An 89,194-nucleotide genomic window follows, 5' to 3' on the forward strand; every position below is an offset into this window, starting at 1 on the left:
GCTAGAAACGGATCCAAACCACGAGGTTTTTGGCATTTGACATTGTGCACGCTGTTGAGTTCTCAAGGATCGGACGCCTCGACTTCAGGCCCTTACGGACTTTCGCTTCGAGGCAATTCCTTATTCTTCTTTCGTGTCGTTTCGCTCGGTCCCCCGCTAAGGGAATCTGGTGAAACGCCATCAATCTCAACCAACAAATTTACGCGTTGATCGGGATTGGAAGTGGTCCCGCTTGAGGCCGGTAAGCGCTTCGGCTTTCCGAACCTGTGGGGTGACTTAGATGACTTTACGGTGAACCGTGGGGGGCCGCAACTCCCGGGCGCATCCCGGGCGTGTCGGATAGATAACACCCCTATTTCCGGCATGTTTCACGCGGCTGGAGACTGGCGGCGGACGGAGACGGTGACCGTGAACTTGGCGTTCCGACCGACCTGGTGCGTCTCCCCGACCAGGCGCGTGAGCGCCGGCCGATAGCCGAGGTGCGTGTTCCACACCGTCCAGAGCTCACCGCCGGGCCGGAGCACCCGCGCGGCGTCGGCGAAGAGCTTGAGCGCGATGCCGGCATGCACGGAGGATCCGATGTGGAACGGCGGGTTCAACAGGATCAACTCGCTCGAGGCATCCGCCTGGGACCCGAGCGCGTCATCCCGCACAACCGTTACCCGGTCGGCGAGGCCGTTGGCGATCATGGTGGCCCTGGCGGATGCAACGGCAGCGGCCGACTGGTCGCTCGCGATGACCCGGAGTCCGGGTCGACGCTGCGCGAGCGCGGCCGCGAGTACTCCCGTGCCGCAGCCAAGGTCGATCGCGCGAACGGCATCCGGTTTCATCCGGTCGAGGAACTCGAGCAGGTACCGGGTGCCGATGTCGATGGTGGTGCCGGCGAAGGCGGCGCCATGGGCGCACACGTTCAGCCCCAGGTCTTCGTGCCTGCTGACGTGCGGCCAGGCTGGGATCGCGGGCTCGGACGCTCGGATGGGGCCGGTGGCACGCAGCACCCGGGACTTCTGCCGGGCCGGGGAGACCTGGAGCCGCTCGAAGTGGCGCGCGAAGACCTCGTTCATGGCCGGGGTCATGTGCTTGAGACGCCCACCGGCGACAACGACGACCGCGGGATCGGCGAAACGCGCGATCGCGTCGGCGACCTCGTCGAGAGCGGCGAGGCTGCGAGGCAGCTGGAGGAGAACGAGGGTGGCGCCGGACAAAAGCTCCTCGCCCAGCGGAAAGGAGCGGTACCGGTCGGCCAGACCGAGCTTGTCGGCATTCAGGTCCAGGGCGGCCTCGCCCGAGAGTGCGTCCTGGTGCACGCGGATGCCGGTGGCCCCGAAGAGCGCAGCGGCGCCGAGGGTGAGAGCGCCATATCGGTCCTCAATGACGACGAGCCGTTCAGTGGGAAGGCTCGCCGCCGCCTCGTCGAGGATCAGGCGGTCGCTCGCGTCGACGGCGAAGAGGTTGGAGGCTTCGACGTCGGGGAAACGCCGGAGCGCGGCGAAGTCGAACGCGGCGGGGTCGAATGCCGGAATTTCGGGCGCCACGGGATCAGAGATCATCGAGCGGGCGCCAGATGACAACCTGGTTGGCGCGGCGGGTGCGGGTGCCCGCGCGCATCGAGATGACCTCACCGGCCGGGCCGGCCGCGAAGACGCGGCGGCCCGGACGGTTCAGCAGTTCATCGGCGAGTGCCGACTCGAGTTCGTGCAAGCGCGATTCGAGCCGGCGCACGTGGTCCTCGAGCGCGATGATCCGCCGGATGCCCTCGAGGCTCACGCCTTCGGCACCGAGCTCCGCGATCTCGCGCAGTTTCACCACGTCACGCATCGAGTAGCGGCGAGACCGGCCCGGGGTGCGGTCCGGGCTCACCAATCCCAGGCGATCGTACTGTCGCAGCGTCTGCGGGTGCATGCCCGCAAGCTCTGCGGCAGTCGAGATGACGAACACCCGGGAGTTCTCGTCCACCGTCAGTCTCTCGCTCTCGCGAGCAGCTCGTCACGCGGGTTCTCGTCCGGGAGAGCCGCGGCGAAAGCAGTGAGCTTTTCCTCGGCTTCCTTGGACAGGTGCGACGGCACCGCGACCTGGACCTCGGCGAGCAAGTCGCCGGTGCCCTTAGGGGTCACGACACCGCGGCCCTTGACCCGCAGGACCCGTCCGCTCGGCGTGCCGGGGGCGATGCGCAGTTTGACCGGCGCCCCGCCCAGGGTCGGCACCTCGATCGTCGCGCCGAGTGCGGCCTCGACGAACGTCACGGGCACGTGCAGCCTGAGGTTCAGGCCGTCACGCTCGAAAACGGCGTGCTTGCGCACGGTCACGGTGAGGACGATGTCGCCGGCCTCGCCGCCGTCCGGGCTGTGCTGGCCCTGGCCGCGGAGCTTGATCTTCTGCCCGTCGGCGACGCCCGCGGGAATCCTGACTTTGATGGCCCGGCCGTCCTGCGTCTGCAGGGTGATCTGGTCACCGTGGGTCGCGGTGATGAAGTCGACGGTCGTCGATGCAACCACGTCCCGCCCGCGGGTCGGCCCGCCATAACCACGGAATCCTCCCGTGGACGATCCGAACCCGCCTCCACCGCCGCCCCGGCCGAACATGCCGCCGAGCAGGTCGTCAAACCCGCCCTGCTGCTGATAGGAGTAGCCCTGTTGCCGGGCACCCCCACCGAACATGCCGCCGAAGACGTCGTCGAAGCCGCCGCCCTGCTGGGAACCCCCGCCACCGGGGGCGGTGAAGCGTGCTCCACCGCCCATGGCCCGCACAGCGTCGTATTCCTTCCGCTGTGCGGGGTCGCCGATCACCGAGTGTGCCTCGCTGATTTCCTTGAACTTCGCTTCCGCCGCAGGATTGCCCGGATTCGAGTCCGGGTGATACTTGCGGGCGAGCTTGCGATAGGCCTTCTTGAGGTCGGCCGGCGTCACGTCTTTCGAGACGCCGAGGACCTTGTAAAAGTCTTTGTCGAACCAGTCCTGGCTAGCCATCGCTCGGTACCTGGACTACGACCTTGGCAACACGCAGAAGCGTCGAGCCCAGGAAATAGCCGGTCTCGACCACCTCGCCGACTGTGTCGACCGTCACATCGGCCGTGGGCATCTGGAAGATGGCCTCGTGCATTGTGGGATCGAACGGTTCGCCGACCGTGCCGAACGGCTTCACGCCAAGGCGCTCCACGCTCGTGCGCAGTTTGGCTGCGATGGTGCTGAATGCGGAGTCTGCGACGAGGTCGCCGTGCTTCTCGGCACGGTCCAGGTCGTCGAGCACCGGGATCAGGCCCTTGACGACGTCCACGGTCACGCGCTCACGCTCGATCTCGCGGTTCGCCTCGGTGCGCTTGCGGTAGTTCGCGTATTCGGCGGTGACCCGCTTGAGGTCGGCCAGGTGTTCGCTCGTCGGCTCTGCGACTTCCCGGCTGGCGGCGTCCAGGATGTCCTGGACCGTCAGCTCGTCTTCCTCGATACCCTCAGCGGATGCCGCGGCCTCGGAGTCAGCGGAGGCCTCTGCTGCTGCAGACTCATCCGCAACAACGGGCTCCACCTCCTCGTCGGACGGCTCGTTCTTCGGGCCCTTGTCCTTGGCCATTACTTCTTGGTTTCTTCCTCGTCGTCGACAACCTCGGCGTCAACCACATCTTCGTCGGACTTGCCCGCGTCAGCGGTCGGTTCGCCGGATTCGGTGGGGGGCGTCGCGGCATCCGCCTGGCTCGACTTGTAGATGGCCTCGCCGATCTTGCCCTGGCTCTCGTTGAGCTTGTCGTACGCGGTCTTCACCGCGGCCTCGTCGTCTCCGGCGAGCGCAGACTTGAGTGCGTCGACGTCGGCCTGGACCTCGGTCTTGACCTCGGCCGGGAGCTTCTCGTCGTTTTCCTTGAGGAGCTTCTCGATCGAGTACGCGAGCTGCTCAGCGGTGTTGCGAGTCTCGGCGCTTTCGCGACGACGCTTGTCTTCTGCGGCGTGCTCTTCGCCCTCGCGCACCATGCGCTCGATGTCTTCCTTCGCGAGCGAGGAACCGCCCGTGATGGTCATGGACTGCTCCTTGCCGGTGCCCTTGTCCTTGGCGGACACGTGCACGATGCCGTTGGCGTCGAGGTCGAACGTGACCTCGACCTGCGGGATGCCGCGCGGGGCCGGCGCGATGCCGGTCAGCTCGAAGGTGCCGAGGTTCTTGTTGTCGCGGGTGAACTCACGCTCGCCCTGGAAGACCTGGATCGCGACGGACGGCTGGTTGTCGTCTGCCGTGGTGAAGGTCTCGCTGCGCTTGGTCGGGATGGCCGTGTTGCGCTCGATGAGGCGCGTCATGATGCCGCCCTTGGTCTCGATGCCGAGGCTCAGCGGGGTGACGTCGATCAACAGGACGTCCTTGCGCTCGCCCTTCAGCACGCCGGCCTGGAGTGCGGCGCCGACGGCGACGACCTCGTCCGGGTTGACGCCCTTGTTCGGGTCCTTGCCACCGGTCTCGCTCTTGACGAGCTCGTAGACGGCGGGCATACGCGTCGAACCACCGACGAGCACGACGTGGGCGATGTCGCCCACCTTGACGCCGGCTTCACGGATGACGTCCTGGAACGGCTTCTTGGTGCGGTCGAGCAGGTCTTCGGTCATCTTCTCGAACTGGGCGCGGGTCAGCGTCTCGTCGAGGTTGGCCGGGCCGTTCTCCGTCAGGGAGAGGTACGGCAGCTGGATACTCGTGGACATGCTGCTGGAGAGTTCCTTCTTGGCCTGCTCCGCGGCTTCCTTGAGGCGCTGCTTGGCGATCTTGTCCTTGGAGACGTCGACGCCGGTGGTTTCCTTGAACTTCTTGATCAGGTAGTCGACGATGCGCTGGTCCCAGTCGTCGCCGCCCAGGCGGTTGTCGCCGGCGGTCGAACGCACCTGGATGGTCGAGAAGTCGTCGTCCTTGCCCACCTCGAGGAGGGAGACGTCGAACGTTCCGCCGCCGAGGTCGAAGACCAGGATGAGCTCGTCTTCCTTGCCCTTGTCGAGGCCGTACGCGAGGGCCGCTGCGGTCGGCTCGTTGATGATGCGGAGCACGTTGAGGCCCGAGATCTCTCCGGCCTCCTTCGTGGCCTGGCGCTCGGCGTCGTTGAAGTACGCGGGGACGGTGATGACGGCATCCGTCACCTTGTCGCCCAGGTACTGCTCGGCGTCGCGCTTCAGCTTGGCGAGGATGCGGGCGGAGATCTCCTGCGGGGTGTACTTCTTGTCGTCGATGCCGACGGTCCAGTCGGTGCCCATGTGGCGCTTGACGGAGGAGAGGGTGCGGTCGACGTTGGTGACGGCCTGGCGCTTGGCGGTCTCACCGACGAGCACCTCGCCGTCCTTGGTGAATGCGACGACGGACGGGGTGGTGCGGAGCCCCTCGGCGTTCGCGATGACGGTGGGTTCTCCACCCTCGAGGACGGCCACCACCGAGTTGGTGGTTCCGAGGTCGATGCCTACTGCACGGGCCATGTGTGCGTTCTCCTTCAAAGTGTGAGCTCAACGGGACAATCGGTATGATCGACCAGAGTTGAGCGGTATTGACTCAAGTGTGGCACCGCCGGAAATCGGAGTCAAGCCAGCCACCTGAAAGTTGAGTGTGAGTGACTCAACTTTGCATTTCGGAGTAATTTCCCCGCTGTTCCCCGGCGACCACTACTCTGAGCGCATGACTGGGACAGCGGAACAGAACGAGACGGCTGCGGCACCCACCTCGGCCGGCCGCGGCGTGATCGCCTGGAGCCTCTGGGACGGCGGTTCGGCGGCATTCAACGCCGTCGTGACGACCTTCGTCTTCACGGTGTACCTCACCGGTTCGTCGTTCGGCGACAAGGACGTCATCTCGGCCCAGCTCGGCTGGGCACTCGCGATCGCCGGCCTGCTCGTGGCGCTGCTCGCGCCGATCACGGGGCAACGCTCCGACGCTTCCGGTCGCCGCAAGCTCTGGCTCGGCGTCAACACCTTCATCGTCGTCGGCCTCACCGCCGCGATGTTCTTCGTCCAGGCCTCTCCCGACTTCCTGCTGCTCGGCCTGATCCTCCTCGCCGTTGGGACCGTGTTCTACGAATTCGCGACCGTCAACTACAACGCGATGCTCGGCCAGGTCTCCACACCGAAGACGATCGGCAGGGTCAGCGGCTTCGGCTGGTCGATGGGGTACTTCGGCGGCATCGTGCTGCTGCTCATCCTTTACTTCGGCTTCATCCACCCCGACGTCGGTCTGTTCGGCGTCACCGACGCCAACGGGCTGTCGGTGCGGGTGTCGATGCTCATCGCGGCCGCCTGGTTCGGCCTGTTCGCCCTGCCGCTGTTCTTCCGGGTGCCCGAGTACGCGGCGCCCGCCGCCGCCCGGCGGGAGCGGGTCGGTTTCTTCCGTTCCTATGCCGTCCTCGGCAGGGACGTTGCCGCACTCTGGCGCGGCGACCGCCAGATGGCGCTGTTCCTGATCGCGAGCGCGGTCTTCCGCGACGGCCTGACCGGGGTGTTCCAGTTCGGCGGCATCCTCGCGGCCGGCACCTTCGGCTTCTCGAGCGGCGACGTGATCATCTTCGCCATCGTCGCCAACATCATCGCCGGCATCTCCACGGTGCTCGTCGGCCGCCTCGACGACCGCCTCGGTGCCAAGAACGTGATGGTGGTCGCCCTGTCCGGCACGATCGTCGCCGGCCTCGCCGTCTTCTTCTTCGCCACCGGCGGCGCGACGATGTTCTGGATCTTCGGCCTGCTGATGTGCGTGTTCGTCGGCCCGGCCCAGTCGGCCAGCCGCAGCTTCCTCGCGCGCAGCATTCCGGCCGGCCGCGAGGGCGAGATCTTCGGCCTCTACGCGACAACCGGCAAGGCAGCGACCTTCCTCGCACCCACGCTCTTCGCCCTGTTCGTGAGCCTGTCCGGCAGCCAGGTCTGGGGCATCCTCGGCATCGCGCTCGTACTCCTGGTCGGGCTGCTCCTGCTGATCCCGGTGAAGTCGAAGCAGCACCCGCTCGGGTAGCTGGGCGGACCCTGCCGCCGCCGCAACTGTTCCCGGTGCGGACAACTGTTCCTCGCGCGCCGGCCACAGTTGTCCGCAGCGGCCACAGTTGTCGGCAAGGCCGGGGCGGGGCGAAGTCAGGCTGGGCGGACCCTGTTCATCGTCTGGACATCCGCTGGGATCTCGGCCTCGGCCGGGTTCTTTGTCAGGCTGGAGGCATGACAACTCAGCAGATCCAGAAGGCCGAACTTCTCAACGCGCTCCACGTTCCGGGCACGCCGCTCATCGTGACGAACGTCTGGGACGCCATCACCGCGAAGATCGTGTCCCAGGCGCCCGGCGTGGAGGCCCTCGCGACGGCCTCGCACTCGGTGTCGAACGTGCGCGGCCTCGAAGACGGCGGCGGGCTCACGGTTGACGAGGCCATTGCGGCGGCGCGCATCATCATCGGTGCGGTCGACCTGCCGGTGTCGGTCGACTTCGAGAAGGGCTACGCGGCGGATGCCGCCGGCGTCGCCCGCAACGTCCGTCGCCTCGTCGAGGAGGCCGGCGCCTCGGGCATCAACCTCGAGGACTCGATCGGGGCCGCCAAGGCACCGCAGTACGACATCGCGACCGCGGCCGCCCGGGTGGCCGCCGCGCGCACCGGGGCCGATGCCGCGGGCGTACCGCTCGTGATCAACGCCCGCGTGGATACCCTCGCCGGCGGCGGTGAATGGAGCGAGGCCGTCGCCCGTGCCAACGCCTACCTCGACGCCGGCGCCGACGTGATCTTCTTCCTCGGTCTCAGCGACGAGGACAAGGTCAAGCGGGCCCTCGACGAGGTCGACGGCCGCATCTCCGTGATCGGGCACCCGGGGGCGGTTCCCCTGGCCCGCCTCGCCGAACTCGGGGTCTCCCGGGTGAGCTTCGGACCCGGCACCCTCGGCCTCACGCTCGCGGCCCTGCAGCGCTCGGCGACCCAGCTCACCTCGCTCGGAGAATACCCCGAGGATCTGGGCTTTCCCTTCTCGCTGTAGCGTGAAAGATCAGGCAGCATCCCGATCTGCAGGTGGCCTTGGTCAGCGGATGCGGGTGGCCTCGTTGTGCTCGACGAGCACCCAGGTCGCGCCTTCGTCGTTGGAGACCCAGCCCTCCCAGGAGTACGCGTCTGCCGTGATGGACACGAAGTTCCAGCGGATCGGCCGCCCGTCGGTGCCGGTGCCGTCCTGGCGCAGCCCGTTGCGGTGCGGGGTCGCCACGAGGTGGCAGTACTCGCCGATGGCGGGGGCGAAGTAGCTGACCCGCCAGGCGCCGGCGTGCGGATCGTAGACGCGCACGGCCATGGCCACGGTTTCCCGGCCGTCGGGATGCGTGTCGCTCACGGGAACGTCGACGACCTCGACGTCCTGCACCGCACGCCCGTCGAGCACGAATTCGACGACCCAGGTGAACTGGCGCTCGTGCCAGTCGCCGGTGGCCTCGTCCAGGCGTGAGCCCGTCGCGGCCCAGCTGCCGACGAGCTGGCCGAAACGACGCATCCGGCCCGGGTATTCGGGCGTCGGGCCGGGCGCAATGAGCGCCTCGGCAAAACCGGGTACGGATGTCGTCGTCATGCCTCCGATTTTACCGGCCGCATGTTGCGCCCGTGTGAACCCGGCACGGGTCCTCCGATCGGCCCTTTTCACTCCGCCCTGGCCCCCGGACCTGCCGCTCGATGACACAACCCCGGTTGCGACCGCCGTGGGGGGCTAACTCAGGAAGACCGCGCGGCCGACCGCAGGCACCCCGCGTAGGAATGTGGCCGATGCCCGCCGGCCCGGCAAATCTCCTGAGTTGGCCACACCGGTACCAGGACAGATGTGCACGTCCACCGCGACGCCCGGCCGAACGCGAGAAGACTCTCGGGTGCTTCCGGGGGCTAACTCAGGAAATCCGTGCGACCGATCGAGGACGGCCCCGGACCAGTGCGGCCGATGCCCGCCAGTCCGGCAAATCTCCTGAGTTAGCCACGCGTACTGCCGCGGAGGGGGTGCAGAGCAGGGGTGGCGGCTACTCGACGCCCGTGGTCGGCTCGACGGAGACATCCGTGCGGTGGAAGTTCTGGAACGAGCGCGACGCCGTCGGCCCGCGCTGGCCCTGGTAGCGGGAGCTGTACTGGCTCGAGCCGTATGGGCGCTCGGCGGCGGAGCTCAGCTGGAAGAAGCAGAGCTGGCCGATCTTCATACCCGGCCAGAGCTTGATCGGCAGGGTGGCGACATTGCTGAGCTCGAGGGTCACGTGGCCGGTGAAGCCCGGGTCGATGAATCCGGCCGTCGAGTGGGTGAGGAGGCCGAGGCGCCCGAGCGAGCTCTTGCCCTCGAGTCGGGCCGCGATCGTGTCGGCGAGGCTGACTCTTTCGTAGGTGGAGCCGAGCACGAATTCGCCGGGGTGCAGGATGAACGGCTCGTCGTGGGGGATCTCGATCAGCCGGGTGAGTTCGGGCTGGTCTTCCGCCGGATCGATATAGGGGTACTTGTGGTTGTCGAACAACCGGAAGTACCGGTCGATGCGCACGTCGACGCTCGAGGGCTGGATCATCTCCGGAGCGTAGGGCTCGAGCCCGATTCGTCCCGCGTTGATTTCGGCCTTGATATCACGATCGGAGAGCAGCACGGGTCCAGCCTAACGGCGAGGACTTGATATGCTGGCACGGTTCCGGTGCAGGCTCTGCCCGCGGCCGGACGCGCGGATGTAGTTCAATGGTAGAACTTCAGCTTCCCAAGCTGATAGCGCGGGTTCGATTCCCGTCATCCGCTCACTAAAGTTGTGTTCCCTCCCAACTGTTGCGGTGTCTCGCGGCTGTCGGTGCCGGGGCGCCTGCCGACTCCGGTATTCTCGACGCGGACTGAGGAGTACCCGTGACTGACCCCACTTTGCGAATGCCGGACACTGTTTTCCGGGCGGTACTGGACCTGGGCGACCTGCCGTTGGAGCTTCCCGCGCTCCCGACCCGGTTCCGGAACCCGGTACTGAATGCCGATTGGTTCGTTGACGACGAGGGCGAGGGCGACGAGGAAGAAGTGGCCGTGTTCTCCGTCGAGCTCGAGGGAGGACAGCTGCACCTGGAAACGACCGCGGGCGGTGTCGATCACCACTTCCACGGCGCGGACGGGGAAGAGACGGACAACAGCCCGTGGCCCAAGCGGGAAACCCGGGACCTCCTGGCGTGGGCCCTGGCGCTGGTCGAGCACACCCTCCCGCTTCTCGAAGACCTCACCGAAGATGCCGAAGAGGCGGCCGATTGGCACCACGAGGGGCTGCGGGTCTACGCCCGTGACTTCGGACCGGTGCCCTTGGAGATCGTCGACGTTGCCATCCCCGGTGAGCAGATGATGCTGCCGTGGCTGGGGTCCGGGCGCACGGACCATCTGCACGCGGACGACGAGGCGCACAGCCTTCTCCTCACGTGGAACCCGGACGACGCGGATCCCGAGACGCCGATTGTTCGGGCGTGGCTCGATGCGGGCACGGGAGAACCGGTGTCCGAGGCGGTCGCCGGTGTCGACTGGGTCGCAGTCGGGCTTCCCGAGGAGGAGGTGCGCGCGTGGTTCGAGGCGTTCTACCTCAACCACGAGGTCCTCGGTGACCCCGCCGAGCTCATCATGCGTGCCGCGCTGAACCGGATAGCCGGTCTCGGCTAGGCCCGGCTGGGTCTGGGCGGCCAGCTCGTGCCCAGGACGCAGCTCGGTACCCGGGGTCAGTGCCGCAGGCTTGCTGCCTGACGAGCCAGCCCTTCGATGCGTGTCCAGTCGCCGAGTTCAATCGCATCCAGCGGAGTGATCCACGTGCCGCCGATGCATCCCACGTTGGGCAGCGCGAGGTAGATGGGCGCGCTCGCGAGCGTGATCCCGCCGGTCGGACAGAACCGCGCCTCCGGAAGGGGCGCCGCGAGTGAGCGCAGCACGGCGTGGCCGCCGGAAGCCTCGGCGGGAAAGAACTTCATCGCCGGGTGTCCGCGCTCGATCAACCGCAGGACCTCTGACGCGGTGGCAGCGCCCGGCAGGTAGGGCAGACCGGATGCGTCCATCGCGTCGAGCAGGGCATCGGTCGACCCGGGCGAGATCAGGAACTGAGCTCCGGCTGCGACAGCCCGACGCACGAGGACCGGGTTGTTGACCGTTCCGGCGCCGATGACGGCGTCGGGTACCTGGTCGGCAATGGCACTGATCGCACGCAGCGCAGCCGGGGTGCGCAGCGTCACCTCGATGACCGGCAGGCCGCCGGCGACGAGCGCCCGAGCCAGAGCCACCGCGCGGTCGGCATCCTCGATGACGACGACGGGGATCACGGGTGCGAGCTCGAGCAGTTGGGCGGCGTTCAGGGTGGACATCAGAGGACTCCTTCAGGTGTGTTGGTGATGACGCTGGCGCCACGGTCGGCCGGGCCGACCTGCCGGCGAAAGACCGAGAAGAGCTCCCGCCCGGTGCCGGACCAGCTGGCGTCGTCGAGCGCGGCACCGGTGATTTCGCGGGCGGCGAAGACGTCGTCGTCGATGAGGACGTCAAGGGTGCCCGCCGTCGCGTCGAGACGTACGAGGTCGCCATCGCGGATGCGGCCGATCGGACCGCCCGCTGCGGCTTCGGGGGTGAGGTGGATGGCCGCCGGGATCTTCCCAGAGGCGCCGGACATCCGCCCGTCGGTGACCAGCGCGACCTGGTACCCGCGATCCTGCAGGATGCCGAGCGCCGGGGTGAGCTTGTGCAGCTCGGGCATTCCATTGGCGGACGGGCCCTGGTAGCGAATCACGGCCACGAGATCACGGTCAAGCTGACCGGCATCGAATGCCGCCAGGAAGACGTGCTGGTCGTCGAACACCACCGCGGGCGCCTGGATGACGTGGTGTTCGGTCGCCACCGCGGCGACCTTGATGACGGCGCTTCCGAGATTGCCGTCCAGGATCCGGAGCCCGCCGTTCGGCGCGAAGGGCGCAGAGGCCGGCCGCAGCACGTCCGTGTCGAGGCTCTCAGTCGGTCCGGGGCGGTAGCTCAGGGCGGTGCCGTCGAGCACCGGTTCCCGGCGATAGGCATCAAGCCCTGCGCCGGCGACGGTGCGGACGTCGGGGTGCAGCAAGCCGGCGTCGAGGAGTTGACCGATCAGGAACGCCGTGCCTCCCGCGGCGTGGAAGTGGTTGATGTCCGCAGGGCCGTTCGGGTAGATGCGGACCAACAGGGGAACGACCTCGGACAGGTCCGCGAAGTCCTGCCAGGTGAGCTGGATCCCCGCGGCGGCCGCGATGGCCGGGAGGTGCAGCGTGTGGTTGGTCGACCCTCCCGTGGCCAGCAGGGCAACGACCCCATTCACGATCGACTTCTCGTCGAAAACGCGTCCGATCGGGGTGTACTGGTCTTTCAGCTCGGTCAGCGCGACCACCTGGCTGGCCGCTGCCGCGGTGAGCGCCTCGCGCAGCGGAGTGTCGGGGCTCACGAAGCTCGCTCCGGGGAGATGCAGTCCCATGACTTCCATCAGCATCTGGTTGGAGTTCGCTGTTCCGTAGAAGGTGCAGGTGCCTGCGGAGTGGTACGACGCCGTCTCGGCCTCGAGCAGTTGCTCGCGACCGGCCAGTCCCTCGGCGTAGAGCTGGCGGATGCGGCTCTTCTCCTTGTTCGGGATCCCGGAGCTCATCGGCCCGGTCGGCACCAGGATGGCCGGGAGGTGACCGAAGGCGAGGGCGCCGATGACCAGGCCGGGCACGATCTTGTCGCAGACGCCGAGGAGCAGCGCGCCGTCGAACAGGTCGTGGGCCAGCGCGATGCCGGTCGCCATGGCGATCAGGTCACGGCTGAACAGCGACAGCTGCATGCCGTCCCTGCCCTGGGTGATGCCGTCGCACATCGCGGGCACGCCGCCCGCGACCTGGGCGATGCCTCCGGCCTTCCGGACGGCGTCTTTGAGGATCGCCGGGTAGGCGGCGAACGGCTGGTGGGCGGAGAGCACGTCGTTGTAGGAGGACACGATCCCGATGTTCGGCTTCACGAACCTGCGCAGCGCGGCCTTGTCCTGCTGGCCGGTGGCAGCGAACCCGTGAGCGAGGTTCGCGCACCCCAGGCGACCGCGGGTCGGTCCCTGCTCCGCGGCGGCATCGATCCGGGCGAGGTACCTCGCCCGGGTCTGCGCGCTGCGTTCGATGATGCGGCGCGTGACCGCTTCGACGACCGGGTGGATCACCGCGGTGGTGACCGGCATCTGAGCGGCGGAACGCCCGGGTTTGCCCGCACTGAGCGCTGACGAGCCGGCGGCCGGTAGCAGGCCGAGCATCGTGACGATCCTGGCGGCCTCCTCGGCGGGCGGTCGAGCCGCGTCGATGAGGATGCCGCGCTCATCGGGATCCAGAGGCTCCAGGGTGTCCAGCTGCGAATCCAGAAGACTGGCCGGCATGTAGTGGTCGAGGCGTGCGGACATCCGTGCGCCGAGCAGTTCCTTCGAGCCGACGAGATGCACGAAGATCACGTTCTGCTCGCGCAGCACGTCCCGGTACTTCTTTTTCAGCGCAGAGCAGGTAATGATGCCGGGAACGTCGGCCGTGGTGTGCCCGAGGATCCACGTCGACACGGTGTCGAGCCAGGGCCAGCGGTCGTCGTCGGTGAGTGGAGTGCCCGACGCCATCTTGTTGACGTTCGCCTCGGGGTGCAGATCGTCGCCCTCGACGAAGTCCCACCCGAGCTGGCCGGCGAGGAGAGCGGCCACCGTCGACTTGCCCGACCCGGAGACACCCATCACAACCAGGACGGGCTGCCGACCGGGCGCGACAAGCGGGGGCCGGGGTTCGCTCCCGACGGGGGTTGGTGTGGAGGCGTCCATCACCACGGGTGCTGTGAATGAGTACATCGTCGTCCTCTCGCGAGGGCGCATCGGCGCGACCTCATTGTCAGGCCAGGTCACCGCGCCCGCCTTCTGCAGGTACAGCGATGTTGACGCTGAATTTCATTAATCAGATTAATCTGATTAATGAGCTGTGCCGAGTGTGTCACGACGGCAGAGGGGCGTCAAGTCGACGATTCTGCCGCACCGACCCGGCGAGCGCGGCGCTCCCGTCGACCCGGCATGCTTGCCTGCTATCGTGCGGGGATGATGACTGAGGGCTTCACGATTCGCAACACGACGGCGGCAGACTGGCATGAGGTCAGGGAACTTCGGCTGGAGATGCTCCGGGACACGCCCCTTGGGTTCGGGGAGACCTTTGACGCCGCACTCGCGCACGACGAAGCCGAATGGGCCATGCGCGGAGCACGCGGCACCAACGAACATTCGATCGTCGTCGTGGCGATCACGCCCTCTGGACGTTGGGTCGGGACGATGGGCGGCTACATCCCCGACGAGGCCACCGGGCCGTTGCTCGTCGGTGTCTACGTTGCGCCCGACTTCCGGGGCGGGGTCGCCGGCGTGACGGATGCCCTGCTGTCACGGATCGAGGACTGGGCGCGCACGGAATCGGGTGGGCTCACGCTGCACGTGCACGAGCACAACGACCGCGCCCGCGCCGCCTACGAGCGCCGCGGCTTCGCGGCAACCGGCGTGACCGAGCCGTATGTCCTCGACCCGACGACCCGGGAGCTCGAAATGGTCAAGCAGCTGCCCACTCCATAGGCGGGAACCGCCGCCTGGTGCTGGGGCCGGAGTAACACCTCTGCGATCATGAGGCTATGGACTTCGGCAATCAGGCAACGATCGGCGGATGGTGGTTCGCCCTGACCCTCGTGAACGCAGGTTTGGCAGAGTCGAAGGGGCGCGGCCGGCTTAGCGACGCCGCATGGAGCGTTGCGGCAGGATAGATCCGTGAACTCAATTTCTCCGGACGTCCTCGTGAGTACCTACCTGAAGGCCCTCAGCACAGCAGACGCTGGCCTGGCAATCAACCTTTTCACGCCGGACGGGGTCGTAGATTCTCCTCTCTACGGTGTCCAGCCAGCGCGAGACTTCTACCCGGCGCTGTTCGCCGACACTGCAGAGTCCGTGCTCACGCTCCGGGAGACCCTCCTGAGCGCAGACGCCAAGACGCTTGCATTCTGGTTCGATTTCGATTGGGTTCTCGCGAACGGAACTCCTGCCCCTTTCACTGTTGTCGATGTCGCTGAGCTTGATGAGGGTGGACTCATCCGACGCCTGCACATCGTGTTCGACACTCATCCCATCCGGGGCTCCTGGCAGATCCAGAACCAAGGGTAGGGCAACAGCAGCCGGCCGGGCTTCGACCGCTCTCCGCCCTGCTAGCGCCGCGCCAGGGCGGCGATGAACCCGCCGACGAACGAGTCGCCCAGTCCGATGGTGGTGGGCGAGGCAACAGTGAGCGCGAACGCGGGCAGGCACCGGACGGTGTGCCCCATCCGGTCTTCGAGATCGGAGGCGAACCGAGTGCCGGGCACGCTGGGCATCCGGTTGTCGACTTCCCGGTAGTCCTGCTCGGTGAAATCGTCCCCATAGCAATATCGCGTGCTCGCCATCGTGATGCCCCCCTGGAGGCTCGCGCCATAGGATGCGGCGAACTCACCCAGGGCGAGTGACCAGTACTTCGTGTGCACGACCAGGGTCGCTGCGGGGATCAGCCCCTGCAGCTCCCAGAGCGCCTCGGCCACCTCGTCGACAGCCAGGAGGTCGACGGGACGTCCCAGGTAGGCCTGCATTTCGTCCTCGTTCATGCTGTACACATCGATCACCCCGATGAGCGCGTCGCGCACGTGCCGGCTCATCGCCGGGATATGGAATCCGGCGTCCTCGTAATAGACGACGGCAGTGATCGGCAACTGCTGCATGTGCCGCAGGATGTCCAGCAACCGTTCCTGGAGCAGGTCCGTGTCCTGGATGACGTTGAACCCGGAGATCAGGAACACCTCGGCCTCTCGGAGCACTTCTCCGAGAGCGTTGCTCAACAGCAGCTGTTCGTTCGGTGGATCATTGGCGTAGATGACCCGATTCGGGTGCGGCGCACGCAGGTCGATGTCGCCGGCCTGGACGCGCGCACCCGCGTTGAACTGCACGATGAGATGCGGATCGGTCGTGTCGTGGTCTGCGCTGCAGAGGTAGGCGCATCCCGCGGGGAGCAGCCTGCGAACGTGATCGTCGATGCTGACCAAGTGCACCGTGCTCTCGATGCCGAGCGCCTGCATCGCCATCGCGGCGCGCACGCACGTGCCGCCCAGGGTGATCCTTCGATCGAACCGGGCGGCGAACGTCTCCACGATGTCGGAGGAGGCGACGAATCGCTCTCCTCCGGCACCGCCCTCGAGGAAGGCGAGCAACGTGACGACCAGGTCCCGCTCGCTCATGACGGGGATCGAGGCATCCAGCTCCGACGCGCGAATGGAGTACTCGCGGATGAGGTGCTCGATCACCCGGGAGTCCCAGACGATCTCGTAGTCGACGGTTCCGCCGAGCCCCAACACCAGTTTTTCGCGCATGGAGATGTGTGCCATTCGATTAGTAGAGTGCTGCTTTTCCGGCCGCATTGAACAGGTCGATCTTCTGCGCCGCGGTGATCTTCATGGCGGCGACGCAGGGCGGCTGGATCGTGTTCGGCTCCCGGACACCCGGGTCGGCCAGGACCTCGCGCATCTTGGAGTGGTACGACGACTTGATGTCGCTCGAGATATTGATCTTATTGATGCCCAGCCGCACGGCCTCGCCGATTTCCTGGTCCGGGTTGTTGGATCCGCCGTGAAGGACCAGGGGGATGCCGACCTTTCCGGTGATCTCACGGAGCAAGTCGAGCCTGAGCTCTGGCTTCATGCCTGCGGGATAGATGCCGTGGCTCGTGCCGATGGCAATGGCGAGGCTGTCCACGCCGGTGGATGCGATGAACTTCACCGCGTCGTCGGGATCGGTGAAGATGATGTTCACCGTGCCGTCTTCGGCTTCGCTGTCCGTCTTGCCGATCGTGCCGAGCTCACCCTCAACGGAGATTCCCACGGCATGCGCCGCATCGACGACCCGCTTGGTGATCGCCACGTTGTCGGCGAACGGGAGCAGGGATCCGTCGATCATGACGGAGGTGAAACCGCTCTGGATGGCCACGAGCACTTGCTCGTAGGTCGCCCCGTGGTCCAGGTGGATGGTGACAGGCACGGGCGAGCGGTGAGCGCGCGCAATGATCGCGGGAAGCATGTCGACGCCGATGTGGCTCAGTTCGTCCGGGTGGATCGCGATGATCAGCGGGGAATTCTTCTCCTCGCTGATCTCGAAGAGGCCGTTCATCATCGCGTAGTCGCTGACGTTGAACGCCGGGACCGCGAAGTCGTTCGCGTTCGCGACGGCCAGAAGGTCGATGCCATTAATTAACATGCGGGAATTCTCCTTGGTTGGGTTGAAACGAGAGGGAAAAGACAGACGCGGCTAGTTCTTGACCGCCCCTGCGGTCATGCCGCCGATGAAGAAGCGCTGGAAGAAAAGGAAGAGGAGGAGGACCGGGATGCATCCGAGGATGCTCATCGCCATCATCTGGTTCCACTCGTACGAGTTCTGTCCCATGAGCAACTGGATGCCGATGGGCACGGTGCGCATGTCCTGGGTGCGAGTCAGGGTCAGCGCGAAGAGGAACTCGTTCCACGAGATCATGAAGGTGTAGATGCCGACCGAGACGATTCCCGGGATGGAGATCGGCACGAGGATGCGCCACAGCGCTCCCATCGCACTCGCCCCGTCGACCCGGGCCGCCTCATCCAGTTCCTTGGGCAGGGTGTTGAAGTAGCCGGTCATCATGATGATCGCGTACGGCAGGGTGAACACCATGTAGGTGAGGATCAGGCCCAGGTAGGTGTTGTACAGGCCGAGGGTCACCATCAACCCGAAGTACGGAATGAGCAGCGTGATGGGCGGCACGCCCTGCACACTCACGATGATCATGTTCAGGGGTTTCTTGAATCGGAACTCGAACCGGCTGAATGCGTACGCCGCGAGAATGGCGATGAGAAGCGTGAGCACCGTCACGGACAGCGACACCACATAGCTGTTGATGAAGAACCGCACCTTGGTGGGGTCAGTCAGGATCGACGTGTACGCATCCCAGGAGAAGTTGTCCGTGATCAGTTTCGGCGGCGAGGCGAAGATCTCCGTATTCGACTTGAACGAGCTCGAAGCCATCCACAACACCGGGAAGCCGGCGAAGACGGCGCCGATCAGTAGTCCGATGAACAGTCCGGTCTTCTTCGCCAGGTGAATCCGTCGTTTGGTCGCAACCATTTCACTCCCGCGCTTTCTGGTATCGGGCATAGACGTATGCGAGGACCGTCGACACGACCAGGAGCAGGACGGCACTCGCGGACGCCTGGGAGAACTCGTAGTTGCTGAAGGCCAGCTTGTACGTGAACGTGCTCAGCATCTCGGTTGCGTTGATGGGCCCACCGCCGGTGGTCATCCAGATCAGGGCGAACTGCTGCGACGTCCAGATGACGTCGAGCAGGGACATGCTGATGATGATGGGCTTGAGTTGAGGCAGGGTCATGTGCCAGAACTGCTGGAGGGCAGAAGCCCCGTCCACCTTGGCTGCTTCATAGAGGTCCGTCGGAATCCCCTGCAGGCCGGCCAGGAGGCTGATCATGTAGAACGGATACCCGGCCCAGATGTTGATGAAGGTGACGGCCATCAGGGCCGTCCCCGGCGTCGACAGCCACTCGATGCCGGTGGGAGTGATCCCGAGGCTGACCAGAACGTAGTTGATGACGCCGTTCGGGTTGAGCAGCAGCCGCCAGAGGATGGCGATGATGGCGACGGTGAACAGCCACGGCAGTACGTAGATCACTCGGAAAAGCCCGGTGGTGAGATTGCTGAGCAGTTTTGTATTCAGCATCATCGCGAACAGCAGGCCGAGCACGAGGTGCGCAATCACGCTGACGATGGTGAAGATCGCCGTATTGAGCACGGCAGTGGGCAAGACGCCGTTGGTGAGGACCTTGACGTAGTTGTCCAGCCCGACGAATTCCGGATGCTTGTTGGTGATGACGTTGTCCATGACCGAGTAGCCCATGACCATGGCGATCGGGACGAACATGAGGATGAAAAGCAGGGCCGCCGTCGGGGAGATGAATCCGTAGGGCGTGAGCTTGCCGGTCAGCGACTTTGCCGCGGTAGTCCGCTCAGCACCTGTTGTGCGTGTGGTTCTCAAGACGTGATCCCTCCTTGAGTTTGGGTGGCCGCGTCAGGCACGAGTCCTGACGCGGCCACGCGAGGCTGAATGTCTCCGTCCGGTTAGAACTTCGCTGTCCAGGCCCCCTGGGCCTTGGTCAGCATGTCGTCGACGGACTGGGTTCCGGTCAGCGCACCCTGGAACTGCTCGTCGAAGTCACGCATCAGCTGTTCGGCGACAGGGAGGCCGACGAACTCGTTGACGGGTGTGCCGCTCTTGTAGATATCGAATGCCGTTTTGAAAAGCGGGTCGGTTCCGGTGAAGTCCGGTGTGGACGTCGTGTTCCCGGGGAAGGCGTGTGCAAGCGTCGACAGCGTGGAGTTGGTCTTCTCGCTCATCAGGAACTGCACGAGCTTCCAGGCCTCCGCCTTGTGCTTTCCGGTGTCGGAGACGCCGATGCCCCACGATGCGTAGGGGATACCGCGCTTGCCAGTGAAACCGTCTTCCGCGGGAATGGCGGAAATGCTGAACTTGAGGTTCGGGTTCTTCTCGCGGATGCTCGTGACGTGCGACAGGGAGTCGATCATCATGCCGACCCGGCCGTTGGTGAATTCCTCCACCTTGTCCTGTTCCGTCATGGTGAGGGACCCGGGGGCGATGACGCCTTTGTCCCACAGGTCCTTCACGTAGCTGGTCGCGCTCTTCACAGCGGTGTTCGTGAGGTCGGGGGCTCCGTTCTTGAGCATGCTGCCACCCGATGCCCACGCCCAGGACATGACGTCATTCTGGATTCCGTTCGGCGCCTGGAGCGAAAGCGGGAGGACCCAGCCCTTGGCGTCCCCGGTCTTGGTGACAGCTTCAGCTGCCGCAGTGAACTCGGTACGGTTGGTGGGCGGTGCCGTGACGCCGGCCTTGGCCAGCAGGTCGTCGTTGGTGAACATGGGATAGACGAAGTTGAGCACCGGGATCATGAAGGTCGAGTCCTTGATCTTGACCTGACTGGCCAGCTGGCTCTCGTCGTACCCGGCATCCTTCATGAGCTGGGAGAGGTCGGCGAGCGCGCCCTGCTTGGCGAAGTCACTCACCCAGGCCCCGTCCAGTCCTACAACGTCGGACATAACTCCCGAGGCTGCGCCGGCAACCGTCTGGTCCTTGGTCGCCGCGTACGGCGCGCTGAGCAGCTTGACGGTAATGTTCGGGTTCTCCGTCTGGAATTCGTCCATCAGGGTGCGCAGTGCCCCCGCGGGCAGTTCCGGCTCCCACCACTGGGAAAACTCGAGCGTGACCTTCTCGTTCGGATCCGCAGTCGCGGTGACCGAACTACTGGTGCTGCACCCGGTGATGAGGGTGACGGCCATTCCCGCGACGACAAGAGGGACGACAGCCCTCCGGAACATAGCGCCTTTGCTATTCATGGTTCTCCATTCCAAGTTTTGCTGTGTTCTGCTGTTGTATGCGCATTTCTGCGCCTTGTTGCATGATAGTAGCGGAGCGAATTGGTGATCGTCAAGCATGCAAAGACAACATTTTATGACTGCAAATGCGCGTACTTCTCGGTATCTACGGGTCAAAACGAACAATCGCGAGCCAAGCATGTATGCGAAGTTGTGCGTGTATGTCACGAATTGACCTGATAAAAACAACAAAACACTGAATGAAACTGCAAGAAAATGCTAATATCAGGCATGTCCCCTTCCCCGGCCCCGCGCTCGACCCGGCCCGATCAGGCCGCCCGCCTGCCCGCGGGACGCAAGGCCGATCTCGCCCTGTACGTGTCAGAAGCAGGTCAGGTCACGGTCGGGGCTCTCGCGGAGCACTTCGGAGTCTCGGCTGACACCATCCGAAGGGACCTCGACCAGCTCGATGCCGACGGGGTCCTGGTCCGGACCCACGGCGGAGCAGTCAGCCAATCGGTCATGGAAACCACGGAGAAGAAACTGGACCTCCGGTTGCGCCTCCAGACATCCGCGAAGGACAAGATCGGCGCCCTGGCGGCCGGCCTCGTTCAGGACGGCTCCGTCGTCATGATCAACGCCGGCACAACGACGCTGGCAGCGGTGCGCCACCTGGACAAGCACCGCAACCTGACGGTGGCCACCAACAACCTCCGCATTCCGATAGAGATGCCACCGGATGTCTGTCGTGACCTCTATGTCTTCGGCGGCGCCGTACGACTCAGCGGCCAGTCGACCATCGGACCCGTCGGGTTTCAATTCGCCGGCAGCGGGAATGACCTCGACGTGCGCTGCGACCTGGCCCTGATTTCGGTGGGGGCTGTCTCGGCCGATGGCGGATATTCGACCAGCAATCTGGCCGAGGCGGTCATGATGAGCGAGATGGTCGCCCGGGCTTCGCGCGTCGCGATCCTTGCCGACTCAACGAAGTTCGGGCGCCAGCTTTTCGCCCAGGTCGCCGAGCTGGGCCGGGCGGACTACTTCGTCACCGACCAGCCCCCGCCGCCGGATCTGGCCAAGGCCTTCCGGAAGAACAACGTGGAGGTGCTGACTCCGCCGACCGGTCCACCGGACAAGCCCGACATGCGACAGGATTTCTGAGCCCCGTGCCTCGCTCGGCGGACCAACCCGCCGGGCCGTAGCGTGCGAGCCCGTTAGCCGAGGAGGGCGCGGAGGCCGACGAGCGCCGTGAGCTGGTGCTCGTAGATCGGAGCGTTCCCCGCGGACACGTCATCGCCGCGGCCGACGTGGAACGGGTTGATCCGCACGATCGGGAGGTCGTAACGGGAGTGCAGGTCCCAGGTCAGGTTGCGCAGGTTCATCACGGTGAGGCCGACCCCGATCTCGAGGATGACCGTGCTGCCGGGGTCCTCTGCGGCGAGGTGTTGCTGGTAGTCGAGGAAATCGTCCTCCTGGAGTTCGTTCGCCGCGTTGTTGAACCAGTAGTCGTCGAAGAAGAGCACGTTCGGCCGGGCCAGGCTCCCGCAGGCGAGACAGAAGGTGGTGGCGAGCCCCGGGTCGACGGTCGGGAAGACGCCGTGCGCCTCCGGTTCGGCCAGGCACTGGGAGCGATCGTAGGCGCCGTGGATCTCGAGGAGCTTCTCGGCCGGGAAACCGTGGTCGGCGAACGCGGTGTCGACGTTGGAGGTGAGCACGAAGAAGTCCTTCGCCGCGGCATCTAGCCAGTCCTGGAGCACGAAGTACGGGTCGGCGGGCCGGGCGGGCTTCTCCGATTCGCGCATGTCCCGCCAGGTCTCGCGGAAGAATGCTGCCTGCTGGTCTGGTTCCTCGAGCCAGAGCGGCGCGCAGGAGTGCTCGAGGTTGGTGTGGCCGTAGTGCGAGACGGTGTCGCCGTATGCCGCGTTGTCCCCGGTCCAGTAGACGGGCGTTCCGATGTCGGCGCTCATCCCTGCACCGGCGATCACGATGACGCGGGTCGCTCGCTGGAGCAGTGTGCGGCTCGGGGCAAGCGGGGTATGCAGAACGGATGCTGCCGGTTGGGCGGACGGGACGGGCACGGAATATCTCCAGCTGCGGCACGATTCGAGGGCCGCCCTTCCATTGTGCGCCTCAGGACAGCGGCCGGATGAGCGCCGGGTCCTGTCGTTCGGCGTCGGGCACCCGCACGCTGTTCACCCGCCGGGACACCGGGTAGCTCTCGATGTGGGCCGCAACGGCGATGGAGGTCCGGTCGAGGAGGTCGAGCAGGTGATTCGGGTCGGTGAGCTTTCCCGGCCTGAGCCATTCGTCCCACACATTCCGTTCGAGGAATGCGGGCATCCGGTCGTGGATCTCGCCGGACGCGTCGCGGGCCTCCCTCGTGATGATCGTCATGCTGTGGGACCACGAATCGTCGCTCTCCTTGCGCGCCGCGTAGAGCCCGGCCGCGGCGAGGAGCCCATCGCCGTGGATGAAGTGCGGCTGCTTGCCGTCCGGGAGGTCCTCCCACTCGTAGTAGCCCGTCATCGGGACGATGCACCGTCGGGAATCGAAGGCCGTGCGGAACATGCCGTTGGTGGCTACGGTCTCGAGGCGGGCGTTGATCGGCGCGGGGCGCTTGCCGCCGTTCGACCAGGCCGGCGTGAGCCCCCAGGACGCCGCGTCCACCTCGCGGGTGACCGTGCCGTCGTGTTCCCACTCGCGCACCACGGGAACCCGGTCGGTCGGCGCGATGTTGTACGAGGGCCGCCAGTCCCGGAAATCACCGCCGGTCGCGACGAACTCCTGGATCAGATCGTCGGTGTCCTTGTCCATCGCGAAGCGTCCGCACATGTGCACAGGGTAATCCGGCAGGTGCGTCCTGACAATCGCGCCGCTAGGCTGTGCGAATCCGGCAATCGCATCTCTGGAGGAGTCGCCATGGGTCTCTTTTCGCCCGGTTTCATGGGCCGTCGCCGCGAACCCGTACCCGGCCTGCCGCCGGGCCAGCACCTCGTCACGGACTTCCCGGTGCTCTCGATCGGACCCACCCCACGGGTGTCCGCCGAGGAGTGGCGCTTCAGCATCACGAGCGAGTCCGGGTTGATGACGACCTGGACCTGGGACGAGTTCCAGGCGCTGCCCCAGGAGGACGTGACCGTCGACATCCACTGTGTGACGAGCTGGTCGAAGTTCGGCACCGGCTGGCGCGGCGTCTCCCTCGACACGCTGCTCGAGGGTGTCGACACCGGGGCCGGGTTCGCGATGGCGCGCAGTTACGGCGGGTACACGACCAACGTGCCGCTCGACGAGTTGCGCGGCGGCAAGGCCTGGGTCGCGCACCAGTTCGACGGCGCCCCGCTCGCTCCGGAGCACGGCGGCCCTGCCCGGCTGCTCGTGCCCGCGCTCTATTTCTGGAAGAGCGCGAAGTGGGTGCGTAGCATCGAGCTGTCGACCCGCAACGATCCCGGATTCTGGGAGCAGAACGGGTACCACATGCACGGTGACCCCTGGCGTGAAGAACGGTACTGGTGAGCGACGTCCCGGCGAGCGCCGCCCGTTCCACGTGGAACGCCTCGGACTGGCACGACGTCCTGGTGGTCGAGGCCCGTGCCGAGACCCCGACGGCGCGCACGATCCGGATGCGGCCGCCCGCGTCGGATGCCGGGCCGCAGCTGCCCGGGCTCGTCGCTGGCCAGCACATCGACGTGCGCCTGACCGCGCCGGACGGCTACACCGCCGTGCGCTCCTACTCGCTCGCGTCGGCCGCACCGGGCGGGGTCCTCGAGATCACCGTGGAGGAACTCGCCGACGGTGAGGTGTCGCCGTATCTCGTGCGCGGCCTCGATGTCGGCGACCGGCTCGAGATCCGCGGACCGATCGGCGGCTGGTTCGTCTGGCGCGACGAAGAGCCCGCACCGGTTCAGCTCATCGCCGGCGGTTCCGGCGTCGTTCCGCTGATGGCCATGATCCGCGCCCACGAGGCGAGCACCAACCCGACGCCGTTCCGCCTGCTCTACTCGGTGCGCTCACCCGAGATGGCGTACTACCGCGCTGAACTCGAGGAACTCGCCCGGGTCTCCCCGCGGTTCCACCTCGACTGGGTGTACACCCGGCGTGCCCCGAGCGGATGGCCGCACTCACCCGGCCGCCTCGACGTCACCCGCCTCGCGGCGAGCGTGCAGACCCTCGGCAGCAGCGCGCTGACGTTCGTGTGCGGTGCGACCCCCTTCGTCGAGTTCGTGGCGGACGCCCTCGTGCGGGCCGGCCGGGATCCCGCCCGGATCCGGACCGAGCGCTACGGCGGCGCCGAGGGAGCCTGAGTCACGGGCCCGAGTCGCACCGGGTCGGGGTCACCCGGTGTGCTGCCGGTCGTGCCGGTCGAGACTCGCGGCGATGGCCTGCGGCACGGGCTGGCCGGTGCGGTCGCTCGCGAACAGGTATTCTCCGCCGGGATTGACCTCGAGGAAGACGTGCTCGCCGTCCGGTGTGACGCGGAAGTCCGAGGCCCCATAGGCGAGGCCGAGCCGGGCGTGGAGGGCGAGCAGGGCGGAGGCGACGTCGTCGGGAAGCCGGTACGGGCTGAACTCGGCCGACCCGATGCCGAGGCGATAGTCGGTGCGGTACTCGGGCTCTGAGCGGATCGCGGCCGCGAAGATCTCGTCTTCCACGACGATCACGCGCAGGTCGAGGTCGGCGGGCACGAACGCCTGGAATGTGACGGGCGCGTAGCGCACGTCATCGATGTGGCCGCGGTCCGCGGCGGTGACCGTGGCCGTCGACCGGGGCGCCTCGGCGATGTTCCGGAAGGCCTTCCGGATCACCCCCTCGGGTGGCCGGGCGTCGATGAAGGCGGCTGCCTGGTCCGGGTCGTTAGTGATGAGGGTGTCCGGGATGGCGAGCCCGACCTGGCGGGCGAGCTGCAGCTGGCGGATCTTGCGTTGCCCGGCCTCGTCGGCGGCCGGCGGATTCATCCAGAAGCACTCCAGGGCATGCCAGAGCCCGGTGAGGGCCTCGGTGCTCTCCGACCAGGCGAAGAGCCGGTTGGTCGCATCCGTGAGGGCCGGGTCCAGGCCGATCGGGCGCACCCGCCGGTACCAGACGGCCCCGATGTCGGCGAGGCGGATCTCGGGCTGTCCCGCCGGGGTGAACGACATCGCGTCTGCCCCGGGTCCGAAGCGCACGTTCAGCCGGGTTCGATGCGGGAAGTCGGCGATGTCGAACACGGTGGCCGGGCGGGCAAGGTGCTCGCGTACCCGCTCGACGTGGGCGTTGTCCGGGAAACTGACGATGAGGATCACGGGGCGCGCCTCTCCGCCACGGGACCACCGGCGTCCGGTGTTCCCGTGGCGGTCGAGGCCGCTCTCATTCCTGCTGTCTCCAACTCAGTTACCTGCACCTCAGCCCAGCAGGGCGATCACCTGGGCGTAGACGCTCGCGAGCTGCTGCCAGCGCGCGACCTCTGCACCGGTGAGCTGACCGGTGGCCGCCGCGTTCGCGTAGTCGGCCAACAGCCCGCCGAGCTGCTGGGCGATGCCCAGGAGCGGACCCCCGTCGGCACCTTGGTCGGGTTCCGCCGCAGCGGCACCGTCCTTGCCTGTGCCGATCACGAAGGGGGTCGCCCCTCCGCCGAACACCCCACCGGGATCGCCGATGCCGCCTGCTCCCGTGAGCGGGCCGGTGAGTGGCCCGGGGTCGATCGGTCCGACCTCGCCACCGAGTTGCTTGACCGGGTCACGGAGCTGCTTGGGAATGTCATCCACGAAATCCTTCCCCAGGTCCTTGGGGCGGTCCTTGACGAGGTCCTTCGGCCGGTCCTTGTTCCCGTCCTTGGGTTGATCCTTGATGATGTCCTTGCCGTTGTCCTTGATCTGCTCCTTGATCGGGTCCTTCGCGAAGTCCTTCGGCTGGTCCTTGACGAGGTCCTTCGGCCGGTCCTTCACAAAGTCCTTCGGGTTGTCCTTGATCAGGTCCTTCGGGTTGTCTTTGATCAGGTCCTTCGGCCGGTCCTTCACGAAGTCCTTCGGGCTGTCCTTGATCAGGTCCTTCGGATCTTCCTTGATGAAGTCCTTCGGCCGGTCCTTCGGGAAGTCCTTGGACAGTTCCTTGCCCGACTTGCCGATGCAGGGCCCGGTGACCCCGATGCTCGAGCGCGGTCCGTCCAGGGCCGCCTGCATCCGGTCGACCTGGCCATTGGTGAACATGTACATCGTGTTGTCGTCGACGTAGTCCATGTAGTTCATGAACAGGTCGCCGTTCGGCCCGTTCGAGCACGACGGATGCGGGAACGTGGGCGCACCGAAGTTCGGCCCGGCCTGGTTGGGGGTGTCGGCCACGAAGTCGCTGCCGGAGCATCCGTTGCCGTCGTCGCCCCAGATGTGCCGGAGATTGAGCCAGTGCCCGATCTCGTGGGTGGCGGACCGGCCCAGGTTGAACGGTGCGGCCGCTGTCCCCGTCGTGCCGAATCCGGTGTGAACGATCACGACACCGTCGGTGGCCGCCGGGCCTCCCGGGAACTGGGCGTAACCGAGGAGCGCCTGGCCCGAACCGCTTTGGAGGTTACCGCAGACCCAGAGGTTGAGGTACTTGTCGGACGGCCACGGGTCCGCTCCGCCGGTCGCCGCGGACTTCACGTTGTCGGTATTGGACTTGAACGGCGTCGTCGTCGTCGAGGTGCGGGTGATGCCGTCCGTCGGGTTACCCGCCGGGTCGGTGCTCGCGAGCTTGAACGTGACCCTGGCATCGCCGATGAGGGGCTGGAAGACCGTCGGCGTCGTCGACCGGTCGGCGTTGGCCGCCCGGAAGTCGGCGTTCAGCACGGCGATCTGGCTGTCGATCTGGGCGGCCGAGACGTTCTCGGCCGCGTTCCGGTAGACGACGTGCACGACGACGGGAATCTGGGTGCAGCCGGTGCGGAGTGCGACTCCCGCGCTGAGAACGCGGTATGTGCGATTCTCGATCTCGGCCCTGGCTTCGGCGTAGCCGTCGACCGTGCGGATCAGACGCTCATTGACCTCGCTCGTGGCACAGCTGCGACGGGTCGGCAGTACGTCTTCTGGGGCGGGTGGCTCTTGTTCCTTGACGGCCATCAGTGGCCTCCTTTACATCGGAAGTCAGGCCGGTCGCAGCTCCAGGTGCTTCGTGTCCGCGGCCAGCACTTCGTAGCGAGCGGTCCCCTCTGGACTGCTCAGTGACAGGACGGTGCCCTCGAGATGCCAGGCGCCCGGGGCGAGCACACCGCGATCGTCCGGGCCAGGCTGGCCGGAGACGGCGGTGCCATCGGCACGGAGGCTGAACGAGGACCGTCCGCGGGACGGCGGGAACGGGTAGTCGTCAGGCCGGTAGACCTGCACGCCGTCGTGGCTTTCTTCGTGCGAGTGCACCCAGGTTCCGACAAGATCGTCGCGCATAGCCGAGACCTCCCCGTCGCGGTCGCTCCAGCACCTACCGGTGAGTATGTCGTCGGGAGGTGACGGTGTCAATGGGAGCGCACTCTCATCGGAAGCGCGGCCTCGCTGCGAGCGCAGCGTCGGCAGGAGGGCGGTTCACCGTCAGCCGACGGCGCTCGAGACGAACAGGACCGCCTCGCTCGCGACGAGGTCGTCGAGCTCGAGGACCCGGTCGAGGTCGTGCCCGGCCTTCAGGGCGGCCGTGCGCTGCTCGGGCGTCTGCGGTGCGAGGCGCCCCTGCATGAAGCCGCCGAGCGCCCGAACGGCGCAGGCCGCGATGATGCCCTCCGGGGTTCCGCCGATGCCGACGACGACGTCGACGTCGGTCCCCGAGGTTGCTGCCGCGACGGCCGCGACGATGTCGCCCTCGCCGACAAGACGGAGCTCGGCGCCGGTGGCCCGGATCTCGGCGATGAGCGACCCGTGGCGGGGCTTGTCGAGCACGACGACGACGAGGTCGGCCACGGCCACGCCGGTGACGGCGGCGAGCCGGGCGAGGTTCTCCGCGATCGGTCGGCGGATGTCGACGACCCCGTGTCCGGCCGCCCCGCAGATGAGCTTGTCCATGTAGAAGACGTCGACGGGATCGAACATCGTGCCCCGCGGGGCGAGGGCGATCACGCAGATCGAGCCGGGGAGGCCGGCGGCCGCGAGGCGGGTGCCGTCGAGCGGGTCGACGGCGACGTCGCAGAGCGGCGCGCCGCCGTGGCCGAGCGCCTCACCGTTGGCCAGCATGGGGGCCTTGTCCTTCTCACCCTCACCGATGACGACGGTGCCGTGGAACGGTGCGTCCGCGAGCACGGCCCGCATCGCGGCCACCGCAGCGGCGTCGATGGCGATCTTGTCGCCCCGGCCGAGCCACGGCAGGCAGGCCGCCGCCGCGGCATCCGTCGCCTCTCGCACGCGGTCGACGAGGCCTGCGGGATAGGAGTGCGCGCCGAGCACGACGGCACCGGAACCGGAGCCACGGGGGATGCCCGTCGGCTCGATTTCCGGCTCGGCGGAGGGATGGACGGGAACGGGTGTACCGGATACTGGAATGGCGTCAGCCTAACTCTTCCGTGTTACGAACGCGGGTCACGAGCGCACCAGCGCCGTGCCGTCGGCGGCGAGGTAGTCCCGCCAGGACCGCTTCGGAGCCCAGCCGAGCAGGCGCTGCGCCTTGGCGCTCGAGATGCCGGAGGCATCCGGGCGGGAGAGGGGCCGCAGCGGGATCGTGTCCCCATAGTGCGCGTGCAGCATCGCGGCGAAGTCGCGACCGCCGGCAGTGTCCGGCGCGGCGATATAGAACACCTCGTGGCCGGGCAGCTCCGATTCGGCGGCGAGCACGATCGCGTCCGCGAGGTCGTAGGCGTCTGTGTAGCTCCAGAGGTTTCCGCTTGCCAGCTCAGCGTCGCGCACGAGAGGCCCGAGGTTCTGCTCGTAGTTGTCCTCGTTCTGCACCCAGCTGGGCCGCAGGGAGATGCAGCGGATGTCCGAACGTGCGACGGCGGCGTCCATCAGCTGCTCCCCGAAGAGTTTGGTGAGCGCGTACGGGTCCTGCGGGTGCGCCGGGTGGTCCTCGTCGACGGGCGCGTACTCAGGCAGGAAGCCGCGCTCGGCGAACAGGAATCCCGGCACGGTCTCGCTCGAGATGTTGACGAAACGCGGCACGCCGAATCGCACGGCGGCCTCGAGCACGTTGAAGGTCGCCATCACGTTGGTGCGGAACACCACGTGGGCAGGGTTCGCGGTCGGGTCGGGGATCGCGGCGGTGTGCACGACCGCGTCGGCGCCTCGGATCACGGCGAAGGCCTCACCGGCATCCGTCAGGTCGGCCATCTGGTAACGCGCTGCGCCCTCCACGGCCCGTTCGAAGACCGGGCGGGCGAGGTCGACCCCGGTCACGTCGTGACCTGCATTGAGCAGGGCTTCGACGGCGGCCCGGCCGACTTTTCCGTTGGCACCGGTGACGACGACCTTCATGAGCGCTCCTTTGCTGAACGTGCGGAAGCCTTCACGCTACCCCGCCCGGCGCCGGTCAGACGCCGATGTCGCGCCGACGGAGAACGAGCGCGGTCGCCGCGGTGACGAGCAGGGAGCCGCCGTAGAAGGCGAGGAGCGCGATGGGCTGGCCACCGTTCGTCAGCGGGAAGTTGCCGAAGGCCCAGTAGTACGGCGAGAGCCCGTGCAGCCATTCGAGGTCGGCGCTCTGGTTGCCGAGCGCGTTGAACACGTAGCCGACGACCGCGACGAAGGCGCCACCGCCGATGCCCCAGACCCTGCGGCCGGTGAGAGCGCCGCAGAGCATCGCGACAGTGCCGGAGAGCAGCACGAGACCGGCGAACAACAGGCACGTCTGCGCCAGATAGCCCAGGTCGATGCCGAGCTGGCTCGGGCCGTTCAGCACGGCGACCAGCACGAACATCACCGCGGCGATCATCGCGACCTTGAGCACGAGCGCCGCGAAGCGCTCCACGACGACCTGCACCCGGGTGACGCCATGGGCGAGGGTCAGCTCGAGCTGCCCGGACTCCTCGTCGCCGCCGAGCATGGCCGCGCCCCAACCGATCGTCGCGATGCTGATCAGCAGGAACCCCATCAGGCCGAAAAGGGTGGCCTGGGTGTAGCCGGCCCCCGTGCTGATCTGGTCGTAGTTGAGGGTGCGGATCAGGGCCTTCGGGAGCGAGTCGATGAGCTTCTGCATCTCGGAGGTGCTCGCCATGCTCGGGTAGAGCGGCAGGTAGAGCATGCTCGCGGCCGCGATGCCGAGGCACCAGCCGAGGACCGCGCGCCAGCCGTCGGAGAGGGACTTGCCGAAGAGGGGCAGGGGCGTGCGGTGGACATCCGTTGCCGTGGCGGCGGTCATTTCGATTCCTTCCGTGCGCGAGCGCGTCGGCCCCGGGCGTGACCGGTGGCGCGGTATCCGGCGGTGACCTCGGGGGGTGCGGTGTAGAGCTTGAGCACGGATTCCTCGAGGTCGGGTTCTTCGAGCACGAGGTCGGTCAGTGCGAGCGTCGCGATCGCCTGGATGAACGGCGCGATCGCACCCTCGAGGGTCGCGATCGCCTCGGTCGCGACGGCCGTGCCGGCGGTGCCCGTTTCGCCGGCAGGCGGGGCAACGGTCGTGCAGACGAGCCCGGCCATGCCCTCGAGCCGGCCGAGCCGTTCGGTGAGTTCGGCGGGGCGGATGCCGGTGGCGGTCATCCGCAGGTGCCGCACGGCGGTCTGGCGCAGGGCCTCGACGCTCGCGACGGTGACGATGCGCCCGTCCCGGAGGATCGCGACCTCGTCTGCGGCCTGCTGGATCTCGCTGATCACATGCGAGGACAGGAAGACGGTCTGCCCCGCGTCGCGGGCCTCTTTCACCAGCAGCAGGAATTCCTGCTGCATGAGCGGGTCGAGGCCGCTCGTGGGCTCGTCGAGCACCAGGAGTTCCGGCTCGTGCATGAACGCCTGCACGATGCCGAGCTTCTGCTTGTTGCCGCGGGAGAGCTTGCGCACGGGCTGGCCGAGGTCGAGGTGGAAACGCTCGGCGAGTTCCTCGATGTGGCCGGTGCGCACGGGACCCGAGATGTCGGCGTAGTGCTGCAGCAGCCGGTGGCCGGTGATGCGGCCCTCGAGGATCAGCTCGCCCGGCAGGAAGCCGATCCGGCGGCGGAGTTCCGGACCGGCGTTCCGGGAGTCGGTGCCGAGCACGGTCGCGTACCCGGAGCTCGGCCGGATGATGTCGAGCAGGGCGCGCATCGTCGTGGTCTTGCCCGCGCCGTTGGGGCCGATCACGCCGAAGACGCTGCCTCGCGGCACCGTGAACGTGACGCCGCGGAGGGCCTGGGTGCTGCCGAAGTGCTTGGTGACCTCGACCGCCTCGATCGCGGCATCCGTCGACGGCGAGGAGGCGCCGGGGTTCGGTCGGTTCACTGTTTCGACGTGACTCATCGCGTGTCCTCTCGTCTGGAGTATTCCCAGGCAGGCATAGGCTCTGCTCCGGGAACCGAAGCGGGCTCCGGAGTAGCCGCGAGCGCGTTCCGGGTGATGTTCAGCACGGTCTCGTCGGTGTAGAGCCCATGGGTGTAGAGCTCGACCGACGGCAGCGCCAGCCGCCGCATCGTCTCCTGCCCGAGTCCCCGGCCCTCGAAGCCGAGTGCCCTGGCGAGGTGAGACGTCATCGTCATCATCGCGAGGCTCGTCATCGTGATGAGCACGGCCTCGGCACGCGGGTCGGACGAGGGGTTCATGCTTCCGTCGGCGATGCCGGCCCGGATGATCGCCTCGGTCTCGTCGACGATGGTGTCCACGAAATTCTGGCCGGCCGCCGTCTCCTCGCTGATGGCCCGCGACAGGTAGGCGACGTCGACTTCGTATTCCGCAGGGTTCGCGAGGTAGCTCTGGATCACGGCCTGGAGCCCGGCCGGGCTCGCCTTGTCGTGGGCGGTGGCGAGCATATTCCCGATCACGAATTCGTCGCACTCGGCGCGGAGGCGTTCCTTGCTGCCGAAGTGGTGCACGACGAGGCTCGCGCTCACTCCCGCCGTGGTGGCGATCGCCCGCAGGCTCGTCTTACGGAAGCCGTCGCGCGCGAAGTGCACGATCGCGGCATCCCTGATCAGGGCCCGCGCCGTGAGGTCCTCCGGTGGAGAGGGACGAGCTGTACGCATGTTCAACATGCTAAACACTTGTTCAGTGCGGGTCAAGGCCCTCGGTGGGTGACATGCCGGAGCCCGGGTGCTTGCCCTGCAGCCTGCAGGGCGAGCACCCGGGCTCTGGGACTTCCCGGTTGACGATCAGCCGACGGTACTGCTGAGCGTTCCGATCCCCTCGAGAGTGATGTCGACGCGATCACCGGGATGAACGGCGACAAAGGTGTTCGGAGCACCGGTCATGATCACATCCCCGGGTTCCAGGGTGAGCCAGCGCGTCACGTACGCGAGTGTCGCGGCAACACTCGACGGGAGGTTGAACGACCCGGACCGGGCGCGCACCTCACCGTTGATCGCGACCTCTGTGCTCACGTTCTCGGGGTCGGTCACCTCGGTCTCGATCCAGGGGCCGAGCGGTGTGTAGTTGACTCCACTTTTGCTCTGGAAATTCTTTTCGTCGACGGGTACCTGATCGACGTTCGTCACGTCGTTCGCGACCGTGAATCCGAGAACGTAGTCGAAGGCGTTTTCAACAGTGAGCCCGGTAGCCGATCGCCCGATGACGACGGCCAGTTCTCCTTCGACATTGACCGTTCCCACGCCACGCTGAGCCAGAATCTCGTCGCCAGGCCCCGCGACGGTGTGTGCCGATTTCTGCCAGGCCTGAATGGGCAGGACATGGTTGTTGTTGGTGAGGTTATGAGCAATTCCGACGACGAGGCCGGGTTGCACCGGGGCAAGGAGCACGGCACCGTCCATGGGTGTCGAGTCCCCGGTGAAGATGATTTCCCGGGCGAAAGGATCGATGATGAAGTCCCAACGATCGTCCACGGCCACCGCAGAGCGGGGCCCTTCTGGAGTTTCGAGTCGTGCTATCCGCATGCTGTGCTTTCTGATTTGGTCGAATGAGGAGAGAAGCTGCGTCAGCTGCCGACACGTGCGAGGAATTCCTTGTGCGACACCATGTGTTCGGGACGTGTCTCAACCTGAACCGCGCTGTCAAACAGTGCGTCGTTGAGAAGCGTCAGGTCACGGCCGCGGGTCTCGGGTGTCACGAAAGTCGTTGCGAACGTGATCGCGGCGAGGATGAAGACATAGATGGCCAGTGGCCACCAGGCCCCACCGCTGGCGCCGATGAGGAAAGCACCGAGGACCGGCGCGATCCCGCCGGCAAGGATGGCACTGAATTCCCGTGACGTCGCAACACCGAGATACCGGTGTTGGTTGCCGAACATTTCAGGAAGGAGCGCGCACTGCGCGCCGAGCATGGTGTTGACTCCGAGGCCGATTGCAACGGCGATCACGATGATGACGACTACAGGGTTTCCGAGCGACAGCAGCCACCAGCCGGGGAAGGCAAGCACCAGAAGGACCGCCGCGCCGAACCGGTAGACGGGGACCCGTCCGAAGCGATCAGAGAGGTGACCGGCGAACGGAACCGTCACCATCCCGACCAACGATCCAACCGCGACGGCGAGCGGGCCGATCCACGTGCCGACTCCAACGGTTGTGACCACGAAACTCACGGCTAGGGTGCTGAAGATATAGGAGCCCCCGTTCTCCGCCATCCGCAGGCCGATTCCACGCAGAACCGAGGGGAATGAGCCGCGGAAAACCTCGCGGAGGGGACTCTCGGCAACCTGATCCTGCTTTTCGAGAGTGATGAATGTCGGGCTTTCCCGCAGGCGCATCCGGATGAAGACGGCGACACCGATGAGCAGGATGGAGGCGAGGAAGGGAATGCGCCACACTCCCGCGAGCAGGACCTCCGTGGGGAGGGTGCCGAGGTAAACGAACACTCCCGCGGCAAGCAAGGTTCCTGCCTGAATCCCAATGAAGGGGAGGGCCGCGAAGAAGCCGCGTCGGCGAACGGGTGCGTATTCGGCCATAAGGACCGTCGCACCCGCCTGTTCGGCACCAGCACCGAAGCCCTGCAAGAGCCTGAGCAAAACCAGGAGAGCCGGGGCCCACAGGCCGGCCTGCTCATAGGTCGGCAAGACGCCGACGAGAGTGGATGCGCCACCCATGATGGCGATCGTCGTGAGTAGAACCCATTTACGACCGAGCTTGTCGCCGATCGTGCCGAAGAAAAGCCCCCCGAGTGGACGTGCGGCGAAGGCCACCCCAAAGGTGGCGAAGCTCGCGACCAGGGCAACGGCAGGTGTGAGGTTGGAGAAGAATACCTTGCTGAAAATCAGGGCCGACGCGAGCCCGTACGGGGCGAAGTCGTAATATTCCAGCGCACTGCCCACGCTTGATGCCAAAGTGGCCCGACGAAGATTCGCCGCGTAATCCGGATCCGAGGCCCCACTGGAACCGCCCGGTTGATTCTCACTGCTCACGATGTCTCACCCTCCATTGGATGACCCCTGAGTCGAATGAATTACTCGGAATTCACCCAAGTCGAGGCGTCGATGCGGGCGTCTGTGCCCGTAGGAATGATGCTACACCCGGCTGAACAGGGTTCGGCATTCTGAACGATTATTTTTCGACGGGAACAATCGTCGGTCGCGTCAGCTCCGCTGCCGCCACCCGAAGAGCCGCCAGGACGCGGGCCCGCTCCTCCGGTGAATCATTCGGATGCACCAGCGACGCACCGATTCCGAACGATGGTTCTCCGCTTCGCGTCGAAGGGACGAGGACTGCCAAACCGACCACGCTCAAGTGGATCTCACCCTCATCGATGGCATATCCGCGCTCACGCGTCATCTTCAACTTCCGCTGCAACGTCTCCAGGTCCTTCGTTGAACGATCAGTGAAAGTCACGAGTCGATTGGGGTCCGCGTACAACGCTTCAACCTCGTCCGGTGGCAGTTCCGCGAGGAGTACCGTACCCACCGCGGTCGCTGACGACGGGTAGCGATCTCCGACGCCCGCAGACAACGGGAACCGCTCCCTCCCTTCGTACGCCGCCAGATAGAGGACCCTGGCTCCGTCCAACATTGCAATCTGCACAAGTTGTGTGGTGAGCACCTCCGACTCCTCGCAGATCCGGTAGAACTCCCGAATCTGGTCGAACCCCGCGAGGTAAGCGCTTCCGAGCTCGACCGCGCGTCTGCCCAGTAGATATCCTCCACCGCTTCGCCGGATGAGCCCGCCCTCTTCGAGCGACGCACACAGATTGGACGTCGACGACTTGGCTATACCCAACTCTCTCGCGATATCGCTCAAGGAACGGGCGCGGCCGGGCGAGAGCGCGAGCAGATCGAGGATCCTGACCGCCTTCAAGACTGCCGGCGCCTGAGCACCCTTTTCAACCTCGATGACGCTCATTCCGCTTCCTCCTTGGCGCCGCGCTGCGCCGCATGGCGGCAGCCGAAACACACCCCGATGGTACCAGTCGCCCACTTTCACGGGGCGATCACCATCCACAGTGGTGAATGCGGTTCTGTATGCTGTTCAAATGTCAACGTTGCCCCCCGCCGAATCAGGTCCTGTATCCGTGGGAATGATCGGGCTGGGAAACATGGGGTTGCCCATGGCCCTGAACCTGCTCCGCGCCAGCGGACCGGACAGGCACATCCGCAAAGTCACGGTCACGGGGCGATCACGAGAACGTTCTGCGGCGCTTCTGGCAGCCGGAGCGGCATGGGCAGGCACGCCGCGCGAACTCGCGGAGCAGTCAGACGTCCTCATCCTCATGGTTCCCGATTTGCCTCAGGTGGAGGAAGTTCTTTTCGGGCCAGACGGCGTCGCCGAAGCGTCCACGGAGCTTGTCGTGGTCGTCTCGGCCACGGTCTCAAGTGCCGGACTGCGCACGGTCGACGCTCGACTCCGTCACGGCACGCACGAGCGAATGGTTCTTGTCGACGCCCCCGTCAGCGGCGGCACCGAAGGCGCCGAAGCAGGAACACTCTCGATCATGGTCGGCGGCGACGTCGAACCCGTCGCACGCGTCCTGCCGGTCCTCAGCGCCTGTGGGTCCCCATTGAGACTGGGGCCACTTGGAGCCGGCGCCGTGGCCAAAGCCTGCAACCAGCTCATCGTCGCTGCGACAATGAGCGCGATCGCCGAAGCGAGCGTGATCGCCGAACGCTCCGGCCTTGACCTTGGCGCCCTGTTGGACCTTCTCCAGGGCGGCTATGCGGGCAGCCGCGTTCTGGAGACGAAGGGTCGACGGCTCGTCGAGCGCGACTACACGCCAACAGGGGCGGCCAAATTCATGGTCAAGGACCTGAGTTTCGCGGCAGACGCTGCTGCAGATACCCGCACGGTGGCCCCGACCCTGGCCGCCGTGCGGGAATCCTTCCTACGGTTGACCGAAGCGGGCCTCGGAGACCAGGACCTCGCCGTCATCCACCGATACGTCGGCAGTCTTTGATTTCATTGGTCGAGGCGTCGGCAGCTACTGAGACACCGCCGGAACCCGCAGGGACGTGACCGCAGCGGCAACAATTTCGCTGACCCCTGCGGCGATGTCGACGACGGTTCCCTCCTCGGTGTCGCAGAGCGGCTCAAGAGTACGGAGTTGGGACTCCAAAAGCTCAGGCGGCATGAAATGTCCTCCGCGGTCGCGGAGGCGCGCCGCCAGTAATTCAGGAGTACCAGAAAGGTGCACGAAGTACGTTCCAGGCGCCTCGGCACGAATCGCGTCCCGATAGCTCCGTTTGAGCGCGGAGCATGCAATGACGAGCCCCTGGCCATCGGCTCGCGAGGCGGAAAGGGCGCCGCCGACGAGCGAGAGCCACGGCATCCGGTCCGCGTCGTCGAGGGGACGGCCTGCGGCCATTTTGGCGATATTGGCCGCGGGGTGGAGCACGTCGCTGTCGATGAACGACTCGCCGATGGCCCGCGAAAGCTGTTCACCGACTGTCGACTTGCCCGCACCGCACACTCCCATCACGACGACAAGCGGATGTTGGACGGAGTTGATCATGGCGTTCTAGTCCCGTTCTTCGAAGCTGAGTAAGACCTTGCCGGATGCAGCGGGGTCGCGGGCGATTTCGAAGGCCGCAGCGGCCTCACCAACGGGGAAGACCTGGGTCACGATTCCGCCGACGTCGAGGGAGCCGTCGGCGAGAGCGGCCACGACCTCGTCGATCTCGTCATTGAACCGGAACGATCCGACGAGTTCCAGCTCGCGGACGATCGCCAGCGAGATCAGGGCCGGCTGCTCGCCAGACGGCAGCAGTCCGACCATCACGATGCGTCCTCCACGGGTGGCACCGCGCACCGCCGATTCGAGTCCCCGGTAGTTGCCGGACGACTCGATCACGATATCGGCGTCGACGCGCGCAATCGCGTCCGCATCGGTGGCGAGGAGCGTTTGGGTCGCACCGAGCAGGCGCGCCCTCGACAGGGGCGGCTCGACCGTGTCGACCGCGATGATCTCCGCTGCGCCATGGTGCCGCAGCACGGCGATCACGAGCGACCCGATCGGACCGCACCCGACAACGAGAGCTCGTCTGCCGCGCACCTCGCCTGCTCGCCCAACGGCGTGCCACGCAACGGCGGCCGGTTCCGCGAGAGCGGCGTCGCGAAGCGACAGCCCTTTCGGGAGTTTCCGCAGCATCCGGCTGGGCAGCGCGACCCGCCTGGCAAATGCACCCGACCGGTGCGGGAACCGGGCAGCACTGCCGAGATAGGTCCCGCCGGGTGCAAGATTCGGCCGCTCGATCGGATAGCGACTGCCATCACCCGGCCCAGGCGTCAGGGGGTGTACCGCGACACGGGTCCCGGCAACGGGTCCGGATCCGTCCGCGGCCGACGTGACGACCGTTCCGACGATTTCATGCCCGAGCAGAAGCGGCTCTCGGAGAATGGATTCTCCGGCCGCCCCATCGAGCCAGTAGTGCAGGTCTGATCCGCAAATGCCACCGAAGGCGACCTCAACGACCGCCTCATCAGCCTCAGGCCGCGGCTCTCCGATGGCCTCGACCCGAAGGTCTCCCTTGGCGTGGGCGACAACGCCGAGAACGCCGGTGTGAATATTCGACATGTTGGACTCCTCTGTCCTGTAAATGTGGTTCCGTTCGCTGAATCCGCTGTGTGCAGGCCAGGTTCCTGACCGGGTCTCGTCACACCACGGCGGTCATTCCGCCGTCGACGAAGATCGTCTGCCCGTTGACGAAGTCCGACGCGGGCGACACGAGGTAGATCAGGGTGCCAACCAGGTCTGCGACATCGCCCCAGCGTCCGGCAGGTGTTCGCGTGCGCACCCAGGAGCTGAAGGCCTCGTCCGCGACCAGAGCCTTCGTGAGCTCTGTCGCGAAATACCCGGGCGCGAGGGCGTTCACTTGGATGCCGCTGACCGCAAGGTCAGCACACATGCCCTTCGTCAGCATGGAGATTCCGCCCTTGGTCGCAGCGTATGGCGCAATGCCTGCTCGCCCGAGCTGGCTTTGCACCGATCCGATATTCACGATCTTGCCGCTGCCGCGGGTCACCATCCCTCGAGCGGCCTGCTGGCCGACCAGGAATGCACCGGTGAGATTGGTCGCGACGATGTCGTTCCAGTCAGTGAAGGTGAACTCGGTGAACGGGGCCCTGCGCTGAATTCCTGCGTTGTTGACCAGGATGTCCAGCACACCCCACTCATTCTCGATCGCCGCGATTCCATCGGCGACGGCGGCCGGGTCGGTGATGTCGAAGGTGGATGCGATCGTTTCCACCCGGCCGGATTTCTCCAGCCCGGAGCGGGCCGCGTCAACCTGATCGCGGTTGCGTCCGTGGACGACAACCCGCACTCCCGCGTCCGCGAGGCCGCCCGCGAGCGCAAGTCCGATTCCTCGGCTCGATCCCGTGACGAGTGCCGTCTTCCCCGAGACGTCAAATAGCGTGTTCATCAGTTCTCTCCTGTGTCTTTCAGTAGAACTCGACGGTATCGACCCGGTTTATCAGGGGTTGTCCGTCGAGGAAGCGAGTGGCATTGCGGGTGAAGAGCTCGGCGATCAGCCGGTCCTCTGCAGCGTTGAGAGCGGCGGTGTGCGGGCTGACCAGGACGTTCGGCAGGTCCCAGAATGGGCTGTCGGTGGTGAGGGGTTCTTCGGCGAACACGTCGAGGGCCGCGAACCCGACCCGGCCGTTCCGCAGCGCACGCAACAGTTCGTCCTGGTCGATGACGGTCCCACGTCCCACGTTCACGACGGTCGCGCCCGGCTTGATCCGGGAAAAGAACTCGCTGCCGAAGAGTCCGTTGGTCGCAGCGGTCCCGGGCAGGGTCGCGACGACAGCATCCAGCTCGTGCGCCACGGAGGGGATTTCTTCGGGCTGGATGAAACGGGAGACTCCCGGGATGTCCTGCGAGCCGCGGGTCGTGCCGATCACGCGTGCGCCGAGTGCGGCAAGACGGGAAGCGACTCCGGCACCGATGCCACCGAGACCGGCGACAAGGACCGTCTGCTCACTCACAAGCCCCATGGTCCAGCGGCCACTCCAGGTGTGGTCGTGCTGCTGGGCAAGGAGGCGCGGCAATGACTTGGCGCCGGCGAGCACCCCGAAGAGTGCGAATTCGGCGAGGGGACCGCCATGCACGCCGGCGGAAGTCGTGAAGGCAACCCGTTCCAGCTGCGCCGCGCTGAGCTCTGCGGCGGCAACCTGTCCGCCGCCGCCCGCCGCCATGGTTTGCACCCAGCGCAAGCGCGGGTTGACTCCGACGGTCTTCTTCAGTGCCGCGGAATCGACGTCCGGGATGCCATAGAGCACATCCGCGCTATCGACGAGGGCCGTGAAACGCTCCTGCTGCGCAGCGGTGCGGTGGAAGGAAGGGTCGCCGTTGAAATCGCCGGGATGGCGCTGCGGGGGCAACAGCTCCTGATCGCGGATGAGCTGCAGGCGGGGTTCACCCGTTTCGATGCGGTGGCATAGTTCCTCGGACAGTGGAGCCGCGACAACGACTCGAAGGCGAGTATCTGATTCGATCACTGTATTTACCCTTTTCTGCGCCGAATAGGGGTCGGTGTGCGGCGCTCCTGAATGTCAAGCTGCATCCATCCTACTGAACAGAGTTCGCTAGAGTGAACAGCATGTCAAACCAACGTAGTTTTCCTGTTGCAAATTCGCTTACTGTCGGAGTCATTGGATTGGGAGTGATGGGCCGCCCGATGGCTGCAAGCCTCCTGCGCAGCCCTGCGGCCTCCTGGAACGTTGTCATCAGCGACCGAGCACGCGAACGCTATTCCGAACTCTTGGATTCGGGAGCCTCCTGGGCGGAATCCCCGCGGCGGCTCGCTGAACAGGCCGACATCATCGTCGACATGCTCCCGGACCTTCCGCAACTTGAACAGGTTCTGAACGGACCCGACGGTATCGTTTCGGGTATCACGACCCCCACTTTGTTGGTGATTTCCTCCACGTCCTCCGCGTCCGGCATCCGTGAGCTCGCGGACAGGCTCGCAACTGAGACCAACGGTCTCCTCCACGTCGTCGATGCCCCTGTGAGCGGCGGCGAAGACGGTGCGGTCGCGGGGACACTCTCGATTATGGTCGGCGGCAGCGCTGACGATGTCGACCTCGCACTGCCCGTGTTACGGGCCATCGGCACCCCGGCGCACCTCGGTCCGCTCGGAGCCGGCGCAATCGCCAAGTTCTGCAATCAACTCATCGTGGCGGCGAATATTCTGGCGCTCGGCGAGGCTGCGGTCCTGGCGGAACGGAGCGGCCTCGACCTCGGCGCCCTCTTCGACCTTCTCGAAAACGGGTACGCGGGCAGCCGGGTCCTGGACAGCCGGAAGCGGCGTATCGTCGACGCGGACTATCGCCCGTCCGGAGTCGCGAGGTACATGATCAAGGATCTCCGCTACGCACTCGAAGAAGCCGATCGAACCGGCACCGATGCCGCTCAGCTACGTCTGCTGCTCGACACCTTCACCGATCTCACCGCACGCGGTTTCGGCGACCAGGACATTGCGGTCACGCGGGCCTATGTCGAGTCGAAGAACCCGCCACCGGTCGCAGTCGCCTAACCGCACCCTGATGGTCCGGTGTCTGCCGCACACCGGGCAGGCACCGGCTGAGAGTCGCGCCTGCTCATCAACAGTCCCACTGTGGGAAAATCGAGTGAACCCTGGAGGTTTCCCATGTCAACTGTTCCCACCGCGCTTCCCGTTCTGCCGGCGTCCGTCCACCTCGCCCCCGGCATCGGCGGGCTCCCCATCGTCCGTGTCACCGGCCGCGCCGGGTCGGCCGAGGTGTACCTGCACGGCGCACACGTCGCCTCCTGGGTTCCGGCAGGCGGTGCCCCCGTCATCTGGATGAGCGCGGCGAGCCGCTTCACCCCGGGGACGGCCATCCGCGGCGGCATCCCGATCTGCTTCCCCTGGTTCGGTCCCAACGCGGCGGATGCAACGGCGCCGGCCCACGGTTTTGCCCGCGTGACCGAGTGGCAGCTGTCCGGCGCCGCCGAGGTCGGTGACGATGTGGTGCTGACCTTCCACCTCACGGACTCGCCCGCGACCCGCGCGTCGGCCTGGCCGCATCCGTTCGAGGCCCGCTACACCGTGACTGTCGGGGCGACGCTCCGCCTCGAGCTGACCGTCACCAACCGGGACACGGTGCCCGTGACCGTCGAAGAGGCGCTGCACAGCTATTTCGCGATCGACGACATCCACCACACGACCGTGGCGGGGCTCGAGGGCGTTCCGTTCCTCGACAAGGTCGGGGGCGCAACACCCACACCCGGTTCCCCGGAACCCGTGTTGTTCACGGCCGAGACCGACCGGGTCTACGCCGGCACGACGGCGGCGACGGTCATCGACGATGGAACGCGCAGCATCGCGGTCACGAAGACCGGCTCCGAGAGCACCGTGGTCTGGAACCCCTGGATCGACAAGGCGGCAGCAATGGCGGACTTCGGCTCCCAGGAGTGGACCGGCATGGTCTGCGTCGAGACCTGCAACGTGGGCGCGGACGCGATCACGCTCGCGCCCGGCGCGAGCCACACGATGACGGCGGAGTTCACCGTCACCCCAGCCGCGTGAGAGTGACCTTTCCGGTCGAGAGTGACCCGCGCACCGGGCACTCTCGACCGGAAAGGTAGGGGTCAGAGGGCGGTCGGGGAAACCGTGGCGTCGCGAAGCAGCCAGCCGACGGCGTCCGCGGCGCTCCAGCCCGCTGGGTGCGCCGCGAGGAGCACGGCAGCGCCGTCGATGTCGTTTCCGAGCGTCAGCAAGGGCGCCTCGACGTAGCCGGTCTTGCGGGTCTGGCCGAGGCCGACCGTCGCGGTGAGCGCGTTGCAGAGGCAGGCGCGGCCGGCGGCGTCCTCGGCGGTGCCGCCCTTGCGCACGTACATGTGCACGGGTTCGCTCGGGCAGCGGAACCCGACCGTTCCGTCCTTCTTCGCATAGGGCTCGCGCAGGTAGCTCAGGTCGCAGAGGCGCACCCGTTCGGCATAGACCGCCGGGTCCGACAACGTGCCCGGCAGCTGGGCGACCTTGAACGGGAACCCGGTCGGCGAGGCGGCGGCGTCGGTGCGGATAGAGAGCTCTGTCGCGTCAAGGCGACCGAGCACCTGGTCGCGCAGGCCGGGGGCGAGACCGGACTCCTGGCTGAGCGCGAACAGGGTGCCGACCTGCACGCCCTGTGCTCCCGCGGCGAGCGCGACGGCGAGGCGTTCCGGCTGGCCATAGCCGCCGGCGAGCCAGAACGGCAGGCCGAGTTCGGCGATTTTGACGATGTTCGCGTCGTCGCGCGGGCCATAGATCGGCTGGTCGTCGTCGTCGAGGGTGAGCCGCCCACGCGGGGGCGCATTGTGGCCGCCGGCCGTCGGACCCTCGATGATGAACCCGTCCGGGCGGATGTCCGCATCCCGCGCCAGGTAGAACGCGAGAACGTGCGCCGAGACGATGGCGACGAAGAAGGGACGGCGGAGGGGCGGGAGAGTCTCCGGGGTGACCCCGAGGACGTCGACCGGATCGACGCTCACGGTATGCACGGCATCCGCTGCGGCACCGTGCACGTCGATGTCGATCGTGCCGATCCGGCCCGCAGTGAGCTCGTCGAGGAGGTGCGGGATCTGGCGCGGGATGCCGGCCCCCATCAGCACGAAGTCCACCCCGGCGAGCATGGCGCCGAGTGCGGCCGACGGGGTCGCCAGCTGCACCTTTTCCATGTAGTTGATCCCGACGATCCCGGTGTGGCCCTCCTTGGCCAGCCAGACTTCGGTGAAGTTGCCGAGCACGCTGAGCTCCTGCTGCTCCCGGGTCGGCGTGAGCGAGAGCTTGGGGATGGGCAGGTACGGTTCGCCTGCCGCGCGTCCCCCGGCCTGGAAGTAGCGGTCGAGCACGGGGGCGACGAGGGCGGGAACCGGGAAAGCGGCAAGGGCGCGGCGGATATGGCCGCCGTCGTCGCCGTCCTGAAGGCGTCTCGTGAGCACGGAGTCGAGCGCTACGCCGGACACGACGCCGAGCTGACCGGTGCGGGCCACAGCGTTGGCGAGCCGCCAGGAGGAGACGGCCATGCCCATCCCGCCCTGGATGACCACGGGGAGTGAGCTGTCGGACAAGAGGGCCTCCGTCGATCTGCGCCGGGCGTCCGCCGTGAGAACGGGGTGCCGCTTGAGTCGCTGAGACCGGGGGGATCAGTTGCAAGGCGCAGGCCAATCGTAACTCACGGCATATTCCGGAATCGGGTTGCATTCCGGCCGCCGCCCCGTGACCGGATCACCGGATGGTGGCACACTCAGTGATTAAGACGGAGATGGAGGCTGGCCTGCACCCGCGCCCGAGTCGGAGGGCAGGTTCGTGATGACACACCACGTGAAACAACGCTTGTAAGCGAAAGGACGCTTGACATGAGTTTCATCGGATTTCTACTTCTCGGCCTGATCGCCGGGGCGATCGCCAAGGCCATCCTGCCCGGCACCCAGGGCGGCGGGTGGTTCGTGACCCTCCTCCTCGGAGTGGTGGGCGCGATCCTCGGCGGCTGGCTCGGATCCCTGCTCTTCGGCGTCGGTATCGGCGACTTCTTCCAGCTGTCGAGCTGGTTGCTCGCCATCGCCGGGTCGATCATCGTGCTGCTGATCTACGGCGCCGTCGTCAACCGGAGGCACACCGCCTAGTCGGAGCGCACACTCCCGGTGCATCACCGTCGTCGTCACCCCGCGCTGCCCGCCTCAGAAACGGCAGCCGCGACCTCACTGGTGCTGTGACACCTCGGTGACATCGTGCAGGTGGTGCACCGGGTCATGCACGAAGTACTGGCCCATCGTGGTCACCGTGAACCGGGCGCCATCGCTGCGCCTGCCGACCCGGCCCCGTTCCTCGGCCGGAACGGCCGCGAAGGCAGCCGCCGCGGATGTCGCGGCCTCGGCCAGTTCGACGGCGACCCGCTCAGGGGCCTGCTCGCCATAGCGTTCCGCCACCGCGGTCGCGTCCTGGTCCCAGTTCGGGAACAGCGGATCGTCCTCCGTGCGCATCAGCGCGAGCCGGACGGTGAAAATGCGGAAGACATCCCGAACGTGGGCCGCGTACTCGAGGGCCGACCAGGTGTGGTCGTCGGGCCGCACCGCGACATCCGCCCGCTCGAGCACGGGACCCCAGGCCGCGGCATTGGCCCGGATCAGCCGCGGGATGTCGTCGAAAGCCACGTCGGCGGCCACGAATCCGCACTCGGGGCAGGGGCGCTCGAGCACCCAGGTCCAGTCCTTGGTGTCCGGGGGAATATTCATGGCGCGAGCCTACCAATCCCCGCACCTTCCACTGCAGGCCCCGACGAATCCGCGCACCTCCCAATCCGCTGTGAGGTTCACTCCGAACTACTGGCAACCGCACGCCGTGCGGTCCCTACCAGGAGGAACATCCCATGCGCACTTCACCGAATCGCCTCGTCGCCACCGTCTTCGGTGCCGTCTACCTACTCGTCGGCCTGCTCGGCTTCGCTGTCACGGGCGGCGTCAGCTTCATCGCCACCCAGGGCGGGCTCCTGCTCGGCCTCTTCGCCGTCAACCCGCTGCACAACGTCGCCCACCTGCTGATCGGCGCCGCGCTGCTCATCGCCGGACTCTCGGGCGTCACCGCGGCCAAGTCCGTCAACACCACCGTCGGCGCGGTCTACCTGCTCCTCGGAATCGTCGGGTTCTTCATCGCGAGCTCGGCCCTCAACATCCTGGCCCTCAACACCGCCGACCACTTCCTCCACCTCGCGAGCGCGATCGTGCTGCTCGGAGCGGGCCTCGCGACAGACAAGGTCGTCCGGCACTCCGCGGTCGCCTGACCCGTCCCACCCGGCACCGCACAACCGCAGCCCACACCCCCACGAACAGGAGCATCATGACCCCGATCAGCCGCCTTTGGTTGGCCTTCTCCGCCATCGGCGCGGGCACGATCCACCTTGCCGTGGGGGCGAGCGCCCCGGTGCTCCTCATGATCACCCTGGTCGGTCTCGGTGCCGCCGAGCTCGGCTGGGGCGCCGTAACGCTGGTCCGGGGGCGGGCACTCGCCCCCGGGGCAGCGCTCTTCGGAGCCCTCATCCCCGTTTTCATCTGGGGTGCCGTCGCGACCCTCGGCAGCGGCCTCGGTGTGCCGGCGGCCGCGACCGGACTCCCGCTGCAGCCGATGGCCACCGCCACGCTCTTCGACCTCTTTCTCGCCTGCTCCCTCGCACTCGTGCTGCGCCGCACCCGCCGCACCACCAGCACCAGCACCACAGAGGGAGTTCCACGTGCCTCCGCGGGTGAGACGGCGGGCGGGTGGCGCTTCCTCGCGGCCCTCACGCTCGCGGCCCTCGTCGTCTCCGGGCTCACCACTCCGGCGCTGGCCGCGACGGATGCCGGCGCGCACGCCGTCCCGCACGGCTCGCACGGTCTTCCCCTCGCGCCGACCCCCGACGCCCCGGCCGGCCACCACCACTAGCCGGCTGTTCCCGGCGACCGGCCGCGGCATCCGCTGTCGAGGAGAGGCGGCCCGGTCAGGCCGCGGGCAGCGCGCCCTGGCTGCCCATGAAGCGCTGGACGTCCTCGTCGACGATGATGTCGCTCGGCCGCAGCGGCCGGGTGAGGTACAGGCCGTCGAGGTTGGTCAGCCGGCTGAGCGCCACGTAGGTCTGGCCGGGGCTGAAGACGCGGGTGCCGAGGTCGACGATCGCCCGTTCGTAGGTCGCGCCCTGGGACTTGTGGATCGTGACCGCCCAGGCCAGCCGCAGCGGGAACTGGGTGAACTCGGCGACGACGTCCCTGCTCAGCTTCTTCGTCGCCTGGTTGTAGCTGTACTTGTACTTCTCCCACACGGCCGGCTCGACCTCGTGCGTCGTGCCGTCGATCTCGACGAACACGGTCGAGTTCACCTTCGTGACCGTGCCGATGCTGCCGTTGACCCAGCGCGGGCCGCCGTCGAGCGGGGAGTCGTTCCGCAGGAACATCACCTGGGCGCCCACCTTGAGCTCGAGCACCGCGTCCGCCGGATACGTGCGGCCGCCGAAATCGCCGGTGACCTCGGCCTTCGCGGTGAGCGCCTTGCCCGGCAGTCGCTTGAGCGCCGCCGCGTTGATCCGGTTGACCGCGTCGTTGCGGGTCGCGAGGGTGATCACGCCCTCCGTCGGCGGCGTGCGGGCGCCCGCCGCGTTGAGTGCGCCGCCGATCTCCGCGGTGACCTGCCCGTACCGCACGGCGTTCAGCATGTGCCGGAAGTCGGCGTCGCGCTGCCGGTGCACCTCGGTCAGCTCGAAGATGCGCAGCTCGGCGCCCTTCCAGACCTTCGCGTCGAAGAACCACATCGACCGATAGGTGTCGGTGAAGTACGCCCGCTCGTCGGAATCGCCGGGCACCGGCGCGAGCTGGTACGGGTCACCGAACAGCACGATCTGCACGCCGCCGAAGCTGTCGTTCGGGCGCTGCCTGGCCTGGCGGAGGCTGCGGTCGATCGCGTCCATCAGGTCGGCGTTGACCATCGAGACCTCGTCGATCACGACGGTGTCGATCGTGTTGAGCAGCTTCTTGACCTGGTCGTTCTGGTCGATCGCGTGGTCGGCGATGACCCCGATCGGCAGCCGGAAGAGCGAATGGATCGTCTGCCCGCCCACGTTGAGCGCCGCGACACCGGTCGGGGCGGCGATCACGATCTGCTTGCTGGTGTTCCACGACAGGTGGTTCAGCAGCGTCGACTTGCCGGTGCCGGCGCGCCCGGTCACGAAGACATTCTGGCGCGTGTTCTCGATGGCCTGGTAGACCTCGGCCTGCTCACGCGACAACGAAATCGGGGACACGGGTCGCTTTCAGTAGGAATGATGGGAACATTCCACTGTATCCGCCCTGGCCGGTGCCGGGGTGGATGCCGGGCATTCGTGGACAACGTCACTGACGGCCCGCGCCCACGCCCGTGATCGCCCGCCACCGCCCACCGGCCGCACCCTCAGAGTCGCGCCCGTAGAATGTGCACGTGAGCAACCGCGACCGCACGGCCCTGCGCGAACGGGGTCGAACCCTCGTCGCCGTCGTCGTGGTTGCCGTCCTCCTCGTCGCTGCGCTGTTCGCGGCGATCGGTTCGCTCAACCGCGAGGTCTACAGCGCGGGCGGTTTCGTGCGCCAATACCTCGACGCTCTGGCCAGGCACGACACCGCGAGCGCGCTAAGCCTGCCGGGGGTGACCCCGACCGCGGCAGAGCAGACGGCGGCGGGCCTGCCGACGGATCTTCCCGACACCCTGCTGCGGACATCCGTGCTCAGTTCGATCACCGCGATCAGCCTCGTGAGCGACACCGCGACGCCGGGTTCCGCGGGCACCGGCGCCGCCGAGATGCACACCGTCGTCTACGCCTTCGACCTCGACGGCGCGCCGGCGACGATGGAATTCCGGGTGGCGAGGGCGGGCACGTACGCGGCCGTCTTCGACTCCTGGCGCTTCGACACCAGCCCGCTCGCGGTGCTCGGGGTCACGGTGCTGCACGAGGCGAGCTTCTCGGTCAACGGCCTCACCCTCGACACCCGCGCGCACGCGGCCCCCGACGCCCCTGTGACCTTCTCGAACCAGGCCGCCTACCTCGCCTTCGCCCCGGCCCGGTACACGATCGCGCACGAGTCAGCCCTGCTGAGCGCGGCGCCGCAGTCGGTCCCCGTGACGCAGTCCGGGGCGACGGATGTCTCGGTCGACGCCGAACCGAACGCCTCCTTCGTCGGCCAGGTCCAGTCCGAGCTCAACAGCTTCCTCGACACCTGCGCGACGCAGAAGGTGCTGCAGCCCTCTGACTGCCCGTTCGGGATCGAGATCAACGACCGGGTCAAGTCGGTGCCGACCTGGTCGATCGCCGAATACCCCGCCGTGACGCTCGCCGCCGGGGACACCGCCTTCGACATGCCGTCGACGGCCGGGCGGGCGCACATCAAGGTGGCCGTGCAGTCGCTCTTCGACGGGGACCTCAGCACCCGGGACGAGGACGTGCCGTTCGCGGTCGCGATCCAGGTCGTCGTGGGGGCAGACGGGTCGCTCGCGATCCAGCTCCGCTGACCCGTTCCGCCCGGGACTAGGGCTGCCGGGTGTCGCGCGAGGCGAGCCGCTCGAGCTGGGCGTTGTAGCGGATGAGCTCGGCCTCGCCGGTCCGATCGGCGTTGCGGTCCTTGCGCCGGGTTTCCTTCTCGTCGCTGCGGGACCACTGGATCGCAACGGCGATCGCGAGCGCGATCGTCGGGATCTCGCCGACGCTCCAGGCGATACCGCCGCCCAGCTGCTGGTCGGCGATCGCGCTGACCCCCCAGGTGCGGCCCATCGCGCCGTACCAGTCGGCGAGGAGGAGGCCCGTCCCGGTCATCAGGGCGACCCCGAAGAAGGCGTGGAACGCCATCGTTCCGAGGAGGAGCAGTAGCCGGAAGGCGTACGGCAGCCGGTACGGCACCGGGTCGATGCCGATCAGGGACTGCACGAACAGGTACCCGGTGATCAGGAAGTGCACGACCATCCACTCGTGCCCGATGTGGTCGGTCGTCGCCCAGCTGAACAGGTTCGAGTAGTAGAACACCCAGAGCGACCCGGCCCACAGCACGGCGGCGACGATCGGGTTGGTCAGGACGCCGGCGTAGCGGGAGTGCACCGCGAGGAGGATCCATTCGCGGGCTCCGCGGCTCTCGTCGGTGCGTTTGTGGATGGCCCGGGCGGCGAGGGTGATCGGGGCCCCGGGCACGAGGAACACCGGCACGAGCATGGTCAGCGCCATGTGCATCAGCATGTGCGAGGAGAACAGGTACTTCGCGTACAGGTTGGCGCCGCCGTTGGTGATGTAGAAGAGGATGAGCATCCCGACCACCCAGGACACGGTCCGGTAGACCGGCCAGGCGTCGCCGCGCTTGTGCAGCCGGTACACCCCGGCCAGGTAAAAGAAGATCCCGAACGCGCAGAACAGCACCCAGGCCAGGTCGAAGTCCCATTCGGTGAAGTAGCGGGCGAAGGTCAGCTCGGGCGGCAGGAGTTCGCCGGTGAGGATCTGCGCGGGGGTCGAGGTGGCGACCTGGGTCGCGACGACCTGGGCGACCGGGGTCGCGGTACGGGCGAGTGCCGCCGCGACGCCGGAGGCGAGTCCCATGAACGCGAGCTCGGCGACCACGAGCCACCAGAACCAGGTGCCCGCGCTGCGGCCGGCGGCGCCCGGTCCCGCGAGCGTGGCCCGGTGCATCCGCTCGACGAGGAACCGGCGCTGCAGCACGCCGAAGCCGCCGAGCGTGATGAGGGCGACGACCTTCACGAGCACGAGGATGCCGTACGGGGTCAGGAGCCGGTCGATGCTGCCGATGCGCAGTTCCGCGCTGACGTAGCCGGAGGCCGCGACGACGATGAAACTCACCAGGGCGAGCGTCGAATACCGACCGATGACGGCGTTGATGCGGGTGCCGTCGAGCTGCCGGTGGAGAACGATGATCGTCAGGAGCCCACCGAGCCAGATCGCCGCGAACACGAGGTGCAGCCCGAGTGCGGTGATCGCGACGTCGTGGCCCGCGCTGCCCGCCGCGTGGCCCTGGAGCGCCATCGGAACCAGGGCGCCGACCGCGAGCGCCGTGACGAAGACGAGCCCGGTCTGGCTGCGCACGGCGAAGCACAGCACCGTGACACCCGCGGCGATGAGTGTGGTCGCGAGCCAGGCCTGGCCGAGTTCGATGTCGCTGAAGAACTGGCCGGCCGTCGCACTGAAGCGGTCGTCGAAGGCGAGCGGGACATCCGTCACCTGCAGGAAGGTCAGGAACCCGGTGAGCGCCGATGCGGCGGTGAAGAGGGCTGCGGCCCCGGCCGCGAAGTCGATCGAGGTGCCGTATGCGCTCTCGCGGGGGCTGAGCGCGAAGCAGGCGAGCACGAGGGCGCCGATCGTCCCAGCCGCACCGAGGTTGACCAGGAGCTTGGCGACCGGGAGTCCCCAGCGCACGAGCGGCCCCGGGTCGGCGAGCAGTTGCGCGGCAGCGCCGCCGCCGTAGGCGAGGGCGAGCAGGGTCGAGAGCACGGCCACCAGGAGGAGGGCTGCAGGACCGGAAATCCGCACGAGACGAGGCACCGCTCCAGCTTAACCGGCCCGCCGGTGGGCAGCCCGCGAGCGGATGCCGCCGGCCGACACACAGAGGAGGGCGCCGGCCGAAGCCAACGCCCTCCTCGGGGTGAATCTGGTGAAACTGGTGAAACTGGTGCGAATGCTACTTGGCGGCGGCCTTCAGCTTGCTGCCGGCGGTCAGCTTGACGCGGTGACCGGCGGCGATGGCGATTTCCTCGCCCGTCTGCGGGTTGCGGCCGGTGCGCGCCGCGGTGGCGGTGCGCTCGACGCCGAGCCAGCCCGGGATGGTGACCTTGCCGTCGTTGGCGACGGTTTCGGCGAGCGCGGCAAAGAATGCGTTGAGCACGCTGTCGACGGCGACCTGGCTCTGGCCAGAGTCTGCGGCAACCTTGGCAACGAGCTCGGTCTTGTTCAGCGACTTGTCAGCCATTGAGTGTCCTCCTCGGACCTTCGTCTGTAAAAAAACAGGTATGCGGGTAATGCGGGCGACGCCAGAAGACGCCTCCGTTGGTCGGTTGGACCGCGTTGAATCTAACAGAGTTCCGGGAACTTCCGCGTATTTCCGGCGTTTTTCGACATCTTGGGGTGCTTTTTGCCCCTTCTGGATGCCCATTTCCGCTGTGCGCGGAATCCGGGCGGAGTCGGAACGGAATCCGGGATGCCTTGCCGGCGCATCCGCCCGGGTACGCAAAAGGGGATGTCGACCGGAGTCGACATCCCCTCATTCGCGGAACCGGAGTTCAGCGGAGCGATTCAGCGGGTGTTACCAGCTGGACTTGGTGATGCCGGGCAGCTCGCCGCGGTGCGCCATGTCGCGGAAACGCACGCGCGAGATGCCGAACTTGGAGAGGTGGCCACGGGGGCGACCGTCGACGGCGTCGCGGTTGCGCACGCGCACCGGCGAAGCGTTGCGGGGAAGCTTCTGGAGGCCGAGGCGGGCTGCCTCGCGCGACTCGTCCGTACCGGACTCGTCGACGAGGGCCTTCTTCAGCTCCAGGCGCTTGACGGCGTAACGGGCAACAACGATCTTGCGCTGTTCGTTACGGGCGATCTTGCTCTTCTTGGCCATGTGTTAGCGCTCCTCTCGGAAGTCAACGTGCTTGCGCACTACGGGGTCGTACTTCTTGAGTACGAGACGGTCGGGGTCGTTACGACGGTTCTTGCGGGTCACATAGGTGTAACCGGTGCCGGCCGTCGAACGGAGCTTGATGATCGGGCGGACGTCATGCTGCTTGGCCATTAGATTTTCTCCCCACGGGCGAGCAGGTCCTTGACGACCGACTCAATGCCACGAGCATCGATAACCTTGATTCCCTTGACCGAGAGGGTCAGGGTGACGTTACGGCGCAACGAAGGCACGTAGTACTTTTTGGTCTGTACGTTCGGGTCGAAACGACGCTTGGTGCGTCGGTGCGAGTGCGAAACGTTGTGTCCAAAGCCGGGAACGGCTCCGGTCACCTGGCAGGTTGCTGCCATGGTTCTCCTCCAATACCGAAGGGCGAATGCCCTTCCCAAGATCTCTTGTCGGCCGGGCACAGCAGTTCCACTTCACTGGTTCAGGAAGCGAAGCCGATGCATTCCGGCAGTGCACGCAAAGATATGCGCAGCAACCGCCAACTCTACGGGTCAGCGGGTGTCCGCGCAACTCGGCTCAGGCGATGGCGGTGGTGGCGGCGGATGCGGCGGTGCACTCCGCGCAGAGGCCGAATACGTCGACGACGTGGGCGGCCTGGGTGAAGCCGTGCTCGGCGGCGACGTTCTTCGCCCAGGTTTCGACGGCATCCGCTTCGATTTCGACGGTGAGTCCGCAGTGCCGGCAGATCAGGTGGTGGTGGTGGTCGGTCGTGCTGCAGGCCCGGTACAGGCTTTCGCCGTCCGGCGACTGCAGGCAGTCGGCCTCACCTTCCCCGGCGAGGTCGGCGAGGGCGCGGTAGACCGTCGCCAGTCCGATCGGGGAGCCGGTGGCGTGCAGGCGGCTGTGCAGGCCCTGCACGCTGACGAATCCGACCGTGTCGCTGAGGGCCGTGCGCACGGCCTCGCGCTGCCAGGTGTTGCGCTTCATGACTTCCACCCTAGGCTGGCCCGGGTTCCGGCACGACCGGTGGCCGGCCGGGCGGTCCGGGTGCGGGTCGGGGAGCCACTGGTCCGGGGGCTGCCGGCCCGGGAGCGGAGCTGACGCACGGCGAGGGCCAGGAGGAAGAAGGCTGCCGCGGTGAGTGCGATCGCCGGCCCGGCGGCGACGTCGAGGGCGCGGGAGAGCAGTACCCCGCTGATCCCGGCGGTCGCCCCGAGGACGGGTGCCGCGATGAGGATCTGGCCGACGGTGCGGGCGAGCAGGCGCGCGGCGGCCGCGGGAGCGGCGATCAGGGCGATCGCGAGGATCGCGCCGACGGCGGGCATCGCCGTGACGACGGTCGCGGTGATGAGGCCCAGGGTGAGCAGTTCCACGGGCCATTCCCGGTAGCCGGCCGCGCGGTAGCCGTTCGGATCGAAGGTGGAGAACAGGAGTTCCTTGCCGAAGAAGACGACGGCCAGCACGGCGAGCCCGAGCACGCCGGCGGCGAGCCCGATGTCGGAGCCGGTCGTGGTCAGGATGGATCCGACGAGGAACGAATCGACGTGCACGGGCAGGGACGGGTTGAGCGCCTGCAGGAGCACCCCGAGCGCGAAGCCCGCCGTGAGGACGATGCCCGAGGCCACCTGGCTGCCCTGGCGGCGCACCCGGCTGATCAGGGTCATGATGCCGACGATGGCGATGCTTGCGACGAAGGCCCCGAGCGGGATGCTCAGCCCGAGCATCGCGGCGCCGACCGCTCCGGGGAAGGTCGCGTGGGTGAGCGCCTGGGCGAAGAAGGTGCGCCTGCGGAGCACCACGAGGGAGCCGACGAGACCGCAGAGCGCGCCGATCACGGCGGCGGCGAGGAGCGCGGTGCTGAAGTAGTCCATCAGCGCACCGCCGCGGGAAGGGGCCGCGGCGCGCGCACCCGGCCCCGCAGGAGCCGGCCGACGAGCGCGAGCGCATAACCGGAGACGAGCACGAGCACGACGGTCGCGCCGCTCGGCAGGTTGACGCCTGCCCCCACGGATGCCAGATAGCCGAGGGAGAGGCCGATCCACGCCGCGACGGCGGCGAACACCGCCGCGACCGGGAACAGAAGCCAGAGGCGCACGGTCACGAGCCGTGCGACCGCGCCGGGAACGATCAGCACCGCGAGCACGAGCAGGGTTCCGACGGCGCTCGACGCGGCGACGACGACGAGGGCGATCGCCACGTTGAGCACGAGGTCGAGCACGAAGGGCCGGTAGCCGACGGCGGAGAACCCGGTGCGGTCGAAGGCGCGGAAGAGTTGCTCCTTGAGCGTGACGCCCACGAGGAGGAGGGCGATCGCGCAGATCACGACCGTCTGGACGACCTCGACCACGCTGATCGTGAGCAGCCGCCCGAACAGGAGTTGTTCGAGCTGGCCGACGTAGTTGGTCTGTCGGGACACCACGATCACGCCGATGCTGAACATGGCCGTGAACACGATCGCGATCGCGGCGTCGACCGGGACCGCGCGGCGCATCAGCACGGCGAGCACCACGGCGGTGAGCACGGCCGCGACGATGGCCCCCGCGAAGAGGCCCTCGCGGCCGCCCCAGACGAAACCGATCGCGATGCCCGGGAACACCGCGTGGGTGAGCCCGTCGCTGATGAATTCGAGCCCGCGCAGGTTGACGAGCACGCCGACGATGCCCGCGACCAGGCTGAGAACGAGCAGCACCATGAGGGCGCGGGCCATGAACGGCAGGGAGTATGCGTCGAGGAGCGCGCCCCAGGCATCCACTCAGTGCCCCGTGTGGCCGGGCACGACGACCGTGTGCTCGTCGAGTTCGACCCCGACAGCGCGGAAGGTGCGCTGGACGTTCTCGAGGCTGAGCACCTCGTCGAGGGGGCCGAACGCGACCTGTCCGCCGTTGAGGAGGAGGACCGATTCGCAGACGTCGCGGGCGAGTTCGAGGTCGTGCGTCGAGACGAGCACGGCAACGCCGTCGGCCTTGAGCCGCTTCACGGTGTCGACGAGCGCGTTGCGGTTCTCCTGGTCGAGGCCGTTGAACGGTTCGTCGAGCAGGAGCAGGCGGGGCCCGGATGCGAGGGCGCGGGCGAGGAGGCCGCGCTGCTGCTGACCCCCGGAGAGTTCCCCGAACCGGGTCCTGGCGCGTTCGGCGAGCCCGACGGCCTCGAGGGCCGCGGCGACGTGCGCGCGGTCGCGTTTGCCGGGCAGGCGCAGCCAGCCGAGGGAACGGTACCGTCCCATCATCACGACCTGCTCGAGGGTGACGGGGAATTCCGGGTCGAGCTCGTCGGCCTGGGGCACGTACCCGACCGCGCCTGCGGGGGCCGGGGACTCACCGAGCACCTCGACGGTGCCTTTCGTTCGATGGATCAGGCCGAGCACACCCTTGAGCAGGGTCGACTTTCCCGAGCCGTTCGGCCCGATCAGGGCGACGGCCTCGCCCGCGCGCAGGTCGAAGGTGACGTCTTCGAGAGCGGGCGTCTGGGCGTATGCGAAGGATGCCCCGGCCACGTGGAGGGCGAGCGGCACGGTGCTCCTCGGTTGAGAATCGTTCTCGTTCACGTCTTCACTCTCGCAGGTCTGCCGGGACGGCGGTGGGGGTGACACCCCAGGACTCGAGGATCAGGCGCACATTGTGCTCCTGGGCGGCGATGTAGGTGGCGCCGTCGCTGCCCGCCGGGCCGAGGGAGTCGCCGTAGAGGGCGTTCTCGCCGGAGTAGACGGTCACCCCGGCCTGCCGGGCGATCGTGTCCGCGGCCTTGGGGCTGATCGACGCCTCGGAGAAGACGGCCTTGACGCCGGTGGCCCTGATCTTCGTGACGAGCTGGTCGATGTCGCTCGCGCTCGGTTCGGCGTTGTCGTCGAAGCTGGGGATCACGCTGCCGACGTAGGTGATTCCGTACGCGGTCGTGAAATAGCCGAAGGCGTCGTGGTTGCTGACGAGGAGCCGTTCCGCGGCGGGGACGGGGTCGATGTTCGCGCGGATCCAGCTGTCGAGTGCGGTGAGCCGGGTGTCGTACGCCGCGGCGTTGGCCGCGAGAGCGGCGGCGCGTCCGGTGTCTGCTGTGCTCGCGGTCGCGAGGCCTGCGGCGATGGTCCGGGTCATGGCCTCCGCGTTGGCGACGTCGGTCCAGATATGCGGGTTGCCGCCAGCGTGGTCGTGTGCGGCATCCGTGGAGGCATTGCCGGCCGCTGAATCATTGCCCGCCGCATCCGCTGCGATCGTGATGCCGGCGTCGGAGTCGATCGTCACTCCGTGGAAGCCCGAAGCGTCGATCGCGTCGGTGAGCCATTCCTCGAGGCCGACGCCGTTGATCACGAGCACATCGGCACGGCCGAGGGCCGTCAGGTCGGCCGCGGAAGGGTCGTAGCTGTGTGCACTCTGGTTCGGCTGGATCAGCTGGGTGAGCGTGACACCAGGGGTGTCGCCGATGATGTTCCGGGTGAGGTCGGCAACCTGGGTCGTCGTCGCGACGACCTTGAGATCGCCCGCGGAGCCCCCGAAACCGCCCGCTGACCCGGCACTCGAGGCCGAGCATCCGCTGAGGGCGAGCGCGGCCGCGGCCAGGAGCGCGGGGAGGACGAATCGGGAAGCTGTCACACAGTGACGGTATCCCTATTGATAATGATTGTCAAAACCATTAGGTCGCAGCTGCGCTGACTGCCGCCGCCAGTTTCCGGCGCGGACAACTGTTGCCCGTGTACGAGCCACAGTTGTCCGCACCGGCAACAGTTGCTCCGCGATGCGCCGCTAGACGACGCCGGAGGTGCCGAGGAGCGACCCGATCAGGAAGGTCACGACGAGTGCTGCGGCGCCGCCGAGCACGACGCGGATGATGGCGCGGAGCTTGGGGCTGCCGCCGAGGTGGGCGCCGGTCGCGCCGAGCGCGGCCAGGGCGACGAGCACCGCGCCGAAGGTGATCGGGATGCGGACGCTTGCGGGCAGCAGCAGGATGGCCAGGAACGGGAGCAGGGCCCCGAGCGTGAACGCCGCGGCCGAGACCCAGGCGGCGTGCCAGGCGCTCACGACATCGTCCTCGGTGATGCTGTGCTCGGCGAGCAGGTGGGCGCGCACCGGGTCGATCGCCGTGAACTCCACGGCGACCTGCCGGGCCGTCGCGGGCGCGAGGCCCTGCTTTTCGTAGAGTTGCGCGAGTTCCTCGAGTTCGCCCTCCGGGTCGACGCTCAGTTCGCGCTTCTCGCGCGCGATCAGGGTGCGCTGGCTGTCGCTCTGGCTGCTGACGGAGACGTATTCGCCGAGGGCCATCGAGATCGCGCCGCCGACGAGGCCGGCGGTGCCCGCTGCGGCGATGACTGCTGTCGAGCCGCTCGCGCCGGCGACGCCGACGACGAGGGCAGCGACGGAGACGATGCCGTCGTTGGCGCCGAGCACCCCGGCGCGGAGCCAGTTCAGGCGGCCGGCATGGCTCTCGCTGCGCTTCCGGTCGTCGGCTGCTGCCTCGACCGCTGGGACGACGGGGGCGATTCTGGCGGGGGCGATGGAGGTCATGAAGAACATCAGACCACAGGGAATCCGCGCCCGCCAGCGTGGAAAGCCTTACCTCACCAGCGCATTAAAGGGCTGGTGAGGTAAGGCTTCCCAAAGTTTGTGCGCTGTTCGGGACGCGCTATTCGAGGAGGAGGGCCGGTTCCTCGATGATGCTCGCGACGTCCGCCAGGAAGCGGCTCGCCACGTCACCGTCGACGACCCGGTGGTCGAAGCTCGCGCCGATGGTCGTGACCTGGCGCACCCGCACCTCGCCGTCGACGACCCAGGGCTTGGGCTTGATCGTGCCGAGGGCGACGATCCCGGCTTCGCCCGAGTTCAGGATCGGGGTGCCGGTGTCCATGCCGAAGACGCCGATATTGGTGATCGTGATCGTGCCCCCTGCCTGGTCTGCCGGGGTGGTCTTGCCGTCACGGGCGGTCAGGGTGAGCATCTCGAGGGCGCGGGCGAGCTCGAGCAGGCTCATGTCCTGGGCCTCTTTGACGTTCGGCACGATCAGCCCGCGCGGGGTGGCCGCGGCAATGCCGAGGTTCACGTAGTGCTTGATGATGATCTCCTGGTCCGTGAAGACCGAGTTGACGGTGGGGTTGCGGCGCACCGCCCAGATCATCGCCTTCGCCATGATCAGCATCGGTGAGACGCGCACCCCGGCGAAGTCGGTCGAGGCCTTGAGGCGCTTGACGAACTCCATCGTGCGCGTGGCGTCGACGTCGACGAACAGGCTGACGTGCGGCGCGGTGAAGGCGCTGCCGACCATGGCCTGCGCGATCGCCTTGCGCACACCCTTGACCGGGATGTGCTCCTCGCGGTCACTCGGCCATTCCGGTGTCTGGATGTTGCGGAACACGCTCGCCTGGGTCGCCCCGCGCAGCACGTCCTCGCGTGTGACGTCGCCGACCGGCCCGGTCGCTTCGACGAGGGCGAGGTCGACCCCGAGATCCTTCGCGAGCTTGCGGATCGGCGGCTTGGCGATGACCGGCCCGGCGGATGCCGCGCGCGGCGCCCGGGCCTGGGCTGCGGCAGGCGGCCGGGGCGTTTCGATCGCGGGAGGAGCGATCGAGGCGTGCGGCGCGGCGCCGTCGGACCCGCGCCGGCGACGGGTCGGCACGCTCGGGGCGGCTCCCCGGCCCACGAGCACCTTCGGTTCCTCAGCGGTGATGGTCGACCCGGTGTCGAGGGCCGCGCCGGCCAGCTCGGTGACGCTCGCGGCGGGTACCTGCCCTGCTTCGGCATCCGCCGCCACGGCAGCGGGGGCAGCGGCCGGAGCCGAACCAACGGGGGCGGGCTCCTCGGCCGGGACGATGGTGATGATGACCGTTCCGACGTCCACGGTCGTTCCGACCTCGACGAGGATGGCGCCGACGACACCGACGAACGGGGACGGCAGTTCGACGAGCGACTTGGCCGTCTCGATCTCGACGAGCACCTGGTTGATCGACACGGTGTCGCCGGGGGCGACCCGCCACTCGACGATTTCAGCCTCGGTGAGGCCCTCACCGACATCGGGAAGGGTGAAATTCAGGACGCTCATCTGGGTTCCTTGCTGTGGGTCATGCGAGGTGCGGGGCGGTGCATGTCAGTACGCGAGGGAACGATCGACCGCTTCGAGGACACGGTCGGGGGACGGCAGGAAGTGGGTCTCGACCGCGGCGGGCGGGAAGGGGGTGTCGAAGCCGGAGACGCGCAGCACGGGAGCCTCGAGGTGATAGAACGATCGCTCCGTCACGGTCGCGGCGATCTCGGAGCCGACGCTCACGAAGCCGTATGCCTCCTGGGCGACGACCAGGTGGCCAGTCTTCTCCACGGAGGTGAGGATGGGACCGTAGTCGATCGGCGAGATCGAGCGCAGGTCGACGACCTCGATGCTGATGCCTTCGACCGCGGCGAGTTCAGCGGCCTGCAAAAGCACCGTGACCATGGCGCCGTGCCCGACGATCGTGACGTCGGTGCCGGCGCGGACGACCCGGCTCGCGTGCAGTGGAATCCCGCTCGCGCCGAAACGCACCTCGCCCTTGGGCCAGTAACGGCTCTTCGGCTCGAAGAAGATGATCGGGTCATCCGAGGCGATCGCCTCCTGCATCATCCAATAGGCGTCATGCGGGTTCGACGGGCTGACCACGCGCAATCCGGGGGTGTGCGCGAAGTACGCCTCCGGGCTCTCCTGGTGGTGCTCGATCGATCCGATGTGTCCGCCGTATGGAATCCGGATCACGACGGGCATCGTGACCTGGCCCTCGTGCCGGTTGCGCATCCGGGAGAGCTGGCTGGTGATCTGGTCGAAGCCGGGGAAGACGAAGCCGTCGAACTGGATCTCGCAGACCGGACGGTAACCGCGGAGGGCGAGTCCGATCGCGGTGCCGACGATGCCGGACTCGGCGAGCGGGGTGTCGAGCACGCGCTTGTCGCCGAATTCGGCGTGCAGGCCCTCGGTGACGCGGAACACTCCGCCGAGCGGCCCGATGTCCTCGCCCATCATCAGGACCTTCGGGTTGTCGAGCATCGCCTGGCGGAGGCCGGCGTTCAGGGCCTTCGCCATCGGGAGGTTCGCCGAGGTGGCGGGCGCAGCGGATGCCGCGGCGGGAGCGGCCGGTGCGGCCGACTTCAGGACCGGGGTCTCGGTCACGATCGTGTCGCTCACGCGTCGCCTCCTTCGAAGGATGCTTCGTATCGGTCGAGCCAGGCCTTCTGCTCCTGGATCAGCGGGTGGGGTTCGGCGTAGACGTTGTCGAAGATGACCGAGCGCTCGGGCGAGCGGATCTCGAGAGCCCGGCGGCGGACATCCGCTGCGTGGTCCTCTGCCTCTTCGTCGACGGAGTCGAGGAAGTCCTGCTCGACTCCGAGGCCCTGCAGGTAGGCGCGGAACCGGACGATCGGGTCTTTCGCGACCCAGGCGGCGAGTTCCTCCGGGTCACGGTACTTGGTGGGGTCGTCTGCGGTGGTGTGCGCTCCGACCCGGTAGGTCATCGCCTCGATCAGGGCGGGGCCCTTGCCTGCGCGGGCGTCGTCGAGGTGCTTGGCGGTGACGGCGTAGCTTGCGAGCACGTCGTTGCCGTCGACCTGGGTACCGGGCATGCCGAAGCCGCCCGCGCGGAGGTAGAGCGGGGTGCGTGACTGCCGGGTGACCGGGACCGAGATCGCCCAGTGGTTGTTCTGCAGGAAGAAGACCTGCGGGGTCTGGTAGCTCGCCGCGAAGACGAGGGCCTCGTTCGCGTCGCCCTGGGAGGAGGCTCCATCGCCGTAGTAGACGATCACCGCCTCGTCGGTCTCCGGGTTGCCGGTCGCGGTCGTGCCGTCGAGCTGCATGCCCATCGCGTAGCCGGTCGCGTGCAGGGTCTGCGAGGCGAGCACGAGGGTGTACAGGTGGAAGTTGCCGTGCTCCTCCGGGGTCCAGCCGCCGAGGGTGACGCCGCGCAGCATCCGCAGGATGTCGACGAGGTCGAGCCCGCGGATCATGCCGACGACGTGCTCCCGGTAGGAGGGGAAGACGTGGTCCTGTGGGCGGGTGGCGTACGCACTGCCGACCTGGGCGGCCTCCTGGCCATGACTCGGCACCCAGAGGGCGAGCTGGCCCTGGCGTTGCAGGTTCGCCGCCTCCTTGTCGAAGCGGCGGACGACGACCATGTCGCGGTAGAACCTGCGGAGGTCGTCTTCGGTCAGGCGGTCGAGGTACGGCATGAACTCCGCCGCCGCCTCGCTCGGCTCGACGAGGCCACTCGTGGAGAGCACCTGGACCAGGGGTGAGTCGTTCTCGAGCGCTGCCATCGTACTAACCTAGCCGCCGGGCCGAATGCCCCATTGGTAGATTGTGTACAAGGTCCGCGCAGGTTCGCAGTAGTTCTTCCACAGATTCTTCCTCGCCGGTCGAGATCCGGATGCCCTCGGGGAACGGCCTCACCACGAGCCCGGCCGCACCGAGCGCCGCGGCCGCGGCACCGGTTTCCGCGCCCGTCGGCAGCCAGATGAAGTTGCCCTGAGGTGCGGGGGTGTTCCAGCCCTGCTCCGTGAGCGCGCGCCAGATCGTGTCACGACGGATGCCAATGGTGCGCACCCGGTCCATGAGCTCGTCATCGACATCGAGCGATGCGATCGCGGCAGCGCTGGCGACACCCGTGACCGACAACGGAATCGCCGTCGCACGGGCCGCGTCGAGGATCGCGACCGGCCCGAGGCCGTAGCCGACGCGGAGCCCGGCGAGGCCGTAGGCCTTGGAGAAGGTGCGCAGCACGACGAGGTTCGGGTAGCGGCCCAGCAGGGAGACGCCCTTCACCGCGTCGGGGTCGGTCACGAACTCGGCGTACGCCTCGTCGAGGATGACGAGCAGCGTCGAGGGGATGGCATCCATGAATGCCTCGAACTCCGCAGCGCGCACGATCGTGCCGGTGGGGTTGTTCGGGCTGCAGACGATCAGCACGCGGGTTCTGTCGGTGATCGCGGCGGCCATCGCGGCGAGGTCGTGGCCGTGATCCGGTCGGTTGGGCACCTGCACGCTCGTCGCGCCGGCGACGGTGACGAGGCTCGGGTATGCCTCGAAGGATCGCCAGGAGTAGACGACCTCGTCTCCCGGGCCCGCGGCGGCGAGGATGAGCTGGGAGAGCAGGGCGACGGAGCCGCTGCCCACGTGTACCTCGTCAGCCGAACGTCCGTAGCGGGCGGCGAGGCGTTCCCGCAGCTCGGACGCCGAGGCATCCGGATAGCGGTTGTAAGCGGTCTCGGCGCCGACAGCGGCGATCACGCCGGGCAGCGGCCCGAATGGGTTCTCGTTGCTCGAGAGCTTGAAGGCACTCGCGGCTGCCGCCTTTCCCTGCCTGTAGGCCGGGAGGGCGATGATTTCGGGGCGCAGTCGCACCGCTGACTGGTCTGTGGGGCTCACTCGGCGATTCTACGCCGGGGCGTATTCGCGGGGCCGCATGAGCCACGCGGAAACCGGCCGTTCCACGAGTGCGCAGCGCCCGGTCAGGTGCCATAGTGGTCGCATGGCCCGATTCCTGATCAAGCTGATTCTCAATGCCGTCGCCCTGTGGCTCACCACCCTCCTCGTGTCGGGAGTGAGCGTCGAACCCTATGCCCCGGACACCGGCGCCATCGTCGTGACCTATCTGCTCATCGCCCTCATCTTCGGTCTGGTCAACGGCGTGATCGGCGGCTTTGTGCGCGTCATCGCCTTCCCGCTCTACGTGCTGACCCTCGGCCTCCTCGCGCTCATCGTCAACGGACTCCTCCTGTTGCTCGTTGCCCTGATCTCCGACGGCCTGGGTTTCGGACTGCAGGTCGACGGGTTCTGGACCGGGGTGCTCGGGGCGCTCGTGCTCGGCATCATCAGCTGGCTGCTCGGCGTGCTCGCGCGTCCGGCCACCGGCCGCCAGTAACCGGCCAGGTCTTCCGCCGCCCGGTCACGGCCCGGCCACCCGGATGCCGCGCCACCGGGTGACCTCCGCCGATCCCGATGCGCCGACCCCGGCCAGGGTGTCCCGGAAGCGCAGCAGGTTCGGCTCCGCTGAGTCGTCCATCAGGCGGGCGGTGGCCTGGTAACTCGTGAGGGAATGGGCGGGCAGCGCCTGCCCGGCCGGCGCCTCGCCGGCGGCGAACGCCCTGCTGCGCACGAGGACCCGGTCGTCGATCCCGGCCGCAGTGCCGCCGAACGCCGGAACGATGTCGTCCGTGTGCTCGACGGTGACGGCCTCCACCCCGGCCGGAATGGAGAGCGCCGCCGTCGGGCTGCCGAAGGACGCGACGCCGACGGCGTTGAACTCTCCGGACTCGGCGAGCTGGACCGCGATCTGGCCGCCGAGGGAGTGCCCCACCGGGAGCACCGGGTCCTGCGGCTGGACACCGGCCGCGTGCATCGCCTCGACCACGGCACGGTACGCGCCGGAGGGGCCGAGCGGCGCCGCCGCGCCGGAGACGTCGCTGGCCAGGTCGAACGGCTGCCCGGTCCCCGTCGGGTCCCACTCCGCGGTGCCGCCGATGTACACGATCCAGGACGGTGGGGAGCCGGCGGCACCGGCGTAGCGCTCGATCCGGATCTGCGGGCCCTCGGCCCGCGCGTCGGGGATTCGCCGCGCGAGCTCCCCGAACCCGTCAGGAGGCAGGGCCGAGAGGACGGCCGGATGCACCGGGCTGCCCGTCTCGGTCACCCGGTGCACGCTCACCGGCGTCTCCCTGAGGAGGCCGAACGGGCGGACCAGGAGGAGCGCCGCCCCGGCGGCGGACGCGAGTCCGAGCATACCGAGCCCCTCGTCGCCGAGCTCGAGCGCTGCGGGGAACGGCAATCCGAGCGCACCGACGGCCGCGTCGTCGGCGGAGGACACGAGTACGCGCACCGCGGCGACGACGGCCGGGTCGCTCAACAGGCCCGGGTTCGCCTGGAACCACGCAGCGACGTCCGCCAGGCTCCCCTCTGTGAACACCCCGCCGAACAGCGCCCGACCCGCGAGCCCGCCGAGCGCGATCGCCGCGAGGTTCGGCAGCGCGCCGAGAATCATCAGCGGGGCTGCGCGCCCCACGAGGTAGCCGAGCCAGGCTCCCGCAACCCCGCTCGCGCGCTCGACCGCGCGCTCGACGCGCCCATAGTCTTCCGCGGCCGTCAGGAGCGCATCGGCGAGGGTTCTGCTGCGCTCGACGATGTCGGCGAACACGGTGTCTGTCAGCAGGATGCCGAGGCCCGGATCGGCGTCTGTCCAACGCACGGCGGGCGTCTGCACGGAGTCGAGCGCGCGGATCCGGGCGAGCCGGGCCCGCCAGGACTCGGCTTCCGTCTGGAGCGTGCGGAGCACGGCCGCCTCGGCAAGAACAGCATCCGTCGCGACGAGGGTTCCGCCGCCGCCGGAGACCAGCAGGCCTTCGCCGGACTCCGGCCCGCTCACTCCGACCATCCACCCGGGTTCGCCCGGGCAACGGCTGCGAGCTGCGCCTTCTCACCCTCGATGCGCACGAGTACCGCGGTGAGCGTCTCCTCGATGCTCCGCTCCGCCCCGGCCAGGAGCGCGGCGAGCTCCCAGCGGCGTTCGAGGTAGGCGCGCTGCGCCTCCGAGCGCCACTCGGCGGGCGCGCCGGCCGGGAGAAGCCGGCGCGCGGCGAGGGCGACGTCGTCAGCCAGGGTGCGCAGCAGCATCCGCTGGTGCCGTAGCTCGGTCAACCGGTCGGTCTCCGGCGGATATTGCCACCACTGCATCGGCCTCCCCTTCCCCGGGGCCGACCCGGCGGCCCCGACGGACCGATCCTGCGCGACTGGGCCTGCCGGAGAGGCCGTCGCCAGGAACCTGGGGAAAGCGAAGTCCCTCGGCCAGGTGTGGAGGAGGCGAAAGTGACGGACAATGGAGCCATGACCTTCTCGGCGATCCGCCCCGACGAGGCGACGCCCTTTCGGATCATCTTCGTCTGCACCGGCAATATCTGCCGCTCACCGATGGCGGAGATCACCCTGCGCGATCTGGTCACCCGGTCCGGGTTGGGGCGGCTGATCTTCACGAGTTCTGCGGGCACCGGTGACTGGCACGTCGGCGAGCAGGCGGATGCCCGCACGGTCGCCGCCCTCAAGCGGCAGGGCTACGACGGCAGCCACCATCGCGCCCGCCAGTTCGACCCGGACTGGTTCACCGACTATGACCTCGTCGTCGTGCTCGACCGCACCCAGGAGCGCATCCTGCGGAACTGGGCGGTGAGCGACCGGGACAGGAGCAAGGTACGCCTGCTGCTCAGCTTCGACCACGAACAGGCGTCCCTGCACGACGTGCCGGACCCGTACTACTCCGACGATGCGATGTTTGACTCGGTATTGGGCATGATTGAGAAGGCAAACCTCGCGCTCTTCGCGCAACTAGAGCCCGCAATCCGACAGGGAGTCCGATGAGTCCACTACCCCCCCAGGTCCTCAGCCCACTAGACGGCCGCTACCGCGCCGCCGTCACCGAACTCGGGGAGTACCTGTCGGAGGCCGGCCTCAACCGTGCTCGGGTGCACGTCGAGGTCGAGTGGCTGATCACCCTCACGGATCGCAGCCTGTTCGGCTCGACGCCCCTCGACGCCGAGCACAAGGCGTCGCTGCGCGCCCTCGCCACCGACTTCGGCCAGGCCGAGATCGACGAACTCGCCGTTCTCGAGGCCACCACCCGCCACGACGTCAAGGCTGTCGAGTACCTCGTCCGCCGGCGCCTGACCACGCTCGGCCTCGACCGGATCAGCGAGCTCACCCACTTCGCCGCGACGAGCGAGGACATCAACAACCTTGCGTACGCACTCACCGTGAGCGCCGCCGTGCGCGAGGTGTGGCTGCCCAAACTCCGTGCGACCATCGGGCTGCTCCGCCTGCGCGCCCTGGACTACCGGTCGGATGCGATGCTCGCCCGCACCCACGGCCAGCCGGCGACGCCGACGACGGTCGGCAAGGAGATCGCGGTCTTCGTGTACCGGCTCGAACGCCTCGCGTCACAGGTCGAGGCCAACGAGTATCTCGGCAAGTTCAGCGGCGCGACCGGAACGTTCGCTGCGCACGTCGCAGCGGATCCCGCGATCGACTGGCCGGCCGTGTCCCGCGCCTTCGTCGAGGGCCTCGGGCTCACCTGGAATCCACTCACGACCCAGATCGAGTCGCACGACTGGCAGGCCGAGCTCTACTCCAAGGTGTCCCACGTCAACCGGGTGCTGCACAACCTGGCGACGGACGTCTGGACCTACATCTCCCTCGGCTACTTCCGGCAGATCCCGCAGGCCGGCGCGACGGGGTCATCGACGATGCCGCACAAGATCAACCCGATCAGGTTCGAGAATGCCGAGGCGAACCTCGAACTGTCCTCCGCGATCCTCGACTCGCTCGCCGCGACCCTCGTCACCTCGAGGATGCAGCGGGACCTGACCGATTCGACGACCCAGCGCAATATCGGCGTCGGCTTCGGCCACTCCCTGCTCGCCCTCGACAACATCGTCCGCGGCCTCGGGGAGATCGACATCGACAGGGTCCTGCTCGCGCACGATCTCGACGTCAACTGGGAGATCCTCGGCGAGGCGATCCAGACCGTCATCCGGGCGGAGGTCTCGGCCGGCCGGTCGACCATCGCAGACCCGTACGCGCTGCTCAAGGAGCTCACCCGCGGCAAGCGGATCAACCAGGCCGACCTCGTCGCCTTCGTCTCCGGCCTCGAGATCGGCGAGGATGCCCGGGCGCGCCTGCTCGCGCTGACTCCCGCGGCATACGTCGGACTCGCCGACAGCCTCGTCGACTACCTCGGCTGACCCCGCACCTCACTAATTCGACGGAGATTTTGGTTTTTCACCACCTGAGAGCGCGATCTAAGCGCTTTCCGGGCAAAAACTCCGTCGAATTGGTTAGGGCAGCTGGCCCTTGTCCTGCTCGTCGATGTCGGTCTTCTCGGCGTCGTTGGGCTTCATGTTGAGCACGAGCATGGCGATCACGACGAGCACGACGATGAACGTGATGCCGAACCCGATCAGCGCAAGCAGTGGCTCCCTGGTGCTCATCAGCACGACGAGCCCGAGGAACACGGCCATCACGCCGGCGAGGCCGACCAGTTCGAGCGGCTTCAGCACTTCGGAGCGGCTGGGCTTGCGCGGCGTGTTCTGGGTCACTGGGTGTCCGAATCGTTGGGTGCTGCGGGGTGAATCGAGTCGACGGATGTCTCTGCGGCGGCGGCCACGGTCCACTTGAGCGAGAACGCGGCGATGCCGAGGTAGACCGCGAGCATCACGAGGTAGGCGCCGAGCAACCCGACGGAGACGACGACGTTCGGCGGCAGCACCAGCACGACGATCGCGAACAGCACGGTTGCAGCGCCCATGACGAGCCAGTCGCGGTCTGCCGGGTCCCTGCGCCGGGCACGGATGCCGCTCGACAGTTCCAGAGAACCGGTCACGATGCCCCACACCGTGACGAGGTAGAGGAAGAAGCCGAGCCCGCCGCCGTGGAAGGCGAGGGCGAGCGCTCCGGCGACGACGCCGGCAATACCCTGCACGAGGAAGGCGCTGCGTTCCCGGGAGTCAGCGAGCGTGCGCCGACTCAGCACGGCGACGATGAGACCGCTCACGAGGGCGAAGGCGCCGAACACCAGGAGCCCGAATTCCGGGGAGTGGTTCGCGGTGAAGGTGATCAGGACGGCCGGGACGACGGCGACGCCTGCGCGCACGAGGGGCACGGTCCAGTAGCCGGCGGCGCGGTGGTCCGTGCCGGCAGTGGCGGGTGCGTCGGCCATGCGGAGACCCCTTTCGTGCCTGCGGCTTCCTGCCTGCGAGCGGATGCTCGTCATCGGGTGGCGAGACTGCCCAAGTCTACGCGGGCCGGGTCGGAGCATCCGCTCTCAGCGGGATCTAGAGCGCGTTGACCGCGCCGAGGATCTTGGTGAGGGAATCCTTGGCGTCGCCGAACAGCAGCGTCGTCTTCGGGTCGTAGAGCAGCTCGTTCTCGATGCCCGCGAAGCCGGGGCGCATCGAGCGCTTGAGGAAGACGACCTGTCGGGCGTCGCCGACGTCGAGGATCGGCATGCCGTAGATCGGGGAACCGGGCGAGGTCTTGGCCGCGGGGTTGACCACGTCGTTCGCGCCGACGACGAGGGCGACGTCGGTGTTCTTGAACTCGGGGTTGACCTCGGCCATTTCCTTGAGCGATTCGTACGGCACGTTGGCCTCGGCGAGGAGCACGTTCATGTGCCCGGGCATCCGGCCGGCCACGGGGTGGATCGCGAAGACGACCTCGACGCCCCTGGCCTGCAGGGTCGTGGCGAGTTCGGCGATCGTGTGCTGGCCCTGGGCCACGGCCAGGCCGTAGCCGGGAACGATGACGACCCGCTGGGCGTAGTTGAGCAGCACGGCGACGTCTTCGGGGCTCGAGGAGCGGACCGGGCGGTCGCTCTGCGTCGTCGAGCCTGCGGTCGAGCCGCCCTTGAAGGCGCCGAACATGATGCCGCTGACGCCGCGGCCCATGGCGGCGGCCATCGCGCGGGTCAGGATCGTGCCGCTCGCACCGACGAGGGTGCCGGCGACGACGAGCAGCAGGTTGCCGATCACGATGCCGGAGGCCGCGACGGCGAGTCCGGTGAATGCGTTCAGGAGGGAGATGACGATGGGCACGTCCGCGCCGCCGACCGGCAGCACGAGCAGGGCGCCGACGACGAGGCCGAGGACGAGCAGCACGACCGCCCAGCCCGCGGCACCGGTGCCGACGACGAAGCCACCGGTGACGAGCGCCAGGAGGACGATGCCGCCCATGACCCAGGCGAGCCCGGGGAACACGAGCGGGCGGGAGCTGATCAGGCCCTGGAGCTTGCCGACGGTGACCGCGGAACCGGCGAAGGACACCGCGCCGACGAGCATCGTGAAGACGACGGCGACCCTGGTCCAGCCGTTGGCGCTTTCACCGAGTTCGAGCATCGCCACGAGAGCCGCTGCGCCGCCGCCGACGCCATTGAACAGGGCGACGAGTTGGGGCATCTGCGTCATCTGCACGCGGCGTGAGATCGGGGCTGCGATGGCCGAACCGACCGCGATGGCCACGATGATGGCGGGGATGTTGTCCATCCGGACCGAGAAGAACACCGTGATGACGGCGAGGAGCGCTCCGGCGGCGCCGATCAGGTTGCCGCGGCGGGCGGTTTTGGGCGAGGACAGGCCGCGGAGGGCGAGGATGAAGCAGACGGCGGAGACCAGATAGAGAAGCCCGGTCCACTCGGGGCTGAGCAGGCTCATTTGGCGGTGTCCTTCGAGTCGGCGCCGGCCGGTTTGCGGGGGGCGAACATTTTGAGCATCCGGTCGGTGACGACGAAGCCGCCGACGAGGTTCGCCGTCGCGAGAAGCACGGCGAGGAGGGCCACGATGAGCAGCCAGATGTTGGTCGTCTGGCCGGCGACGGTGATCGCGCCGATCAGGATGATGCCGTGAATGGCGTTCGCGCCGCTCATCAGCGGGGTGTGCAGGGTGCTCGAGACCTTCGAGACCACTTCAAAGCCGACGAAGACCGCCAGCACCACCACGGTCAACAGGGTGATCGGATCCATCAGTCTTCTCCTTGCAGCGCGGCCTGGGCCGCGAGGGCGACCTTGGTCGGTTCGTGCGTCACTTCGCCCGAGTGGGTGAGGCATGCGCCGGCGATGACCTCGTCGGTGAAATCGGGGGCGACCTGGCCGTCGCTCGTCATGAGCGCGAGCAGGTTCGCGACGTTCTTGGCGTACAGGCGTGAGGCGTCCGCGGGCATCGTGGATGCCGCGTCCTTCATCCCGACGAGGGTGACGCTTCCGTCCCCGCTCGCGACCGGAACGAGGGTGTCGACGCCGGCGACGACGCCCTCGACGTTTCCTCCGGTTTCGGCGGCGAGGTCGACGACGACGGAGCCGGGACGCATGCCGGTGACCATGTCGTGCGTCACGAGCAGGGGTGCGGGGCGGCCGGGGATCGCGGCCGTGGTGATGAGGACATCCGCTGCGGCGACGTGGGGGGCGAGGAGCTCACGCTGGCGGACGGCGCGGTCTTCGCTGAGCTCGCGGGCGTACCCGCCTGCGCCCTCGACGGCATCCAGGTCGAGCGTCACGAAGGTTCCGCCCATCGAGGTGACCTCGTTGGCGGATGCCGGGCGCACGTCGTACGCCGAGACGCGCGCGCCGAGGCGCTTGGCCGTCGCGATCGCCTGCAGGCCGGCGACACCTGCGCCGAGGACGAGGACGCGCGCGGGCGGGATGGTGCCGGCAGCGGTCATGTACATCGGGAAGAACCGCGGGAAGCGGATGGCCGCCTCGAGGACGACCCGGTAGCCGGCGACGAGGGCCTGCGAGGTCAGGGCGTCCATCGACTGGGCGCGGCTGATACGCGGCACGAGTTCAAGGGCGAAGGCCGTGACGCCGGCGGCAGCGAGTGCCGTGACGGTCGGGAGTTCGTTGGCGGGGGACGCGAGTCCGACGGTGACGAGGCCGGAGTGGAGTCGGGCGGCCAGCTGGGGGCTGAGGGGACGCACGTGGCAGTAGACGTCGAGGTCATCGAGCGCGAGCTGCGGGACGACGGTGGCACCGGCATCCGCATAGGAACGATCGGAGAATCCCGCAGCGCTGCCGGCACCGGCCTCGATCAGGACCTCGACACCGAGGCCTCGTAGTTGCTGCACAGTCTCCGGTGTGGCGGCGACTCGCCGCTCTCCCTCGATGCGCTCTCGCCCAATGCCAACCTTCACGCGGGTATCTCCTTCGCGGCGGCCAGCCACGAGCAAATCCGGAGAATCCGAAAGCTTGCGCGGTTTTACCGCCCTCCCGCTAGCGTACCGGGCATACGGGGGCGGCTTTAACGCGGAATCTACGTGTCGACTGCGCCCGCTGACTGTCTCAGAGGGGTCAAATATGCGCCGTCCGCCACGGTGTTGTCTCTCAACTCCGCCACTCTCAGTGTCCGCCCTCAACTCGATCGATCGAAGTCGGGTTTGATGATCGTTTGCCACGAGGCTTTCTTCGACCACCATGCGCCCGGACCCCTACTCGCTGTCAGCGACGGTTGAGAATTGAGCCACTTTCGACGGTGAAAAGTCGCCGCCCGGTGTGGCTCACCTGCGGGCTTGCGCCGCTTTCCGTGCAGGCACAGTTGGAGCGCCACCGCAGGACGAATCAGAGCTTCACAGGCTGCAAGACCTGTGTTACTGTCAGTGAAAGCAGGGCATGGTTGCCCTGCGAGCGCGACGGATTGTTACTGCTCGGCAGGCAAAACCTGGATTCTCATCACCAATTGGTGATGTTTGAGTTCAGGTTTTTTTATTGCCCAAAAACAAGCTGGAGCGTCGCCCATCTGTGCCGCAGTGCTGCGGCAGAGCAAGAACCGCGGAGCTGCGGTAGATAGTGAGAATTCCCATATGAAACACTCTGAGACGGCTGCCAACATCCTCCAGAATGTCGGTGGCGAAAAGAATGTGCGTTCGCTCGTCCACTGCGCAACTCGCCTTCGGTTCGTTCTGGCGGACGAGTCGAAGGCAGACACTGCGCGGATCAAGGCACTCCCGGGTGTCGTGACCGTGGCACAGGCGGGTGGGCAGTACCAGGTGGTCATCGGCAACGACGTGCCGGAGGTCTACGCGGAGATCGGCAAGATCTCGAAGCTCGGCGCGAGCTCGGACGGCAGTGACTCCTCGTCGGCTTCGGCGGAGAAGACGAGCATGTTCAACCGTTTCATCGCCATGATCGCCGCGATCTTCACGCCCCTGCTCTGGGCTCTCGCAGGAACGGGATTGTTGAAGGCGTTCCTTGCCGCCGCAGTGACCTTCGAGTGGATCTCCCCGGAGACTTCCACGTATGTGGTGCTGAACGCGTTGTCGGATGCGTTCATCCACTTCCTACCGCTTGCATTGGCCTTCACTGCGGCTCGCTACTTCAAGGCGAACGAGTTCACCTCGTTTGCGATCGCCGCGGCGCTGCTCTACCCGACGCTGCCGACACTCACGGGGGCGCCCGACGTCACCTTCTTTGGCGTGCCATTCACCATGGTCAGCTACGTCACGAGCGTCATCCCAATCATCGTGATCGTGTGGCTCCAGAGCCACGCTGAGAAGTTCCTTTACGCGAAACTGCCCAGCGTCCTGCGTCGTTTTGTGACGCCGATGATCGTCGTGCTCATCGCCGTCCCGCTCGTCTTCATCGCGGTCGGGCCCATCTCCGCTATCGTCAGCGGCTGGCTCGGCGGCGGCATCAGTTGGGTGTTCCAGGTGGCACCGTGGGCAGGCGGGGCGATCATGGGCGGGCTCTGGCAGGTGTTCGTCATCTTCGGTCTCCACTGGGGCCTCGCCCCATTGGCTGCGCTGGAGCTGCAGGAAGCAGGCCGGTCCCTCATCATTGCGCCGCTGTTCGCCGCGGTCCTCGCGCAGGGTGCAGCAACCGCCGCGGTCTTCTTCCGAACCCGCAACCAGAACCTCAAATCCCTAGCCGCCCCGGCGACCCTTTCCGCGCTCCTCGCTGGCATCACGGAGCCAGCAATCTACGGTGTCAACCTCCCGCTCAAGCGACCATTTGCTTTCGGTATCGTCGGTGGAGTCGTCGGTGGCGCGATCATCTCACTGGGGGGCGGCTTCACAACCGCATTCGTGACACCGTCGGGTCTCGCCCTGCCCGCGCTCATCGGCAACGGCAGCGCAGTGGCAACGGTCATCGGACTCCTTGCGTCCGTCATCGTTCCGTTCATGCTGACATTGGTCTTCGGATTCAAGGAACCGGATGAGCCCGGTACTCCAGCTGAAAGTGGCACGCAAATCGAGGTATCGAGCCCGCTCGACGGCACCGTCATTGCCTTGAGCGAGACCCCGGACGCTGCGTTCGCCGACGGGTCCCTCGGGCATGGTGTTGCCATCATTCCTCGAAAGGGAGCCCTGTACGCACCGCTGGATGCGACCGTGGTCGTCGCATTCCCAACCGGTCACGCCATCGGACTCCGCCACGCGGACGGCGCTGAGTTGCTGATTCACGTCGGAATCGACACAGTCCGCCTCGGCGGCGAGCACTTCTCACTCAAGGTCGCCCGCGGACAAACCGTCTCGAAGGGCGACCTGCTCATCGAGTTCGATCTCGACGCCATCACCGCAGCCGGATACAACCTCACCACACCCGTCATTGTCACCAACGGCGAGCTTTATCCGACGCTGTTCGATCAGGCAGCAGGACCCATCTCCCACGGAGATCCACTCTTCAGGGCCGTCGCGATCGACCAGGCTGTCGCCGTCAATTAACCCCCTTCGGGGTCGACGGTCAGAACCGTCGACCCCCAAGTCCACCCACAGACACGAGAGGACCGAGCATCCATGACCAACACCACCTCACCATTCCCCGAAGGCTTTCTGTGGGGCGGCGCGACCGCAGCCAACCAAATCGAAGGCGCCTACAACCAAGACGGCAAGGGGCTGTCAGTTCAGGACGTCCTCCCGCATGGGTTGCGTTCACCCCGCACACCAGCGCCAACCCCCGATAACCTCAAGCTCGAAGCCATCGACTTCTACCACCACTACGCCGAGGACATCGCCCTGTTCGCCGAGATGGGCTTCAAGGTCTTCCGGTTCTCCATCGCGTGGAGCCGCATCTTCCCCAACGGCGACGACAAGGAGCCGAATGAGGCCGGCTTAGCGTTCTACGATCGCGTTCTCGATGAGCTCGAGAAACACGGAATCGAAGCCCTCGTCACGCTCTCCCACTACGAAACGCCGCTTCACTTGGCGGACGCCTACGGCGGATGGACCGACCGCCGACTCATCAACCTCTACGAGCGATACGCACGCACGCTTCTCGAGCGCTACGGCAGCCGGGTCAAGTACTGGCTGACGTTTAACGAGATCAACTCCCTCGTCCACGAGCCCTTCATGTCGGCCGGCATTCCCGAAACGGAGCAGCTGACGGAACAGGACCTGTACCAAGCCATGCACCACGAACTCGTCGCATCGGCGAGGGCCACACGCATCGCCCGAGAAGTGGCACCGAACGCGAAGATCGGATGCATGATCATCGCCATGCCGATCTACCCGCTGAGCCCGTCGCCACAAGACGCTGCAGCCGTCATGGATCTCGACCACTCCAACCTCGCGTTCGGCGACGTGCACACCCGCGGCGCGTACCCCGGCTACTTCCTTCGTGCCATGAAGGAAAAGGGGATCGAGCTCAACATCACCGACGAAGATCGCAAAGATCTGACGAACACGGTCGATTTCGTTTCCTTTAGCTACTACCAGTCCGTCGCCCACACCTCTGACCCAGCCAAGCTCATTCGAGGTGAAGGGAACATTATGGGCGGCGTTCCGAACCCGACGCTGGAAACTAGCGAATGGGGATGGCAGATTGATCCCATCGGATTGCGTCTGGTGATCAACCAGTTCTGGGACCGTTGGCAGAAGCCGCTCTTCATCGTCGAGAACGGATTCGGCGCGAAGGACCAACTCGTCGACGTCAACGGTGTGAAGACCGTAATCGACGACTACCGGATCGCGTACCTCAACGACCATCTGGTCCAAGTCGGGGAAGGAATCGCCGATGGTGCCGACGTCATCGGCTACACCTCGTGGGGGTGCATTGACCTCGTCAGCGCGACGACGGCCCAGCTGAGCAAGCGGTACGGGTACATCTACGTCGACCGGAACGATGACGGAACCGGCTCCCTCGAGCGCTTCAAGAAGAAGTCGTTCGACTGGTATGCCGAAGTGATCCGTACGAACGGGGCGACGCTGCAGGGTTAGTCCTTTATGAAGTGTGGCCGCCGGTCAGTCGCGGCGGCGGCCACATCAGCCTCTCGGATCAGAGGCCGCGTGCACCTCACCTGGATTGCCATATGGGCTTCGTTGACCACCGTGGATGCGCCGAGAGTCATCTGATTGAACTCGCTGCTTCCATGCCGCGCATCTGCAGAGTGACCAGCGGCTGGAACGCCTGTTGCTTTCTGGAGGAGTCTCTCCGTAGCGCTCGAAAGCTCCCGAATGCTCGCACGCATCAACCGGCCATCGTCATCGGAGAGTGTCTCACAAGCCAGAAAAGACAGAAATCGTGGTGGGGAGACAAAGAGAGATGACGGTCGACACTACGTGTCGACTGCGCCCGCTAAGTGTCTCTGAGGGGTCGAATGTGCGCCGTCCGCCACGTTGTTGTCTCTCAACTCCGCCACTCAATCTGTCTCAAAAGCCAGAAAAGACAGAAATCGTGGCGGAGAGACAAAGAGAGATGACGGTCGACACTCAATGTCGACTGCGCCCGCTAACTGTCTCAGAGGGGTCAAATGTGCGCCGTCCGCCACGTTGTTGTCTCTCAACTCCGCCACTCTAATTGTCCGCCCTAAACTCGATTGATCGAAGTCGGGTTTGATGATCGTTTGCCAAGAGGCTGTCTTCGACCACCATGCGCCCGGAACCCTACTCTTCCAGCTGTATAGGACAAGGATTCGTCAAGAAAGTCGATCCCGCGCTCCTGCGCGGCGCCGAGGGCAGCGTTACAGGTCGAGCCTCTTCATCCAGGCGACATCGGGCCGAGGCAGAAACTCATCAGGAACCCATGTTTCAACGCGATCGGTGAGGACGCCCCACTCTGTGGTCCAGTCGATTGGCGTAATGAGTGTTCCCGATGGCAAGGGGTGGGCAGCGATAGCCCAACGGACATGACGCGGTGTTCGGTCGACAATTTTTGCCAGTCGGCCAAGTGCGGTTTCGCCGTTTCCGATGTGCTCGTGCAGTACGGCCAAATTGATGTCGTCCAGTTCTGGGGCCAGATCCGCGCCGGGATGCACAAAACGAGCGGGCTCCCACGCAACTGTTAATGGCTGGGGAGCGTCGGTATCGACCAGGTGCTCGAATCGGCAGAGCCACCCGACTAGGTACTGATCTATCGCTATTTTCATTTCGGCGCTCATTGTGATGATGAACTTTGTATGGTCCGCTATGTCGTCCTTGACTGTGGGCCGGAAGCGCAGTGGTGGAGGCAAATCGCGGGGTGCAGCGGCACTCATCCGAAGAAAGGCGTAGCGTCTCGCGTTGAGCAGGCGGCGGTTTTTCCCAGGGGCTTCGCCGACCGAGGCCGAAAGTAGGTTCCAATGCTCGTCCATCAAGAGTTGGTAAATCGGCATTCGGAGTCGTAGCCCGTAGTTAATGGGCCCGGGCGAGGCGCGCAGCACCAGCGTCAAATCGCATAGTTGTCGAAGTACGGAGTCGGTCTGTCCGTCTGTACCGAACATCGATGGTCGGAGTCGTTTGCCGATTCCGGCAATCTCATCTGGGTCAGGCAGCGCGCCAGTTCCCGCAATCCGTAGAGCGTCCGAAAGGGCCGTTTGCAGTGCGTTCGACTCAGTGCGGTCGTCAACACCGAGCGGGGCTGCCCACGACGGCCACAGCAGCCTGGGGACCGCTCGGTTCGCCCAGTTGCCATTGCTGCGAGAGTCCGGTGCGTTCAGAACGACCTGGAACAGTTGATGCGGGAACCCCTGCAAGGTCCATGATTCGCGCAGGAACTCGAAATTATCCGATGCTTTCTTCGATGCAGCTGACCCGTGCACCAGTCTCTGGATCGTCGGAAGGTCTTTGTCGATCGAGCGGAGAACTCGACCCCTCATCCGTGCATCCACGCCGGGCCAGAAGCTTAGAAGATATCGGGCACTTCCGGGACCGGCAACGACGTCTGCGCCGCGGACCGGCCGTGAGAATGTAACCTGGCGAATTGTCTCGCGAACGTTCGACTCTGCATCAGTGATGAGCTCGTAAGCGGCGCCTAGAAGCGCTGCCATCGCCAGGGGCTCGCGCGGTGGGGTCATTCCGACTGGTTCTGGTTCGTCAAACAGGCCCCGCAGTTCTGTCTCCGGGATTCTTGCAAGGCTCGCGATCCTTCCGACGTCATCGGCTGCGAGTAGCGCAATCGCGGTCCCGCGAAACGTGCGGTTTGAAATGTCGGGAATCCCCGCGATTTCTTCTGTCCAGGCGCGGGCCAGCGACAATTGCGCGAGCACCATTGGTGAGGCCGGATCGAGCGGTTCCTCGCGCCAAGTCTCTGTCAGCGGTTGTAGGCAGAAGGTGTCGTCCGGTCGCTTTGCCCAGCAGAGGGATGGGTCGCGGCAGGAGCGTTCGGTCATTTTCGCCTCGACGATCTCGTTACGACACAATGAGCACGTGCTTCGCAGGACGACGTGGTGTTTCCAGCAGATAAAGCTCCACCACAGCCGCCAATGTGTGTAAAAGACGCCCGGGCGTTCAAGCAGACACTCAACGCAGTATCTGGTTCCGGTGCCGCGAGTCCAGTCTTTTGATTGCGATGGACTGCCGTCTGGACGTAGATTCACTAAGTCAGCGGGCAGGCTCTCCATCGCCGTAGTTCGGAGCTGCTCTGCGGTAAAACCGAGTCCTGCTTGGATGCCGCCGCTTGCATTGCTGGACAACTTGCTGCCAAGTCGGCGCCGAGCGACGACATTGATTTTGTGGAGACCGCACCATCGAGCGATGTCGTCAGCAGACGCGTCGAGACTGTGCCCTATGCGGCGGAACATGCTCGGCAGCCACTCGCCCTCCACGAATGTCAGCCGCGCCCCGATCTGTTGGATATCGTCCGGGTCAATCCGGCTGGAGGGGCCCGCTTTCAAGGGCTTTCCTGGGCTCGCGTCGACCATTCGAACAGACCGGCGCGCCAGTTTCGAAGGCGGTGGGCTCGGCCCTGTTGGACTCGTTCGTTGAGTCGCACGGCGTCGATGATTTCCGCAGTGATGCGTTGTGATCGGGTTCGCGAGGCTGTGAGACTCGCGCCAGTTATGAGCGAAGCCAATGAGTTGATGTAACCGAGTGTCGATACCCATAGGTGCTCTTCGAACTCGGTGCTGAAAACAGGATCGTTGTGTTTGTGTCCGGCTAATCGGACATGGCTCTCTAGTTTCTTGAGCAACTTCCGCCATTCGTCGATCTGCGGTTTCGTCTCGTGTGGGTAGCGCTCGAGGTCCTGGAATGCCCATCGCGCGATCGATTGGAATTGGGTGGCGTTTTGAGCTGATGTCTTCCGTTGCACGAGCATGCTGCGTACGTTGTGGCCAGCAAGGACTACGCGCACGTTCATGTTCTGAAGCGCTTTCAGGGCGTTGTGGAGGTACATCCCGTATTGCCCGTCGAAGTTGATCATCTGCACTTCATCGATGAAAACGGTTTGGACCCCGTGCCGGATCACTGCCTTCTGAAAAGCGACTTGAGGGTCGCTACCCTCGGGGGCACCTATCTCATGGCAGAGGTGGGTGAAAAACGTCTTTACGATTGGATTGCCGTCCGTCGAGTGGTAAATGACCGGTCGCCAGTCCGGCTCTACGAGCCTGTTGGACAAGTGCGGGGAATCCTCCATCTCGAGGCGGCGATCCCAGGCAGCCCGGCACAGCGCCTCGACGGCTGCTCGCTTCAGTAGTGCGGTTTTGCCGGTGCCTGGCGGTCCGGTGATGAACGGGACGTCGAGGAGTTCGTCATCGAGCTGCGGTCGTGGCTCGGGCAGTGCTGCGAGGTGGCGTTCGATGTTCTTCACTTGTTCGGTGCGAACGTAGGGCCACGCCTTGTACCAGTCTTCGAGCTGACGGATGCGGCGTCGGCGATCGTCTGGGCGAAGGTCTTGCATTTCTGAATAGCCGATGATTCCCGGGTCCTCACCTCCTGCGAGTGCGATTCGGCGGATCCAGGCTTGATCAGTTGCGTGCAGGTAGCTCCAGCTTCTGTCCGGGCATTCGTCAGCACCAAAGTATTCTCGGATGCCCTGTTGGAATGGCGGCATCAGCCGAACCTGCCGAACAGAAAGTCGTCGGGATCTTCGACATTCTCAAGAATCTCGGTGCCCTCTTCGTCGACGAGAAGATCGTCGGAATCTGTCTGACCGGGCTCGACTGGCTCTTCGGGGTCAAACCAGCGCGCGGGAAGGATTGAACCGGTGTCCGCCCGCCGGAGGGCGTCAAGCTGAGATACGAGAATCTCCTCGGAGTTCTTGCGGCCCCGGAGTTGGGCGAGTAACACTACGTCTTCGCTCTGCCAACGGGCGACCATTTCGATCAGTCGGTTCTGGTGCTCGTTCTTGGAATAGGTCATCCCGTCGAGTTGTCCGTTGGCCCAGTCGAGCATGAAGTCGGTAATGGGCGGGGTGTCTTCAGATCGGTACACCCACGGCACTTCGTATGCGTTGCCGGCCGGATCGAAGCAGTAGACCTGGCGAAGGTCGTTGGGGTCCCAGAAGATCCGTACTTTGCCACTCGGTGCTGCTCCGTCGGTGTCGATGAGGATCCGAATGATTGGAGCGTTGAAGACCATGTCCTTCCGCGCGACTCCGTAGCGGTTCAAGTCGAGGACCTGGTTCGGGAGGAAACGGATCCACTCGTTGCGCCACGCGACCATCTCGGTGATCCCATGCTCTTCCGCAAGTTCCACCCAGTACCCGGCCGGACTAATTCGGCGTCCCGTGAGAGCGCGAAGCCCACCGTGTTCGGTGACATTGTACGAATCTGTCCACTCCGAATCACGCGCGAGCAGCTTCTCCCACGTGAGCACCACTGCCAATGTCGCATCGCGCCCGCGCTCGTCAACTGCTCCGCCGAGGTAGTTGTACTGGGTCTGTTCGAAGTTGGTCTTGTTGGTTCCGAAATGACGTTCGAGAGCCGCTTTCGCTCGACCATCACGCACGCGCTGGGGTTCGACGTCTATCCCGAGCCGCTCCAGCGTGAATAGCCCGTATTTGTTCAAGAACTCTCGGCCGTTGTCGAGCACCAGGCGTCGAGGGGTGATCGGCCAGCGGGAAATCACATTCGGAAGGCCGACGAAAGGCCTCGGGTAGGTTCGCCCCTCTACGACAACTGCATCGTGCTCGTCGAGCATCGCGCGGAATGCGTCCGCCAGGGCCAGCCCTGCGGAGAATCCGTTGACGTTCTCGCTGACGGACCGACCGACGATATAACGAGTGGCCCCGTCCATTATCTTTGTGAAGGCCAGTCGATATTCGCGCGCTTTCGATGTCGGAGCATGGGGGTCTCGGAGCATGACGTTCGACGTTGTGGAGTCGATGAACCAGAACTCCCCCGGGCGCATTGCCACGCGGCGCTGAAGTGCAACTTTGGGTGCTTGAGCCGTCGAGGCGCGGCTTTTTGTCTTCCGACGAAGGTGGGGATAGCGCTCGTATACAGTGAGGAGAACTCGCTCGAACGTACGAAGTTTTGGAGCAGCTAGTTGATGCTCGCGTTGCAGCCAGGCACTGAATGCGACGTGCATCGACTGCGTTGTGACCGTGGATTGAAATGTCCGATCGAGCAAAAACTCTCGTACCCAGGTCTCCATCATCTCGTGCTGACGACGGTCATGTGTTTCGATCATCTTCGGATTCACCAAGCCAGCCAGTCCCGTAGTCGCCTTTTCAAGGATCCGCCGAATGTACTTGCGGGCGCTCGCTACGGTGATGCCGCGACGTCCCGCGAGCACCTCAGCGATCGAGCCAATCCGCGCGCTCGCGTCGGGGACGAGAATCGGGTCGTGGCATTGGTCCGGGGAATCATCATTGCTTTGTTCCGGGCGCAGGCCAGTTTCGAACCAGCGCAGGATTGCCCGCCGTTCATCAAGCTTTGCCTGCCCTTTGGGCGAGAGCCGGGACTCGATGTCGGCGACTCTCTCGCTGATAGGTGGGGGCGCGTCATCGCCAGCCAGAAGCTGGGCGATGCGACGAAGCGGAACCAAAGGCGCGGGGCTTCCGTCGGGAGAAAGCAGTCGGACCCAGTCGCCATGCACTGAATCAATTACATGCGGGACGCCATCGAGCAGCATCGGCGTTCCGGGTTTGACTTCCCGACGCCAACGGTTGTCAGTCAATACCTTGTTCGACGATCGCGGCGCTGGAGAACCTGCTGTACATATCGGTCTGAAGCGCACGCCGCCAGAGCATGCGCCTAATCAGCGTGAGGGCCCATAAGCGCTGGTAGCCAGCCAAGTCGAGGAGATTTGCGAGTTCCGACGCAGGCATGGGCGAAGTGCAAAGTTCGCTCGCCACATCACTCCAACGCTGGTACGACTCGGCGGGCACCCGCGCTTCCGTAAAGTTCTCGAGGTTGCGACGATATTGGCGCGACATCCCCGTCCAGATGAGGTAGCCCATCCCGAGCGAGCGCACGGCGCTTTCAATACTCGGCACCTTTGGTGCCCACTTCGCATCCCGAGCGCCGGCCGGCGTTCTCACGTCCACAATGAGCGGCAACGACCCCTCTCGCAGAAGGAGGACGTCCGGAGTGTGTGACTGGATGTCGCTGCCCTTCGGCCACACGAGAGTGAACGGTTGGCCAGAGATGAACTGGACTGCAGGGTGATAGTCCGCGAGCATCATCAAAGTCCGCTCGTGATGCGACTCAGCGCCCACCAAATGACCAGTTGTGTGAAGCCAAGGGGCGACAGGCTTGTTCTCCTGTTCAAGGCGCCGGGCAAAATCACGCATCGGGAGGAGCCGGCGCAGCAACGCATGGTCGAACTGATCCCAGCTGTAAGTGAGGGGATTGCGACCATCAAGCGTGTATGTCACTGTGACACCCGACGAGACTGCGACATCAAGGTCGATCTTCAGTCGGCGGGGACCCCACGACGGACGAAACACGCGAACGCGACGCTCGGTAAACCTGTCCATCGATGGTTCGAGTGCGGCCTTGGTCCGACGATCTCCCGCGCCGAACCATTCGGTCATAGCCGCGAGAGGATCCACCCCAGCGAAGGTCGAATCGTCGAACCCCACTGCAGCCTGGTGCCGGGTCGACCGCACCAGTTCCGCGCCGAGGACACCCGCCCACTCAGGTGCCTCGGAGATAGGTCCTACTCGCGGTGGCTGCGTCAAGGAGATGCTCGCAAGGCGAAGTGGCACAAAAGACATGTGAATACGCTAGCTCAGCACATTCACCACGTCCATACTAAAAGCTCAATCTACTAGCACGAACGGACTATTACTTTTCTTTACTTGCTGATCCGCGCAGACCGCACCCACTTGGACACTGCGGTTTGGCTAGCTCCAACCGCCTCTCCAATCTTCGCGGTTGTCAGACCGATGTCGCTTGCCTCGAGCATGAGGCTCAGCCGCCGCTCGGTTAACTCTCGGATCTGCAGTTCCGCTATACGCAGCTCTTCCAGCAGTACGGCAGCGCGCTCTTCGTCGCTCACCACTTTCCGGGGTTTGCTTGATCGTCGAGGTGGCAGGTAGGTAGTCATTGGTCCGTTCCGATCGAAGACGTTGGCATCGGAACAGCACTTGCACGGTGCGCGAGCACGTGAAAGGATCCGACACGAAACTCGTTCGGATCCGGGGCCCAATCTTCGGTTTTGGCACGTATCTCGCGCGACCTGCCAGTCGCGTGTGCAATCGTCAATGGGGACCGTTGCGTGTCATGCCTTGATCTCATCGTAGCCATCCGCGCACATCCAAGCTTCCCGAGCGCTCGCCTCCATTGGGCAATGGCTCGTATTTACTGGTATCCCAGCATTTTCGCAGATGCCGCGGACCGAGAGCAATATTTCAACCCGCGCTTTTGGCTCGCAGCAAGCCTGAGTCAGTCACGCGATCGGGCCCAGCAATCTCTTAGGGGTGCGACGGGCTTGCATCCCGCCGATCCCTTACGGTGATGCGTGGACTCGCCGGCCCAACTTGATCGCTCGTGTCATCTTCTGGGCCACCCATGGCTAGGAGACTTGGCGCGTGCATTACTCCGAAATTCTTGCCACGATCGCGCTCGTGGTATCCATACTCACCGCCGCCTGAACTGCATGGCGCGCCTAGCCCTGCGTGCGCTCGCTCACAGCACGCCTGAAGAATGAATCTCTCCACTCCGCGCCCTGCCGGCCTAGCCGTCCGAGCCGCGGGCCAAGACGGCTCCGAGCAGTGCCTCAACGTCCTCAGTCGGGGAGACCTGCCTGCCCGTCAGGCTGCCTCGCATATGGTCTTCGGCGAGGAACCACTGGATCATGTCAGCGGCTTCCCAGATCTGAAACCTCAGGAATGGCCTGTCGATCTCATGTGGCACAGTGAACGAGCCATCCGCTCGAAGGTCGACGTAGAAGCCCCTCTTCTTTGCCTCGTTGTCCTCCTGGGCAAGGCCCTTCAGATAGGCGGCCAGCGCATCGGGTGCGTGGGCCTTCGCGATTTCGATGTCTACGGCCTCCGAAAATCCCGGGACTTCGACCATTGCGGTCAAGAAGTCGGTGGCCTCTATGAGCTTTGCGAGGTGATTAAGCCCCTTGTTGCGCAGTTCAGGCACCTCGCGCGGCGTTTCGTCACCGTCGTTCCAGGCGATATAGAACGACTTGTAGACCCAGACAGCCTTGCCCACTTCCTCCTGCGCAAGGACAACCAGCGACTGCGCGCGCGGCGATGGGAACAGGGCGTCCGCATCAATGATGCTCCGCGCTGCGTTGTCCAGGAGTGCCAGCCAGAATGCTCGGGCGGCCGTCGGCGTCAGCATCGTCACGTTGCCAGACTAGACGTCGCGACGACGTGAGGGGCTGGGGCTCGGGGCCGAAAGCGCCGTATATCACGACAGCCAATCCTGCGTGAGTGCGTCAATTGCCACAGCGTCGGGGAGCGCCGCTGCGCCCGGGAACAGCTTTTTTGAACCGCCGCGCACATAACTCATGAACCTCAATTCAGAGCGTTCTCCACCTCACAGAATCGAACACCTCATGAGCAAGAAGAACTCGCGCCGGCCCCGCATCAACTGGACCAGAATCATCGTCGTGGCAATCCGCGCCCTGAGCACGATCGCCGCGGTGGCAATAGCAGCGCACGGCGGCTAATCCAGCGTCAGGGCGTCGACCGCCACTGCCGATTCTGAGCTCCGGTCGGGTAGAGCTTCCTGATTGCGATCGGCTTAGGGGCGTGCTTGCGGCCGCGCGGCCGGCGGCGTCCTGCCGATAGTGCCCTAAGTAGGCGTCTCCATGAGGGACGTCAATTTGGCTGCATCGAGGGAGAATTCTCCATCCGGTTGCATCCAGCAAATACCCAGTAAACTTACAGAGAACGCTCAGTTTCAATCTTGCTACGTCTGAACTTCCCGCCGCGCATAGATACCAGGAAGGAGCCCCCCACGGAAATGAATCCCCGCCGCGCATGTTAGGGGCGACCGGGGCCGATAGTTCCTAGTCGAACCACTGCTTAAAACATGAGGGCCCCGTTTGGGGCCCGTCGTGCCGATATACCTCCTTGCAGGGAGGTCGACCAAGAAGAAAGATTCACCATGAAGGTACCACCCGAAGTATTGCCCCCAGCTCCCGCTCTCAGCGCGTCCCTGCAGCTCTCGTCCTCCGGGATGAAGGTTGCGGGTGGGGGAGTGCTCGCAGCCGCGCTGCTCGTGTGCGTGGTCACAGGCGTCATCCCTTGGGGTGATGCCTTGGCTGTGCTGAGCCTGTTCCACCCCTAGGAGAGCTTGGGGAGCGGCCGTGCTGCTCCCCAAGCTCGTCCAGGAGGCCACCCCGACCATTGGCTAGTCGACGGAAAATAGTCCATCTCCGCCTGCCTCTGCGGTCAGGCGCGGCTGAGGGCGTCAACCGCCACAGCCCATTCGTAGTTCTGGATCGCTTCCTGAAACGTTGCCGCCGAGCTCCGGTCAGGGAGAGTGTCCTGATTGCTTACCAGGAATACTGCGCACATACCGGTCGCGGGTTCGGTGAGGAAGTTGAGGCGCACGAGGTGGCCGTCGATGGACCCGTATACGACCGAGCTAAACGGGCCGGCGGGCTTGGTCATGGCCGTGACGAACTCGGCACCGATGAGAGATAGTTCGTCGTTGACCCAGTCCACCAGAGGCTGCGTGCCTTGCACTGTCATCACATCTCCTCGAGGCTGCTCAGGGGCTGCGGCCGCGGCTGCCTGGCCGGCAGGAGCCCGCTCGACAGCCGAGGCCCACACCCAAGCCCGATGAGTGCCCCGATCCTCCCACTCGACATAGACGGCGCTCTGCGTCCAAGCCATTGCCAGGCCACGCACGCGGCTGGCAATCGCGGGGTACCTCACCCACGCCAGCACCGGCGTCGGTTCCTTCGCCGCGGTGACCGGGAGTTGGCCCAGCTCATCCGATGTGAGGCTGAACGGCCGAGGGACGAACTCCTGGCCATGGTCCGGTTCAACCTGATTTAGCTTCTCGGGGGGCACTTCAGTCATTGGCTAGCTGGCCGGACGTAGAGCACCAGGTAATCGGCGGGGATCTCGCTTCGCAGCTTCTCGACCGCCGACCAGCTGGTCGATGCTTCGACACGGGCTGACATTGATTCAGCCGAATCACGTGTGCGGTGTGCCAGGTCCCAGATCATGAGCCCATTATCCGCCAACAGGCGAGCAGGCCGGAGTTAGATCAGGTGCACCAGGTCGCAGGTTGGACACCGCCAGAACGGGTGAGCCGTTGACCCCTCAACCCGCATCGGGACTAGACAGCGCTCACAGTTGGGCGACGCGCCCAGAGAGTCAGGTTCCATGTCGGCACGATAGCCCAGTGGTAGCCCACAGGGTACGGATGACCATGAAGAAGTCGGGATCACTATCCGAGAGTCCCCTGAATACATGATTCATTGAGGTATCGCGTGAATCACGAATGAATCAGGCTCACAGCCCGCGTGGAGGATTCGACGGATCACGGGAGACCAGCGGCGGCACGGTTCATGACAATGGATAAATTGCCAAGCATCGGTATGCTCGCTGCATGTCCACGTCTAAGGAGAAGTCGCCTTGGCCGGCTATCCGCTACGAAGAACGCCCCTGGCACAGCGTGCAGGACGAGTATGGCTCACGCACCCAGAAGCGCCTGGCGTCAGGCTCGTACCTGGCGTCGGTGCCCGCGTTCATCGCTGATCTCCAGATACCGCTCGATACCGAACTGCAAGCGCTCACAGAAGAGGCTGCCAGCGAGCTGGCCCGCTTCGATGCCGAAGTTGGGCAAATGGCCGCACAGTTTGCATCCGTTCTCCTTCTCACAGAGAGCGCCTCCAGCTCAGAGATTGAGCACCTCAGCAGCGGTGCACAGGAGATCGCTCTGGCGGAACTCGGTGTACAGACCTCGGAGAACGCACAGCTCATCGCCGACAACATCCGAGCCATGCAAGCGGCACTAACCATGTCTGAGTCGATCGACGGCATCGCCATCTTGGAGATGCATCGCGCACTCCTCGAGCACAGCAACCCGGGCATCGTCGGGCACTGGCGTGACCAGCAGGTTTGGATCGGAGTCAGTAGCCTCAGGCCGCACACCGCAAAGTTCGTCCCGCCACATCACGATCGGGTCCCCGATCTCATGGACGACCTCGTAGTCTTCGCCAATCGCGTCGACCTTCCCGTGCTCGCTCAGGCTGCGATCGCTCACGCCCAGTTCGAGACCATCCACCCATTCCCCGACGGCAACGGAAGAGTCGGTCGCTCACTCATCCAGGCGATGCTGCGCGGGGGCCAGCTCACGCGAAGCGTCGCTGTTCCGGTCTCCGCGGGGCTACTCCAGGACACCGGTCGATATTTCGATGCCCTGAGCGCGTACCGGGCCGGGGACGTCACCCCAATAATCCGCTCCATTGCCTACGCGTCGTTCGCAGCGGTGCACAACGGTCGCATCCTCGTGGCCGACCTGGAAAGCGTGCAGGCGGAATGGCGCGGGCGCATCCGCGCGCGACAGGACTCAGCCGCCCACCGGCTCGTGGGCATTCTGCAGCGCCAACCAGTGATCGGCGCAGCGTCGGCCGCGGCTCAGCTGGGCGTCTCGACCGTCAACGCTCAGGTAGCTATCGACCGCCTCGTGGGCGCCGGCGTCCTAACTCAGATCACGGACGGGCGAAGAAACCGGATTTGGCTCGCGAAGGACGTCGTCCGGGTCCTCGACGAGTTCGCTGCCCGAGCGAAGCGGCGCCGATAGTCCGGTGAGAAGCGCACGTACACGACGGCGGAGGTCGACGAGGATGGGCTTCGGGAAATGTTCAGGGCGATCGTGAAACCAATAGGTGCGACCAAGTAGTTCCAGCAGAGAATTCCCTTTGCAAATCCCGATCACCGCGGCGAAGACACATCCCCGCAAACTGGTCGACGCTGTGACCCTCAAGTATGAGAGGGCAACGATCACCAAGCACGGCGAGCCGGTGGCTGTGCTGATTAGTGAGGCCGCGGACACCTCACCGCGACTATCCCCGCATCTTGCGACGATGCACAGCTCCGCTTAGGGTTCCGACCATGAAGGCACTACGCATGCCCATATCAATCGCCGCCCGTAAGGGACTCTCAGCGGTCGTTGCTGAGGCCGCCGAGCAGCGCATCGTCCTGACCAGGGCGGGTCACGCCGTGGCCGTGGTCGACTCCGCTGAGGGCTTGGACGAGACGGCGCGCGTGGTCCGATCCGCTGCGCGCGAAGTGTTGGACTCCTACGCGAATCTGGCCGTGACCGAGGGCGGCGCCGTCTCGTTGGCTGATCTGTGCGCTCGACTGGGCCTCGACGAGGCTGTCATCCGCGACCATGCGGTGCAGCTACGAGCTCGAGCCCGCAGTTGAGTTACCAGGTGAATGTACGCCGCATGGCGAGTGGTGGTTCTTCGAGATTCCCGAGATCAACATGAAGAGGTTTAGGAGGCTAACAGCTGCTCAGTTGGCTGCGACTCAGCCAGCTACGACGAAAGCGCGGGCCGCCGCCATCACGTCACGAACTCGGCCCTCGGCGATTACCTCTGCCGGCGCCGCGTCTCTGAGCTGGGTGTTCATGCCGATAAACCAGGCCCGTACGACCTCGTCGGAGTCGACCTCGGACAGCAGCTCGACGACCTCGAAGGTGTCGCGCAACAACTGCTGGGCGTGCATGGTTGGCTTCGCCTCGCCTGCGAACCATCGCGAGACTTGCCGCGGGGTCTTCCCCGTGATGACCGCGACTACATCCCGCCCCAGGACCTTCTGAAGGCGCGCCACGATCGACGGTAACGCCAACACAACTGATTCCTTGTGCGCCGAGCGCCGCAGCGGGCGCATTGCCGAGTTCGTCATACTCCTAGCGTACGAAGCAGCCAACCCAAGAGACAGGCCCGTTGATAAAGTTATCAAGCCGTCGAGTCGGGCGCCCGAAGCCATGAAATCGTCATGATCCGAGGGAGCGAGCCAGCTTTGTCACGGCACCTTTTCCTGTCGGAATTTGCTACCGTCGCAGCATGAGCTCAATGATCCAGGTGCGAGTGGACCGCGACCTCTTTGAGGCCGCGAAAACAGCGGGCGCAGTAACCAGCCGCAGCGCGGAGGAGCAGCTCCGTCACTGGGCCCGGATCGGACGCGAGTTCGAGAACGGCACTGCGCTCTCGAGCCGACTGATCCGCGCGATCAACCGGAACCACAACGACGTCGTGGCGGCGCTCCGAGACCTGTTCGCTTGGACGGCCGAGTTCACCCCGGCAGAGCTGGACGCATACGCGGCAGAGATCGAGCCGCTCGTCTACTCCGCGAGCGAGCTGGGCGCGTACGAGCGCCTCCTCCGCGCGCAGCAGGAATGGCGGGAGACAGCGGCGGCATACGCGATGGGCATGCGGACCGTTGAGCCAGATGTAATGCCTGCGCCCGTGCCCGTCGAGCCAGCGGCTGATGATGTGGAAGCCCTCAAAGAAGCCCAAGACGCCCAAGAAGCGGCCGAGATGACCTCAACCACCGCGGCGAGTGTCCTCGGAGTTTCGCGCCCGACGCTGATGAAGATAGTCAACGAGGGCCTGCTTCCCTCACACAAGGTTGGCGCACATCACCTTTTCAAGCCCGCGGATGTCGCCAAGCTCGCAGAGGTTCGCCACGCTGACCGGCTGGACGCCTTTGCCAAGCTGCGCGAGCTGGACGAGGCGCTGGAAAAGCCTGAATATGTGGAGACGGACCCGAGTATTCGCGAGATCACCAGGCGCCTGAACGCAGCCCTGGGCGAAACCCTCGTGGCGGCCCTGGCCTACTCGAACGATCCCCAGGCGTCGCACGGATGGGCCACAGAGGGCGGTCTCCTGCCGCCCCGCGGAGCTATAACTCGACTGGCTTTCGCCTACGAGCAGTGGCAGAAGATCGCCGCGGCCGAGGGTGAGCAAGTCGCCCGGCTGTGGTTCGTCGGTGCCAACCCGCGGCTGGACAACGACGCCCCCGTCAACGCGATCCGCGAAGGTCTGCTCGAGGAGGTCGACCACGCCGCGCAGGCTCTCGTCGACGATTCGTTTATTGGGTAAGCGCGAGAGGAGAGGGGGTCAAGCATGCTCACGAAAGACCAAAAGCGCGAACTCACCATCGACACGATGGCGAGCTGGGCGCTGGAGTGAATATTGGCTTCGATGGGCACCACCTGTGGTGCGAGTGAGCCCCACTGTTCAGATGCGTGATTTGTATCGTTCAG

At 66.2% G+C, this 89,194-nt stretch carries 89 protein-coding genes, 1 tRNA gene and 2 pseudogenes; 26 read left to right on the plus strand and 66 right to left on the minus strand.

Annotation, left to right across the window (positions count from 1 at the left end; genetic code table 11):
* Positions 1 to 368: 368 nt before the first annotated feature.
* Genes QN350_RS03895 through dnaK form a run of 5 tightly spaced genes read right to left on the minus strand, consistent with a single transcriptional unit; the run spans position 369 to position 5,432 of the window.
* Positions 369 to 1,550 (minus strand): class I SAM-dependent methyltransferase, encoded by a 1,182-nt coding sequence (locus QN350_RS03895; RefSeq protein WP_323515817.1) that lies wholly within the window; start codon positions 1,548 to 1,550, stop codon positions 369 to 371.
* Positions 1,540 to 1,956, minus strand: coding sequence for a heat shock protein transcriptional repressor HspR (locus QN350_RS03900; RefSeq protein ID WP_281533657.1), 417 nt, complete (start codon positions 1,954 to 1,956; stop codon positions 1,540 to 1,542). Before QN350_RS03900 ends, QN350_RS03895 begins: the two co-directional genes overlap by 11 nt.
* A gap of 2 nt (positions 1,957 to 1,958) precedes the next feature.
* A complete protein-coding gene (locus QN350_RS03905) occupies positions 1,959 to 2,966 on the minus strand; it encodes a DnaJ C-terminal domain-containing protein (protein ID WP_323515821.1) in 1,008 nt (335 codons plus the stop codon).
* The gene (locus QN350_RS03910; protein ID WP_323515824.1) at positions 2,959 to 3,564 is read right to left on the minus strand and encodes a nucleotide exchange factor GrpE; all 606 of its coding nucleotides are present in this window, start codon (positions 3,562 to 3,564) and stop codon (positions 2,959 to 2,961) included. Before QN350_RS03910 ends, QN350_RS03905 begins: the two co-directional genes overlap by 8 nt.
* Positions 3,564 to 5,432 (minus strand): molecular chaperone DnaK, encoded by a 1,869-nt coding sequence (gene dnaK, locus QN350_RS03915; protein WP_322138589.1) that lies wholly within the window; start codon positions 5,430 to 5,432, stop codon positions 3,564 to 3,566. The genes QN350_RS03910 and dnaK overlap by 1 nt, the downstream gene beginning before the upstream one ends.
* Before the next feature lie 196 nt (positions 5,433 to 5,628).
* Here dnaK and QN350_RS03920 point away from each other — a divergent pair, with 196 nt between their 5' ends.
* Both QN350_RS03920 and QN350_RS03925 read left to right on the plus strand, forming a co-directional pair.
* On the plus strand, positions 5,629 to 6,948 hold the full coding sequence (locus QN350_RS03920) for an MFS transporter (RefSeq protein ID WP_323515826.1): 1,320 nt from the start codon (positions 5,629 to 5,631) through the stop codon (positions 6,946 to 6,948).
* A 197-nt stretch (positions 6,949 to 7,145) separates the two neighbouring features.
* Complete coding sequence (locus tag QN350_RS03925) at positions 7,146 to 7,946, plus strand: isocitrate lyase/phosphoenolpyruvate mutase family protein (protein ID WP_322138587.1); 801 nt, start codon at positions 7,146 to 7,148, stop codon at positions 7,944 to 7,946.
* Positions 7,947 to 7,988: 42 nt separating this feature from the next.
* On the opposite strand, the gene QN350_RS03930 is transcribed toward QN350_RS03925, so the two are convergent.
* Together QN350_RS03930 and dcd are read right to left on the minus strand one after the other, a co-directional pair.
* On the minus strand, positions 7,989 to 8,522 hold the full coding sequence (locus QN350_RS03930) for a hypothetical protein (protein WP_322138586.1): 534 nt from the start codon (positions 8,520 to 8,522) through the stop codon (positions 7,989 to 7,991).
* A 436-nt stretch (positions 8,523 to 8,958) separates the two neighbouring features.
* A complete protein-coding gene (gene dcd / locus QN350_RS03935) occupies positions 8,959 to 9,561 on the minus strand; it encodes a dCTP deaminase (protein WP_281533650.1) in 603 nt (200 codons plus the stop codon).
* Positions 9,562 to 9,633: 72 nt separating this feature from the next.
* Between dcd and QN350_RS03940 the strand changes: the two genes are divergently transcribed.
* Both QN350_RS03940 and QN350_RS03945 read left to right on the plus strand, forming a co-directional pair.
* Positions 9,634 to 9,704: transfer RNA gene (locus QN350_RS03940), tRNA-Gly, on the plus strand.
* Positions 9,705 to 9,827: 123 nt separating this feature from the next.
* The gene (locus QN350_RS03945) at positions 9,828 to 10,589 is read left to right on the plus strand and encodes a hypothetical protein (protein WP_323502883.1); all 762 of its coding nucleotides are present in this window, start codon (positions 9,828 to 9,830) and stop codon (positions 10,587 to 10,589) included.
* 56 nt (positions 10,590 to 10,645) lie between these two features.
* Here the strand turns inward: QN350_RS03945 and eda are convergent, their stop codons facing one another.
* From eda to QN350_RS19945, 3 genes and pseudogenes are all read right to left on the minus strand, one after another.
* The gene (gene eda / locus QN350_RS03950; protein ID WP_323515829.1) at positions 10,646 to 11,278 is read right to left on the minus strand and encodes a bifunctional 4-hydroxy-2-oxoglutarate aldolase/2-dehydro-3-deoxy-phosphogluconate aldolase; all 633 of its coding nucleotides are present in this window, start codon (positions 11,276 to 11,278) and stop codon (positions 10,646 to 10,648) included.
* Positions 11,278 to 13,110 (minus strand): phosphogluconate dehydratase, encoded by a 1,833-nt coding sequence (gene edd, locus QN350_RS03955; protein ID WP_416347719.1) that lies wholly within the window; start codon positions 13,108 to 13,110, stop codon positions 11,278 to 11,280. Before edd ends, eda begins: the two co-directional genes overlap by 1 nt.
* A gap of 117 nt (positions 13,111 to 13,227) precedes the next feature.
* Positions 13,228 to 13,797 (minus strand): annotated as a pseudogene (locus QN350_RS19945) (gluconokinase); the annotation flags it as partial.
* Positions 13,798 to 14,013: 216 nt separating this feature from the next.
* Between QN350_RS19945 and QN350_RS03960 the strand changes: the two are divergent.
* Positions 14,014 to 14,532: a GNAT family N-acetyltransferase gene (locus QN350_RS03960; RefSeq protein ID WP_323515834.1), complete on the plus strand. Its 519-nt coding sequence runs from the start codon at positions 14,014 to 14,016 to the stop codon at positions 14,530 to 14,532.
* Between the two features lie 189 nt (positions 14,533 to 14,721).
* Positions 14,722 to 15,111, plus strand: a complete 390-nt coding sequence (locus tag QN350_RS03965) for a nuclear transport factor 2 family protein (RefSeq protein ID WP_323515837.1) — start codon at positions 14,722 to 14,724, stop codon at positions 15,109 to 15,111.
* 41 nt (positions 15,112 to 15,152) lie between these two features.
* On the opposite strand, the gene QN350_RS03970 is transcribed toward QN350_RS03965, so the two are convergent.
* The 5 genes from QN350_RS03970 to QN350_RS03990 all read right to left on the minus strand — a co-directional run bounded on the left by QN350_RS03970 (position 15,153) and on the right by QN350_RS03990 (position 20,397).
* Complete coding sequence (locus tag QN350_RS03970) at positions 15,153 to 16,355, minus strand: ADP-dependent glucokinase/phosphofructokinase (RefSeq protein ID WP_322138580.1); 1,203 nt, start codon at positions 16,353 to 16,355, stop codon at positions 15,153 to 15,155.
* A 4-nt stretch (positions 16,356 to 16,359) separates the two neighbouring features.
* Positions 16,360 to 17,220 (minus strand): ketose-bisphosphate aldolase, encoded by an 861-nt coding sequence (locus QN350_RS03975; RefSeq protein ID WP_322138579.1) that lies wholly within the window; start codon positions 17,218 to 17,220, stop codon positions 16,360 to 16,362.
* A gap of 51 nt (positions 17,221 to 17,271) precedes the next feature.
* Positions 17,272 to 18,147 carry a carbohydrate ABC transporter permease gene (locus tag QN350_RS03980; RefSeq protein WP_323515840.1) on the minus strand — a complete coding sequence of 292 codons (876 nt, stop codon included), beginning with the start codon at positions 18,145 to 18,147 and terminating at the stop codon, positions 17,272 to 17,274.
* The gene (locus QN350_RS03985; protein ID WP_322138577.1) at positions 18,119 to 19,039 is read right to left on the minus strand and encodes a sugar ABC transporter permease; all 921 of its coding nucleotides are present in this window, start codon (positions 19,037 to 19,039) and stop codon (positions 18,119 to 18,121) included. The genes QN350_RS03980 and QN350_RS03985 overlap by 29 nt, the downstream gene beginning before the upstream one ends.
* 83 nt (positions 19,040 to 19,122) lie before the next feature.
* Positions 19,123 to 20,397, minus strand: a complete 1,275-nt coding sequence (locus QN350_RS03990) for a sugar ABC transporter substrate-binding protein (protein WP_323515842.1) — start codon at positions 20,395 to 20,397, stop codon at positions 19,123 to 19,125.
* Between the two features lie 288 nt (positions 20,398 to 20,685).
* Between QN350_RS03990 and QN350_RS03995 the strand changes: the two are divergent.
* Positions 20,686 to 20,898 (plus strand): annotated as a pseudogene (locus QN350_RS03995) (DeoR family transcriptional regulator); the annotation flags it as partial.
* Between the two features lie 18 nt (positions 20,899 to 20,916).
* Complete coding sequence (locus QN350_RS04000; protein WP_323515894.1) at positions 20,917 to 21,555, plus strand: DeoR/GlpR family DNA-binding transcription regulator; 639 nt, start codon at positions 20,917 to 20,919, stop codon at positions 21,553 to 21,555.
* A gap of 53 nt (positions 21,556 to 21,608) precedes the next feature.
* On the opposite strand, the gene QN350_RS04005 is transcribed toward QN350_RS04000, so the two are convergent.
* Both QN350_RS04005 and QN350_RS04010 read right to left on the minus strand, forming a co-directional pair.
* Complete coding sequence (locus tag QN350_RS04005) at positions 21,609 to 22,472, minus strand: Sir2 family NAD-dependent protein deacetylase (protein WP_323515845.1); 864 nt, start codon at positions 22,470 to 22,472, stop codon at positions 21,609 to 21,611.
* A gap of 52 nt (positions 22,473 to 22,524) precedes the next feature.
* Positions 22,525 to 23,226: an SOS response-associated peptidase gene (locus QN350_RS04010; protein WP_322138573.1), complete on the minus strand. Its 702-nt coding sequence runs from the start codon at positions 23,224 to 23,226 to the stop codon at positions 22,525 to 22,527.
* Between the two features lie 87 nt (positions 23,227 to 23,313).
* Here QN350_RS04010 and QN350_RS04015 point away from each other — a divergent pair, with 87 nt between their 5' ends.
* Positions 23,314 to 23,907, plus strand: a complete 594-nt coding sequence (locus tag QN350_RS04015; RefSeq protein ID WP_281533617.1) for a sulfite oxidase-like oxidoreductase — start codon at positions 23,314 to 23,316, stop codon at positions 23,905 to 23,907.
* Entirely contained in the window at positions 23,904 to 24,695 is a 792-nt protein-coding gene (locus QN350_RS04020; RefSeq protein ID WP_323515850.1) for a ferredoxin reductase, read from the plus strand. Before QN350_RS04015 ends, QN350_RS04020 begins: the two co-directional genes overlap by 4 nt.
* Before the next feature lie 30 nt (positions 24,696 to 24,725).
* Here the strand turns inward: QN350_RS04020 and QN350_RS04025 are convergent, their stop codons facing one another.
* The 11 genes from QN350_RS04025 to QN350_RS04075 all read right to left on the minus strand — a co-directional run bounded on the left by QN350_RS04025 (position 24,726) and on the right by QN350_RS04075 (position 35,713).
* Positions 24,726 to 25,673, minus strand: coding sequence for an MvdC/MvdD family ATP grasp protein (locus tag QN350_RS04025; RefSeq protein ID WP_323515853.1), 948 nt, complete (start codon positions 25,671 to 25,673; stop codon positions 24,726 to 24,728).
* Between the two features lie 99 nt (positions 25,674 to 25,772).
* A complete protein-coding gene (locus QN350_RS04030; RefSeq protein ID WP_323515856.1) occupies positions 25,773 to 27,461 on the minus strand; it encodes a zinc metalloprotease in 1,689 nt (562 codons plus the stop codon).
* A 24-nt stretch (positions 27,462 to 27,485) separates the two neighbouring features.
* Positions 27,486 to 27,782, minus strand: a complete 297-nt coding sequence (locus tag QN350_RS04035; protein WP_322138569.1) for a hypothetical protein — start codon at positions 27,780 to 27,782, stop codon at positions 27,486 to 27,488.
* Between the two features lie 141 nt (positions 27,783 to 27,923).
* Positions 27,924 to 28,766, minus strand: coding sequence for a fructose-bisphosphatase class II family protein (locus QN350_RS04040; RefSeq protein ID WP_322138568.1), 843 nt, complete (start codon positions 28,764 to 28,766; stop codon positions 27,924 to 27,926).
* 132 nt (positions 28,767 to 28,898) lie between these two features.
* Positions 28,899 to 29,786 carry an NAD(P)-dependent oxidoreductase gene (locus tag QN350_RS04045; RefSeq protein WP_322138567.1) on the minus strand — a complete coding sequence of 296 codons (888 nt, stop codon included), beginning with the start codon at positions 29,784 to 29,786 and terminating at the stop codon, positions 28,899 to 28,901.
* Positions 29,787 to 29,841: 55 nt separating this feature from the next.
* The gene (locus QN350_RS04050) at positions 29,842 to 30,669 is read right to left on the minus strand and encodes an ABC transporter permease subunit (RefSeq protein ID WP_322138566.1); all 828 of its coding nucleotides are present in this window, start codon (positions 30,667 to 30,669) and stop codon (positions 29,842 to 29,844) included.
* Positions 30,666 to 31,739: an ABC transporter ATP-binding protein gene (locus QN350_RS04055; protein ID WP_323515861.1), complete on the minus strand. Its 1,074-nt coding sequence runs from the start codon at positions 31,737 to 31,739 to the stop codon at positions 30,666 to 30,668. Before QN350_RS04055 ends, QN350_RS04050 begins: the two co-directional genes overlap by 4 nt.
* Entirely contained in the window at positions 31,736 to 32,458 is a 723-nt protein-coding gene (locus QN350_RS04060; protein ID WP_323515864.1) for a TetR family transcriptional regulator, read from the minus strand. The genes QN350_RS04055 and QN350_RS04060 overlap by 4 nt, the downstream gene beginning before the upstream one ends.
* 126 nt (positions 32,459 to 32,584) lie before the next feature.
* A complete protein-coding gene (locus QN350_RS04065) occupies positions 32,585 to 33,322 on the minus strand; it encodes a fumarylacetoacetate hydrolase family protein (RefSeq protein ID WP_323515866.1) in 738 nt (245 codons plus the stop codon).
* A gap of 41 nt (positions 33,323 to 33,363) precedes the next feature.
* The gene (locus QN350_RS04070) at positions 33,364 to 34,692 is read right to left on the minus strand and encodes an MFS transporter (protein WP_323515868.1); all 1,329 of its coding nucleotides are present in this window, start codon (positions 34,690 to 34,692) and stop codon (positions 33,364 to 33,366) included.
* Between the two features lie 229 nt (positions 34,693 to 34,921).
* Positions 34,922 to 35,713: an IclR family transcriptional regulator gene (locus tag QN350_RS04075; RefSeq protein ID WP_322138559.1), complete on the minus strand. Its 792-nt coding sequence runs from the start codon at positions 35,711 to 35,713 to the stop codon at positions 34,922 to 34,924.
* Positions 35,714 to 35,888: 175 nt separating this feature from the next.
* Here QN350_RS04075 and QN350_RS04080 point away from each other — a divergent pair, with 175 nt between their 5' ends.
* On the plus strand, positions 35,889 to 36,761 hold the full coding sequence (locus QN350_RS04080; protein ID WP_323507843.1) for an NAD(P)-dependent oxidoreductase: 873 nt from the start codon (positions 35,889 to 35,891) through the stop codon (positions 36,759 to 36,761).
* A gap of 24 nt (positions 36,762 to 36,785) precedes the next feature.
* Here QN350_RS04080 and QN350_RS04085 read toward each other — a convergent pair whose 3' ends face one another.
* The 4 genes from QN350_RS04085 to QN350_RS04100 all read right to left on the minus strand — a co-directional run bounded on the left by QN350_RS04085 (position 36,786) and on the right by QN350_RS04100 (position 40,303).
* Positions 36,786 to 37,316 carry a gluconokinase gene (locus QN350_RS04085; RefSeq protein WP_322138557.1) on the minus strand — a complete coding sequence of 177 codons (531 nt, stop codon included), beginning with the start codon at positions 37,314 to 37,316 and terminating at the stop codon, positions 36,786 to 36,788.
* Between the two features lie 6 nt (positions 37,317 to 37,322).
* A complete protein-coding gene (locus QN350_RS04090) occupies positions 37,323 to 38,378 on the minus strand; it encodes an L-idonate 5-dehydrogenase (protein WP_322138556.1) in 1,056 nt (351 codons plus the stop codon).
* Between the two features lie 79 nt (positions 38,379 to 38,457).
* Positions 38,458 to 39,225, minus strand: a complete 768-nt coding sequence (locus tag QN350_RS04095) for an SDR family NAD(P)-dependent oxidoreductase (protein WP_134448468.1) — start codon at positions 39,223 to 39,225, stop codon at positions 38,458 to 38,460.
* A 19-nt stretch (positions 39,226 to 39,244) separates the two neighbouring features.
* Positions 39,245 to 40,303, minus strand: coding sequence for a D-2-hydroxyacid dehydrogenase (locus QN350_RS04100; RefSeq protein ID WP_322138555.1), 1,059 nt, complete (start codon positions 40,301 to 40,303; stop codon positions 39,245 to 39,247).
* Between the two features lie 101 nt (positions 40,304 to 40,404).
* On the opposite strand from QN350_RS04100, the gene QN350_RS04105 reads away from it, so the two are divergent.
* Together QN350_RS04105 and QN350_RS04110 are read left to right on the plus strand one after the other, a co-directional pair.
* Positions 40,405 to 41,343 (plus strand): NAD(P)-dependent oxidoreductase, encoded by a 939-nt coding sequence (locus tag QN350_RS04105; RefSeq protein ID WP_322138554.1) that lies wholly within the window; start codon positions 40,405 to 40,407, stop codon positions 41,341 to 41,343.
* A 114-nt stretch (positions 41,344 to 41,457) separates the two neighbouring features.
* The gene (locus tag QN350_RS04110) at positions 41,458 to 42,357 is read left to right on the plus strand and encodes a D-hexose-6-phosphate mutarotase (RefSeq protein WP_322138553.1); all 900 of its coding nucleotides are present in this window, start codon (positions 41,458 to 41,460) and stop codon (positions 42,355 to 42,357) included.
* 62 nt (positions 42,358 to 42,419) lie between these two features.
* Here QN350_RS04110 and QN350_RS04115 read toward each other — a convergent pair whose 3' ends face one another.
* Positions 42,420 to 43,880: a nitronate monooxygenase gene (locus QN350_RS04115; protein ID WP_322138552.1), complete on the minus strand. Its 1,461-nt coding sequence runs from the start codon at positions 43,878 to 43,880 to the stop codon at positions 42,420 to 42,422.
* Between the two features lie 288 nt (positions 43,881 to 44,168).
* Between QN350_RS04115 and QN350_RS04120 the strand changes: the two genes are divergently transcribed.
* Positions 44,169 to 44,435 carry a GlsB/YeaQ/YmgE family stress response membrane protein gene (locus QN350_RS04120; protein ID WP_134448476.1) on the plus strand — a complete coding sequence of 89 codons (267 nt, stop codon included), beginning with the start codon at positions 44,169 to 44,171 and terminating at the stop codon, positions 44,433 to 44,435.
* A gap of 75 nt (positions 44,436 to 44,510) precedes the next feature.
* On the opposite strand, the gene QN350_RS04125 is transcribed toward QN350_RS04120, so the two are convergent.
* A complete protein-coding gene (locus tag QN350_RS04125; RefSeq protein ID WP_281533612.1) occupies positions 44,511 to 45,044 on the minus strand; it encodes a DinB family protein in 534 nt (177 codons plus the stop codon).
* A gap of 134 nt (positions 45,045 to 45,178) precedes the next feature.
* Here QN350_RS04125 and QN350_RS04130 point away from each other — a divergent pair, with 134 nt between their 5' ends.
* Both QN350_RS04130 and QN350_RS04135 read left to right on the plus strand, forming a co-directional pair.
* The gene (locus tag QN350_RS04130; RefSeq protein WP_281533611.1) at positions 45,179 to 45,589 is read left to right on the plus strand and encodes a DUF4383 domain-containing protein; all 411 of its coding nucleotides are present in this window, start codon (positions 45,179 to 45,181) and stop codon (positions 45,587 to 45,589) included.
* A 56-nt stretch (positions 45,590 to 45,645) separates the two neighbouring features.
* Positions 45,646 to 46,227 carry a hypothetical protein gene (locus tag QN350_RS04135; RefSeq protein WP_281533610.1) on the plus strand — a complete coding sequence of 194 codons (582 nt, stop codon included), beginning with the start codon at positions 45,646 to 45,648 and terminating at the stop codon, positions 46,225 to 46,227.
* Between the two features lie 55 nt (positions 46,228 to 46,282).
* On the opposite strand, the gene QN350_RS04140 is transcribed toward QN350_RS04135, so the two are convergent.
* Complete coding sequence (locus QN350_RS04140) at positions 46,283 to 47,575, minus strand: ATP-dependent DNA helicase (RefSeq protein ID WP_322138551.1); 1,293 nt, start codon at positions 47,573 to 47,575, stop codon at positions 46,283 to 46,285.
* A 173-nt stretch (positions 47,576 to 47,748) separates the two neighbouring features.
* Here QN350_RS04140 and QN350_RS04145 point away from each other — a divergent pair, with 173 nt between their 5' ends.
* Positions 47,749 to 48,813, plus strand: a complete 1,065-nt coding sequence (locus tag QN350_RS04145; protein WP_322138550.1) for a hypothetical protein — start codon at positions 47,749 to 47,751, stop codon at positions 48,811 to 48,813.
* Between the two features lie 16 nt (positions 48,814 to 48,829).
* On the opposite strand, the gene QN350_RS04150 is transcribed toward QN350_RS04145, so the two are convergent.
* The 15 genes from QN350_RS04150 to QN350_RS04220 all read right to left on the minus strand — a co-directional run bounded on the left by QN350_RS04150 (position 48,830) and on the right by QN350_RS04220 (position 62,267).
* Positions 48,830 to 50,839, minus strand: coding sequence for a cytochrome c oxidase assembly protein (locus QN350_RS04150; RefSeq protein ID WP_322138549.1), 2,010 nt, complete (start codon positions 50,837 to 50,839; stop codon positions 48,830 to 48,832).
* A 136-nt stretch (positions 50,840 to 50,975) separates the two neighbouring features.
* On the minus strand, positions 50,976 to 51,263 hold the full coding sequence (locus tag QN350_RS04155) for an HU family DNA-binding protein (protein ID WP_134534790.1): 288 nt from the start codon (positions 51,261 to 51,263) through the stop codon (positions 50,976 to 50,978).
* Positions 51,264 to 51,596: 333 nt separating this feature from the next.
* Positions 51,597 to 51,902 carry a 30S ribosomal protein S14 gene (rpsN, locus tag QN350_RS04160; RefSeq protein WP_134448490.1) on the minus strand — a complete coding sequence of 102 codons (306 nt, stop codon included), beginning with the start codon at positions 51,900 to 51,902 and terminating at the stop codon, positions 51,597 to 51,599.
* Positions 51,903 to 51,905: 3 nt separating this feature from the next.
* Positions 51,906 to 52,073 (minus strand): 50S ribosomal protein L33, encoded by a 168-nt coding sequence (gene rpmG, locus QN350_RS04165; protein WP_092322741.1) that lies wholly within the window; start codon positions 52,071 to 52,073, stop codon positions 51,906 to 51,908.
* Positions 52,073 to 52,309 carry a 50S ribosomal protein L28 gene (gene rpmB, locus QN350_RS04170; RefSeq protein ID WP_134448494.1) on the minus strand — a complete coding sequence of 79 codons (237 nt, stop codon included), beginning with the start codon at positions 52,307 to 52,309 and terminating at the stop codon, positions 52,073 to 52,075. Before rpmB ends, rpmG begins: the two co-directional genes overlap by 1 nt.
* A 175-nt stretch (positions 52,310 to 52,484) precedes the next feature.
* Positions 52,485 to 52,895: a transcriptional repressor gene (locus QN350_RS04175; protein ID WP_322138548.1), complete on the minus strand. Its 411-nt coding sequence runs from the start codon at positions 52,893 to 52,895 to the stop codon at positions 52,485 to 52,487.
* Positions 52,892 to 53,779 carry a metal ABC transporter permease gene (locus tag QN350_RS04180; RefSeq protein ID WP_322138547.1) on the minus strand — a complete coding sequence of 296 codons (888 nt, stop codon included), beginning with the start codon at positions 53,777 to 53,779 and terminating at the stop codon, positions 52,892 to 52,894. Before QN350_RS04180 ends, QN350_RS04175 begins: the two co-directional genes overlap by 4 nt.
* Positions 53,779 to 54,660: a metal ABC transporter permease gene (locus tag QN350_RS04185; RefSeq protein WP_322138546.1), complete on the minus strand. Its 882-nt coding sequence runs from the start codon at positions 54,658 to 54,660 to the stop codon at positions 53,779 to 53,781. Before QN350_RS04185 ends, QN350_RS04180 begins: the two co-directional genes overlap by 1 nt.
* Positions 54,661 to 55,452, minus strand: coding sequence for a metal ABC transporter ATP-binding protein (locus tag QN350_RS04190; RefSeq protein ID WP_323507842.1), 792 nt, complete (start codon positions 55,450 to 55,452; stop codon positions 54,661 to 54,663).
* 4 nt (positions 55,453 to 55,456) lie between these two features.
* Positions 55,457 to 56,491, minus strand: a complete 1,035-nt coding sequence (locus QN350_RS04195) for a metal ABC transporter substrate-binding protein (protein WP_322138544.1) — start codon at positions 56,489 to 56,491, stop codon at positions 55,457 to 55,459.
* A gap of 150 nt (positions 56,492 to 56,641) precedes the next feature.
* Positions 56,642 to 57,400, minus strand: coding sequence for a VIT family protein (locus QN350_RS04200; RefSeq protein ID WP_322138543.1), 759 nt, complete (start codon positions 57,398 to 57,400; stop codon positions 56,642 to 56,644).
* Between the two features lie 118 nt (positions 57,401 to 57,518).
* Positions 57,519 to 58,928: a dihydrolipoamide acetyltransferase family protein gene (locus tag QN350_RS04205; protein ID WP_322138542.1), complete on the minus strand. Its 1,410-nt coding sequence runs from the start codon at positions 58,926 to 58,928 to the stop codon at positions 57,519 to 57,521.
* A gap of 45 nt (positions 58,929 to 58,973) precedes the next feature.
* Positions 58,974 to 59,933 (minus strand): alpha-ketoacid dehydrogenase subunit beta, encoded by a 960-nt coding sequence (locus QN350_RS04210; protein ID WP_323515896.1) that lies wholly within the window; start codon positions 59,931 to 59,933, stop codon positions 58,974 to 58,976.
* Positions 59,934 to 60,031: 98 nt separating this feature from the next.
* On the minus strand, positions 60,032 to 61,159 hold the full coding sequence (gene pdhA, locus QN350_RS04215; RefSeq protein WP_281533604.1) for a pyruvate dehydrogenase (acetyl-transferring) E1 component subunit alpha: 1,128 nt from the start codon (positions 61,157 to 61,159) through the stop codon (positions 60,032 to 60,034).
* A 4-nt stretch (positions 61,160 to 61,163) separates the two neighbouring features.
* Positions 61,164 to 62,267, minus strand: a complete 1,104-nt coding sequence (locus QN350_RS04220) for a histidinol-phosphate transaminase (RefSeq protein WP_322138541.1) — start codon at positions 62,265 to 62,267, stop codon at positions 61,164 to 61,166.
* Between the two features lie 103 nt (positions 62,268 to 62,370).
* On the opposite strand from QN350_RS04220, the gene QN350_RS04225 reads away from it, so the two are divergent.
* Complete coding sequence (locus QN350_RS04225; protein ID WP_281533602.1) at positions 62,371 to 62,763, plus strand: phage holin family protein; 393 nt, start codon at positions 62,371 to 62,373, stop codon at positions 62,761 to 62,763.
* 24 nt (positions 62,764 to 62,787) lie between these two features.
* On the opposite strand, the gene QN350_RS04230 is transcribed toward QN350_RS04225, so the two are convergent.
* Together QN350_RS04230 and QN350_RS04235 are read right to left on the minus strand one after the other, a co-directional pair.
* Positions 62,788 to 64,260 carry a hypothetical protein gene (locus QN350_RS04230; RefSeq protein WP_322138540.1) on the minus strand — a complete coding sequence of 491 codons (1,473 nt, stop codon included), beginning with the start codon at positions 64,258 to 64,260 and terminating at the stop codon, positions 62,788 to 62,790.
* On the minus strand, positions 64,257 to 64,568 hold the full coding sequence (locus QN350_RS04235) for a hypothetical protein (protein WP_322138539.1): 312 nt from the start codon (positions 64,566 to 64,568) through the stop codon (positions 64,257 to 64,259). The genes QN350_RS04230 and QN350_RS04235 overlap by 4 nt, the downstream gene beginning before the upstream one ends.
* Positions 64,569 to 64,718: 150 nt before the next feature.
* On the opposite strand from QN350_RS04235, the gene QN350_RS04240 reads away from it, so the two are divergent.
* Positions 64,719 to 65,246, plus strand: a complete 528-nt coding sequence (locus tag QN350_RS04240) for a low molecular weight protein-tyrosine-phosphatase (RefSeq protein WP_322140363.1) — start codon at positions 64,719 to 64,721, stop codon at positions 65,244 to 65,246.
* Complete coding sequence (gene purB / locus QN350_RS04245) at positions 65,243 to 66,625, plus strand: adenylosuccinate lyase (protein WP_322138538.1); 1,383 nt, start codon at positions 65,243 to 65,245, stop codon at positions 66,623 to 66,625. The genes QN350_RS04240 and purB overlap by 4 nt, the downstream gene beginning before the upstream one ends.
* Before the next feature lie 93 nt (positions 66,626 to 66,718).
* Here purB and QN350_RS04250 read toward each other — a convergent pair whose 3' ends face one another.
* The 5 genes from QN350_RS04250 to QN350_RS04270 form a co-directional block, all read right to left on the minus strand.
* Entirely contained in the window at positions 66,719 to 66,979 is a 261-nt protein-coding gene (locus tag QN350_RS04250) for a hypothetical protein (protein ID WP_322138537.1), read from the minus strand.
* Complete coding sequence (locus QN350_RS04255) at positions 66,976 to 67,599, minus strand: DUF308 domain-containing protein (protein WP_322138536.1); 624 nt, start codon at positions 67,597 to 67,599, stop codon at positions 66,976 to 66,978. The genes QN350_RS04250 and QN350_RS04255 overlap by 4 nt, the downstream gene beginning before the upstream one ends.
* A 115-nt stretch (positions 67,600 to 67,714) precedes the next feature.
* Positions 67,715 to 69,088: an NAD(P)(+) transhydrogenase (Re/Si-specific) subunit beta gene (locus tag QN350_RS04260; RefSeq protein ID WP_134448525.1), complete on the minus strand. Its 1,374-nt coding sequence runs from the start codon at positions 69,086 to 69,088 to the stop codon at positions 67,715 to 67,717.
* Positions 69,085 to 69,396 (minus strand): NAD(P) transhydrogenase subunit alpha, encoded by a 312-nt coding sequence (locus QN350_RS04265; protein WP_322138535.1) that lies wholly within the window; start codon positions 69,394 to 69,396, stop codon positions 69,085 to 69,087. The genes QN350_RS04260 and QN350_RS04265 overlap by 4 nt, the downstream gene beginning before the upstream one ends.
* Positions 69,396 to 70,559 carry a Re/Si-specific NAD(P)(+) transhydrogenase subunit alpha gene (locus QN350_RS04270; protein ID WP_322138534.1) on the minus strand — a complete coding sequence of 388 codons (1,164 nt, stop codon included), beginning with the start codon at positions 70,557 to 70,559 and terminating at the stop codon, positions 69,396 to 69,398. The genes QN350_RS04265 and QN350_RS04270 overlap by 1 nt, the downstream gene beginning before the upstream one ends.
* A gap of 666 nt (positions 70,560 to 71,225) precedes the next feature.
* Between QN350_RS04270 and QN350_RS04275 the strand changes: the two genes are divergently transcribed.
* On the plus strand, positions 71,226 to 73,085 hold the full coding sequence (locus tag QN350_RS04275) for a beta-glucoside-specific PTS transporter subunit IIABC (RefSeq protein ID WP_322138533.1): 1,860 nt from the start codon (positions 71,226 to 71,228) through the stop codon (positions 73,083 to 73,085).
* Between the two features lie 72 nt (positions 73,086 to 73,157).
* Positions 73,158 to 74,576, plus strand: coding sequence for a glycoside hydrolase family 1 protein (locus tag QN350_RS04280; RefSeq protein WP_323515871.1), 1,419 nt, complete (start codon positions 73,158 to 73,160; stop codon positions 74,574 to 74,576).
* Positions 74,577 to 75,319: 743 nt separating this feature from the next.
* Here QN350_RS04280 and QN350_RS04285 read toward each other — a convergent pair.
* The 6 genes from QN350_RS04285 to QN350_RS04310 all read right to left on the minus strand — a co-directional run bounded on the left by QN350_RS04285 (position 75,320) and on the right by QN350_RS04310 (position 83,296).
* Positions 75,320 to 77,476, minus strand: a complete 2,157-nt coding sequence (locus QN350_RS04285; RefSeq protein WP_323515873.1) for a TniQ family protein — start codon at positions 77,474 to 77,476, stop codon at positions 75,320 to 75,322.
* Positions 77,446 to 78,606: an AAA family ATPase gene (locus QN350_RS04290; protein WP_323515876.1), complete on the minus strand. Its 1,161-nt coding sequence runs from the start codon at positions 78,604 to 78,606 to the stop codon at positions 77,446 to 77,448. The genes QN350_RS04285 and QN350_RS04290 overlap by 31 nt, the downstream gene beginning before the upstream one ends.
* The gene (locus QN350_RS04295) at positions 78,606 to 80,675 is read right to left on the minus strand and encodes a hypothetical protein (protein ID WP_323515878.1); all 2,070 of its coding nucleotides are present in this window, start codon (positions 80,673 to 80,675) and stop codon (positions 78,606 to 78,608) included. The genes QN350_RS04290 and QN350_RS04295 overlap by 1 nt, the downstream gene beginning before the upstream one ends.
* Entirely contained in the window at positions 80,668 to 81,534 is an 867-nt protein-coding gene (locus tag QN350_RS04300) for a hypothetical protein (protein WP_323515880.1), read from the minus strand. The genes QN350_RS04295 and QN350_RS04300 overlap by 8 nt, the downstream gene beginning before the upstream one ends.
* 263 nt (positions 81,535 to 81,797) lie before the next feature.
* Positions 81,798 to 82,049, minus strand: coding sequence for a hypothetical protein (locus QN350_RS04305; protein WP_323515882.1), 252 nt, complete (start codon positions 82,047 to 82,049; stop codon positions 81,798 to 81,800).
* 629 nt (positions 82,050 to 82,678) lie between these two features.
* Positions 82,679 to 83,296 carry an AbiV family abortive infection protein gene (locus tag QN350_RS04310; protein WP_323515897.1) on the minus strand — a complete coding sequence of 206 codons (618 nt, stop codon included), beginning with the start codon at positions 83,294 to 83,296 and terminating at the stop codon, positions 82,679 to 82,681.
* Between the two features lie 771 nt (positions 83,297 to 84,067).
* Between QN350_RS04310 and QN350_RS04315 the strand changes: the two genes are divergently transcribed.
* Positions 84,068 to 84,250: a hypothetical protein gene (locus QN350_RS04315; protein ID WP_323515884.1), complete on the plus strand. Its 183-nt coding sequence runs from the start codon at positions 84,068 to 84,070 to the stop codon at positions 84,248 to 84,250.
* A gap of 104 nt (positions 84,251 to 84,354) precedes the next feature.
* Here the strand turns inward: QN350_RS04315 and QN350_RS04320 are convergent, their stop codons facing one another.
* A complete protein-coding gene (locus tag QN350_RS04320) occupies positions 84,355 to 84,657 on the minus strand; it encodes a hypothetical protein (RefSeq protein WP_323515885.1) in 303 nt (100 codons plus the stop codon).
* A gap of 868 nt (positions 84,658 to 85,525) precedes the next feature.
* Between QN350_RS04320 and QN350_RS04325 the strand changes: the two genes are divergently transcribed.
* Together QN350_RS04325 and QN350_RS19950 are read left to right on the plus strand one after the other, a co-directional pair.
* Complete coding sequence (locus QN350_RS04325) at positions 85,526 to 86,722, plus strand: Fic family protein (protein ID WP_323515887.1); 1,197 nt, start codon at positions 85,526 to 85,528, stop codon at positions 86,720 to 86,722.
* An 85-nt stretch (positions 86,723 to 86,807) separates the two neighbouring features.
* Positions 86,808 to 87,023, plus strand: a complete 216-nt coding sequence (locus QN350_RS19950) for a type II toxin-antitoxin system Phd/YefM family antitoxin (protein ID WP_416347718.1) — start codon at positions 86,808 to 86,810, stop codon at positions 87,021 to 87,023.
* 58 nt (positions 87,024 to 87,081) lie between these two features.
* On the opposite strand, the gene QN350_RS04330 is transcribed toward QN350_RS19950, so the two are convergent.
* Positions 87,082 to 87,315, minus strand: coding sequence for a hypothetical protein (locus QN350_RS04330; RefSeq protein ID WP_323515889.1), 234 nt, complete (start codon positions 87,313 to 87,315; stop codon positions 87,082 to 87,084).
* Between the two features lie 138 nt (positions 87,316 to 87,453).
* A complete protein-coding gene (locus tag QN350_RS04335; protein WP_323515890.1) occupies positions 87,454 to 87,831 on the minus strand; it encodes a hypothetical protein in 378 nt (125 codons plus the stop codon).
* A 185-nt stretch (positions 87,832 to 88,016) separates the two neighbouring features.
* Here QN350_RS04335 and QN350_RS04340 point away from each other — a divergent pair, with 185 nt between their 5' ends.
* Positions 88,017 to 89,030 carry a TA system antitoxin ParD family protein gene (locus QN350_RS04340; protein ID WP_323515892.1) on the plus strand — a complete coding sequence of 338 codons (1,014 nt, stop codon included), beginning with the start codon at positions 88,017 to 88,019 and terminating at the stop codon, positions 89,028 to 89,030.
* The last annotated feature ends 164 nt before the right edge of the window (positions 89,031 to 89,194 follow it).

The sequence above is a fragment of the Cryobacterium sp. 10I5 genome (genome assembly GCF_035019865.1).
Classification (GTDB): Bacteria; Actinomycetota; Actinomycetes; order Actinomycetales; family Microbacteriaceae; genus Cryobacterium; species Cryobacterium breve_A.

Bases quoted from the DNA above. Each gene is read 5' to 3' on its own strand.
- QN350_RS04135 (WP_281533610.1), top strand. From the start codon at position 45,646: ATGACCCCGATCAGCCGCCTTTGGTTGGCCTTCTCCGCCATCGGCGCG.
- QN350_RS04050 (WP_322138566.1), bottom strand. From the start codon at position 30,669: ATGACCGCCGCCACGGCAACGGATGTCCACCGCACGCCCCTGCCCCTC.
- QN350_RS04210 (WP_323515896.1), bottom strand. From the start codon at position 59,933: ATGGCGAAGGCCCTGAACGCCGGCCTCCGCCAGGCGATGCTCGACAAC.
- QN350_RS04065 (WP_323515866.1), bottom strand. From the start codon at position 33,322: ATGCGGATAGCACGACTCGAAACTCCAGAAGGGCCCCGCTCTGCGGTG.
- QN350_RS03925 (WP_322138587.1), top strand. From the start codon at position 7,146: ATGACAACTCAGCAGATCCAGAAGGCCGAACTTCTCAACGCGCTCCAC.
- QN350_RS04075 (WP_322138559.1), bottom strand. From the start codon at position 35,713: ATGAGCGTCATCGAGGTTGAAAAGGGTGCTCAGGCGCCGGCAGTCTTG.
- QN350_RS04155 (WP_134534790.1), bottom strand. From the start codon at position 51,263: ATGGCTGACAAGTCGCTGAACAAGACCGAGCTCGTTGCCAAGGTTGCC.
- QN350_RS04330 (WP_323515889.1), bottom strand. From the start codon at position 87,315: ATGGTCGCGGATGACAGCCTCGTCGAGGCCCAGTCGAGCGCACAGATC.
- QN350_RS04060 (WP_323515864.1), bottom strand. From the start codon at position 32,458: ATGCGTACAGCTCGTCCCTCTCCACCGGAGGACCTCACGGCGCGGGCC.
- QN350_RS04275 (WP_322138533.1), top strand. From the start codon at position 71,226: ATGAAACACTCTGAGACGGCTGCCAACATCCTCCAGAATGTCGGTGGC.
- QN350_RS03895 (WP_323515817.1), bottom strand. From the start codon at position 1,550: ATGATCTCTGATCCCGTGGCGCCCGAAATTCCGGCATTCGACCCCGCC.
- QN350_RS04010 (WP_322138573.1), bottom strand. From the start codon at position 23,226: ATGTGCGGACGCTTCGCGATGGACAAGGACACCGACGATCTGATCCAG.
- pdhA (WP_281533604.1), bottom strand. From the start codon at position 61,159: ATGGCAGCGCTCGAGAACGACTCACCCCTGGTCCAGGTGCTCTCCACG.
- QN350_RS04240 (WP_322140363.1), top strand. From the start codon at position 64,719: ATGACCTTCTCGGCGATCCGCCCCGACGAGGCGACGCCCTTTCGGATC.
- QN350_RS04120 (WP_134448476.1), top strand. From the start codon at position 44,169: ATGAGTTTCATCGGATTTCTACTTCTCGGCCTGATCGCCGGGGCGATC.
- QN350_RS04055 (WP_323515861.1), bottom strand. From the start codon at position 31,739: ATGAGTCACGTCGAAACAGTGAACCGACCGAACCCCGGCGCCTCCTCG.
- QN350_RS04105 (WP_322138554.1), top strand. From the start codon at position 40,405: ATGTCAAACCAACGTAGTTTTCCTGTTGCAAATTCGCTTACTGTCGGA.
- QN350_RS04305 (WP_323515882.1), bottom strand. From the start codon at position 82,049: ATGACTACCTACCTGCCACCTCGACGATCAAGCAAACCCCGGAAAGTG.
- QN350_RS03960 (WP_323515834.1), top strand. From the start codon at position 14,014: ATGATGACTGAGGGCTTCACGATTCGCAACACGACGGCGGCAGACTGG.
- QN350_RS04110 (WP_322138553.1), top strand. From the start codon at position 41,458: ATGTCAACTGTTCCCACCGCGCTTCCCGTTCTGCCGGCGTCCGTCCAC.
- eda (WP_323515829.1), bottom strand. From the start codon at position 11,278: ATGTCCACCCTGAACGCCGCCCAACTGCTCGAGCTCGCACCCGTGATC.
- QN350_RS04205 (WP_322138542.1), bottom strand. From the start codon at position 58,928: ATGAGCGTCCTGAATTTCACCCTTCCCGATGTCGGTGAGGGCCTCACC.
- QN350_RS04125 (WP_281533612.1), bottom strand. From the start codon at position 45,044: ATGAATATTCCCCCGGACACCAAGGACTGGACCTGGGTGCTCGAGCGC.
- QN350_RS04090 (WP_322138556.1), bottom strand. From the start codon at position 38,378: ATGTCGAATATTCACACCGGCGTTCTCGGCGTTGTCGCCCACGCCAAG.
- QN350_RS04290 (WP_323515876.1), bottom strand. From the start codon at position 78,606: ATGCCGCCATTCCAACAGGGCATCCGAGAATACTTTGGTGCTGACGAA.
- QN350_RS04235 (WP_322138539.1), bottom strand. From the start codon at position 64,568: ATGCAGTGGTGGCAATATCCGCCGGAGACCGACCGGTTGACCGAGCTA.
- QN350_RS04315 (WP_323515884.1), top strand. From the start codon at position 84,068: ATGAAGGTACCACCCGAAGTATTGCCCCCAGCTCCCGCTCTCAGCGCG.
- QN350_RS04335 (WP_323515890.1), bottom strand. From the start codon at position 87,831: ATGACGAACTCGGCAATGCGCCCGCTGCGGCGCTCGGCGCACAAGGAA.
- rpmG (WP_092322741.1), bottom strand. From the start codon at position 52,073: ATGGCCAAGCAGCATGACGTCCGCCCGATCATCAAGCTCCGTTCGACG.
- QN350_RS04095 (WP_134448468.1), bottom strand. From the start codon at position 39,225: ATGAACACGCTATTTGACGTCTCGGGGAAGACGGCACTCGTCACGGGA.
- QN350_RS03930 (WP_322138586.1), bottom strand. From the start codon at position 8,522: ATGACGACGACATCCGTACCCGGTTTTGCCGAGGCGCTCATTGCGCCC.
- QN350_RS04080 (WP_323507843.1), top strand. From the start codon at position 35,889: ATGATCGGGCTGGGAAACATGGGGTTGCCCATGGCCCTGAACCTGCTC.
- QN350_RS04300 (WP_323515880.1), bottom strand. From the start codon at position 81,534: ATGACCGAATGGTTCGGCGCGGGAGATCGTCGGACCAAGGCCGCACTC.
- QN350_RS03990 (WP_323515842.1), bottom strand. From the start codon at position 20,397: ATGTTCCGGAGGGCTGTCGTCCCTCTTGTCGTCGCGGGAATGGCCGTC.
- QN350_RS04325 (WP_323515887.1), top strand. From the start codon at position 85,526: ATGTCCACGTCTAAGGAGAAGTCGCCTTGGCCGGCTATCCGCTACGAA.
- QN350_RS03975 (WP_322138579.1), bottom strand. From the start codon at position 17,220: ATGTTAATTAATGGCATCGACCTTCTGGCCGTCGCGAACGCGAACGAC.
- QN350_RS04030 (WP_323515856.1), bottom strand. From the start codon at position 27,461: ATGGCCGTCAAGGAACAAGAGCCACCCGCCCCAGAAGACGTACTGCCG.
- QN350_RS04320 (WP_323515885.1), bottom strand. From the start codon at position 84,657: ATGACAGTGCAAGGCACGCAGCCTCTGGTGGACTGGGTCAACGACGAA.
- rpmB (WP_134448494.1), bottom strand. From the start codon at position 52,309: ATGGCAGCAACCTGCCAGGTGACCGGAGCCGTTCCCGGCTTTGGACAC.
- QN350_RS04130 (WP_281533611.1), top strand. From the start codon at position 45,179: ATGCGCACTTCACCGAATCGCCTCGTCGCCACCGTCTTCGGTGCCGTC.
- QN350_RS04085 (WP_322138557.1), bottom strand. From the start codon at position 37,316: ATGATCAACTCCGTCCAACATCCGCTTGTCGTCGTGATGGGAGTGTGC.
- rpsN (WP_134448490.1), bottom strand. From the start codon at position 51,902: ATGGCCAAGAAGAGCAAGATCGCCCGTAACGAACAGCGCAAGATCGTT.
- QN350_RS04265 (WP_322138535.1), bottom strand. From the start codon at position 69,396: ATGGATCCGATCACCCTGTTGACCGTGGTGGTGCTGGCGGTCTTCGTC.
- QN350_RS04285 (WP_323515873.1), bottom strand. From the start codon at position 77,476: ATGGTCGACGCGAGCCCAGGAAAGCCCTTGAAAGCGGGCCCCTCCAGC.
- QN350_RS04260 (WP_134448525.1), bottom strand. From the start codon at position 69,088: ATGAGCCTGCTCAGCCCCGAGTGGACCGGGCTTCTCTATCTGGTCTCC.
- QN350_RS04045 (WP_322138567.1), bottom strand. From the start codon at position 29,786: ATGAAGGTCGTCGTCACCGGTGCCAACGGAAAAGTCGGCCGGGCCGCC.
- QN350_RS03905 (WP_323515821.1), bottom strand. From the start codon at position 2,966: ATGGCTAGCCAGGACTGGTTCGACAAAGACTTTTACAAGGTCCTCGGC.
- QN350_RS04000 (WP_323515894.1), top strand. From the start codon at position 20,917: ATGGAAACCACGGAGAAGAAACTGGACCTCCGGTTGCGCCTCCAGACA.
- QN350_RS04175 (WP_322138548.1), bottom strand. From the start codon at position 52,895: ATGAAGCGCAACACCTGGCAGCGCGAGGCCGTGCGCACGGCCCTCAGC.
- QN350_RS04035 (WP_322138569.1), bottom strand. From the start codon at position 27,782: ATGCGCGACGATCTTGTCGGAACCTGGGTGCACTCGCACGAAGAAAGC.
- QN350_RS03945 (WP_323502883.1), top strand. From the start codon at position 9,828: ATGCCGGACACTGTTTTCCGGGCGGTACTGGACCTGGGCGACCTGCCG.
- QN350_RS03910 (WP_323515824.1), bottom strand. From the start codon at position 3,564: ATGGCCAAGGACAAGGGCCCGAAGAACGAGCCGTCCGACGAGGAGGTG.
- QN350_RS04225 (WP_281533602.1), top strand. From the start codon at position 62,371: ATGGCCCGATTCCTGATCAAGCTGATTCTCAATGCCGTCGCCCTGTGG.
- QN350_RS04200 (WP_322138543.1), bottom strand. From the start codon at position 57,400: ATGACCTCCATCGCCCCCGCCAGAATCGCCCCCGTCGTCCCAGCGGTC.
- QN350_RS04280 (WP_323515871.1), top strand. From the start codon at position 73,158: ATGACCAACACCACCTCACCATTCCCCGAAGGCTTTCTGTGGGGCGGC.
- purB (WP_322138538.1), top strand. From the start codon at position 65,243: ATGAGTCCACTACCCCCCCAGGTCCTCAGCCCACTAGACGGCCGCTAC.
- QN350_RS04310 (WP_323515897.1), bottom strand. From the start codon at position 83,296: ATGCTGACGCCGACGGCCGCCCGAGCATTCTGGCTGGCACTCCTGGAC.
- QN350_RS03980 (WP_323515840.1), bottom strand. From the start codon at position 18,147: ATGCCCGATACCAGAAAGCGCGGGAGTGAAATGGTTGCGACCAAACGA.
- QN350_RS04180 (WP_322138547.1), bottom strand. From the start codon at position 53,779: ATGGACTACTTCAGCACCGCGCTCCTCGCCGCCGCCGTGATCGGCGCG.
- dnaK (WP_322138589.1), bottom strand. From the start codon at position 5,432: ATGGCCCGTGCAGTAGGCATCGACCTCGGAACCACCAACTCGGTGGTG.
- QN350_RS03970 (WP_322138580.1), bottom strand. From the start codon at position 16,355: ATGGCACACATCTCCATGCGCGAAAAACTGGTGTTGGGGCTCGGCGGA.
- QN350_RS04255 (WP_322138536.1), bottom strand. From the start codon at position 67,599: ATGGCCGACGCACCCGCCACTGCCGGCACGGACCACCGCGCCGCCGGC.
- QN350_RS03920 (WP_323515826.1), top strand. From the start codon at position 5,629: ATGACTGGGACAGCGGAACAGAACGAGACGGCTGCGGCACCCACCTCG.
- QN350_RS04015 (WP_281533617.1), top strand. From the start codon at position 23,314: ATGGGTCTCTTTTCGCCCGGTTTCATGGGCCGTCGCCGCGAACCCGTA.